Origin of the sequence: Chelativorans xinjiangensis (assembly GCF_009812055.1) — a bacterium.
Lineage (GTDB): Bacteria > Pseudomonadota > Alphaproteobacteria > Rhizobiales > Rhizobiaceae > Chelativorans > Chelativorans xinjiangense.
Genome location: NZ_WQNH01000001.1, coordinates 114,273 through 228,968 on the forward strand (window position 1 = coordinate 114,273; position 114,696 = coordinate 228,968).

General features: G+C 64.8%; 103 protein-coding genes and 1 riboswitch (2 of these 104 running past the window's edge). Of the genes, 61 read left to right on the plus strand and 42 right to left on the minus strand.

The genetic code is table 11. The annotated features are described in order from the left end of the window. From GM910_RS00515 to GM910_RS00550, 8 genes are all read left to right on the plus strand, one after another. Positions 1-435, plus strand: the 3' end of a protein-coding gene (locus GM910_RS00515) for a sugar-binding transcriptional regulator (protein ID WP_159585472.1). It extends 519 nt beyond the left edge of the window; only the last 435 of its 954 coding nucleotides appear in the window; the start codon falls outside the window, past its left edge; the stop codon is at positions 433-435. 423 nt (positions 436-858) lie between these two features. Beyond that, positions 859-2,166: an ABC transporter substrate-binding protein gene (locus GM910_RS00520; protein WP_159585474.1), complete on the plus strand. Its 1,308-nt coding sequence runs from the start codon at positions 859-861 to the stop codon at positions 2,164-2,166. 240 nt (positions 2,167-2,406) lie between these two features. Beyond that, entirely contained in the window at positions 2,407-3,279 is an 873-nt protein-coding gene (locus GM910_RS00525) for a carbohydrate ABC transporter permease (RefSeq protein WP_159585476.1), read from the plus strand. A 10-nt stretch (positions 3,280-3,289) separates the two neighbouring features. Then, complete coding sequence (locus GM910_RS00530) at positions 3,290-4,120, plus strand: carbohydrate ABC transporter permease (RefSeq protein ID WP_159585478.1); 831 nt, start codon at positions 3,290-3,292, stop codon at positions 4,118-4,120. Positions 4,121-4,412: 292 nt separating this feature from the next. Next, complete coding sequence (locus GM910_RS00535; RefSeq protein ID WP_159585480.1) at positions 4,413-5,411, plus strand: ABC transporter ATP-binding protein; 999 nt, start codon at positions 4,413-4,415, stop codon at positions 5,409-5,411. Beyond that, positions 5,411-6,184, plus strand: a complete 774-nt coding sequence (locus GM910_RS00540; RefSeq protein ID WP_159585482.1) for an L-iditol 2-dehydrogenase — start codon at positions 5,411-5,413, stop codon at positions 6,182-6,184. Before GM910_RS00535 ends, GM910_RS00540 begins: the two co-directional genes overlap by 1 nt. Before the next feature lie 185 nt (positions 6,185-6,369). Continuing rightward, positions 6,370-7,848, plus strand: coding sequence for a mannitol dehydrogenase family protein (locus GM910_RS00545; protein ID WP_159585484.1), 1,479 nt, complete (start codon positions 6,370-6,372; stop codon positions 7,846-7,848). 258 nt (positions 7,849-8,106) lie between these two features. Next, a complete protein-coding gene (locus tag GM910_RS00550) occupies positions 8,107-8,796 on the plus strand; it encodes an HAD family hydrolase (RefSeq protein WP_159585486.1) in 690 nt (229 codons plus the stop codon). Here GM910_RS00550 and GM910_RS00555 read toward each other — a convergent pair. From GM910_RS00555 to GM910_RS00600, 10 genes are all read right to left on the minus strand, one after another. Further along, complete coding sequence (locus tag GM910_RS00555; RefSeq protein ID WP_159585488.1) at positions 8,788-11,292, minus strand: hypothetical protein; 2,505 nt, start codon at positions 11,290-11,292, stop codon at positions 8,788-8,790. The two genes, GM910_RS00550 and GM910_RS00555, sit on opposite strands and share 9 nt — an antisense overlap. Beyond that, positions 11,289-13,004, minus strand: coding sequence for an HAD family hydrolase (locus GM910_RS00560; RefSeq protein WP_159585490.1), 1,716 nt, complete (start codon positions 13,002-13,004; stop codon positions 11,289-11,291). Before GM910_RS00560 ends, GM910_RS00555 begins: the two co-directional genes overlap by 4 nt. Beyond that, positions 13,001-14,017, minus strand: coding sequence for an ABC transporter ATP-binding protein (locus tag GM910_RS00565; RefSeq protein WP_159585757.1), 1,017 nt, complete (start codon positions 14,015-14,017; stop codon positions 13,001-13,003). Before GM910_RS00565 ends, GM910_RS00560 begins: the two co-directional genes overlap by 4 nt. Before the next feature lie 17 nt (positions 14,018-14,034). Further along, entirely contained in the window at positions 14,035-15,072 is a 1,038-nt protein-coding gene (locus GM910_RS00570) for an ABC transporter ATP-binding protein (protein ID WP_246225793.1), read from the minus strand. A gap of 198 nt (positions 15,073-15,270) precedes the next feature. Then, positions 15,271-16,407, minus strand: coding sequence for an ABC transporter permease (locus tag GM910_RS00575; protein ID WP_159585492.1), 1,137 nt, complete (start codon positions 16,405-16,407; stop codon positions 15,271-15,273). An 11-nt stretch (positions 16,408-16,418) separates the two neighbouring features. Next, complete coding sequence (locus tag GM910_RS00580; protein WP_159585494.1) at positions 16,419-17,405, minus strand: ABC transporter permease; 987 nt, start codon at positions 17,403-17,405, stop codon at positions 16,419-16,421. 346 nt (positions 17,406-17,751) lie between these two features. Continuing rightward, positions 17,752-19,656 (minus strand): ABC transporter substrate-binding protein, encoded by a 1,905-nt coding sequence (locus GM910_RS00585; RefSeq protein WP_159585496.1) that lies wholly within the window; start codon positions 19,654-19,656, stop codon positions 17,752-17,754. 333 nt (positions 19,657-19,989) lie between these two features. Next, positions 19,990-21,033 (minus strand): LacI family DNA-binding transcriptional regulator, encoded by a 1,044-nt coding sequence (locus GM910_RS00590; RefSeq protein WP_246225794.1) that lies wholly within the window; start codon positions 21,031-21,033, stop codon positions 19,990-19,992. Between the two features lie 203 nt (positions 21,034-21,236). Next, the gene (locus tag GM910_RS00595; RefSeq protein WP_159585500.1) at positions 21,237-22,475 is read right to left on the minus strand and encodes a CehA/McbA family metallohydrolase; all 1,239 of its coding nucleotides are present in this window, start codon (positions 22,473-22,475) and stop codon (positions 21,237-21,239) included. Between the two features lie 171 nt (positions 22,476-22,646). Continuing rightward, a complete protein-coding gene (locus tag GM910_RS00600; RefSeq protein ID WP_159585502.1) occupies positions 22,647-25,760 on the minus strand; it encodes an alpha-mannosidase in 3,114 nt (1,037 codons plus the stop codon). A gap of 421 nt (positions 25,761-26,181) precedes the next feature. Between GM910_RS00600 and GM910_RS00605 the strand changes: the two genes are divergently transcribed. The 7 genes from GM910_RS00605 to GM910_RS00635 all read left to right on the plus strand — a co-directional run bounded on the left by GM910_RS00605 (position 26,182) and on the right by GM910_RS00635 (position 33,220). Beyond that, complete coding sequence (locus GM910_RS00605) at positions 26,182-27,708, plus strand: ABC transporter substrate-binding protein (RefSeq protein WP_159585504.1); 1,527 nt, start codon at positions 26,182-26,184, stop codon at positions 27,706-27,708. Between the two features lie 65 nt (positions 27,709-27,773). After that, complete coding sequence (locus GM910_RS00610) at positions 27,774-28,715, plus strand: ABC transporter permease (protein WP_159585506.1); 942 nt, start codon at positions 27,774-27,776, stop codon at positions 28,713-28,715. 10 nt (positions 28,716-28,725) lie between these two features. Beyond that, positions 28,726-29,586: an ABC transporter permease gene (locus tag GM910_RS00615; protein WP_159585508.1), complete on the plus strand. Its 861-nt coding sequence runs from the start codon at positions 28,726-28,728 to the stop codon at positions 29,584-29,586. Positions 29,587-29,588: 2 nt separating this feature from the next. Then, a complete protein-coding gene (locus GM910_RS00620; RefSeq protein ID WP_159585510.1) occupies positions 29,589-30,719 on the plus strand; it encodes an amidohydrolase family protein in 1,131 nt (376 codons plus the stop codon). Beyond that, on the plus strand, positions 30,712-31,761 hold the full coding sequence (locus GM910_RS00625; protein WP_159585512.1) for an ABC transporter ATP-binding protein: 1,050 nt from the start codon (positions 30,712-30,714) through the stop codon (positions 31,759-31,761). Before GM910_RS00620 ends, GM910_RS00625 begins: the two co-directional genes overlap by 8 nt. Next, positions 31,761-32,732, plus strand: coding sequence for an ABC transporter ATP-binding protein (locus tag GM910_RS00630; protein WP_159585514.1), 972 nt, complete (start codon positions 31,761-31,763; stop codon positions 32,730-32,732). The genes GM910_RS00625 and GM910_RS00630 overlap by 1 nt, the downstream gene beginning before the upstream one ends. Next, positions 32,732-33,220: a RidA family protein gene (locus tag GM910_RS00635; protein WP_159585516.1), complete on the plus strand. Its 489-nt coding sequence runs from the start codon at positions 32,732-32,734 to the stop codon at positions 33,218-33,220. Before GM910_RS00630 ends, GM910_RS00635 begins: the two co-directional genes overlap by 1 nt. Positions 33,221-33,231: 11 nt before the next feature. Here the strand turns inward: GM910_RS00635 and GM910_RS00640 are convergent, their stop codons facing one another. After that, positions 33,232-34,041, minus strand: a complete 810-nt coding sequence (locus GM910_RS00640; protein WP_159585518.1) for an IclR family transcriptional regulator — start codon at positions 34,039-34,041, stop codon at positions 33,232-33,234. Positions 34,042-34,114: 73 nt separating this feature from the next. On the opposite strand from GM910_RS00640, the gene GM910_RS00645 reads away from it, so the two are divergent. After that, positions 34,115-35,335: an aminotransferase class V-fold PLP-dependent enzyme gene (locus tag GM910_RS00645; RefSeq protein ID WP_425482637.1), complete on the plus strand. Its 1,221-nt coding sequence runs from the start codon at positions 34,115-34,117 to the stop codon at positions 35,333-35,335. 381 nt (positions 35,336-35,716) lie between these two features. Here the strand turns inward: GM910_RS00645 and GM910_RS00650 are convergent, their stop codons facing one another. The 3 genes from GM910_RS00650 to GM910_RS00660 all read right to left on the minus strand — a co-directional run bounded on the left by GM910_RS00650 (position 35,717) and on the right by GM910_RS00660 (position 37,519). After that, a complete protein-coding gene (locus tag GM910_RS00650; protein WP_425482638.1) occupies positions 35,717-36,430 on the minus strand; it encodes an RES family NAD+ phosphorylase in 714 nt (237 codons plus the stop codon). Next, the gene (locus GM910_RS00655) at positions 36,427-36,840 is read right to left on the minus strand and encodes an MbcA/ParS/Xre antitoxin family protein (RefSeq protein WP_159585524.1); all 414 of its coding nucleotides are present in this window, start codon (positions 36,838-36,840) and stop codon (positions 36,427-36,429) included. Before GM910_RS00655 ends, GM910_RS00650 begins: the two co-directional genes overlap by 4 nt. A 91-nt stretch (positions 36,841-36,931) precedes the next feature. Continuing rightward, entirely contained in the window at positions 36,932-37,519 is a 588-nt protein-coding gene (locus tag GM910_RS00660) for a TetR/AcrR family transcriptional regulator (RefSeq protein WP_159585526.1), read from the minus strand. Between the two features lie 138 nt (positions 37,520-37,657). On the opposite strand from GM910_RS00660, the gene GM910_RS00665 reads away from it, so the two are divergent. The 3 genes from GM910_RS00665 to GM910_RS00675 all read left to right on the plus strand — a co-directional run bounded on the left by GM910_RS00665 (position 37,658) and on the right by GM910_RS00675 (position 38,909). Beyond that, on the plus strand, positions 37,658-37,822 hold the full coding sequence (locus GM910_RS00665; protein WP_159585528.1) for a hypothetical protein: 165 nt from the start codon (positions 37,658-37,660) through the stop codon (positions 37,820-37,822). Then, on the plus strand, positions 37,822-38,349 hold the full coding sequence (locus tag GM910_RS00670; RefSeq protein ID WP_201285377.1) for a hypothetical protein: 528 nt from the start codon (positions 37,822-37,824) through the stop codon (positions 38,347-38,349). The genes GM910_RS00665 and GM910_RS00670 overlap by 1 nt, the downstream gene beginning before the upstream one ends. Before the next feature lie 80 nt (positions 38,350-38,429). Then, a complete protein-coding gene (locus GM910_RS00675; RefSeq protein WP_159585530.1) occupies positions 38,430-38,909 on the plus strand; it encodes an SRPBCC family protein in 480 nt (159 codons plus the stop codon). Between the two features lie 95 nt (positions 38,910-39,004). On the opposite strand, the gene GM910_RS00680 is transcribed toward GM910_RS00675, so the two are convergent. Then, positions 39,005-39,232: a hypothetical protein gene (locus GM910_RS00680; protein WP_159585532.1), complete on the minus strand. Its 228-nt coding sequence runs from the start codon at positions 39,230-39,232 to the stop codon at positions 39,005-39,007. A 226-nt stretch (positions 39,233-39,458) separates the two neighbouring features. Then, entirely contained in the window at positions 39,459-40,235 is a 777-nt protein-coding gene (locus GM910_RS00685) for an IclR family transcriptional regulator (RefSeq protein ID WP_159585534.1), read from the minus strand. Positions 40,236-40,415: 180 nt separating this feature from the next. Here GM910_RS00685 and GM910_RS00690 point away from each other — a divergent pair, with 180 nt between their 5' ends. From GM910_RS00690 to GM910_RS00720, 7 genes are all read left to right on the plus strand, one after another. Continuing rightward, positions 40,416-41,930, plus strand: a complete 1,515-nt coding sequence (locus tag GM910_RS00690) for an ABC transporter substrate-binding protein (protein ID WP_159585536.1) — start codon at positions 40,416-40,418, stop codon at positions 41,928-41,930. A gap of 58 nt (positions 41,931-41,988) precedes the next feature. Beyond that, entirely contained in the window at positions 41,989-42,906 is a 918-nt protein-coding gene (locus GM910_RS00695) for an ABC transporter permease (protein ID WP_159585538.1), read from the plus strand. 1 nt (position 42,907) lies between these two features. Continuing rightward, entirely contained in the window at positions 42,908-43,807 is a 900-nt protein-coding gene (locus tag GM910_RS00700; protein WP_159585540.1) for an ABC transporter permease, read from the plus strand. A 60-nt stretch (positions 43,808-43,867) separates the two neighbouring features. Then, positions 43,868-44,821, plus strand: a complete 954-nt coding sequence (locus GM910_RS00705) for an ABC transporter ATP-binding protein (RefSeq protein ID WP_159585760.1) — start codon at positions 43,868-43,870, stop codon at positions 44,819-44,821. Beyond that, a complete protein-coding gene (locus tag GM910_RS00710) occupies positions 44,818-45,804 on the plus strand; it encodes an ABC transporter ATP-binding protein (protein WP_159585542.1) in 987 nt (328 codons plus the stop codon). The genes GM910_RS00705 and GM910_RS00710 overlap by 4 nt, the downstream gene beginning before the upstream one ends. A gap of 128 nt (positions 45,805-45,932) precedes the next feature. Further along, positions 45,933-47,507: a gamma-glutamyltransferase gene (locus GM910_RS00715; RefSeq protein ID WP_159585544.1), complete on the plus strand. Its 1,575-nt coding sequence runs from the start codon at positions 45,933-45,935 to the stop codon at positions 47,505-47,507. A 1-nt stretch (position 47,508) separates the two neighbouring features. Further along, complete coding sequence (locus GM910_RS00720; RefSeq protein ID WP_159585546.1) at positions 47,509-48,888, plus strand: M20 family metallopeptidase; 1,380 nt, start codon at positions 47,509-47,511, stop codon at positions 48,886-48,888. Between the two features lie 22 nt (positions 48,889-48,910). Here GM910_RS00720 and fdhF read toward each other — a convergent pair whose 3' ends face one another. From fdhF to GM910_RS00740, 4 genes are all read right to left on the minus strand, one after another. Then, the gene (fdhF, locus tag GM910_RS00725; protein WP_159585548.1) at positions 48,911-51,682 is read right to left on the minus strand and encodes a formate dehydrogenase subunit alpha; all 2,772 of its coding nucleotides are present in this window, start codon (positions 51,680-51,682) and stop codon (positions 48,911-48,913) included. Between the two features lies 1 nt (position 51,683). Then, on the minus strand, positions 51,684-53,393 hold the full coding sequence (locus GM910_RS00730; RefSeq protein WP_159585761.1) for an NADH-ubiquinone oxidoreductase-F iron-sulfur binding region domain-containing protein: 1,710 nt from the start codon (positions 53,391-53,393) through the stop codon (positions 51,684-51,686). A 141-nt stretch (positions 53,394-53,534) separates the two neighbouring features. Next, a complete protein-coding gene (locus GM910_RS00735; RefSeq protein ID WP_159585550.1) occupies positions 53,535-53,768 on the minus strand; it encodes a sulfurtransferase TusA family protein in 234 nt (77 codons plus the stop codon). Positions 53,769-53,829: 61 nt separating this feature from the next. Continuing rightward, on the minus strand, positions 53,830-55,086 hold the full coding sequence (locus GM910_RS00740; protein ID WP_159585552.1) for a molybdopterin molybdotransferase MoeA: 1,257 nt from the start codon (positions 55,084-55,086) through the stop codon (positions 53,830-53,832). A gap of 140 nt (positions 55,087-55,226) precedes the next feature. Here GM910_RS00740 and fdhD point away from each other — a divergent pair, with 140 nt between their 5' ends. Beyond that, entirely contained in the window at positions 55,227-56,114 is an 888-nt protein-coding gene (fdhD, locus tag GM910_RS00745; RefSeq protein ID WP_159585554.1) for a formate dehydrogenase accessory sulfurtransferase FdhD, read from the plus strand. Further along, a complete protein-coding gene (mobA, locus tag GM910_RS00750) occupies positions 56,104-56,730 on the plus strand; it encodes a molybdenum cofactor guanylyltransferase MobA (RefSeq protein ID WP_159585556.1) in 627 nt (208 codons plus the stop codon). Before fdhD ends, mobA begins: the two co-directional genes overlap by 11 nt. A 3-nt stretch (positions 56,731-56,733) precedes the next feature. Here mobA and GM910_RS00755 read toward each other — a convergent pair whose 3' ends face one another. The 5 genes from GM910_RS00755 to GM910_RS00775 are packed head-to-tail and all read right to left on the minus strand — an operon-like array spanning position 56,734 to position 62,159. Continuing rightward, the gene (locus GM910_RS00755) at positions 56,734-58,692 is read right to left on the minus strand and encodes a molybdopterin biosynthesis protein (protein WP_159585558.1); all 1,959 of its coding nucleotides are present in this window, start codon (positions 58,690-58,692) and stop codon (positions 56,734-56,736) included. A 10-nt stretch (positions 58,693-58,702) separates the two neighbouring features. Then, positions 58,703-59,833, minus strand: a complete 1,131-nt coding sequence (locus GM910_RS00760) for a molybdopterin-binding protein (RefSeq protein ID WP_159585560.1) — start codon at positions 59,831-59,833, stop codon at positions 58,703-58,705. A 54-nt stretch (positions 59,834-59,887) separates the two neighbouring features. Then, positions 59,888-60,721, minus strand: a complete 834-nt coding sequence (locus tag GM910_RS00765) for an ABC transporter substrate-binding protein (protein ID WP_159585562.1) — start codon at positions 60,719-60,721, stop codon at positions 59,888-59,890. A 20-nt stretch (positions 60,722-60,741) separates the two neighbouring features. Continuing rightward, positions 60,742-61,464: an energy-coupling factor ABC transporter ATP-binding protein gene (locus tag GM910_RS00770; protein ID WP_159585762.1), complete on the minus strand. Its 723-nt coding sequence runs from the start codon at positions 61,462-61,464 to the stop codon at positions 60,742-60,744. 2 nt (positions 61,465-61,466) lie between these two features. Beyond that, entirely contained in the window at positions 61,467-62,159 is a 693-nt protein-coding gene (locus GM910_RS00775; RefSeq protein WP_159585564.1) for an ABC transporter permease, read from the minus strand. Between the two features lie 85 nt (positions 62,160-62,244). On the opposite strand from GM910_RS00775, the gene GM910_RS00780 reads away from it, so the two are divergent. Further along, the gene (locus GM910_RS00780; protein WP_159585566.1) at positions 62,245-63,126 is read left to right on the plus strand and encodes a helix-turn-helix transcriptional regulator; all 882 of its coding nucleotides are present in this window, start codon (positions 62,245-62,247) and stop codon (positions 63,124-63,126) included. 19 nt (positions 63,127-63,145) lie between these two features. Here the strand turns inward: GM910_RS00780 and GM910_RS00785 are convergent, their stop codons facing one another. After that, the gene (locus GM910_RS00785) at positions 63,146-63,352 is read right to left on the minus strand and encodes a DUF6494 family protein (RefSeq protein ID WP_159585568.1); all 207 of its coding nucleotides are present in this window, start codon (positions 63,350-63,352) and stop codon (positions 63,146-63,148) included. Positions 63,353-63,554: 202 nt separating this feature from the next. Between GM910_RS00785 and GM910_RS00790 the strand changes: the two genes are divergently transcribed. Further along, complete coding sequence (locus GM910_RS00790; RefSeq protein ID WP_159585570.1) at positions 63,555-64,859, plus strand: c-type cytochrome; 1,305 nt, start codon at positions 63,555-63,557, stop codon at positions 64,857-64,859. Positions 64,860-64,863: 4 nt separating this feature from the next. Here the strand turns inward: GM910_RS00790 and GM910_RS00795 are convergent, their stop codons facing one another. Then, positions 64,864-66,852: a 4Fe-4S binding protein gene (locus tag GM910_RS00795; protein WP_425482639.1), complete on the minus strand. Its 1,989-nt coding sequence runs from the start codon at positions 66,850-66,852 to the stop codon at positions 64,864-64,866. Between the two features lie 144 nt (positions 66,853-66,996). Between GM910_RS00795 and GM910_RS00800 the strand changes: the two genes are divergently transcribed. The 10 genes from GM910_RS00800 to GM910_RS00845 all read left to right on the plus strand — a co-directional run bounded on the left by GM910_RS00800 (position 66,997) and on the right by GM910_RS00845 (position 76,405). Continuing rightward, positions 66,997-67,746, plus strand: coding sequence for a biotin/lipoate--protein ligase family protein (locus GM910_RS00800; protein WP_159585763.1), 750 nt, complete (start codon positions 66,997-66,999; stop codon positions 67,744-67,746). Then, positions 67,737-68,279: a DUF6505 family protein gene (locus GM910_RS00805; RefSeq protein WP_159585574.1), complete on the plus strand. Its 543-nt coding sequence runs from the start codon at positions 67,737-67,739 to the stop codon at positions 68,277-68,279. Before GM910_RS00800 ends, GM910_RS00805 begins: the two co-directional genes overlap by 10 nt. Continuing rightward, a complete protein-coding gene (locus GM910_RS00810) occupies positions 68,276-69,289 on the plus strand; it encodes a DUF6352 family protein (protein WP_159585576.1) in 1,014 nt (337 codons plus the stop codon). Before GM910_RS00805 ends, GM910_RS00810 begins: the two co-directional genes overlap by 4 nt. A 12-nt stretch (positions 69,290-69,301) precedes the next feature. After that, complete coding sequence (locus tag GM910_RS00815) at positions 69,302-69,814, plus strand: DUF3305 domain-containing protein (RefSeq protein WP_159585577.1); 513 nt, start codon at positions 69,302-69,304, stop codon at positions 69,812-69,814. Further along, the gene (locus GM910_RS00820) at positions 69,811-70,500 is read left to right on the plus strand and encodes a DUF3306 domain-containing protein (protein WP_159585578.1); all 690 of its coding nucleotides are present in this window, start codon (positions 69,811-69,813) and stop codon (positions 70,498-70,500) included. Before GM910_RS00815 ends, GM910_RS00820 begins: the two co-directional genes overlap by 4 nt. Positions 70,501-70,744: 244 nt before the next feature. After that, positions 70,745-71,539, plus strand: coding sequence for a molecular chaperone TorD family protein (locus tag GM910_RS00825; RefSeq protein WP_159585579.1), 795 nt, complete (start codon positions 70,745-70,747; stop codon positions 71,537-71,539). Between the two features lie 52 nt (positions 71,540-71,591). Then, entirely contained in the window at positions 71,592-71,810 is a 219-nt protein-coding gene (locus GM910_RS00830; protein WP_159585580.1) for a twin-arginine translocation signal domain-containing protein, read from the plus strand. Positions 71,811-71,817: 7 nt separating this feature from the next. Continuing rightward, positions 71,818-74,730, plus strand: a complete 2,913-nt coding sequence (locus GM910_RS00835; RefSeq protein WP_159585581.1) for a formate dehydrogenase subunit alpha — start codon at positions 71,818-71,820, stop codon at positions 74,728-74,730. 13 nt (positions 74,731-74,743) lie between these two features. Then, entirely contained in the window at positions 74,744-75,340 is a 597-nt protein-coding gene (gene fdh3B / locus GM910_RS00840) for a formate dehydrogenase FDH3 subunit beta (protein ID WP_159585582.1), read from the plus strand. Between the two features lie 42 nt (positions 75,341-75,382). Then, the gene (locus GM910_RS00845; protein ID WP_159585583.1) at positions 75,383-76,405 is read left to right on the plus strand and encodes a formate dehydrogenase subunit gamma; all 1,023 of its coding nucleotides are present in this window, start codon (positions 75,383-75,385) and stop codon (positions 76,403-76,405) included. Between the two features lie 110 nt (positions 76,406-76,515). Here GM910_RS00845 and GM910_RS00850 read toward each other — a convergent pair whose 3' ends face one another. From GM910_RS00850 to panB, 4 genes are all read right to left on the minus strand, one after another. Then, positions 76,516-76,731: a hypothetical protein gene (locus GM910_RS00850; protein WP_159585584.1), complete on the minus strand. Its 216-nt coding sequence runs from the start codon at positions 76,729-76,731 to the stop codon at positions 76,516-76,518. A 58-nt stretch (positions 76,732-76,789) separates the two neighbouring features. Continuing rightward, a complete protein-coding gene (locus GM910_RS00855) occupies positions 76,790-77,311 on the minus strand; it encodes a hypothetical protein (protein WP_246225795.1) in 522 nt (173 codons plus the stop codon). Positions 77,312-77,477: 166 nt separating this feature from the next. Then, positions 77,478-78,353, minus strand: a complete 876-nt coding sequence (gene panC / locus GM910_RS00860) for a pantoate--beta-alanine ligase (RefSeq protein ID WP_159585585.1) — start codon at positions 78,351-78,353, stop codon at positions 77,478-77,480. Then, a complete protein-coding gene (panB, locus tag GM910_RS00865; RefSeq protein WP_159585586.1) occupies positions 78,350-79,195 on the minus strand; it encodes a 3-methyl-2-oxobutanoate hydroxymethyltransferase in 846 nt (281 codons plus the stop codon). The genes panC and panB overlap by 4 nt, the downstream gene beginning before the upstream one ends. 206 nt (positions 79,196-79,401) lie before the next feature. On the opposite strand from panB, the gene GM910_RS00870 reads away from it, so the two are divergent. From GM910_RS00870 to GM910_RS00930, 13 genes are all read left to right on the plus strand, one after another. Beyond that, positions 79,402-80,343, plus strand: coding sequence for an NUDIX hydrolase (locus GM910_RS00870; protein ID WP_159585587.1), 942 nt, complete (start codon positions 79,402-79,404; stop codon positions 80,341-80,343). Between the two features lie 63 nt (positions 80,344-80,406). Further along, on the plus strand, positions 80,407-81,381 hold the full coding sequence (nadA, locus tag GM910_RS00875; protein WP_159585588.1) for a quinolinate synthase NadA: 975 nt from the start codon (positions 80,407-80,409) through the stop codon (positions 81,379-81,381). Then, complete coding sequence (locus tag GM910_RS00880; protein WP_159585589.1) at positions 81,378-82,934, plus strand: L-aspartate oxidase; 1,557 nt, start codon at positions 81,378-81,380, stop codon at positions 82,932-82,934. The genes nadA and GM910_RS00880 overlap by 4 nt, the downstream gene beginning before the upstream one ends. A gap of 3 nt (positions 82,935-82,937) precedes the next feature. After that, positions 82,938-83,795 carry a carboxylating nicotinate-nucleotide diphosphorylase gene (gene nadC, locus GM910_RS00885; protein WP_159585590.1) on the plus strand — a complete coding sequence of 286 codons (858 nt, stop codon included), beginning with the start codon at positions 82,938-82,940 and terminating at the stop codon, positions 83,793-83,795. A gap of 93 nt (positions 83,796-83,888) precedes the next feature. After that, positions 83,889-84,006, plus strand: a riboswitch (TPP riboswitch). A 109-nt stretch (positions 84,007-84,115) separates the two neighbouring features. Further along, complete coding sequence (gene thiC / locus GM910_RS00890) at positions 84,116-85,978, plus strand: phosphomethylpyrimidine synthase ThiC (RefSeq protein ID WP_159585591.1); 1,863 nt, start codon at positions 84,116-84,118, stop codon at positions 85,976-85,978. 3 nt (positions 85,979-85,981) lie between these two features. Beyond that, the gene (thiO, locus tag GM910_RS00895) at positions 85,982-86,983 is read left to right on the plus strand and encodes a glycine oxidase ThiO (protein WP_159585592.1); all 1,002 of its coding nucleotides are present in this window, start codon (positions 85,982-85,984) and stop codon (positions 86,981-86,983) included. After that, positions 86,952-87,149 carry a sulfur carrier protein ThiS gene (thiS, locus tag GM910_RS00900; protein ID WP_159585593.1) on the plus strand — a complete coding sequence of 66 codons (198 nt, stop codon included), beginning with the start codon at positions 86,952-86,954 and terminating at the stop codon, positions 87,147-87,149. Before thiO ends, thiS begins: the two co-directional genes overlap by 32 nt. Positions 87,150-87,153: 4 nt before the next feature. After that, positions 87,154-87,927 (plus strand): thiazole synthase, encoded by a 774-nt coding sequence (locus GM910_RS00905; protein ID WP_159585594.1) that lies wholly within the window; start codon positions 87,154-87,156, stop codon positions 87,925-87,927. Beyond that, positions 87,924-88,529: a thiamine phosphate synthase gene (locus GM910_RS00910; protein ID WP_159585595.1), complete on the plus strand. Its 606-nt coding sequence runs from the start codon at positions 87,924-87,926 to the stop codon at positions 88,527-88,529. The genes GM910_RS00905 and GM910_RS00910 overlap by 4 nt, the downstream gene beginning before the upstream one ends. After that, complete coding sequence (locus GM910_RS00915) at positions 88,520-89,284, plus strand: hydroxymethylpyrimidine/phosphomethylpyrimidine kinase (protein ID WP_159585596.1); 765 nt, start codon at positions 88,520-88,522, stop codon at positions 89,282-89,284. The genes GM910_RS00910 and GM910_RS00915 overlap by 10 nt, the downstream gene beginning before the upstream one ends. 268 nt (positions 89,285-89,552) lie before the next feature. Further along, a complete protein-coding gene (locus GM910_RS00920; protein ID WP_159585765.1) occupies positions 89,553-90,320 on the plus strand; it encodes an amino acid ABC transporter substrate-binding protein in 768 nt (255 codons plus the stop codon). 76 nt (positions 90,321-90,396) lie between these two features. Next, a complete protein-coding gene (locus GM910_RS00925; protein ID WP_159585597.1) occupies positions 90,397-91,077 on the plus strand; it encodes an amino acid ABC transporter permease in 681 nt (226 codons plus the stop codon). After that, a complete protein-coding gene (locus GM910_RS00930) occupies positions 91,074-91,832 on the plus strand; it encodes an amino acid ABC transporter ATP-binding protein (protein WP_159585598.1) in 759 nt (252 codons plus the stop codon). Before GM910_RS00925 ends, GM910_RS00930 begins: the two co-directional genes overlap by 4 nt. A gap of 121 nt (positions 91,833-91,953) precedes the next feature. On the opposite strand, the gene GM910_RS00935 is transcribed toward GM910_RS00930, so the two are convergent. Both GM910_RS00935 and GM910_RS00940 read right to left on the minus strand, forming a co-directional pair. Continuing rightward, positions 91,954-94,011 (minus strand): mechanosensitive ion channel domain-containing protein, encoded by a 2,058-nt coding sequence (locus GM910_RS00935; protein WP_246225796.1) that lies wholly within the window; start codon positions 94,009-94,011, stop codon positions 91,954-91,956. Positions 94,012-94,668: 657 nt separating this feature from the next. Then, positions 94,669-95,739, minus strand: coding sequence for an aldo/keto reductase (locus GM910_RS00940; RefSeq protein ID WP_159585600.1), 1,071 nt, complete (start codon positions 95,737-95,739; stop codon positions 94,669-94,671). 95 nt (positions 95,740-95,834) lie between these two features. Between GM910_RS00940 and GM910_RS00945 the strand changes: the two genes are divergently transcribed. Further along, complete coding sequence (locus GM910_RS00945) at positions 95,835-96,746, plus strand: LysR family transcriptional regulator (protein WP_159585601.1); 912 nt, start codon at positions 95,835-95,837, stop codon at positions 96,744-96,746. A 324-nt stretch (positions 96,747-97,070) separates the two neighbouring features. Beyond that, positions 97,071-97,319 (plus strand): helix-turn-helix domain-containing protein, encoded by a 249-nt coding sequence (locus GM910_RS00950; RefSeq protein ID WP_201285378.1) that lies wholly within the window; start codon positions 97,071-97,073, stop codon positions 97,317-97,319. Positions 97,320-97,457: 138 nt separating this feature from the next. Here the strand turns inward: GM910_RS00950 and GM910_RS00955 are convergent, their stop codons facing one another. The 5 genes from GM910_RS00955 to GM910_RS00975 form a co-directional block, all read right to left on the minus strand. Further along, a complete protein-coding gene (locus GM910_RS00955; RefSeq protein WP_159585602.1) occupies positions 97,458-98,432 on the minus strand; it encodes an ABC transporter ATP-binding protein in 975 nt (324 codons plus the stop codon). 14 nt (positions 98,433-98,446) lie between these two features. After that, the gene (locus GM910_RS00960) at positions 98,447-99,433 is read right to left on the minus strand and encodes an ABC transporter ATP-binding protein (RefSeq protein ID WP_159585603.1); all 987 of its coding nucleotides are present in this window, start codon (positions 99,431-99,433) and stop codon (positions 98,447-98,449) included. A 2-nt stretch (positions 99,434-99,435) separates the two neighbouring features. Further along, a complete protein-coding gene (locus GM910_RS00965; RefSeq protein ID WP_159585604.1) occupies positions 99,436-100,389 on the minus strand; it encodes an ABC transporter permease in 954 nt (317 codons plus the stop codon). Next, positions 100,355-101,314 carry an ABC transporter permease gene (locus GM910_RS00970; protein ID WP_159585605.1) on the minus strand — a complete coding sequence of 320 codons (960 nt, stop codon included), beginning with the start codon at positions 101,312-101,314 and terminating at the stop codon, positions 100,355-100,357. Before GM910_RS00970 ends, GM910_RS00965 begins: the two co-directional genes overlap by 35 nt. A 68-nt stretch (positions 101,315-101,382) precedes the next feature. Beyond that, positions 101,383-103,173 carry a peptide ABC transporter substrate-binding protein gene (locus GM910_RS00975; RefSeq protein ID WP_159585606.1) on the minus strand — a complete coding sequence of 597 codons (1,791 nt, stop codon included), beginning with the start codon at positions 103,171-103,173 and terminating at the stop codon, positions 101,383-101,385. Between the two features lie 410 nt (positions 103,174-103,583). Here GM910_RS00975 and GM910_RS00980 point away from each other — a divergent pair, with 410 nt between their 5' ends. Together GM910_RS00980 and GM910_RS00985 are read left to right on the plus strand one after the other, a co-directional pair. Beyond that, positions 103,584-104,759 (plus strand): M20 aminoacylase family protein, encoded by a 1,176-nt coding sequence (locus tag GM910_RS00980; protein ID WP_159585607.1) that lies wholly within the window; start codon positions 103,584-103,586, stop codon positions 104,757-104,759. Positions 104,760-104,852: 93 nt separating this feature from the next. Further along, complete coding sequence (locus GM910_RS00985; protein WP_159585608.1) at positions 104,853-105,482, plus strand: glutathione S-transferase family protein; 630 nt, start codon at positions 104,853-104,855, stop codon at positions 105,480-105,482. A gap of 100 nt (positions 105,483-105,582) precedes the next feature. Here GM910_RS00985 and GM910_RS00990 read toward each other — a convergent pair whose 3' ends face one another. The 3 genes from GM910_RS00990 to GM910_RS27705 form a co-directional block, all read right to left on the minus strand. Further along, a complete protein-coding gene (locus GM910_RS00990) occupies positions 105,583-107,547 on the minus strand; it encodes a TRAP transporter permease (protein WP_159585609.1) in 1,965 nt (654 codons plus the stop codon). A gap of 102 nt (positions 107,548-107,649) precedes the next feature. Beyond that, entirely contained in the window at positions 107,650-108,594 is a 945-nt protein-coding gene (locus GM910_RS00995; RefSeq protein WP_159585610.1) for a TAXI family TRAP transporter solute-binding subunit, read from the minus strand. A gap of 68 nt (positions 108,595-108,662) precedes the next feature. Further along, positions 108,663-108,998, minus strand: a complete 336-nt coding sequence (locus GM910_RS27705; protein ID WP_159585611.1) for an Ldh family oxidoreductase — start codon at positions 108,996-108,998, stop codon at positions 108,663-108,665. Positions 108,999-109,195: 197 nt separating this feature from the next. On the opposite strand from GM910_RS27705, the gene GM910_RS01005 reads away from it, so the two are divergent. Next, the gene (locus GM910_RS01005) at positions 109,196-110,005 is read left to right on the plus strand and encodes an ion channel (protein WP_159585612.1); all 810 of its coding nucleotides are present in this window, start codon (positions 109,196-109,198) and stop codon (positions 110,003-110,005) included. Between the two features lie 18 nt (positions 110,006-110,023). Here the strand turns inward: GM910_RS01005 and GM910_RS01010 are convergent, their stop codons facing one another. Further along, positions 110,024-110,854: an alpha/beta hydrolase gene (locus GM910_RS01010; protein ID WP_159585613.1), complete on the minus strand. Its 831-nt coding sequence runs from the start codon at positions 110,852-110,854 to the stop codon at positions 110,024-110,026. Between the two features lie 241 nt (positions 110,855-111,095). Between GM910_RS01010 and GM910_RS01015 the strand changes: the two genes are divergently transcribed. The 3 genes in view from GM910_RS01015 to GM910_RS01025 are tightly spaced (at most 44 nt apart) and all read left to right on the plus strand, a layout consistent with a single transcriptional unit that may run on beyond the window. After that, positions 111,096-112,721: an AMP-binding protein gene (locus tag GM910_RS01015; RefSeq protein WP_159585614.1), complete on the plus strand. Its 1,626-nt coding sequence runs from the start codon at positions 111,096-111,098 to the stop codon at positions 112,719-112,721. Then, positions 112,718-113,554, plus strand: coding sequence for a tryptophan 2,3-dioxygenase (gene kynA / locus GM910_RS01020; RefSeq protein ID WP_159585615.1), 837 nt, complete (start codon positions 112,718-112,720; stop codon positions 113,552-113,554). The genes GM910_RS01015 and kynA overlap by 4 nt, the downstream gene beginning before the upstream one ends. A 44-nt stretch (positions 113,555-113,598) precedes the next feature. Next, a protein-coding gene (locus GM910_RS01025; protein WP_159585616.1) for an ABC transporter substrate-binding protein crosses the window boundary here: on the plus strand, positions 113,599-114,696 show its 5' portion. The gene runs 42 nt beyond the window's last position; 1,098 of the gene's 1,140 nt are visible here — the first part of the coding sequence; it begins with the start codon at positions 113,599-113,601; its stop codon lies off the right edge, out of view.

Sequence of the window (114,696 nt, forward strand, 5' to 3'; positions counted from 1 at the left end):
CCGCTGCCTGTTATCGCCTCCTCGGAAAAGGAGCGTGAGACGTTGCACGCGCAGCCGATGATCCGCCCGACCCTGGAGCTGGCGGCCAAGGCGGACGTTACATTTATCGGCATCGGCGAACTCGACGACGAGGCGCCGCTTTATGTCGACGGTTTCATCACGCGTGAGGAATTACAGGCACTTAGGCGGGCCGGCGCGGTGACGGAGATCATCGGCTGGACCTTCGATCCGCAGGGCCGGCTGGTCGAAGGCATCACCAACGAACGCGTTGCCAGCGCGCCTATTCCCAGCCGCGAAACCTCGCTCGTCATCGCCTCCGCCATGGGAAAGAAGAAGCTTCCGGGCATCCGCATCGCGCTGGAAGGCAAATTAATCAATGGCTTGGTGACCGACGAGGCAACGGCCGAAGCGCTGCTCACGCCAAGCCTCCGGTAGCGGTTGCCGCTGCAGGGTCGATCCTCTGCGAAACTCGTAGGGCTATCGTGTATGGATGGAGTCTTTATTCGGCTTCGCCGCGACCCCCACCCTCAATCCCTCCCCTCAAGGGGGAGGGAAGCCCGGTCGAGCGCGCCATCGTCCCCCTCCCCCTTGGGGGGAGGGGTTAGGGGTGGGGGTCGCGGCGAAGCCGAACTAAAAACCCCAGCCATCTGCGCCCTGCGAAACCCGCTATCGTGGATACCCTCCCTAGGGCCGTGGAGGGTAACTACGCGATTTAGGGTGCCTTCGTTCCTTTCGGGAGCCCCTCCCCCCCTGCAGATGTTGCGCCGCAGCGACGAAACCGCATTGACTCGTCGGCGCTGTTGTGAGTAATTGCTCATAGTATTAGCATTTGCTCAATCGCTCATGTGGGAGGAAACCATGAGACTCAAGGCCCTGCTCCTTGGAACAAGCTTTCTTGCCGTCTCCGGGCTTACCGCCGGCGCCGAGACGCTCACCATCGCCACGGTCAACAACGGCGATATGATCCGCATGCAGAAGCTGACGGACGACTTCAAGGCGAAGAACCCCGACATCGATCTGGAGTGGGTGACGCTGGAAGAGAACGTCCTGCGCCAGCGGGTGACGACGGACATCGCCACCAAGGGCGGCCAGTACGACGTCCTGACCATCGGCACCTACGAGGTGCCGATCTGGGCCAAGCAGGACTGGCTCCTGCCGCTGGAAAACCTCGGCGAGGATTACGACGTCGACGACCTCCTGCCGCCGATCCGTGCCGGCCTGTCCTACGAGGACAAGCTCTATGCCGCGCCCTTTTACGGCGAGAGCTCCATGGTGATGTACCGCACCGACCTCTTCGAGGAGGCGGGGCTCGAGATGCCCGAGGCGCCGACCTGGGAGTTCGTCGCCGATGCGGCGCGCAAGATCACCGACAAGGACAACGAGATCTACGGCATCTGCCTGCGCGGCAAGGCGGGCTGGGGCGAGAACATGGCCTTCCTCACGGCGACGGCCAACTCCTTCGGCGCGCGCTGGTTCGACGAGAACTGGCAGCCGCAGTTCGACCAGCCGCAGTGGAAGGAGACGCTCGACTTCTACGTCAACCTGATGAAGGATGCCGGCCCTCCAGGAGCTTCCTCCAACGGTTTCAACGAGAACCTGGCGCTGTTCCAGTCCGGAAAGTGCGGCATGTGGATCGATGCCACCGTGGCGGCCTCCTTCGTGACCGACCCGGAAGAATCCACCGTGGCCGACAAGGTGGGCTTCGCGCTGGCGCCGGACAACGGCCTTGGCAAGCGGGGCAATTGGTTGTGGGCCTGGTCGCTCGCCATTCCCGCCGGCACGCAGAAGGCGGAAGCGGCGGAGAAGTTCATCGCCTGGGCGACCGGCAAGGACTATCTCGAACTTGTCGCCGAGAAGGAAGGGTGGGCGAACGTGCCGCCCGGCACGAGGACCTCGCTCTACGAGAACCCCGAATACGCCAAGATTCCCTTTGCCGAGATGACGATCAACTCGATCAACACGGCCGACCCGAACAACCCGACGGTCGATCCCGTGCCCTATGTCGGCGTCCAGTTCGTGGCGATCCCGGAGTTCCAGGGGCTCGGCACGGCCGTGGGACAGCAGTTTTCGGCGGCCCTTGCCGGCCAGGTGACGGTCGATCAGGCGCTGCAAAGCGCCCAGCAGCTCACCCAGCGTGAGATGATGAAGAGCGGCTACATCAAATAGCCTCCCTCCTCCCTGGGCCGCCTTCGGTAGTGCGGGGCGGCCCCTTTTTCACTCTTGGACGATGTCGATGGATTTTGAGTCCTTGCTTGGACCCCCACCCCTTACCCCTCCCCTCAAGGGGGAGGGGGATTCTGAGACGTCGGCGTCCCCCTCCCCCTTGAGGGGAGGGGTAAGGGGTGGGGGTTCGGCGAAGCCGGCAAGAATGACTCAAATGCGATAACCCTACCTGTGGAGAGCACGATGGCCACGCTGCACACCCAGTCGACCGCGCGCCTGATGATGGCGCCTGCCGTCGTGCTTCTGCTTCTGTGGATGCTCGTGCCGCTCGGCATGACCGTCTGGTTCTCCTTCCTGCGCTACAACCTCCTGATGCCGGGCATGGAGGAATGGAGCGGCTTCGACAACTACTATTATTTCCTCACCGACCCCGCCTTCGGCACGGCGCTGGTCAACACGCTGCTGCTCGTCGGAGGCGTGCTCCTGATCTCGGTCGGCGGCGGCGTTGCGCTTGCCCTTCTTCTCGATCAGCCCTTCTTCGGGCAAGGCATCGTGCGCCTTCTCGTCATCGCGCCCTTCTTCGTCATGCCGACCGTTTCCGCGCTGGTGTGGAAGAACATGTTCATGAACCCCGTCTACGGGCTGTTCGCGTGGGTGGCGAAGTTCTTCGGGCTGCAGCCCATCGACTGGCTGGCCGAAGTGCCGCTCTTCTCCATCGTCCTCATCGTCGCCTGGCAGTGGCTGCCCTTTGCGACGCTGATCCTCCTGACGGCGCTGCAATCGCTGGACGAGGAGCAGAAGGAAGCGGCGGAGATGGATGGCGCCGGCCCGGTCTCGCGTTTCATCTACATCGTGCTTCCGCATCTTTCGCGCGCCATCACCGTCGTCATTCTCATCGAGACCATCTTCCTGCTGTCCGTCTTCGCGGAAATCCTCGTGACGACCAATGGCGGACCGGGGCTGGAAAGCACCAATCTCACCTATCTCGTCTATGCGCAGGCGCTGCTTCAGTTCGACGTCGGCGCGGCTTCGGCGGGCGGCATCGTGGCGGTGATCCTCGCCAACATCGTCGCCATCTTCCTGATGCGCATCATCGGCAAGAACCTGGACGCGTGAGGAGGCACCCATGGCACGAGCGATATCCCCGCGCAGGAAATGGACCATCACCGTCGTCGCATGGCTGTTGGGCCTCGCCATCTTCTTCCCGATCCTGTGGACGGTGCTGACCAGCTTCAAGACCGAGGGCGAAGCCATCGCCTCGCCGCCCTCCCTCGTCGCCTTCGACTGGACGCTCGCCAACTATTTCGAGGTGCAGGCGCGCTCGAACTATTTCAAGTATGTCGGCAATTCGATCGTCATCGCCGTGGGCTCGACGCTCCTCGGCCTTTTGATCGCCATCCCGGCGGCCTGGGCCATGGCCTTCTCGCCGACCAAACGCACCAAGGACGTGCTCATGTGGATGCTGTCCACGAAGATGCTGCCGCCCGTCGGCGTCCTGGTGCCGATCTACCTCATCTTCCGCGACACCGGTCTGCTTGACAGCCGCATCGGGCTTATCGGCGTGCTCACCATGATCAACCTGCCGATCATCGTATGGATGCTCTACACCTATTTCCGCGAGATCCCCGGCGAGATCCTGGAGGCCGCGCGCATGGACGGCGCCTCGCTCGCCAAGGAGATCGTCTACGTGCTGACGCCGATGGCGCTGCCGGGCATCGCCTCGACCATGCTTCTAAACATCATCCTGGCGTGGAACGAGGCCTTCTGGACGCTGAACCTCACCGCTTCGAGCGCTGCGCCGCTGACCGCCTTCATCGCCGCCTATTCGAGCCCGGAGGGGCTGTTCTGGGCCAAGCTGTCGGCCGCCTCGACGCTCGCCATCGCGCCGATCCTCATCATGGGCTGGTTCTCGCAGCGCCAACTCATCCGCGGCCTGACCTTCGGCGCGGTGAAGTGAGCAAGGAGATGATTGTGCATTCATCAAAGCGAGCAGCCGTGGAGGTCGATGCCCCGTCGCGCCCCCCTCTGTCCTGCCGGACATCTCCCCCACGAGGGGGGAGATTGGCGGCTTCAACCATGCCGCTCACTCTGAAACGCCGCCGATTGGCGAAAGTAGAGGTGACGGCCAATCTCCCCCCTCGTGGGGGAGATGTCCGGCCCCTTCGACAAGCTCAGGACAGAGGGGGGCAACGTAGAGCGCCAGCTTTCCCTTCACGCCACTTCAGGAACCATAGCGGGAGGAGAGCGTCGTGGGCCAGATAACCCTTCAGAAGGTTTCCAAATCCTTCGGCCAGACCATCGTCATTCCGGAGATCGACCTCGTCATCGAGGACGGCGAGTTCGTCGTCTTCGTCGGCCCGTCCGGTTGCGGCAAGTCCACGCTTCTGCGCCTTATCGCCGGGCTGGAGGACACCTCGAAAGGCACGATCAGCATCGACGGCGAGGACGTGACCGGGGCGCCGCCGGCCAAGCGCGGCCTTTCCATGGTTTTCCAGTCCTACGCGCTCTACCCGCACATGAGCGTGCGCCAGAACATCGCCTTCCCGCTCAAGATGGCGAACGAGGACAAAGAGGCGATCGCCAGGAAGGTGGAGGACGCAGCGCGCATCCTCAACCTGACCGACTATCTGGAACGCCGCCCGGGCCAGCTTTCCGGCGGCCAGCGCCAGCGCGTCGCCATCGGCCGGGCCATCGTGCGCCAGCCCAAGGCCTTTCTCTTCGACGAGCCGCTGTCGAACCTCGATGCGGCACTGCGCGGCACCATGCGGCTGGAGATCAGCGAACTGCACCAGAGCCTGAAGACCACCATGGTCTACGTCACCCACGACCAGGTGGAGGCGATGACCATGGCGGACAAGATCGTCGTGCTGCAGGCCGGCCGGGTAGAGCAGGTGGGCTCGCCGCTGGAGCTCTACCGCAGCCCGCGCAACCTGTTCGTCGCCGGCTTCATCGGCGCGCCGAAGATGAACCTGATCAATGGCGCGGAAGCGATGAAGCACGACGCCGCCACCATCGGCATCCGCCCCGAGCACATCCGGCTTTCGCCGGACGGCGGGGAATGGACCGGCACGGTCGGCGTCACCGAGCATCTGGGCGCCGACACGCTCTTACACGTGGCGGTCGACGGCGTCGGACAGGTGACCGTGCGCGCCGACGGCGAATATCAGGTGCGCTCCGGCGACACGGTGCGGCTTACCCCTGTCCCCGACAAGCTCCACCGTTTCAACGCGCAAGGAGAAGCATTCTGATGGGCAGGCTCGAAGGCAAGACCGCCATCATCACCGGTGCGGCGCGCGGCATCGGCCGCGCCTTCGCCGCGCGCTACGCCGAGGAAGGCGCGCGGGTTGCCATCGCCGACATCAACATTGAAGCCGCGGAGAAGGCGGCCGCCGAGATCGGCAGAGACACCATCGCGGTGCATCTCGACGTTACCGATCAGGCCTCGATCGATGAGGCGGTGCGGGAGACGGAGGAGCGGCTCGGCGGCATCGATATCCTCATCAACAATGCAGCGCTCTTCGATCTCGCCCCCATCGTCGAGATCACCCGCGAGAGCTACGAGCGCCTGTTCTCCATCAATGTCGCGGGCACGCTGTTCACGATGCAGGCGGTCGCCCGCTCGATGATCGCGCACGGGCGCGGCGGCAGGATCATCAACATGGCGAGCCAGGCCGGCCGCCGCGGCGAGCCGCTGGTCGCCATCTACTGCGCCACCAAGGCCGCCGTCATCAGCCTCACCCAGTCGGCCGGGCTCGACCTCATCAAGCACCGCATCAATGTGAACGCCATCGCCCCCGGTGTGGTCGACGGAGAGCACTGGGACGGCGTCGACGCGCTCTTTGCCAAGTACGAAAACCGCCCGCTCGGGGAGAAGAAGCGGCTGGCGGGCGAAGCGGTCCCCTATGGCCGCATGGGCCGGCCGGAGGACCTGACGGGCATGGCCGTATTCCTGGCCTCCGAGGAGGCTGAATACATCGTCGCCCAGACCTACAACGTCGACGGCGGCAACTGGATGAACTGAGGCGCTGCGGCAGGGCGATTGCACATGAGTTCTGAGTTCTTGATTGGACCCCCACCCCTTACCCCTCCCCTCAAGGGGGAGGGGGATTCTGAGACGTCGACGCCCCCCTCCCCCTTGAGGGGAGGGGTGAGGGGTGGGGGTTGCAGCAGAGAAAGAACGAACCGGCCAGGAACGGGACAGAAACAATGACCACAAGGCTTCGCGCCGCAGCGCTCGACACCATTGCGTCCCGTGCCGCCGTGCCGGCTTACGACCGGAAAAGGCTCTCCGCCGGCATCGTCCATTTCGGCGTCGGCAATTTCCACCGCGCGCACCAGGCCGTCTATCTCGACGACCTGTTCAACAAGGGCCGCGACCATGACTGGGCGATCGTCGGCGCCGGCGTCCTGGCCGCCGACGGGGCGATGCGCGAGCGGCTTGCCGCGCAGGATTTTCTCACGACAGTCGTCGAGCAGGAAGCCGACCGCAGCACGGCGCGGGTGACCGGCGCCATGATCGATTATCTGCGGACGGAAGACAGGGTGGCGATCATCGACCAACTGGCGGACCCGGCGGTGCGCATCGTCTCGCTCACCATCACCGAAGGCGGCTATTTCATCGATCCGGCTTCCGGAGCGTTCGACCCGGGGCACCCGGATATCGCCGCCGATGGCGCGGCGCCCGACGCGCCGCGCACCGTCTTCGGCCTGATCGTGGCGGGGTTGAAGAGGCGAAAGGCCGAAGGCACCCTCCCCTTCACCGTCATGTCCTGCGACAACATTCCTCACAACGGTACCGTCACCCGCAACGCCGTTACCGGCCTTGCCGCACTCTCCGATCCTGGCCTTGCGGGATGGATCGCGGAGGCTGTCGCCTTTCCCAACGGCATGGTCGACCGCATTACGCCCGCGACGGGCGACCGGGAGCGGCAGATTTGCGCCGAGGAATACGGCATCGAGGACACCTCTCCCGTCTTCTGCGAGGGCTTCAAGCAATGGGTGCTGGAGGACGATTTTCCGGCCGGGCGGCCGGCGCTGGAAGAGGCGGGCGTTGAGTTCGTGCCCGATGTCACGCCCTACGAGCACATGAAGATCCGCATCCTCAACGGCGGCCATGCGGTGATCGCCTATCCGGCGGGCCTGATGGACATCCACTTCGTGCACGAGGCGATGGAGCATCCGCTGGTCCGCGCTTTTCTCAAGAAGGTCGAGGAGGAGGAGATTATCCCCGTCGTGCCGCCGGTGCCCGGCACCGACCTTGGCGACTACTATCGGCTGATCGAGGCGCGCTTCGCCAACCCCAAGATCGGCGACACGGTGCGCCGGCTGTGCCTCGACGGCTCCAACCGGCAGCCGAAATTCATCGTCCCTTCCATCGCCGATCGGCTGGAGCGCGGTGCGGGGATTGCCGGCCTGGCGCTGGAATCCGCGCTTTGGTGCCGCTATTGCTTCGGCACGACGGAGAGCGGTAAGGGGATCGCGCCCAACGATCCCGCCTGGGAGCGGCTGCGGGCGCAGGCGCAGAAGGCCAGGGACGATCCCCTCGCCTGGCTCGAGATGGAGGACATCTATGGACGTGTGGCGCAAGCGGATGTCTTCCGCAAAGCCTTCACCGGAGCCCTTGCCGCGCTTTGGCGGGATGGTACGGAGAAGGTTCTCGCCCGCTATCTCGCCAGCGGTCTCTAGAGCGGATTCAGGCATGGTCTCGGAGGGCGGCGCCCTGTCGCGCCCCCCTCTGCCCTGCCGGGCATCTCCCCCGCGAGGGGGGAGATTGCGCCGGCCGCTTGCTCCGGCGCCTCTCCTGCGGTTGGCGAAACCATCAGCGACAGCCAATCTCCCCCCATGCGGGGGAGATGCCCGGCAGGGCAGAGGGGGGCGCGAAAGAGCACCGGCCTTTCTACATAGCCGAACCCACACAGACGCATCCCGCTCCAGGGCCAGCGCATGAAGAACGGCCGCCTCGTCATCTTCGACTGCGACGGCGTTCTGGTCGACAGCGAGCCGATTTCCATCGCCGTGCTGGTGGAGATCATCGCCGAGGCCGGGGTGGCGATCGAGCCGGCGGTCGCCTATCGCCGCTTCCTCGGCCGCTCCATGGCGAGCATCGCCAAGGCGGTGGAGGACGAGTGCGGCCTCGCCATGACGGACGGGCATCTGGAAGAGATGCGGGCGCGGCTCTACGAGCGCTTCCGCCAGGAACTGAAGCCCATTCCCGGCCTCGTGGAGGCGCTTGCCGGACTTAAGGCGGCGCGCTGCGTCGCGTCTTCCAGCCAGCCCGAGCGCATCCGGCTTTCCCTGGGTGTGACGGGCTTGCTTCCCCATTTCGAGCCGCACATCTTTAGCGCCACGATGGTGGCGAACGGCAAGCCGGCGCCGGACCTTTTTCTCCACGCGGCAAAGATGATGGGGGTGGAGCCGGCCGGATGCGTCGTCGTCGAGGACAGCCCCGCCGGCATCGAGGCGGCGCGGCGCGCCGGCATGCATGTCGTGGCCTTCGCCGGCGGCTCCCACGCCGCCCCTGCCGGCCTCAAGGCCGCATTCAAGACGCTCGGGCCTGACCGCATCCTCGAAGACATGCGCGCGCTTCCATCGCTGCTTGCCGGGCTCGGCGATGGGTGGGCGGGATCACGATAGAACCGGCGCGGCGATCTCGCGGACCAGCGGCTCCAAGCGGGGATTGGGAAAGACAAAGGGTTTGCCGTCGATGGACAGGCCCCGCGCATAATCGAGGACCAGCGCGGCCCTGTCGGTGCGGGTGAGCGTGGCGCGCATGGCGCCAGCGTCGAATGCGAGGGAAGTGCCGGCGAGGGTCTTTGCGACGGTGGAGGCATCGGCGCCCTGGGGGAGTTCTCCCACCAGCGCCGCCCAGGCGACTTTCCTCCCGTAGGCGCGGTGCTCGCGCCCGGCCCCCGGGCCTTCGCTCACCTTTACGATGGGTGCGGAGGCGGTGAGGGCGGCGAAGCCGCGGCCGACGCGCAGGATGAGCCAGTTGTCCTTCAAAATGCGTTCGTCGAAGCCATCCTCCGGGGCATAGACGTGGGTGAAATCCACCCGCGCGCCCTTGAGGTCGTAGAGCATGAGAAGCGCGTCCTCATGGCTCCCGACGCGCGGCATGACGCCGTTGCCGGCCCAGTAGGAGGGGCGCTGATGGCCCCAGGGATCGTCCTCGCCGGGATGGTTGACCCAGGCGCGCGCGAAGGGGTGGCTCGCGAAGAGGATGTCCATGACATGCTGCTGGTGGCCGTGCTGGCCGGGCGTGCCGTCGACGGAGGCGGAGAGCTGGACGGCGGCGCGCTTGTAGAGCGCGAGCTTGGCCGCGTTGTCGTAGCCCTGGACGTAATGCGCGGTCAGCGCCCTCCCCTCGGGCGGAGAGGCATAGCGGGAAAGCCCTTCCGGCGGCGCATAGTCGCCCGCCGCGAACATCGGCAGGGCGGCGACGCCGTTGTTGAGCCAGCCCGTGCCGAAGGCGACAGTGGCAAAGGGGGAAAGCTCGGTGAGCGGGCCGGCGCGCAACTCCTTGTCGTAGGCGCGGCCCATGGTGCCGGCGGATACGCCGCCCAGCGTGTGCAGTGCGATCATGGTGAAGAGGCGGTCGAGCAGCTTTTCCGTGCGCTCCCTGAGCGCGCCGTCCGCCCAGTGCTGCAGCGCCAGAAGCCCGATGAAGTCGATCGGGTAATAGGCCGCCGAGTTCCACTCGGCGAGGCCATGCGCCTCGACCGAGCAGAACCATTTGCCCAGCCGCTCCGCCGCCAGCGCCGCCTGCTCGCGGCCGGTGCGTCCGGAGGCGGTGAAGGTGTCGTCGGGAAAGAGGCGGCCGGCGAGATATTGCGAGACGTGAAAGCACAGGACGTGGTTTTCGCTCCAGAACCACATGACGTCGTTGCCCGGCTCGTCGACCCAGTAGCGGTAGTCGAGCACGGAGCGGCGGATGCGCGCGGCCGCCGCCGCCGGCAGGGCCTCTTTATAGGTGCCGTAGAGCCATAGCAGCGGCACCATTACGAAGTCGGAGCAGTCGCGCCGCTCGTCGATCATCGTCAGCGTGTCGGTGAGGATGGCCTCGAGCGTATCGTCGGCGTTGCCGCCCGCCGCCAGCATGGCGAGCGCCCGGCCGATCCTGAGATCGCCGTGGGCGGCAGCGAAAGCCAGCGCCTCGCGCTTGCGGCCTTGCAGATCGGCGGCACGCGCTGGCGGCACCGTCTCGCGCAGGAGCGCGAAGCCGACATGCCGTTCCACCCGCGCCTCGCCGATCTCGAAGGTGAGGTCGAGCGGATGGTAGCCGTCCGCAAGCCCTTCCAGCCCGGCGAGCGCCACGTGGGTACCGCCCGCGTCCAGCACCGCCTCGGCGGTGAAGAGCGGCGGCTTGTGGCGCATATGGACGCTCTGCTGGACCTTGGCCGTCACCGTCACATCGCTTGCTGCCGGCGTGTCGAAGGCAAGGACGAGCGGACCGCCGGTGAAGAACTCGCGCTCGGGGCGGACATCGGCCGCAAGCCGCATCAGCGTCGCCAGGTCAGCGGCATTTGCCCCGCCGGGCACGCCGGCCTGAAGCGTCTCGTCGCAGAGCGAGGTCAGCTCGACGTACCAGTTGGTGTCGCGCTCGGCGAGGTCCTCCGACAGCATGACGACCTCGCTGCCGCCGGAGTTGAGCGGCAGGGCGATCTCTGTCGCTTGCTCCTCGTTTCGGGTGAAGGGTTCGAACCTGACCGCGAGCGCGCCGTCCACCCAGATGTGAACGCCGCCGCAGGTGGCGAGCCGGAAGCGGCAGTCGCCGCCCTCGGGCGGCACGAGGGCGGTGCGGCACCAGCGCCCGAGCCGCGTCGGGCGGTGCCAGAAACCGGAGAACTCCAGCCGCCGGTTGAAACCGGGCAGGTTGACGGTATCGACGGGCCAATCCGTCTCAAGCTCCACCTTGCGGGTTTTGACCTCCGCCCACCAGGCGACCCGGCAAGGCAGATCGCCCACGTCCACGAAACCGTTGATGAAGCGGTAATTGGCGCGGTCTTCGGCGGGCGCCGGCTTGCCGGGATAATAGGCGGTGTCGGGCGGCGACAACGCCCAGGCGGTCACCGTCTCGCCGGGCCCGACCGGGAAGAACGCCATGCCCTCGTTGCCCTTCGCAAGCGCGCTCATGCTTCGGCTCCGGCAGTCTCACGGTGTTCCCTCACGTTCTGTTGCTGCATCGCCGCCTCGATCTCGTGAAGCAGCGGGAGAACGTCCGACGGTGTAAAGACCGAATAGTCGGGCCGTTCGCTGTCGTCGGCGGGCTCGTGCGTGCGCCGGCGCGACCAGCCGAAGAAGATGCTGGGAATGCCGAAGGCGTTGGCGCCCTTGATGTCGCGGGAGAGATTGTTGCCGATCATCACGGTCGAGCGGGCCTCGGACCCCCGCAAACCGAGCCGCTCCAAGGCGGCCGCGAACATCTTCGGCGAAGGTTTCAGCGCGCCGACTTCCCCGGAAATGATGCGCGCCTGGAAGAGGTCCCAGAGGCCGGCCGGTTTCAGGATGTTCTCGAAGGTTTCGCGCGGGCCGTCGGCCACGAGCGCCAGGCGGTAGCCGGCCGCAGCGATATGGCGCACCATGTCCGCCGCACCCGGGATCAGCTCGGCGCGCACCACCACCTCGCTGCCCGGCAGCTTCTCTTCCGTCGCCTCGTCGGCGATCGTGTCGCCGCAATCGAACAGAACGGCGCGGATGTGGGGAACCGTACTTGGCAGCTCCTCTATGAGCTTACGGACGCGCGCCGGAATCCAGGCCTCAAGAATTGGCCAGGGTACCAGGGCGATCCCTCGGCCACCGTCGGGGTTATCGGATATGCCGGTGCCGTTCCCCCGCGGCATCGCGGCCGGTGTTTCCTCTCCCTCGCTTTCGGGCAGGGCTATCGAATATAGGTCATCTTTTCCGGCTTTGCCGGAACCCCCACCCCTCACCCCTCCCCTCAAGGGGGAGGGGGGCGCCGACGCCTCAGAATCCCCCTCCCCCTTGAGGGGAAGGGTGAGGGGTGGGGGTGCCATCAAGGACTCAGAACCCATATGCGATGGATAGTCGAATTCGAACGTCGGCTCGAAGGCATCCGCCTTCATCTTGAGCTTCGCCAGCCTGTGATCGAAGGCCGTGGGCGCGATCCTTCCGCTCTCCGCGAAGACATTGCCGAGGTGCACGCCCTCCCATGCCGCCAGTTCGTTGCACAACACGGAGATGAGCCGGCCGGCCTTCTCCTCCATCTCGGCGGGGTCGGCCCAATGGGCGTGCTTGCCGGCCTCTACATAGAGCACGGGGCGGGGCCCAAGCATCCGGCAAAGCCTGCCGTCGGCTGCAAGCCGATTGCGTATTGATTTTGAGTCCTTGCTTGTACCCCCACCCCTCACCCCTCCCCTCAAGGGGGAGGGGGGCGCCGACGCCTCAGAATCCCCCTCCCCCTTGTGGGGAGGGGTGAGGGGTGGGGGTTCCGGCGAAGCCGGCAAGAGCGACTCGTTTGCGATAGCCCCGCCTTCGGCCGTCATCGCAAGACGCCTTCCGTGCCGGGAGGCTTCTACCCTTTCGACTTTGCCGGTTCCATCGAGATAGACCCACACATGTTCCAGATCGTACATATGCCCGATGTCCCAGTCGTACCAGACCGCGTACTCGATCACGGCACCGCCAAGCGGCCTCACCTGGAATTTCGAGGACGGCGACTGACCAGGCTCCCGGAAAACCGTGTAGCCCATCGCAAGCGGCGGATAGGGCTCGTGGGCATCCAGCATCAGAAGAGGCATATGGGCGCGCGCCAGAGCGTAATCGGCGCCGGCCGCACCCCGCCGTAGTTTTTCCAGCGTACCGCTCACCCTATCATTTTGGCTCATGCTTCCACCCCGGCCAGATCGAGCTCCTCGGCGCGGTGGCAGCGCACCTCACGGCCACCGAGGGGACGCAGATCCGGAACCTCTTTCTTGCAGAGATCGGTCGCATAGGGACAGCGCGGATGGAAGGCACAGCCGGCGGGCGGGTTGGCCAGATCGGCGATCTCGCCCTTCAGGACGATGCGCCGGCCGCTGGCACGGCGGCGCGGATCGGGCTGCGGCACCGCCGAGAGAAGCGCCTCGGTGTAGGGGTGCAGCGGCTTCTTGAAGATCTCCGCCGTATCGCCCAATTCGACCATGCGCCCCACATACATCACGCCGATACGGTCGGAGATGTGCTCCACCATGCCGAGATCGTGCGTGATGAAGAGGTAGGTGAGGCCGAACTTTTCCTGCAGGTCCTGCAGGAGGTTGATGTTCTGCGCGGCGACGGAGACATCGAGGGCGGAGACCGCTTCGTCGGCGGCGATGAAGCTCGGATTGAGCGCCAGCGCCCGGGCGATGCCGATGCGCTGGCGCTGCCCCCCGGAAAAGGCGTGCGGATAGCGGGTCGCGTATTCAGGCCTCAGACCCACCAGCCCCAGAAGCTCGCCCACGCGATCGCCGATCTCGCCCCTGGAGCCGACGCCGTGGATCACCAAAGGCTCGCCGACGATGTCGAGCAGCGTCATGCGTGGATCGAGCGAGGAATATGGGTCCTGGAAGATCATCTGCATCTCGCGCCGGATGGGGCGCAGCTCGCGGTCGGAAAGGTCCGTCAGGTCGGTGACGCTGCCGTCGGCGCGGCGGAATTTGATGGAGCCGCCGGTGAGCATGTAGGCGCGCAGGATCAGCCGGGCGACCGTGGATTTGCCCGAGCCGCTCTCGCCCACCAGGCCGAACGTCTCGCCGCGCCTGATGTCGAAGCTGATGTCGTCGACGGCCTTGACCTCGCCGACCTTCCTTTGCAGCCAGCCGCGTGTGACGGGGAAGTATTTCTTCAGGCTTGAGACCGAGATCAGCGCGTCCTCGGGCATGGCGTTCGTTGTCCCGGTCACAGCACTTCCTCCGGCAATTTTCCGGCGAGGTGGCAGCGCGCCGACTGGTCGCCCGGAAAAAGGCTCACCTCCGGGACGAGCGTGTCGCAGCGGCCGGGGACCGCATAGGCACAGCGCGGATGAAAGGCGCAGCCGGCCGGCGCGTTGAAGGGATCGGGCACCATGCCCGGTATGGTTTTCAAGCGCCGCACCGGCGCCTGCCCGAGCCGCGGGATCGATTGCAGCAATGCCCGCGTGTAGGGATGCTTCGGCTTGTAGAAGATGTCGTCGACGCTGCCGGTTTCGGCGATGCGGCCCAGATACATCACCGCGACCCGGTCGGCGATATCCGCCACCACGCCGAAATTGTGCGTGATGAAGACGATGGCCATTCCCATCTCCGCCTGGAGCGATTTGAGAAGCTCCAAGATCTGGGCCTCCGTCGTCACGTCCAGCGCTGTCGTCGGCTCGTCGGCGATGAGAAGCGCCGGGTCGCAGGAGAGCGCCAGGGCGATCATCGCCCGCTGGCGCATGCCGCCGGAGAGCTGGTGCGGATAGCGCTCGATCATCTCCGTCGGCTTCGGCAACTGCACCTTCTCCAGAAGCTCGATGGCGCGGGCGCGCGCCGCCTCCTTGCCGACGCGCCGGTGCAGCATGACCGTGCGCATGATCTGCGTGCCGATCGAGTGGACGGGCGAAAGCGCCGTCATCGGCTCCTGGAAGATCATGCCGATATGCCCGCCGCGCAATTCGCGCACCTGGCGGCCGTCGCGCGGCAGGCTGGAGATCTCGACCTCCTTGCCCGGCTCGGGACGGAAGCGGATGCGCCCGCCCGCTTCTATGGCGTTCTTGGACAGAAGGCGCATGATGGCGCGGGCGGTGACCGACTTGCCGGAGCCCGACTCGCCGACGATGCCCAGAACCTTGCCACGGTCGACGTGGTAGGAGACGCCGTTGACGGCCCGGACGAGCCCCTCGCGCATGGAGAAGTGCACATGCACGTCGTCCAGTTCCAGCAAGCGCTCGGGCGGCATGGGGGTGGTGTTGACGCTCACTGTTTGCCTCCGCGCCAATCGCATATGGATTCTGAGTCTTTGATCGGACCCCCACCCCTTACCCCTCCCCCCAAGGGGGAGGGGGATTCTGAGAGGTCGGCGCCCCCCTCCCCCTTGAGGGGAGGGGTGAGGGGTGGGGGTTCCGGCGAAGCCAGCAAAAATAGTTCATAGGCAAAAGCGCTTTCCATACGATTCCCCTCACCGGCCATAGGGATCGGCGGCATCGCGCAGGCCGTCGCCCATGAAGTTGAAGGCGAGCACCACCAGGACCACCGCGGCACCCGGCGCGAGCAGCCAGGGGGCGAGCGAGATGGTGCGCAGGTTCTGCGCCTCCTGCAAAAGCACGCCCCAGCTCACCACCGGCGGCCTCAACCCCAGGCCGAGGAAAGAGAGAGCCGTTTCGCCGAGGATCATCTCAGGCACGGCGAGCGTCATGGCGGCGATGATGTAGCTCGTCATGGCGGGCAGCATATGCTTGGTGATAACGCGGTACTCGGAGGCGCCGGCGAGCCTTGCCGCCAGAACGTAGTCCTCCGTCTTCAGCGAAAAGAAGCGGCCGCGCACGACGCGGGCCAGGTGCGTCCAGCCGATCAGCGACAGGATGATGGTGATCAGCACGTAGACGAAGAGCGGGTCCCAGGCGATGGGGAGTGCCGCCGCGAGGCCCATCCACAACGGGATCGTGGGGATCGAGCGGATGAACTCCATCAGGCGCTGGATCCCTGCGTCGAGCCAGCCGCCGTAGTAGCCGGACACGGCACCGAGCGCGAGGCCGAGCACGAAGGAAAAGGCGACGCCGACAAGGCCCGCCGAAAGCGTGACCCGCGCCCCGTAGAGGAGACGGGTGAAGAGGTCGCGGCCGAGCGAATCCGTACCGAGAAGGTTGATCCTCTGCCGCCGGTGATCGACCCCGAACAGATGCAGGTCCGTCGGCACGAGGCCCAGGAACCTGTAGGGCTCGCCGCGGACGAAGAGGCGGACCGGCAGGATCTCCTCGCGATCCGCCTCGTAGGTGACGCGTGCCGTCTCCGGATCGCGCGTGCGCTTGAGCGCGTAGACGAACGGCCCCTTGAACGCGCCCTCATGGAAGAGATGGACCGCGCGCGGCGGCGAGAACGTGTTGAGCCGATCGATGGAAGACGGCGTATAGGGCGAGACGAAATCGGCGAAGATCGCCGCCACGCACAAAAGCACCAGGAAGACCAGCGAGGCGACGGCCAGCCGGTGCTGCCGGAACCGCCACCAGATCAGCGTCCAGGGTTTTGCGGTATAAAGCTGCTCCTCGCGGCCGGGTGCCGCTTCGGTTACGGGAGCTTCCAGTGTCTCGATTGCCATCGGTCGACCCCTCACGCGTAGCGGATGCGCGGATCGGACCACGCGAGCAGAACATCGGAGACCAGCGTGCCGACGACCGTGAACACGCTGAGTATGAGGATGAAGCTGCCGGCGAGATACATGTCCTGCATCTTGAGCGCCTGGAGAAGCAGCGGGCCGGTGGTCGGCAGGTTGAGCACCACGGCCGTGATCACGTCGCCTGAAAAGAGCGCCGGCAGCGCCCAGCCGACGGTGGAGATGAACGGGTTGAGCGCCACGCGCACCGGATAGCCCCAGACCACCTGGCGCTCGGAGAGGCCCTGCGCGTAGGCGGTCTCCACATAGGGCTTTCCCATCTCGTCGAGCATGTTGGCGCGCATGACGCGGATGAGGCCGGCGGCACCGCCCGTCGCCAGCACGACGACGGGTATCCACAGATGCGACAAAAGATTGAGCACCTTGTCGAACGTCCAGGGCGCGGATTCATAGCGCGGCGACAAAAGGCCGCCGACATCCATGTTGAGCCAGGTGAAACCGAGCCACATCAGGATGAGCGCCAGCAGGAAGTCGGGGATGCCTTTGCCGAGGAAGCCGAAGATGGTGAAGAGATAGTCGAACAGCGAATATTGCCGGGTCGCCGCGTAGACGCCGACGGGGATGGCGATGATCCAGGTGAAGACCATCGACAGCGTCGAGATGGCGAGCGTCAGCCCCAGCCGCTCCCAGATGAGCGAGGAGACGGGGGCGTTCCATTCGAGCGAATGGCCGAAATCGCCGCGCAAGAGGATGTTCGAGATCCAGCGCCAGTACTGCACCAGTATCGGGTCGTTGAGACCGTATTGCTGGCGCATGGCCGCTTCCTGCGCCTCGGTCAGATATTCCCCGCCGTGGCGGAGCTGTGCGGCGTAGGCCGTTATATAGTCGCCGGGCGGCAACTGGATGATCACGAAGGAAATGAAGGACACGAAGACGAGCGTCGGGATCGCCCAAAGCGCGCGTTTGGTGAGGTATCCGAGCATGTCCTCCGCTCCCTTCGAAATCGTTCTTTGTCAACCGGCCGCTAGGCCGAGCCCGCCGGAGTGCGCCGGCCGTCCAGCTCGGATGGCTGCGGAAGGATGCATTTTGGTTGCAACAGCATGTAATGCCGTCATCCCGGAAGCCGGAGCGTGAGCTACGGCTGTCCGGGACCCATTCTCGCCTCACGGATGCTCCGGCGAAGCGGGCCGGAACGTGGACGACTCACGGAATGGATCCCGGCCCTCTCTTCGCCTCGCTCCGTTCGACCGGGATGACGCGCTTCCCGGCATCCGAACGCAATCATCGAAGCCTTCGGGGAAAGGCAAGGCCTTCCCCCGGGGGCTCCACCTACTGCTTGATCCACATCTGCTGCGGTTGGCTGAGGCCGACGCCGCGGGTAACGTCGTCTTCCACCTTGCCGTCCACGAAGTTGATGAAGTTGTTGGAGACGATCGCGGGCACGGCCTCCTCGCCGACGAGGCCGATCACCCAGCCTTCCGTGACGAAGGTCTCGATCATCTCGTTGACGGCCGCATCCGCTTCTTCGAGCGAACCCGCGGTGGACGCCTTGTCCCAGGCCGCCCAGACCTGCCGGATGGGATGGTCGGCCGGCGGCTCGATGCCGGATGCGCCCTCGGTCGAGTACCACACGTAGTACTGATTGGCGTAGCTGTCGTTGCCCATCATGATACGCGGGTCGGCCGGCACGACGGACAGGCGGTCGAAGGTGTAAAGATGAACCTGGAAATCGTTGTTATCCCGGTTCGAATCCCACTGCGTGCGGTCGATCATGCGCGGCAGGAGCTCGATGCCCACATCGCGAAGATTGTCGGCTGCGAGTTCCAGGACCGTCGACTTGTCGGGATGTGCGCTCTCGACCACAATGGCAAGACGCTGGCCGTCCGGCCGCAGGCGGAAGCCCCCGCTGTCGCGCTCGGTGAGGCCCAAGCCGTCGAGCAGCTCGTTGGCGGCATCCGGGTCGTATTCGGCCCAGTGCTTTTCCAGATCCTCCCGGTAATAGGGCGAGCCGGAGATGGGTGCGGCCTGACGCCCCTCGGCCAGGCCCGAGAATGCCAGCTCGTTGATCAGCTCGCGGTCGATGGCGAGGTTCAGGGCATGGCGGAAATCCTTCTCCTCGAAGAGCTTCCGCAGCACCTCATCCTTCATGTTGTAGTTGGGCACAAGCGACCAGGTGGTGGCGGAGGTACTGTTGCCGACCCGGAAGTTCCCCTTTTCCTCGTTCTCCTTGTAGAAGGTGAAGTCGGCTGTGCTGGCATAGCGCATCTGCATGTCGATCTGCCCCTGAACGACCATGAGATTGAAGCTCTCCTGCTCCTGGAACAGCTTGTGCTCGATGCGGTCGATATAGGGGAGCTGGTTCCCCTCCTGGTCGACGGCATAGTAGTAGGGATTGCGCACCATGGTGACGACGTCGCCGGGGGCCGGCCTTTCGATCTTCCAGGCGGTGATGACGGGCAGGTCCGGGTTCGACCACCAGGCCGTTATCACGCCCTTGGAGCCCCACAAATCCGTCCATTTCTCGGCGCCGTACTTCTTCGCCGCCGCCTCAAGCTCCTCCTTTGAGGCGTATTTGTCGTTGAACTGGGCAAGGTAGTGCTTGGGGAACAGGAAGCTCGGCCGGTCGAGGCTCGGCTCGCCGGTCGAATCCTTCGCCAGGATCTGCAGGAAATAGACATAGGGCTCGGCGAATTTCACCTTGAAGGTCCGCTCGTCGACGATCTCGACCTCCATCGGCTTGCCGCCGGGTGAGAAGGTGGGGTCGATCACCGGCACGATCTCGGGGTTGAGGAAGATGTCCTCGTACCAGAAGCGCACGTCCTCCGTGGTCACCGGCTCGCCGTCCGACCACTTCAGGCCCGCAAGCAGCGTAAAGGTGTATTCGGTCGAATCCTCGTTGACCTCGTAGGATTCGATATAGGCCGGCACCAGCCGGAGCACGCCGTCATCGCCCTGCTCCCATTTGAGCACGCGCTCTTCCATCAGCTTGGTGGGCCCCCAACGGTCGCCCGGGCCCTTGTAGGCGCGCTGCCAGGTGCCGCCGTATTGGCCCACCTCCACCGCCTCCAGAACGGTGGGATTCTCCGGCAGCCGTTCGTCGACCGGCGGCAGTTCGCCCGCCGCCACCTTCTCGGCGAGCATGGGGGCCTCCTGAAACGCGTGGGCGGACGCCAGGAAGGAGGCCGAAGAGATCAGGCCGATCGCGAGCGCGGCAAGTGTGCGTTTGGCACTCATGTGCATTGCCTCACTGGTTTTGAGAAGAAGAACGCGCGTATGCGCGGGCGCGCGGCGATCCGCCGGCGCTGGCTCTGCCCGATGTTCGGGCGTCAAACACAACGAAAAAATTTTCATGTCCTCCCTTTTGCTGCTTTCCTCTCCCGCAGCCGAAGCAGCCTTACTTTCTTATCACCGCCTCATGCATGCGCCACTTGTTAGAATATACAATTGCGACAATTTCGCTACGAATCAACAGAAAATATTTGCACGAGCCTCCACCCCGGCAGGCAGCCATCCCAGTGAAAAGGCCGAAAAAGAGAACGCAAATTTTTCAATTGATTAGCGCAACCCTCACCCATCAAGCGTGGCGACGCTCTTGCGGATGACAAGTTTGCAGCCGAGCTCGAGCCGATGCGCGGCGCGCTCGGTGGTGTTGGCGAGCACCCGCTGTTCGAGAAGGTGCAGCGCCTCCGGGCCCATCTGGTTGAGCGGCACATAGACGGTGGTCAGCGGCGGCGTCACCAGTTCGCCGAGCGCCACGCCGTCGAAACCCATGACGGAAACATCCTCGGGGATGCGGATACCCGCCGCGGTGAGCGCCCGCATGGCGCCGAGGGCAAGATTGTCGGCGGCGCAGAAGATCGCCGTCACGCCGTCGAGCCCTCCGCTTTCGGCAAGCCAGTGCGCGATCGCCTTTTCGCCGAGCTTCGGCTCGTACCCGCCGGTATAAAGCACGCGCGCGTCGGCCAGGGGCAGTTCGTTGGCCTTGAACGCGTCGATGAACCCGTCGCGGCGGCGCCGGATGGTCGTGCGCCCCTCCCAGGTGAGATGCAGGATGGTGCGGTGCCCCTGCGAGATCAGCCAGTTGGTCGCAAGTTGCGCGGCAAAACGGTTGCCGGGCGTGACGCTGTCGATCTTCATCTCCAGGTCTTCGCCGTTGATCAGCACCGCCGGTATGCCGGCATTGCCGATCCCATGCAAAACCTCGCGCCGGTCGTCGTTGAGAAGCAGAACGCCGTCGGCCGACTCCGCCTGGGCGGTCTCGACGATCTTGCGGGCCGTCAGCGAGCCGTTGCCGGTGAGCGGCACAAGCCGGACGCCCCGGCGCTCGCACTCGCGCGTCAGCCCGTTGAGCACGGTCCAGGAAAAGAGATTGATCTCGTTCTCCGGCATCGCGTCGTCCGGCACGGCGAGCACCACCGTATCGAGCGCGGTGATCGTCGCCTTGGCCTGCCGCTCCGCCAGATAGCCGAGCCGGCGCGCCGCATCGACCACACGCGCCCGCACCTCGGCCGAGATGGGCGCCGTGCCGTTGAGCACGTGCGAGACCGTCGAGATGGCCACTCCCGCCTCGCGGGAGATGTCCTTTATGCCGACCTTCTTGCGTGGGGGCATGGGTTTCATCCGGAGCGGGCGAAAGGATCGTGTGCAGGCTGATCCACAACGGCCGGCGTCATCCCGGAAAGCCGAAGGCTTGTCCGGGACCCATTCCGTGACCAGTCCACGTTCCGGAATGGGTCCCGGACAGCCTCCGCTATCGCTCCGGCTTCCGGGATGACGGCGGTGGTGGCGGCTGGATGCACTAGACGCATCTCGCGCTACTCCGCGTAGAACGGGTTGGTGAAAAGTCGCGGCTCTTCGCCGTGCCAGACCTCGAAGCGCGCAAACCGCCCATCCATCCGCCCTTCCTTTACGATTTCGGCCTGCCCCGGCTCCGCCCGAAGGGCTTCGAGCGTCCCCCGTTCGGTGACGAGCCGCACCTCGTCGCCCGCCGCAAGTCCCGAAAACCGCACCGCGTACGGCGCACCGGAAGGCAAGCGCTCGCCGAACATGGCGGCACCGTCGAGCGGCTCGGCCATCGTCGTTTCCGGCCCGAAGCACACCACGTTGCGCCCGGCCCTTACGGCGTCGAGCACGTCGGCCACCGCTTCGCCATGGGCGAGGAGCCTGTTCGACGGGCGGCCGTGCCGGCGCCGGTTCTTCAGGTGAAAGTCGCTGCCGCCGGTCGCCGGGACGATCCTTCCGGCGGCCAAAAGCTCCTGCCAGAAGTGAAGGGCATCGGCGTTCAGGGGCGACCAATGGCCGTTCCAGATCTCGATGGCGTCGAAATCGAGGTCGAGCCCGCACTGCCACTTGCCGCCCTCCGAACCCTGGAAGGGATGGTTGATGACGATGGTCGCTCCGTTCGCCCGCGCCTCGGCCATGCGCTCGGCCACGTCTTCCGGCCGGCGGCAGCGCCAATCTTGCACGGGGTCGGCGACGCCCAGGAAATTCGTGTGGCCCCAGTAGCTGGTCAACTCCATGCCGGGGATCACCAGCATGCCCGGATCGTCCGGCCGCACGCGGTTCTGCGCGGTGGTGTTGTGGTCGGTAAGGGCCACGAAGTCGAGGCGGGCGGTGCGCGCCCGGTGGATCGCGTCGCCCACCGGCACGCCGCCGTCGGAATGCTCGGTGTGGGAATGGATATCGCCGGTGAGCCAGCGGGCGCGGCGCGGGATCAGCCTTATCGTCACGTCGACCCGGCAATCCGGCCCAACCTTGACGATACCCAACACCACGTCCCAGCGCCCGGCGAGCGGGCCCGGATGGTAGCCGGGTGTGGCCCTGTCGGCGGCGATCGTGATGTGGCCGTACTCCGATCCGGTCCAGCCGCGCATGCGCCCTTCATGCGCCATGCCGAGATCGATCACGCTACCGCCGCTGCCGGCCGGGAAGAGGTAGGAAACCTCGATCCGCTCGACCTCCGGCCCGACGTGGAAGGGAATTTCGACAAAGGATTTATCGCCGCCGGGAAAGTCGGTGACGATGTGGGTGAAATGGTGCTGCTGGCTTCCCACGGCTATCCTCTCCCCAGTCGAGCCAGGGTCAACGCATATGAGTTATTTTTGCCGGCTTCGCCGGGACCCCCACCCCTCACCCCTCCCCTCAAGGGGGAGGGGGGCGCCGACGCCTCAGAATCCCCCTCCCCCTTGAGGGCAGGGGTGAGGGGTGGGGGTCCGAGCAAGAAATCACAATCCATATGCGATTGCCCTCCCCAGCCGGATGGTGCGGATCTGAAACGGTGCGAAGTCGAGCCTTACCTTGCCGTCGGTCACGGGAAGCGCTTCGGGGGAGCGCTCCAGAAGATCGACCTCGACCGCCTCGGCAAAACCATCCGGAAGGATGAGCGCGGCTTCCGCTCTGCGCCCATGCGTCTCCCACAGGCGGAGGACGATCCCCTCGCTTTCCTCCGCCTTCTTCACGCTCTCGACGGTGACGCCTTCCCCCTCCACCTCGAGGAGCGAGGTGGAGGCGCCCGCCGCGCCTTCACCGCCTTCCAGCAGCCGGAGCGGCATGTTGAAGGCCTCGGCTGCCGCCGGCACGCCCTCGCCCGCAAAGGTGCCGTGATGGACGAGAATGCCGTAGCGGAAACGGTGCTCGCCCTGGTCCGCTTCCGCCCAGGGCCAAGTCGGGGAGCGCAGGAGGGTGAGCCTGAGCGTCGTGCCTTTCGCGTCGTAGCCGTATTTGCAGTCGTTCAGGAGGGCGGCGCCGAAATCGGGCTCCGAGACATCCAGCCAGCGGTGCATGGCGCATTCGAACCGCGCCGTATCCCACGACGTGTTGCGATGGGTCGGCCGCCGCACATGGCCGAACTGGATCTCGGCATTGACCGCGTCCGCGCGGATGTCGAGAGGAAATGCCGCTTTCACCAGCGTATGCTGCTCGTGCCAGTCGACGAAGGTGTCGAAATCGAGCCGGGCCGACCCGGCTTCCAGCGCCACCACCTGGACGATGCGCGAGCGCTCGTAGCGCCATTCGAAGCGGATGGCGGCGCGATAGGGGCCGGTCTCGACCACCTTTGCCGAGACGAGATCGTCGATCTCCCACGCCTGGTCCTCGAAATCAGGATCGATCTCCCAGGCGTCGAAGGCAACCGGCATGTCGCGGAAGGCCTGCAGCCGGTTTGCGCACACGCCAGGCTTCAGGACCTCGCGCCCGTTGCGCTTGTCGCGGATCGAGACGATGCGCCCCTTCTCGTCGAAGGCTACCGTGAGAACCGCGTTCTCGATATGGCGCTCCGATACCGATAGGTCGCCCGACCCTTCGGCCGGCGCGCCGTCCTCCACCCGCACGATGCGCGTTGCCAGCGCCGGCACGGCGGCGATGGGCGCGACCTGCTCCAGCGCGCCGTCCGCCCGGTGCACGCTTTGCGTTGGCAGTCTTTTGCCGCCGTCGACGACCGTCTTCGCCCCGGCGCCCGGCAGCGCGGCGAGCCCGCCGCGCGGCCGGCCGAGGGCGTTGAACAGGAGATGTTCCCCCTTCCCCGCCAGCACACCCGCGAGTTCCGCCGTCAGCGCCGCCGCCTCCTCGAAGAAGGCCGCATAATCGCGGTCGCTGTCCTCGTAGACGCCGCCGATGGAGGAGCCGGGCAGGATGTCGTGGAACTGGTTGAGAAGCACGATGCGCCAGAGCCGGTGCAGGCGTTCGGACGGATAGGGATGGGCGCGCGAGAGATTGGCGAGCACCGCCAGCGCCTCGATCTCCCTCAGCGCGATCTCGGCCAGGCGGTTGTTGCGCTTGTTCTTGGCGACCGAGGTCAGCGTGCCGCGGTGGTATTCGAGGTAGAGTTCGCCGACCCAGGTGGGGAAGCGCTCGGGCTCGGCCGCCATCCTCTCCAGAAGCCGCTCGAAGAAGGGGCGCATCGCCTCGTGCCGCACCTTCGGGCAGCCGGGAATGCCGCGCTCCATGCGCCTGACGTTTTCCAGCATCTCGCGCGTCGGCCCGCCGCCGCCGTCGCCGTGGCCATAGACGAGGAAGATTTCCTCGTTCGCCGCCTGCTGCCCGTAGCGCCGCCACGCCCCCATCACATGGCTTGGCTTCAGGTCCGGATTGTAGGTCGTGCCGATGCTCTTGGCGTCGTAGGGCTGGGTGGTGAGGAAATAGGCCGCGACGCTCGTGCCGTCGATGCCCTGCCAGTGGAAGGTGTCGTAGGGCATGCGGTTGGTGTCGTTCCACGACAGCTTGTGCGTGACGAACACGTCGAGCCCGGAAAGGCGCATGAGCTGCGGCAGGGCCGCCGTATAGCCGAAGGTGTCGGGCAGCCAGACGATGCGCGGGCGCACCCCGAACTTTTCTTCGTGATAGCGCACCCCGTGCAGGATGTGCCGCACGAAGGATTCGCCGCCGGTGATGTTGGCATCCGGCTCCAGCCACAAGGCGCCTTCGATCTCGAACCGGCCTTCACAAACGCGCTCGGCAAGGCGTGCGAAGAGCTCGGGATAATCCTCCTCCAGCCAGTCGAGGAGGACGCCCTGATTATACATGAAGCGGTAGTCGGGATACTCCTCCATCAGGCGGAGTGCCGTCGCCATGGAGCGCGCCATCTTGCGCCGCGTGGCGGCCAGCCGCCAGAGCCAGGCGACGTCGATATGGGTGTGGCCGGTGGCGACGACGGTGGGCTTCTTCTCGAAATCCGCCGCCTCGTAGATGCGCGCGGCGATGGCCTCGGCCGCCACAAGGCTCGCCGTGAAGCGTGCGGCATCGCCCGGCCGGAAGTCGATCGCTGCGAGCGCGGCGTCGACGCCATTGAGGATGAGATGCCGCCGGGCGTCGTCCTCCGCCAGATGCCGCGCCACGTCCACAGGCACGCGCAGATCGTAGTAGACCTTCTGCGCAACGGCATCGTGCACGAGGAGCGCGACTGACAGGCCGAGCAGGCGCCGATCCTCGATCGTCTCCGCCTCGATGACGATCTCGAAGCGCTCGCCGGCGACGGCGTTTTCGGTCAGAAGCACCTCGCGGTGGTTGCCGTCCACCCCTTGGGCGATGCGGTCGCCGATCCAGACGAGGCATTGCGGGTCGGAGCGCCCCATCGGGCGCCCGAACTCGGCCTCGACACCCAGGAAGACCCTGCGCCCCGCCGCAGTCGCGGGAATCTCCACTGTACCGGCAAACTGGAAGCGCCTCTCCGGGCCGCCCCAGACGAGATCGTCCCGCATCTCCAGCCAGCCGTTTCCTGGCGCGGCGGCGTTCCCGCCATCGGACACTTGTCGGAACCGCAACGGCACGTCGGCATCGAGCGGTTGAAAAATCCGCTCGCGGAGCGCTCCAAGGAGATGATCTATCTTGGTGATACGGTGCATTGGCTGTCGCTGGGTAGGGGGCTGTCACTGGGTAGGGGGCTGTCACTGGCTGGGGCTCGCGGCAGGTCCCAATCGCCCTCACGGGCGGCGAAACGGGCCGAGAGGAAGTGAAAGTTTTTCATGATTTGCCACATCTGAGCCGAAAAACTATCGCGCCATCGTCTTCTTCACAAGCCTTCATTCCGGCCTCTCCACCGCCCCTGCCTTCGCTCCGGGCCATGCGCCCCGACCGCCACTTGCGCGATTCATCCTGAAAATAATTTCGTACGGGCGAAGGTAGCGCTCGCAGGGCCGGCACGCGCCTTTCCCTGTCGCCTTCAAGGTCGAAAAGCCCGGCGCTTGACGTGGCTTTCATCATCGCACTATCATCCCCTTAGAGGGAATAAACATCATAATAATGGAATAAGAGGAGAAACAGATCATGACGAAGCTACGGTCGTTCTTCACCGCATCGGCGCTCGCCGCGTCCTTCGGTGCCCTGTCCCTGCCTGCCCAGGCGGAAGGGGTGATCGACGTCGCCATCATCGGCGAGCCGGACACGCTCGACCCGATGATGTCGACCAAGGATGTGGTCAGCACGGTGACGCAGCACTTCTACGAGACGCTGTTCACCTTCAACGGCAACTGGGAGGTCGTGCCGCTTCTGGCAGATGCGATGCCGACCATCGCCGAGGAGGGCAAGCACTACACCATCCCCATCCGCCAGGGCGTGACCTTCCACGACGGCTCGACGATGGATGCCAATGACGTCGTCGATTCGCTGAAGCGCTGGACCGAGGTGGCCACCCGCGGCAAGGGCGTCGCCGACAAGATCGCCTCGATCGAGGCCACCGACGACTACACGGTCGAGATCCGGATGAACGAGGCCTATTCGCCGCTTCTGTCGCTGCTCGCCTTTTCCAACTCGGCCGCGGCCATCTATCCGCAGGAGAACATCTCCGAGACCATCGGGGAGGTGATCGGCACAGGTCCTTACAAGCTCGTCGAGCACCGCCCCGACCAGTTCCTCCAGGTGGAAAGGTTCGAGGACTACGCCTCGCGTGACGAACCCTCGAATGCCGCGGGCGGCGCGCGCAAGCAGGTCCTCGACGAGATCCGCTTCGTGCCCGTCCCCGACCCCAACACGCGCCTCGAGGGGCTGATGTCCGGCCAGTACCACTTTGCCGAAGGCCTGGAGACGGAAGCCTTTTCGCGGCTCGAGGGAAGCGAGACGGCCGAGCCGGTGCTCCTGCGCCCCTTCGGCTGGCCGGTCTTCGCCTTCAACCACAAAGCCGGGCTGATGACCGACCTGAACGTCCGCCGCGCCGTGCAGGCGGCGCTGTCGCCGGACGATATGCTCTATGCCGCCTTCGGCGACGAGAACTTCTTCGTCGTCGACGGGCCGCTCTATCCGGAAGGCTATGTCTGGCGCAACGAGGCAGGCATCGAGAACTACGCCCAGGCCGATGCCGAACGCGCGGCGGAATATCTGGAAGAGGCCGGCTATGACGGAACGCCGCTCAGGATCCTGACCTCGCACCAGTACGAGTTCCACTTCAAGATGGCCGAGGTGGCGAAGGTCAACCTCGAGGCGGCCGGCTTCACCGTCGATATGCAGGTGGTCGACTGGGCAACGCTCGGCGAGCGCCGCAACGTGCCGGACCTGTGGGACATCTACATCACCCACTCGCCCTTCCTGCCGGAGCCGGCGTTGACCAGCCTCTACAACACCGCCTCCAACACCGGGTGGGCGGACGAGGAGAAGGAGAAGGTGCTCAACGCCTTCACCTCCGAGACCGATCCGGAGAAGCGCGCCGAACTCTTCACGGAGCTGCAGCGCCTGGTCTACGAGCAGGCGGCCTTCTACAAGGTCGGCGGCTTCAACGCCCTGATGGGCAAGAGCCGGAAGCTTGAAGGCATGGACGAAACGCCCTGGCCGTTCTTCTGGAACGCCTCGCTGGCCGAGTAGACCGAACCGGCGGGCGCCATCCGCGCCCGCCACTTAACGCCCGGCTTTAAGCTCCCAGGCCTATCATGCTGACTTATATCGCTAAACGCTTCGTTGGTATGGCCGTCGTCATGTTTATCGTGCTGACGGTGGTCTTCGTCATCGTCCGGCTGGCGCCGGGCGATCCGGCAGCCCTTATGCTGGGGCCGGAGGCGACGCCCGAGGACGCGATGGCGCTGCGCGAGAGGCTCGGCCTCAACCGGCCGATCTTCGTCCAGTATGCCAGCTTCCTGGGGCAGATCGCCTCGGGCGACCTCGGCTCGTCCCTCTTCTTCAACCGCCCGGTTCTCGACGTCCTGGCGGGGCGCGCCGAGCCGACCGTTTTCTTGAGTCTCTTCTCGCTGATCATCGCAATCGTGATCGCCCTGCCGATCGGCCTCGTCTCCGCCTACACCCGCGGCTCCCTGTTCGACCAGGCGTCCGTGTCGACGGCGATGCTGGCGGCCTCCGTGCCCAGCTTCTGGACCGGGCTCCTGTTCCAGCAATATCTCGCCACCAAGACGGGCTGGTTTCCGGTCGCCGGCTATGGCGGACCGGACGCCGACTTCTTCGACCGCATGCGCCACCTCATCCTGCCGTCGATCGTGCTCGGCATCGTCAATTCGGCACTCATCCTGCGCTTCTCGCGCGCCGCCATGCTCGATGTGCTCTCGGACGACTTCGTGCGCACCGCCCGTGCCAAGGGCATGAGCGAGTGGCGGGTCGTGCTGCGTCATGCATTGAAGAACGCGCTGATCCCGATCGTCACCGTCGTCGGCCTCACCTTCGCGCTGCTGATTTCGGGTGCTGTGGTGACGGAGCGGGTCTTCAACCTTCCCGGCATCGGCTCGCTGGTCGTCGGCGCGGTGCTGCGCCGCGACTATCCGGTCATCCAGGGAACGCTGATCGTCGTCGCCGGGCTCTACGTCCTCATCAACTTCCTGGTCGATATGCTCTACCTCGCCATCGACCCTCGCGTGAAATACTGAGGGGCCGGCCATGGCAGACACCACGTCCATGCCCATGGAAGCGAGCCTCGCGAAGGTGCTGGTGCAGCGCCGGGCCGTCATTCTCGGCCTCGTCATCCTGGCCGTCTTCGGGGCGGCAGCCATCCTCGCCCCCGTGATCACACCCTTCGAGCCGGCCGCCATGTCGGTGCGCAACCGCCTGACGGCGCCGAACGCCACCTGGTGGCTCGGCACGGACGAATTCGGCCGCGATATCTTCACCCGCCTCATCTACGCGGGCAGGGTCTCGCTGCTGGTCGGCGGCGGCGTCGCCATTATATCCTCTCTCATCGGCATCGCATTGGGTCTGGCGGGCGGCTTCTTCCGCCGCCTCGACGGCCCGGTGTCGCGGGTGATCGACGCCATGATGGCCTTCCCCGACATCCTTTTGGCGATCTCGCTGGTCGCCGCCCTCGGCGGCTCGCTTATCAACGTGGTCCTGGCGCTGTCGATCGTCTACGCGCCGCGCATTGCCCGCGTCGTGCGCGCCTCCACCCTCGTCATCCGCGAGCTCGCCTATGTGGAGGCGGCCCGCGCGCTGGGTGTGGCCACCTGGCGCATCCTCGTCCATCACCTTTTGCGCAACATGGTCTCGCCCATCATCGTCCAGGCGACCTTCATCTTCGCTTATGCGATGCTCGCCGAGGCGGGGCTTTCCTTCCTTGGCGTCGGCATCGACCCGGAGACCCCCACCTGGGGCACCATGATCAACACCGGTCGCCAGTATATCGACACGGCCGGCTGGATGATCCTCTTCCCCGGCATCTCGATCACGCTGTGCGTGCTGGCGCTGCAGCTCGTCGGCGACGGTCTGCGCGACGCGCTCGACCCGCGCATCTCCAAGGAGCTTTGAGAATGGCGCTTCTCCTCAGGAATTTCCGCCTCGTCGGCTTCGGGGATGCAAGCGCCAGCGAGATCGCCGTCGGCGCCGACGGCTCTATCGCCGCGAAGGCCGATGCGGGTGCCAGGATCATCGACTGCGGCGGTGCCTGGCTCTCGCCCGGCTGGGCGGACCTTCACGTGCATGTTTGGCACGGCGGCACGGACATCTCCATCCGCGCCGACGAGGCGGGCCTGAAACGCGGCGTCACCGCCATGGCCGATGCGGGCTCGGCCGGCGAGGCGACGTTCCATGGCCTGCGCGAATATGTCATCGAGCGGCAGCGGGAGACGATCAAGGCCTTCGTCAACATCGGCTCCATCGGCCTCGTCGCCTGCAACCGCGTGCCGGAACTGATCGACGAGCGCTTCATCGACGTCGATCGCACGCTTGCCGTCATCGAGAAGAACCGCGACGTGGTGTGCGGGGTCAAGGTGCGCTCCAGCGGCGTCATCGTCGGCGCCTGGGGCATCACGCCTTTGCAGATCGGCAAGCGCGTGGCCGAAATCGCCGGGCTGCCGCTGATGGTGCATATCGGCGAGCCGCCGCCGGTGCTCGACCAGGTTCTCGACCTGTTGTCGCCGGGCGACGTGGTCACCCACTGCTTCAACGGCAAGCGCGGCGGCTCGATCACCGACACGGAGGCCTTGTTCGCCCACGCGAAGAGGCTGGCGGAGGCCGGCGTGCGCATGGACATCGGCCATGGCGCGGCCTCCTACAGCTTCACTGTTGCAAAGGAGAGCATCCGCCAGAGCCTCAAGCCGTTCTCCATCTCCACAGACCTGCACGGTCACGATCTCGATGGCCCGGTCTTCGACCTGGCGACCACCGCCTCCAAGCTTCTCGCCGCAGGCTTGAGCTTCGAGGAGTGCGTCGACGGTATCGCCGCCAACCCGCGCGCCTTCCTCGGCCTTGATGCCGCACCGCTGGCGCCGGGCAGCCGTGCCGACTTCACGGTCTTCGACCTTGCCGACAGCGACGAAGAAGCGCGCGACAGCCAGGGCAACGTGTTGCGGCTTGAGAAGACGTTCGAGCCGAGGTTAGCCATCCTTGGCGCCGTCGCAACACCCGCGGCGAGGGCCGGACGGGAGGGCAGCGATGGTTGATGCGCCCGCCATCTCCCGCACTGAGGCACCCGCAGCGCTTGCCAAGGACATCGTGCTGGAGGCCCAGAACCTCAGCACGCACTTCGTCTACAAGACGCGTACCGCCAAGGCCGTGCGCGATGTCAGCTTCACGCTCCAGAAGGGCCGCACGCTGGCGATTGTCGGCGAATCCGGATCGGGCAAGTCCGTTACCTCGCTTTCCGCCATGCGCCTGCTCGGGCCCACGGGCGAGATCGCCGGCGGCAGCATCCTCTACCGCAAACGCGACGGCACGGTGGTGGATCTCGCCCGTCAGAGCCAGGCTGCGATGCGCCAGATCCGCGGCCGTGAGATTTCCATGATCTTCCAGGAGCCGATGACCTCGCTCAACCCGCTCTTCACCATCGGCGATCAGATCGGAGAGATGCTGCTTCTGCACGAGCGCCTCGCCGCGCCCGACATCCGCCGCCGCGTGATCGAGATGCTCAACCTCGTCGAGATTCCCGGCGCCGAACGACGCCTCGACGACTATCCGCACCAGATGTCGGGCGGCATGCGCCAGCGGGTGATGATCGCCATGGCGCTCATCTGCCGTCCGGCGCTTTTGATCGCCGACGAGCCGACAACGGCCCTGGATGTGACCATCCAGGCGCAGATCCTCGACCTGATCCGGCGCCTGCAGCGCGAGCTCGCGATGTCGGTGCTGTTCATCACGCACGATATGGGCGTCGTGGCGGAAGTCGCCGACGAGGTGGCGGTGATGTATGCCGGCGAGGTGGTCGAGCAGGCGCCGGTGAGGGATATCTTCGCCCACCCGCGGCATCCCTATACGCTCGGCCTTCTGGCCTCGATCCCCAACGTCCGGCGCGACTTCGACGCCGCCGGCGCCCGCAGGCGGCTGGTGCCGATCCCCGGCACCGTTCCTTCGCTCTATGCCATGCCGCCCGGCTGCGCCTTCGCGCCGCGCTGCCCATATGCGGTGCCACCCTGCGGGTCACCCGTGCATCTTGAACGCATCGCGCCGAAGCATCTGTCGCGCTGCATCAGGGCGGGAGAACTGTGATGGGCGCGATGGAAAGTCAGGATACCCTCCTCGCCGTCGAAGGTCTGTCTAAAACGTTTCAAACAGGCGCCGGCGACGTGCATGCGCTGAAAGATGTGAGCTTTTCCATCCCGCGCGGCAGCGTTGTGGGGCTCGTGGGGGAGTCCGGATCGGGCAAGACGACGCTCGGCCGCTGCCTCCTGCGCCTGGTGGAGCCCTCCGGTGGTGCCGTCCGCTTCGACGGTACGGACCTTTTGGCGCTCGGGAGCGCTGAGATGAAGCGCATGCGAAAGCGCATGCAGATCATCTTCCAGGACCCCTTCTCCTCGCTCAATCCCAGGATGCGCGTGCGTGACATCATCGGCGAGGCACTGGTCACCCACGGCATCGGCAAAAGCCGCACCGAGCGCCGCGACCTTACCGCAGGACTGCTCGAGGAGGTGGGGCTGAAGGCAGACCATCTGAGCCGCTTCCCGCATGAGTTCTCCGGCGGCCAGCGCCAGCGCATCGGCATCGCAAGGGCGCTCGCGGTCGAGCCGGAATTCATCGTCGCCGACGAGGCGGTCTCCGCGCTCGACGTTTCGGTGCAGGCGCAGATCCTCAACCTGATGCAGGATCTGAGGGAACGGCGCAGCCTCACCATCCTCTTCATCGCCCATGATCTGTCCGTCGTCGAATATCTGTGCGAGGAGATCGTCGTGCTCTATCTGGGGCGCGTGGTGGAGAGCGGCACGGCAAGGAAGCTCTATGCCGAACCCGCGCATCCTTATACACGGGCGCTGCTTTCGGCCGCGCCCGTGGCCGACCCGGATGCCGTGCGCAACAGACAGGTGCTCAAGGGCGAGATCCCGAGCCCGCTGTCCCCGCCGTCAGGCTGCGTCTTCCGTACCCGCTGCAGTTTCGCCGACGAGGCCTGTGCCATGCAGGTGCCTGGCCCCGTCGTCCTTTCCGAACACCAGACCTCCCATTGTTTGAAAGCAGGTAGCATTTGATGAGACAGGTAGATCGCGCGCTCGACACGCCCGAGAGCCGGCTCGCCTTGCGCGGGCTGGCGCTGCCCGACCGGGCGCCCCGGCCGATCGGCAATTTCCGCAACGTCATGCGGATCGGCTCGCTGCTCTACGTCTCGGGCCAGGGGCCGGTGGAAGCCGGCGGCGGCTTGAAGACCGGCAAGGTCGGCGGCGACGTGACGGCCGAGGAAGCGCGCCTCCACGCCGAACTCGTCGGGCTCAACCTTCTCGCCGTCCTGAAGGATTATCTGGGCGACCTCGCCGAGGTGCGGCAGGTCATCAAGATCTTCGGCATGGTCAATGCCGTGCCGGACTTTGCCGACCACCCTCACGTCGTCAACGGCTGCTCGGACCTTCTGTGCTCGATCCTCGGCGAGCGCGGCATTCACGCGCGGTCGGCGATCGGCGTCGGCTCGCTGCCCAACAACATCACGGTCGAGATAGAGGCCATCGTGGAGGCCGGCGCGTGAAGAGCTGCGCTTCAGCCGGCCGTGTGCCCGAGGGCGCTTTCGACCGCAGCGGCGGCGGCCTTGACCTGGTCGGCGTAGAAATCGAGCTTCCGCCGCGCCTTTTCCTCCGCCAGCACGATGGAGATGGTCGCGGCGCAGGTGCCGGCCGCATCGCGGATCGGCGAGGCGATGCAGGCGACGGAGAACTCCGAAGCGCCAAGCTGCACGGCCAGCCGGTTCTGGAAATCCTCACCCGCCTGCTCGGCCAGCCGCACCGCACCAAGCTCCGCCCGGCCTGTCGGCGAGGGCTGGGAATAGCGCTCGAAGGCCGCACGGCGTTCCTTCAGCGGCAGGTGCCCCAGAAGCAGCCGGCCAGAGGCCGTCCAGTTGACCGGGACCCTGGTGCCGACATCGGAGGAGATGCGGAAATGGCTGTCGCCGTCGGCCATGGCGGTGACCACCATCATGCCCTCGTCGCGGCTGCAGATCTGCACCGTCTCGCCGATGGCGGCGCACAGCCGCACCATCTCGCGTTTGGCCTCGACCAGAAGATCGACCTTGGCCTGATAGGCAAGGCCGTAGCGAAGAAGCCGCGGCCCGAGCCAGATCAGCCCGCCTTCCACTTTGGTCAGCATGCGGCGCGCGGTGAGCTCATCGACGATGGAATAGACCGTCGACATCGGCGCGCGGACAGACTTGGCGATGTCGTAGGCGCTCGCCGGCACGCCCTTCTCGGTCAGCGCGTCGAGAATCTGGATGGAACGCTCGATGCCGCTGACGCGCGAACGCGGCGCCTTCGCGGCCTTTTCCCGAACGTTTCTGTCCTCTACGGCCTTGTCCACTCTAACGTGTCCTGAATTAATGGAGCCTATTCCATGATTATGGAGATAGGCCACAAATCACAAGATGGAAACCATGTCCATGTCTTCCGATAACCAGGCCGACTGGTCCTTCTACGAGAAATCCGGGCTGACGCCGGTCATCAACGTCTCCGGCACGATGACCTCGCTCGGCGCCTCTATCGCCGTGTCACGGGCGGTGGAGGCGGTTGCCGGGATTCTGCCGCGCTTCGTTTTTATGCACGAGCTGCAGCGCATGGCGAGCGACACCATAGCCGAGGCCACCGGTGCGGAAGCCGGCTTCATAACGGCCTCAGCCTCGGCCGGCATCTCGCTCTCGGTCGCCGCGACGATCACCGGCATGGATGCCGGGCGGGCGGAGCTCCTGCCGCGGCGACCGGGCGAAAAGTGCGAGGCGGTCGTCCAGCTCGGCCATCTGTGCAACTACGGCGCCCCCGTCGGCCAGGCGGCCGAGCTTGCCGGCGCACGGCTGGTGCCCTTCGGCCAGTCGACCCATGTGCTCGACCATCAACTGCAGGCTGTCTTGGGCGAGGCTACCGCCTGCGGCCTCTACGTGGTCTCGCATCATGTCGTCGGGTACGGCCAGATGCCCCTTCCCCGTTTCGCCGAGCTGTGCCACGCCGCCGGTGTCCCCGTGATCGTCGACGCGGCGTCCGAGTACGATCTCCGCCGGTTCCTGCGCGAGGGCGCGGACCTCGTCATCTATTCGGCGCACAAGTTCCTCGGCGGGCCGACGGCCGGCATCGTCGCCGGCCGGCGCGACCTCGTCCGCGCCGCCTATCTGCAGAACCTCGGCATCGGCCGCGGCATGAAGGTCGGCAAGGAAAGCATCTTCGGCACGATTGCCGCGCTGAAGGCCTGGGCGGCGCGCGACCATGACGGGATCCGCCGCCGGGAGGCGGCGGCGCTTGCCCTGTGGCAGAAGGCACTCGCCGGACTTGCCGGCGTCAGAGCCGAGATCGTGCCCGACCCGACGGGCAATCCCCTCGACCGGCTCAGGATCTCCGTCGACAGCAGCGCCGCGGGGGCGAGCGCCATGGCCATCGGCGTGGCACTGGCGGGGGAAAGACCGGCCGTCATCGTCCGCGACCACGAGGCGGAGCTGGGCTACATCCAGCTCGACCCCTGCAACCTGGATGCCGGCCATGCCGAGATCGTCGCCGACCGCCTGCGGGCGGTCTTCGAAAGCGCCGCGCAAGGCGCCGTCGAAGAGCCGGACCCCGATCAACTGCGCAACCGCTCGGCGAGCGGATATCTTGCCTGGCTGGAGGAGTGATACCACCAGTGCTTAACTTTGACCGTTGGTGACGTGTCGGCGTTCAGGCCCGCTTCGCAGGAGCTTCAGCGAGGCTGAGCATGGATCCTCGGGTCAAGCCCCATACGCGCTAACATAAGTGCCGTCATCCCGGCCGAGCCCCCGGGTCTCGCCTTCGGCGAGCCCGAGGACAGGCTCCGCGAGAGCCGGGATCCATTCCGTGACATCACCGTTCCGGCCCGCTTCGCCGGAGCTTCAGCGAGGCGAGAATGGGTCCCGGACAGCCTCCGCCCTTGCGGGCTCCGGCTTCCGGGATGACGGTGGAGGGGAAGCCGCCGACGATCAAAGTTAAGCGCCAGTGGTATCAGTGCCCACGGGAGGCTTCGCCGTCCATCGCGCCAGTCAAAGAATCCGGAACACCTGCCCGCTGCCGGCGTCGCGGTAGAGGTCGACGCGGCTGCCGTTCCAGTGGTAGTCGAGGTGCCGGCCCTGCACGGGGGTTGACGCACAGTCGGGATAGAAAAGGCCGGCGCATTCGCCGCCGGCGTGACGCACGCTCGGATAGGCGATGCCGTTTGAGCCTTCCGCGTGGAGCGTGGCGGCCAGCGCCTGGGCGGCGGCATAGTCTTCGGGATCGAGCGTCGGCGCCCATTGCCCGGCCTCGCCGCGCAGGTCGTGCAGCCTCGCATCCACGTCGAGCACGATTTCGCGGAACTGCGAGGTCCAGCCGGGCGGCTCGCCGGTCGCGGCCATGAAGCGGCCGTGGTGGTGGATGGTCTCGAACAGCGCGGTCTCGAAGCGGCGGCCCGCATAGAGCACGCCGAAGCGGCCGGCGCTGAAGCGGCTCGGCCGGTCGGGGCTGACATGAACGAAGGGCGCCATCAGGTAGGACGCGCCGGGACCGGCCACGCGGCGGGCCGGCGGCACGAGGTCGAGATTGCCGATCGATTCCATCAGGCGCGGATTGGTCTTCTGCTCGGCCGAGAGAATGAGCGGCCAGTCGGCCGGGTCGGCGATATCCTCGAAAAGGTCTATGGGTGGAAAGACGCTGCGGACGATCCGCACCGCCCCTTTCCAGAAAACATGAGAGACGGGCGGGAGTGCAGCTGCGCTCACCAGCCGCCCCGTTCGGCGTCGAGATAGCGGCGCACGCGCATCAGGTCGGTCAGTTCGCCGCCCAGCATGATGTCGAGCGCGGAGCGGCCGCCGAAGGCGGCGTTCGGCTTGGCCACCCATTGATAGTCGCGCTGCGGTTCGCGGAAGATGATGCGCAGCGCCTTGTGGATGCCCATCAGGTTCGACAGCCGCGCCCTGCCGTCACGATCGATGCGGCCGATCTCGCCGGCCTTCCAGCGCCGGTAGGTGCGCACCGACAGATCGAGCAGCAGGCTCGCCTGCTCGTCGCTCAGCCCCCACCGGGCGAACAGGTTGACCGCGGCCCGGAACATCGCCGCTGCTTCCGCATCGGTGATCGGTGCGGGGACGAACTCCGGTGCGGCGGTATCGATCGGTTGCAAAACGGCCATCACGCTCTCCTTCAGGGGCATATATAGGCGGTTTAATGCCATTTGGCAAAATTTATCGATATCTGCGCCGAATGGCAACAGGCTGCGGCTATCAGCCTGTGGAACGCAGCCCCGAGAGGGTGACCACGACGAGCCGGTGCACCGCGGCATTGGACGGCAGGCCGCCTGCCGCCGTGAGGGCCTGGAGGCAGTAGGCCGCGAGTTCTGCGGGCGGGACGTCGGTCCTCAATTCGCCGGCCGCCGCACCCTCTTTCACCAGCTCTGCGATCATATCGCGCACCTGCCGCCGCGCCTGCGCCACCTTTTCGTCCCGATGCAGGAAGGCGACGAGCTCGCTGTCGTGGTGCCCCTGCCGTTGGTGCGTTTCGTGGACGATGAAGGCAAATGCCTCCAGCACGGCGGTAAGCCGCTCGCCGGCGCTGCCGGGCCGGTCCCGCGCCTCGGCGAGACGCTCGAGATGCCCCAGGACCCGGCGTGCATGCCAGGCGCGCAGGATCGTCTCCACGTCGGGAAAGTACTTGTAGAGCGTCGCCCGCCCGATTCCCGCCTTTTCGGCGATTTCGGACATCGTCACGGCCCGCAGACCGCGCTCGGCCACCAGCGTGGCGGCGGTGTCCGTGATCGCCTCATGCACCGCGCGCCGGTGCGACTCGATCGTATCGTTCCAAAGCTTCGGCATTCTTTCACCATAGGCGAGAAGACAGGAGCACGACATATTCGATTGAATATATACATAGTGTATTGAAAAAGGACATGGCGTATTGTAAAAACCCTATAGTCGCTTGCACATCCACACCCAAACGGAGGTTCGCACCCCGTGGCCGACCCAAACACGAACCGCGGCATTCCTCTCTGGGTGAAGGTGCAGGGCATCTTCGTTATTCTTCTCGTCCTGATCGTCATCGGCATGTTCACCGGCACTCTGAACTTCGGGCTGTTGCCGGGAGGTGGAGGTCACGGAATACCTGGGGGTGGCCACTGATGACCATCGCGCCCCGTCTCCGCAAAACGCTGATAACCGCCCACGTGGCCTTCTCGCTCGGATGGATCGGGGCGCTGACGGGCTTCCTAGTGCTCGCCGTCACCGGCCTGACCAGCCAAGATGCTCAGACGGTGCGTGCCGCCTATATCGCCAACGGGCTGATCACCTGGTATGCTATTGTCCCGCTGGCTTTCGCGTCGTTGCTGACAGGGATTCTCCAGGCGTTCCTCACGCCGTGGGGCCTACTGCGCAACTACTGGGTCATCTTCAAACTTGTCATCGTCGTCACCGCCACCGTCATGCTGATGGGCAAGACAAGCGGGATCGGCTATGTGGCCGACCTTGCGGCGGAGAGAGCGCTGTCCGGTGAGGATCTCCTCGGTCTGAGATACTCGATCACCGGGCACGCCCTGGGCGGGCTCGCGGTGCTGCTCTGGGCTGCCGCACTCGGTGTGTTCAAACCCCGAGGACTGACCGGGTTGGGCCGTCGCAAGCAGGCCGAAGAGCCCGCGCCTTCGCGGCCCTGAGAGTCGGCGACGCCGCTTCTCCCAACGACCTTCCACGTCGATGCCGGAGGGCTTAATATGCCCGCATGCAGGACGACATCATGGCGAATGACACCGGCGGAAAGAGAGCGGACTCCGGCTCGCGCGTTATCAAGGCGCCTCCGCAAACCATCTATCGGGCCTTCCTGGACCCCGAAGCCGTGGTGTCGTGGCGGCCGCCGGAAGGCATGAAAGCCCGGATCCACGCCTTCGACCCGCGCAAGGGCGGGACATTCCGAATGTCGTTCACCTATCCGGACACCGGCCATCGGACGCGCGGCAAGACATCCGAGCACGCCGACGTGTTTCGAGAGCGATTTCTCGAATTGATCCCCAACGAGCGTACCGTGGAACTGGTCGAATTCGAAACCGACGATCCCGCCTTCGCCGGCGCGATGACGGTGACGACGACCATGGCCCCCACTTTCGACGGCACCAAGGTCACGATCCTATGCGAGAACGTGCCCAGCGGGATACGGGCGGACGATCACGAGGCGGGCATCAGGTCGACGCTCCAAAACCTCGCCGCCTTCACGGAGTGAGGCCCGGAGCATCCGGCATCACACGGGCTGGTCTAAGTTGTTGTTTTGTCGCAATTCCGGACGGAAAACCGGTTTCCACTTTTCCTGGAATTGCTCTAGCGCCCGAAGTCCAGCCCTATCGCCTCTACCACCATTTCGATCTCATTTTGACTGAGTGTGATCGAAAACCGCTGTGTCGCATTCTTGGTGTAGATGTCGTCGCCGATGAATGTCACGGTCACGGCGCCGGCCTCATTGATCTCGATATCGCTCATACGGAGATCGCGGTTGAATAGAGCCTTCGGCAGGCCGGGGCGCTTCCCTGGTTGCACGGTCATCTTCATCGTTCCGCCTTTCGATGTGAACCAGTCACCGAAAGACCTGTGCAAGTGTGATGCCACCCATACTGGCCGATGCCTGTTCCAGAATGGCACCTCTGCCATAGAGAGTACCAGATCGAGACGATATTGCCTCGACCTAATCTCTGTCCCACTTGGCGATCCTATCCTTTGATTTGTCGCAATTCCTGACGGAAAATGGGGTTCAGTTTTCAGGAATTGCTCTTGGAGGTCATCGCTGCTTCGGCAGGTGGATGGAGTTTGCCACCTCGATCAGATGCGGCGCGATCTCGCCCCGCACCCTCGCGATGTCCCACCGGAGCGCGGAAGTCGAGCATTGCACGGCGGCCACAGGCCGGCCGTCGCCGGAAAGGATCGGCGCGGCAATGCCGATCTCGTTCATGATGTTCTCGCTTTCCGTCAGTCCGTATCCGTCTCTGGCGGCCTGCTCGATGGCCGCGGCGACCTTCGACCGGTCGAGCGTCGTGCGCGGCGTCGCCTGGACGATCGGCCATGTCTCGACCGCCCGCTTGCGGGCATCGGCGCTGAAGCAGGCGATCATCGCGCGGCCGCTGGAGGTGGTCAACGCCGGCAGCCGGCGTCCGACGACCATTGCGCCGAAGCTGGTAAGCTGCGTGGGGATACGGATCACATAGACGATTTCGCTGCCGTCGAGCCGCGCCGCGTTCACCCGCTCGCCGAGCTTGCGGCCGAGTTCGATCATCTTCGGCATGGCGAGTTGCACAAGCGGGTCCGACCACAGATAGGCGTTGGCCAGCTCCAGGTATTTCAGGGACGGGCTGTAGCGCCTGGTTTCCGGGTCCTTGTTCAGGTAGCCGATCTTGTGCAGCGTGTTGGTCAGCCTTTGCGCGGCGCTCTTGTCGAGGCCGGCCGCCTCGGCGAGCTCGGTCAGGCCCAACTCGGTGCGCCGCTCGTCGAAAACGCCCAGAATGCGCATTCCCTTCTCGAGCGAGCCGACGAACAGCGTATCCTGTTTTCCTTTAGACATCTAAATCCCCGCTCCTCTCCCCCAGAGCCTGCCGCTTCAGCCAGTCGCAGGCGGGGCGTTTCTTGACAAGCATAAATCACCCCAATACCATCAACCATAATACGGTTTTCCGTATTAATATATAATAAGAGTTGGGGATCAAACAGAGGGGCCGGCTGCATGCGCGCCGGTTTGGAACACATGAAACCATTTCTTCTTCTGAGCTCAGCCGCCCTGGCCGCATCGATGGCGAGCGGCAGCGCGATAGCCGACAAGGCCAGCGACACCTTGAGTGTTCCCTTTACGAAGGAGCTGGAATCGGTCGACAGCTATTTCAATTCCGCCCGCGAGGGCGTCATCCTGCAGCGCTCCATTTGGGACGGGCTTCTCTTCAGCGACCCGGAGACCGGGGAGTACAAGGGGAACCTCGCCACATCCTGGGAATGGGTGGACGACACCACGCTGGAACTGAAGCTGCGCGAAGGCGTCAAGTTCCACAATGGCGAGGAATTCGATGCCGACGACGTCGTCTACACGGTCAATTTCGTTGCCGACCCGGCGAATGGCGTTGTTACCCAGCGCAACGTCAACTGGATGAAGGAAGCGCTGAAGGTCGACAAGTACACGGTGCAGATCGTCACCAACGGCCCCTTCCCGGCCGCGCTCGAATATCTGGCCGGTCCCGTTTCCATCTACCCGAACGAGTATTATGCCGAGGTCGGTCCCGCCGGCATGGGCCTCAAGCCCGTCGGCACGGGCCCCTACAGGGTCGAAAGCGTCGAGCCGGGCAAGCATTTCGTGCTCAAGAAATACGAGGGTTATCACGACAGCCCCAAGGGCGAGGCCGTGATCGGCACCGTCGACATCCGCACCATACCGGATGTGAACACGCAGCTCGCCGAGCTGTTCAGCGGCGGCCTCGATTTCGTCTGGGGCGTCCCGTCGGACCAGGCGGAGAAGCTGGAGGCCATGGGGCGCTTCAACGTCGTCAACGAAAGCACCATGCGCATCGGCTATCTGGAGATGGACGCGGCCGGCCGCAGCGGCGCCGACAACCCGATGACGAAGCGCGCCGTGCGGCAGGCGATCAACCATGCGATCGACCGCCAGGCCATCGTCGACAACCTTCTGAAGGGCAAATCCAAGATCGTGAACTCAGCCTGCTTCCCCAGCCAGTTCGGCTGCGCGCAGGACGTTGCGACCTACGATTACGATCCCGAAAAGGCGAAGGCGCTGCTGGCGGAAGCGGGCTACTCCGACGGCCTGTCGGTCGACCTCTACGCCTATCGCGAGCGCGAATATGCCGAGGCGATGCTCGCTTATCTTGCCGAAGTGGGCATTAAGGCAAACCTCAAATACCTCCAGTATTCCGCGCTGCGCGACCTGCGCACCAACGGCCAGACCAGCCTCTCCTTCCAGACCTGGGGCTCGTATTCGATCAACGACGTCTCGGCCATCACCAGCCAGTTCTTCAAGTTCGGCGGCGAGGATTTCGCCCGCGACGAGGAGGTGCGGGACTGGCTCGAGACGGCCGACACTTCGGTCGATCCCGAGGTGCGCAAGGAATTCTACGCGAAAGCGCTGAAGAAAATCGCCGACGAGGCCTACTGGGTCCCGCTCTTCTCCTACAACGTGAACTACGTCTCCACGGAAGAGGTGGACTTCACCCCCTCCGCCGATGAGGTCGTCCGCTTCTTCCAGGTAAGCTGGCGGTAGGATCGAGGGCGGGCCGGGCAACAACGTCCGGCCCGCCGTTCCTTTCCGGGGAGCGACGATGCTGACTTTCGCGTTGAAAAGGCTGGGGCTGGCCGTGCTCGTGGCGCTGACCGTTTCGGCCGTCAGCTTCAGCCTTCTTTATCTGTCCGGCGACCCGGCGTCCGCGATGGCGGGGGAATCGGCGACATCGGCCGACATCGAGGCGCTCCGCAGGCTCTACGGCTTCGATCGGCCCTTCCTGGTGCAATATGCGGATTGGCTGTTCAGCGCCCTTCAAGGCGATTTCGGCCAGAGCTACTATTTCAAGCTGCCGGTCTCGCAGCTCATCGCCGACAGGCTCTCCATCACAATGCTGCTCGGCGTCTGCGGCATATCCTTCGCGCTTGTGACGGCGATCCCGCTCGGTGTCGCCGCGGCCGTGCGCCCCAACTCCTTCATCGACCGGACGGCGCTCTTCATCTCGGTCATGGGGCAGGCGCTGCCGAGCTTCTGGTTCGGCCTGGTGCTGATCGTCATCTTTTCCATCCAGCTCAACTGGCTGCCGCCTTCCGGCTCCGGCAGCTGGAAGAACTTCATCATGCCCACGGTTGTGCTCGGCTACTATGCGATGCCGGCGATCATGCGGCTTACGCGTGCCGGCATGCTGGAGGTGCTCAACGCCGATTATATCCGCACGGCGCGGGCCAAGGGCGCCGGAGAGTGGCGCGTGATGTTCAAGCACGCGCTGCGCAACGCGGTGGTTCCGGTGGTGAGCCTTGCCGCCGTCCAGATGGGCTTCATGCTGGGCGGGTCCATCGTGGTGGAATCGATCTTCGCCCTGCACGGCGCCGGCTACCTGGCATGGGAATCCATCGGCAGAAACGACCTGCCCACCGTGCAGGCCCTTATCCTCGTCTTCGCCGGCTTCTACATCGTCTTCACCTTCCTGTCGGACCTTGCCAACGCCTGGCTCGACCCGCGCATAAGGGTTGGCTGAGATGGCCCGCGACATCGATACATTGGCGGAGGAGATCCAGGGGCCGAGCCCCGCCGCCATCCTGCGCCGGCGCGTCTTCGGCCATTACGGCCTGCTCTTCGGCGCGACGGCCCTCCTCGTCATTGTCGCGCTCGCCGTCCTGGCGCCGCTTCTCGCCGGCCACGATCCCTATGCCCAGAGCCTGGTGGCGCGGATGAAGCCGCCTTTCTGGATGGAAGGCAGCGACCCCAACCATCTCTTGGGAACCGACCACCTGGGGCGCGACTACCTCGCCCGCCTGCTCTATGGCGCGCGCATCTCGCTCGCCATCGGCCTGATCGCGGCTCTCATTTCCGGCCTCATCGGCACCACGATGGGCGTGGCGGCGGGGTATTTCGGCGGCCGGGTCGATCTCGTCGTCACCTTCCTCGTCAATGTCCGGCTTGCGATGCCCGTCGTGCTCGTGGCGCTCGCCGTCGTTGCCGTGCTGGGCGGCTCGCTGCAGGTGGTGATCGTCGTTCTGGGCTTCCTCCTGTGGGATCGCTTCGCCGTCGTCATGCGCTCCTCGACGCTGCAGGTCCGCGGCCTTGAATACGTGAATGCGGCGAAGGCCATCGGCTGCTCGACGCGGCGCATCATCCTGTCCGAGATCATGCCCAACATCCTCAACAACCTGATCGTGGTCATGACGCTGGAGATGGCGCATGCGATCCTGCTCGAGGCCGCCCTCTCCTTCCTGGGCCTCGGCGTCCAGCCGCCCACGCCCTCCTGGGGCCTGATGATCTCGGAAGGCAAGCAGATGATGCTCTTCGAACCGTGGGTGATCGCCATTCCGGGCGTCGCCCTCTTCATCCTCGTCCTTGCCATCAATCTCCTGGGCGATGGGCTGCGCGACATCACCGCGCCGGAAAACAGAAGTTAGGAGGGCGGGGTGAGCGAAGAACCGATTCTCGCCGTTGAGGGCCTGACGATCGACATCCCCATGGCGCAGGGCACGCTCCACGCCGTGCGCGGGATCGATTTCGAGCTCAATCGCGGCGAAACGCTGTGCATTGTCGGCGAGTCGGGCAGCGGCAAGTCGCTTACCTCACTTGCGGTCATGGGCCTGCTTCCCAAGCGGCTCGAATGCGCGGCCCGCAAGCTCGCCTTCCGCGGCACGGAACTGCAGGGCCTGCCGGCGAGCGCGATGCGCCAGCTGCGCGGCAACCGCATGGCGATGATCTTCCAGGAGCCGATGACCTCGCTGAACCCGGCCTATACGATCGGCGACCAGCTCGCGGAGGCGCTGCTTTTGCACCGGCGGGTCAGCAAGGCCGAGGCCCGCGCTCGGGCGGTGGAGCTTTTGGGCAAGGTGGGCATTACCGCCGCGGGAAGCCGCCTCTCCCAATATCCGCACCAGCTATCGGGCGGCTTGCGCCAGCGCGTGATGATCGCCATGGCGCTCATGTGCGAGCCGGAGCTGGTCATCGCAGACGAGCCGACCACGGCGCTCGACGTCACTATCCAGGCGCAGATCCTGCGCCTGCTTGTCGATCTGCAGCGGGAGATGAACATGGCGATGATCCTCGTCACGCACGACCTCGGCGTCGTCGCCCGCGTGGCCGACAAGGTGGCGGTGATGTATGCGGGCGAGGTGGTCGAACAGGGGACGGCCAAGGAGATATTCGGGCACCCCAGCCACCCCTATACGCAAGGCCTCCTGCGCTGCATCCCCGTGCCCGGCCGAACGAAGCCAGGCGAGCATCTGGGTTCCATCCCCGGCATCGTCCCCTCGCTCATCGGCAAGGTAGAGGGCTGCGCCTTCCGCACGCGCTGCGATCTCGCCGAGAGCGCCTGCGCGAAGCCGGTCCCCATCCACCGGACGCAGGGCGGCCACGCCTGGCGCTGCATTCATTCCCGCACGAAAAAGGCCGACACGGAAAGGATGCCCGCATGAGCGCCGCTGGCTCTTCCCCGCCGGTGCTGGAGCTTGCCGGCGTCACCAAGACCTACCGCGTCAAGCAAGGCCTGTTTTCCAAGCCGAAGCCCCTTCAGGCAGTGGGCGGCGTCGATCTGCGCATTCGCAAGAAGGATGTGCTCGGCCTCGTCGGGGAATCGGGATGCGGCAAGTCCACGCTGGCGAAAATTCTCCTCGGCCTCGAAGCGCCGACATCCGGCCGGGTGATGGTGGACGGCATCGAGGCCGCCGGCCAGGATCGCACGCTTCTCGCCCGGCGCATCCAGCCCATCTTCCAGGACCCCTACTCCTCGCTCAACCCGCGCAAGAGCATCGAGGACATCATCGCCCTGCCGCTCGTGGTCCACAAGGTCGGCGACAGCGCCGGCCGCGCGCAGGCGGTCTCCAAGATGCTCGATCTGGTCGGCCTGCCGCAACGCGTGCGCCGGGGCTATCCGAACCAGCTTTCCGGCGGCCAGCGGCAGCGTGTCGCCATCGCCCGCGCGCTGGTGATGAAGCCGGAGATCGTCATCTGCGACGAGCCGACCTCCGCGCTCGACGTCTCGGTCCAATCGCAGATCCTCAATCTTCTTGGCGATCTGCGTGAGGAATTGTCGCTTACCTATCTCTTCATCAGCCACAACCTGGCGGTGGTCGAGCATCTGGCGACGCGGGTAGCGGTGATGTATCTGGGCAGGATCGTCGAGGAGGCGCCGGCGGCGGACCTTTTCGCCGAGCCGCGCCACCCCTATACCAAGGCGCTATTGGCATCGGTGCTGACGCCCGACCCGTCGATGTCCGTCCCCGACACGCATCTCGGCGCCTCCTATCCGAACCCCATAGCGCCGCCGGGCGGCTGTCATTTCCACCCGCGCTGCGCGGCGGTCCGCGACATTTGCAAGACGGTGCCGCCGCCGCATGTTTCGAGTGCAGAGGGCCATGTCGACTGCCATCTTTACGCGGAACGGACACAGGCGGCCTAGACCGGTTCATCGTTTCACGGAATCGATGAACTGGTCTAACTCATTGTTTTGTCGCAATTCCGGACGGAAAACCGGTTTCCACTTTTCCTGGAATTGCTCTAACCGGCAGGAACACTCAGGGCAGGAAGATGAGCAATTTCTCGCGTTCGCAATCCGTACGCAAACACGTTGCCGCGACCAGGGCCGGCGTCGTGGCAGCCCAACACCGGCGCGCCGCCGAGACGGGCGCCGCCATACTCGAAGCGGGCGGCGACGCTGTCGACGCGGCGGTCGCGACCTCCTTCGCCATCGGCGTGGTCGAGCCGTGGATGAGCGGCCCCGCCGGCGGCGGCGCCATGGTCATCTGGCGTGAAGACGAGCAGAAGGCTTACACGATCCAGTTCGGCATGCGCTCGCCGAAGGGTCTCGACCCGGCGGAATACCCCCTCGCGGGCTACGGAAAGTCCTCCGATCTCTTTCCCTGGCCGGCGGTCGAGGACGACCGCAACGTCCAGGGCGCGACCGCCATCGCCGTGCCCGGCACCGTTGCCGGCATGGAACTCGCGCACCGGCAATACGGCACGATCGAATGGCGGGCGCTTCTTGGGCCGGCTGTCGGTCTTGCGAAAGAGGGGATGCTGATCGACTGGTATGCCTCCCTCCTGATCGCCTCCACGGCGCGAGAGCTGGCGAAGGACGCGGACGCGGCGGCCATCTTCCTCGACGAGGGGCAATGGCCGATCATCGCCGGCTGGACGGCCCTTTCGGAGCGGCGGCTGGATCAGTCCCGCATGGCCGATACCCTGGCACGCCTTGCGGAAGCCGGCGCCCGCGACTTCTATGAAGGCGACATCGCAACGAGCCTTGCCGCCGACATTCGCGCCAAGGGCGGGTGTCTTGCCCGCGAGGATCTTGCCGCCTATCGCGCCCGCCTGACGCCGACCATCGACGTTCGCTATCGCGGCGGGATTGTCCACGCGCCCGAGGGCCTGACGGCGGGGGCGAACCTTGCCGAGTGCCTCGCCATGATGGAGGAGGCGTTCACACCGGGCGCCTCCCCCGACGGGAAAAGCTTCGCCACGATAGGCCGCGCGCTCGGCATGACCTACCGCCGCAGGCTCGCCGAGATGGGCGACCTCGACGCCCCGCACGCGCCGTCCTGCACCACGCATTTCAGCGTCGTCGACCGCAACGGCAATATGTGCGCGGTGACGCAGACGCTGCTTTCCATCTTCGGCTCGCGCGTCGTCTCGCCCTCGACCGGGCTTCTGATGAACAACGGCATCATGTGGTTCGACCCGGAGCCCGGCAAGCCGAACTCGCTGGCGCCCGACAAGGGCTGCCTGATGAATGTCTGCCCGACCATCGGCGAGAAGGACGGCCGCCGCTTCGCCATCGGCGCCTCCGGCGGGCGCAAGATCCTGCCGGCCGTGCTCAACCTCACGTCCTTCATGATGGACTTCGGTATGTCGCTGGAAGACGCCTTCCATCATCCGCGCATCGACAACAGCGGCGGCGGCACGATCGTCGCCGACGAAGCGCTTTCGCGGGAGATCGTCCGGGCGCTCGAAGAGGTTCATCCGACCGTCACCGCCAAGCGCACGGTTTTCCCCTACGCCTTCGCCTGTCCGGCGGGCGTGGTGCGGGAGAACGGAATGAACATGGGCTGCACCGAGATCATGTCGCCATGGGGCGACGCCGTGGCCGAGAAAGAGGACGCCTGACATGACCACACGGGAAAGCGCGATCGCGCGCATCGACGACTATCTGGCCTCGGGCGGCTTCGTCGAGGAACTGGGGCGCATGGTCGCCTACGAGACCGAAAGCCAGGCGCCGGAGCAGCGGCCGGAGCTGCTGCGCTACCTCACGGAGGAGATAGCCCCCAAAATCGAAGCGCTGGGCTTCACCCATCGCATCATGGACAATCCGGTCTCAGCGGGTGTGCCGTTCCTCTTCGCCGAACGCATCGAGGATCCCTCCTTCGAGACGGTCCTCGTCTACGGCCATGGCGACGTCATCCGCGCCCAGACGGCGCAGTGGCGGGAGGGGCTTCATCCGTTCAAGCTCGTCGTCGAGGGAGACCGCGTCTATGGGCGCGGCACCGCCGACAACAAGGGCCAGCACTGCATCAACATCGCCGCGCTTCGCGCCGTTCTCGCGGAGCGCGGCCAGCTCGGCTTCAACTGCAAGATCGTCATCGAGATGGGCGAGGAGTGCGGCTCGCCGGGCCTTGCCGAACTGTTCCGGCGGAACAAGGCCCTTTTTTCCGCCGACGTGCTCATCGCCTCGGACGGGCCACGCCTCCATCCTGAGCGGCCGACGCTCTTCATGGGCTCACGCGGCGGCGTCAATTTCGACCTGCGCGTGAACTTGCGCGAGGGGGCGCATCACTCGGGCAATTGGGGCGGTCTCCTCAAGGATCCGGCGATCGTGCTCGCGCATGCGATCGCGACGATCGTCGACCGGCGCGGGCAGATCAAGGTGCCGGAATGGCGGCCGGACAGCCTGACGCCGGCGGTCCGCGAGGCCCTCGCGGACTGCCCCGTCGGCGGCTATGAAGGCCCGACGATCGACCTGGACTGGGGCGAAGAGGCCCTCACGCCCTCTGAGCGGGTGTTCGGCTGGAACAGCTTTGCCGTCCTTGCCCAGACGAGCGGCGTGCCGGAAGCGCCCGTCAACGCCATATCGGCAAAAGCCAACGCCCATTGCCAGCTTCGCTACGTCGTGGGCACGGACCCGGACGACATCCTGCCGGCGCTGCGCCGCCATCTCGACAGGCACGGCTTTTCAGAGGTCGAGGTCATCCCCGCCGACCGCGGCTTCTTCCGCGCCACGCGCCTCGATCCGGACCACCCGTGGGTGGCACGGGTGAAGGAGTCCATAGCGGCAACCACCGGCAAGAAGCCGGCGGTGCTGCCCAACCTCGCCGGCTCACTACCCAACGACACCTTCGCGGAGATCCTGGGCCTTCCCACCGTCTGGGTTCCCCACTCCTATCCAGGCTGTTCCCAGCACGCGCCGAACGAGCATGCCCTTCTTTCGATGACGAAGGAGGCGCTGGAGCTCATGACGGGGTTGTTCTGGGACATCGGGGAGCGTGGTTGAGCTATGCGAGCGCGCCCCGATATTACAGCGGCGCCACGCGAGCGGCACAGTATTTGAATTCCGGAATCTTGCCGTAGGGGTCTAGCATCGGGTTGGTCAGCTCGTTGGCCGGGCTTTCGTTGAAGCAGAAAGGCATGAATACCATGCCGTCGGCTACTTCCCGGTCGGCGCGCAGGATCGCCTCGACCGTTCCCCGCCGGGTTTGCACCTCGATAACGTCGCCCTGCGTCAGGCCTTGTCTGGCGATTTCGCGCGGGTTCATCGCGGCTATGCCGTAGGGCTCCAGGGCGTCCAGCACGCCGGCGCGACGCGTCATCGCACCGGTGTGCCAATGCTCGAGCAGGCGGCCCGTCGTAAGCACGAGCGGATACTGCTCGTCGGGCACCTCGGCCGGCGGCAGCAGGTCGGCTGGCGTGATCCGGCCGCGGCCGTCGGAGGTCGGGAATCCTTCCGTGAAGATGATCTCGTTGCCGGGCTTGTCCTCGGCGTCCGCCGGATAAATGACCGATCCCTCCCGCTCCACGCGCTCCCAGGAAATATGCTTCAGCGAAGGCATCACGCTCGCCATTTCGGTGTAGACATCCGACACATGGCCATAGCTCCAGTCGAGGCCGATGCGCCGGGCGATCTCGACGATCAGTTCCCAGTCCTGCCTGGCCTCGCCGGGCGGATCGAGCACGGGACGGCCGATCTGCACCTGGCGGTTGGTGTTGGTATAGGTGCCGATCTTCTCGGCGTGGGCGGAGGCGGGCAGCACCACATCGGCGTGCCACGCGGTCTCGGTCAGGAAGATGTCCTGCACCACGAGATGCTCGAGCATGGCCAGCGCCTCGCGCGCATGGGTCTGGTCGGGGTCCGACATGGCCGGGTTCTCGCCCATGATGTACATGCCCTTGATCTCGCCCTCGTGGATGGCATCGACGATCTCCACCACGGTGAGGCCGCGCTTGGGGTCCAGCGTCTGGCCCCAGAAATTCTCGTACTGGCCGCGGATGTCGATATTCTCGACCGACTTGTAGTCGGGGAAGTACATCGGGATGAGGCCGGCGTCGGAGGCGCCCTGGACGTTGTTCTGGCCACGCAGGGGGTGGAGCCCGGTGCCGGGCCTGCCGACATGGCCGGTGATCAGCGCAAGCGCGATCAGGCAGCGTGAATTGTCGGTCCCGTGCGTGTGCTGGGAGATGCCCATGCCCCAGAAGATGATCGAGCGCTCGGATTTCGCATAGGTGCGCGCGACATCGCGCAGCGTGGCGGCATCGATGCCGCAGACCTCCGCCATCGCCTCGGGCGAGAAATCCTTCACCTTCTCTTTCAAGGCCTCGAAGCCCGAGACATTGGCCTGGATATACTGCTCGTCGTAGAGCTTTTCCTCGATGATCGTATGGATCAGAGCGTTCAGAAGGGCAACGTCGGTGCCCGGCTTGAACTGCAGCGCATGGCTGGCATGGCGCATCAGGTCCTGGCGGCGCGGATCTATGACGATCAGCTTCTTGCCCTGCTTGGCGGCCTGCTTGAAATAGGTTGCCGCCACCGGATGGTTGACGGTCGGGCGCGCGCCGATGACGATGATGCAGTCGGCCTTGAGCGCATCGTTGAACGGCGCCGAGACGGCACCGGAGCCGACGCCTTCCATGAGTGCGGCCACCGAGGATGCGTGGCAAAGCCGGGTGCAGTGGTCGACATTGTTGGTGCCGAAGCCCTGGCGCACCAGCTTCTGGAACAGGTAGGCCTCCTCATTCGAGCCCTTGGCCGAGCCGAAACCGGCCAGCGCCTTGCCGCCATGGGTCTTCAGGAGCGCGGTCAAACCGCCGGCGGCGCGCGCCAGCGCCTCTTCCCAGGTCGCCTCGCGGAAGACGGTCAGCGGATCGACGCCGCGCAGGTCGATGTCGCCAGCCTTCGGCGCATCGTCGCGGCGGATGAGCGGCTTGGTGAGGCGCTCGGGCGACATGACGTAGTCGAAGCCGAAGCGGCCCTTGACGCACAGCCTGTTCTCGTTGGCATAGCCGTTGCGGCCGTCGACCTGGACAATTCTGTTGTCCTTCACCGCCACTTTTGTCTGGCAGCCGACGCCGCAGAACGGGCAGAGCGTGTCCACTACCTTGTCGAAAGTCTGGACGGCGCGGGTCTTGCCCGCCTTGTCCATCAGCGACTTCTCATAAAGGGCGCCCGTCGGGCAGGCCTGCACGCATTCGCCGCAGGTCACGCAGGTCGAGAGGCCCATGGGGTCATGGATGTCGAAGACCGGCACGGAATGGTTGCCGCGCTCGGCCATGCCGATCACGTCGTTGACCTGCACTTCGCGGCAGGCGCGCACGCAGGCGCCGCAGGCGATGCAGGCATCGAGATTGACGGCGATCGCAGGGTTGGTGACGTCGAACTCCGGGGCGACATCGTCGGATGCGAATTTGGAGCCGAAGCGATCGCTTCCGGAAATGCCCATGGAGGAGGCCCATTGCCAGAAGGCGGACTGGTTGTCCGGTCCCGCTGCGGCGGGTCGCATGTTGCTGGCCAGAAGCTCGAACACCATGGCGCGCGATTTCTCGGCGCGTTCGGTGTCCGTGTGCACGACCATGCCTTCGGCCGGCTTGCGGATGCAGGAGGCGGCGAGCACGCGTTCGCCCTCGATGTCGACCATGCAGGCGCGGCAGTTGCCGTCCGGGCGATAACCGGGCATGTCGACGTGGCACAGATGCGGAATGCGCGTGCCTTCGCGCTTGGCCACGTCCCAGATGGTCTCGCCTTCGGCGGCGGTGACCGGCTTTCCGTCGAGCGTGAAGGTGATCTGGCTGGTCATCTCAAAGGTCGTCCCGGAAATGAGTCAGAAGGTGGTTGACCGGATTGGGCGCAGCCTGGCCCAAGCCGCAGATGGAGGCGTCGCGCATCACCATTTCGAGGTCGCGGATGGCGGTCTCGTCGGGTGTGTCCTGCTTCTTGAGCAAGGTGACCATCTTCTCGGTCCCCTCGCGGCAGGGCGTGCACTGGCCGCAGCTTTCGTGCTTGAAGAACTTCAGGAGGTTGAGCGTCACGTCCTTGATGTTGTCCGCCTGCGAGAAGACGACGACCGCATGCGAGCCGACGAAAGCACCCTGCTTGGCGAGTTCGCCGCCGAAATCGAGCGGAATGTCGCCCATCGATGCCGGGAGCACGCCGCCGGACGCGCCGCCCGGCAGATAGGCCTTGAACTCGTGGCCCTCGGCCATGCCGCCGCAATAGTCATCGATCAGCTCGCGGACGGTGATGCCGGCGGGCGCCAGCTTCACCCCCGGCTCGCGCACGCGCCCGGAGACCGACCATGAGCGGACGCCCGGATGATCGGGCCTGCCCTGTTCTGCGAACCACTCCGCGCCATGCTCGACGATGTCGCGGATCCACCACAGCGTCTCAACATTGTGGTTGAGCGTCGGGCGCCCGAACAGGCCGACCTCGGCGATATAGGGCGGGCGATGGCGCGGCAGGCCGCGCTTGCCCTCGATGCTTTCCAGCATCGCGCTTTCCTCGCCGCAGATATAGGCGCCGGCGCCGCGGCGCAGCTCGATGAAACCCGGCACGATGAGGCCGGCTTCCTCCAGGGCGGCGATCTCGGTGCGCAGGATGTGGAGGACCGCGGGATATTCGTCCCGCATGTAGAAATAGATGCGCTCCGCCTCGACCGCGTGCGCGGCGATCAACGCGCCCTCCAAGGTGCGGTGCGGATCGCTTTCCAGATAGATGCGGTCCTTGAACGTGCCCGGCTCGCCCTCGTCGCCGTTGATCGACATCAGTCGCGGACCGGGGAAGGAGCGCACGATGCTCCATTTCCTGCCGGCCGGGAAACCGGCGCCGCCCAGTCCGCGAAGGCCGGCACTCTGCATTGTCTCGATGATGTCGTCCGTGCTGGCTTCCCCGGCCCTCACCTTGCCCAGAAGCTGATAGCCGCCGGCAGCGCGATAGGCGTCGAGGCCGATATAGGCGGGAATCACGACCTTCGTGTCGCCCGAACGCGCCAGATCGATCAGCGTCTGGCTATCGGCATGATCGACTTCACGATCGCCGATGCGTGCGGCCGGCGCGCCGGCGCACCGCCCCATGCAGGGCGCGCGCACCACGCGCACCGCCTGCGGATCGACGGCGGCGGAAAGCTCATCGAGCAGGCCCTCGGCCCCTGCCAGCATGCAGCTTATGGAATCGCAGACGCGGATCGTCAGCGGCGCCGGCTGCGCCTCGCCTTCCTTGACGATATCGAAGTGATCGTAGAACGAGGCCACCTCGTACACCTCGGCCTGCGACAGACGCATTTCCTCGGCCAGCGCCCGCAGATGCGGAGCGGTCAGGCATCCGTATCGATCCTGGATCAGATGCAGGAACTCGATCAGCAGGTCGCGGCGGCGGGCGCGGCTTCCAAGAAGTGCCTGGATGTCGCGCAACGCCGCCTCATCGAGCGCGCGTCCCTTGGGTCCACGGTCGCGGCCGCGCCGATCTCTAGCGACCCCTGCCCGTCCGTTGCGGGACGCATTGCTCCCCGTCAAATCGGCAGGCACATCGGTACTCCCACTATCGTGCAAACACCTTCCTCCCTCATCACTGCGAACCGGTCCGGTTTCCTCGCGCGTACGAACCGCATACTGCCTGAAATAGTTAGCAGAACCGGAAGTCTTTGCGGAACAGTCCTATGGGTCCGCTCGCCTCTCGATCAGGAAGGTTATCCTGTCTCCGTCGCGCGCGATGTTCTCAATGCGATCACCTGTTTCGCTAATGAGATTAGGGATATCGATGGCGGCAAGCGGATCCGTGCATTGGACCTCGAGCCGATCTCCCGGCTCGATCCTGCCCAGCGCCCTGCGCGTTTTTAACGCAGGTAAGGGACACTTCAATCCCGTCAAGTCCAGTTGGATCGTGGTCATACGCGTCAGGATGACGAGGCGCGCGCACTTCGTCAATCGAGGCTACCGGCCCAGAAATCGACTAGATAAGGCTCGAATAGCCAAGGAAATTGACGGTTTGGCCCGGCTCGACCCCGATGCTTTCCTCGCCAAGTTCGACAAGCCCATCCGTTTCCACCAGCGACGATAGAAGACCTGCACCCTCGCGCGGAAACTTCACCGCTTCGTATGAACCGTCCTCGGCCTTGCGCAGGCTGGCCCGGACGTATTCGCGCCGGCCCTTCTTCTTCCGGTAGGAGAAGGCCGCGCGCACGAGCGTTGAAGGCTGCGGCGGCAGATGCGCTCCGGCAAGCGCGAGAATGGCGGGACGCGCGATGTGGGCGAAGGTGACGAAGCTCGCCACCGGATTTCCCGGCAATCCGATAAACGCCGTTCCACCGATCACGCCCATCGCAACCGGACGGCCGGGCTTGATGGCGACGCGCCAGAAAACCAGCGAGCCGACGCTCTCCACGCTTTTCCTGACGTAGTCGGCCTCCCCGGTGGAGACCCCGCCGGAGGTCAGGATCAGGTCATGCGCCGCAGCGGCAGTCCGCAGGCTGCCGGAGATCGCATCGGGGTCATCGCCGAGGATGCCGAGATCCGTGGTCTGGCAGCCAAGGCGCTCAAGCATGGCAATCAGCATGAAACGATTGGAATCGAAAAGCTGCGCCGGGCTGCGCGGCCGGCCCGGCGCAACGATCTCATTTCCCGTCGAGAATACCGCAACATGTATTCGCCGGCGGACATTGACCTCGGTCAGGCCCAATGCCGCGGCGAGCGCGACATCCTGCGGGCGCATGCGGTGACCAGCCCTCAAAACAGTCTTGCCGACAGCGATATCCTCGCCTGCCGGGCGCACATTCGCTCCCCTTCTCAGGCCGGGTGGAAGAATCACCCTGCCGGCATCGTCCAGGCGGACATCTTCCTGCATGAAGACGGTATCGGTCCCCTCGGCCATTGGCGCACCGGTGAAGATGCGCACGGCACGGCCCTTTTGGATCGGCAGCCCCGGCGACATACCGGCTTCTACCCGGCCCACGACGGGATAGGCCTGTTCTTCGGTTTCCGGCAGATCGGCACCGGACAGCGCATAGCCATCCACCGCCGAATTGGTGAACGGGGGCAATGGGAGCGGGGCTACGACATCTGCAGCAAGGACGCGCCCATCGGCGGAACCGAGCGGGACGGTCTCGGTCCCGTCCACGGCGGCCAGACGCGAGGTGATGAGGGCGACAGTTTCGTCGATGGACCTCAACGGGCCGCCGAATGCAAAACAGTCGTCAGAAAGTTGCGCCATCCTGATCTACCGTTTCACCCGATCGACGCGTGTTCGCGCCCTACTATAATAGGACGAAATGCAGACGCGCGAGCGTTTTCATGCAAATTTGGGATCATGTCCCGGTCGCTGCGGCGACGAACAGGATTTGCGAGAGCATCATGCATGACATCAAGAGCCGCGTCAGCGTAATCATGCCTGACCCGGAGAACCCGCGGCTGACGGAACGTGTCAGCGGCATCGACCACACGGGAAACCCGGTGGACGTGAGTGTTCCGGTCGAGCGCGCGCTGACCCTCTATCTGAATTCGCAGGAGATCGTCACCATGATGACGATCAACGACTATCCCGAGTATCTGGCGGTCGGCTATCTGCTCAACCAGAACATGCTCAAGCCCGACGATGCCGTGACCGGGATCGACTATGACGACGACCTTCAGGTTGTCGTCGTGCGCACCGAGAAAGGGACGAACTTCGAGCAGAAACTGAAAAAGAAGACGCTGACTTCGGGCTGCGCGCAAGGCACCGCCTTCGGCGATCTCATGGAGGCGCTCGAGACCATCGCTTTGCCTGCAGCGGAATTGCGCACGTCCTGGCTTTACCAGTTGACCCGCACCGTCAACACCACGCCCTCGCTCTATCTGGCGGCGGGGGCCATCCATGGCTGCGTGCTTTGCAAGGAAGGAACGCCGATCTGCTACATGGAGGATGTCGGCCGCCACAACGCCGTCGACAAGATCGCCGGCTGGATGTACCAGCACGGCGTCGAGGCAGGCGACAAGATCCTCTATACGACCGGCCGGCTGACCTCCGAAATGACGATCAAGACGGTGCGGATGGGCATCCCGATCCTCGTCTCTCGCTCCGGTTTCACCTCCTGGGGCGTGGACCTGGCAAGGCAGGCCGGCCTGACGCTGGTCGGCCGGGCGCGCGGCAAGAGGTTCGCGGTCCTGTCGGGCGAGGAGCGGATCGTCTTCGACGAGGACTTGGCCGCCGTCGAGGAGGAACCGGCGCGTATTCAACGCAAGGGCAGCAGAAATGACGATTGAGCGCCCGGCCACGATAGGCGTTATCCTCGCGGGCGGGCTGGCGCGGCGCATGGGCGGCGGCGACAAGCCGATGCGCACAATCGGCGGGCGCGCTATCCTCGATCACGTCGTTAGCCGGCTTGCGCCGCAATGCGACGGGCTTCTGCTGAACGCCAATGGCGACCCGACCCGCTTTGCGCGCTTCGGCCTGCCGGTGATCGCAGATACGGTGGAGGATTATCCGGGCCCGCTCGCCGGCGTGCTTGCCGCGCTCGACTGGGCAGCCGGGAACCGGCCGGAAGCGCAGTGGGTCGTCAGCGTTGCCGGCGACTGTCCATTCCTGCCGAGCGACCTTGTCGAGCGCTTCCACACGGCGCGGAGGGCGGAGGAAGCGCTGCTTTGCGTCGCGGCATCGGCGGGCCGCTCGCACCCGGTGATCGGCCTTTGGAGCGTCGGTCTGCGGGACGATTTGCGCCAGGCGCTCGTGGGGGGAATGCGCAAGATCGACCGCTGGACCGCCAACTACCGGCTGGCAACCGTTTCCTGGCCGGACGATCCGGTGGATCCGTTCTTTAACGCCAATACGCTGGACGACCTTGCCGAGGCCGAACGCCTCGCCCGGCTTCTCGAAGCGTGACGTTTAGGCCCGACGGAACCCCGCCTGCTCCAATGCCTTCCGGCACTCGTCCGACTGCAGTACAGCCAGAAAGGCCTTCACGGCGGGACGGTCCTTTCTTGCCGCGACCAGCGCGAAATCATAGTGCTCTTCCGCCAGTGGAATGAACCCGAGCCCCGCTGCCCGGGCGACTGGAGCGATGGTGACGCCCCAGTCCGCACGCTCCTGCGCCACCGCCGCGGCGACCGCATTGTGCGATCGCGGCTGGTTCCAGTAGCCGTCCGGCCGCGCCGAACCGAGGAGGGAGTCGATCAGGATGCGCGTTCCCGCGCCCTGGTTGCGATTGACCATGAGGCAGGTCGGGTCGGCAAGGGCGGAGCGCAGGGCATCCTGCGCATCGAGCCCCTCGAACCGTGAATCGCCGGGGCGATAGACGATGCCCTGCATCCGACGCCAGCCCGGCACCAACTCGAGCCCATGCTCGAGAAATGGCTCATTATAGCGCCCGGTCTTCTCGTCGAGGAGATGGATCGGCGCGAAATCGCATTCGCCCCGGCGCGCGGCGGCGAGCCCGCCCAGGCTGCCGACCGCTAGAACGCGTACGGAATATCCGTCTCGCGTAAGCGGCGCCACGATGCGGTCGAGGCCGGTGCAGTGGCTGCCGATGATGACGAGATCCGGCACCCGCACCTGCGGCGTGAAAAGCGTCACCTCGGCCTCGCTGCCCGATGGCATGTGATCGGCCAGGGCTTCGATGCGGATGAAGCCGTCGGCCTGGGCGAAGGAGGTTATGGCGCCCGAGCCCTTGCCTGTCGGATAGGCCACGAGACCCTCCTGCCCCTTGACCAGCGACACCATGACAAACTCGGTGCGGCCAAGTTCGGAGGCGATGCGGAGCGGAACACGCGCGGTCACCTGCGTGTCGGTTCGTGGCGGAAGGCCGGCCATGCGGCGCAGGACCGGAACGATCATGTCGTGAAAGGTGAACATGGCCGAGGTCGGGAATCCGGGCAGGACGACGACCGGCTTGCCGTTGCAGACCGCAAGGCACAGCGGCTTGCCCGGCTTCAGCGCGACCCCGTGCGCGATGATCCCCGGTTCGCCAAGCCGGGCGACGATGCGGTGGCTGACATCGCCCGCGCCCTTCGACGTGCCGCCGGACAGGATCAGCATGTCGTGGTCCGCCAGCGCCTGCCGCATAGCAGCTTCCAGCCGTGTCTCGTCATCGGGCAGGCTGCCGAGGAATTCCGCCTGACCGCCATTTTCGGCAATGGCGGCTGCGACGATGGCGCCGTTGGTGTCGTAGATGCCGGCGGAAGGCAGCGGATCCCCTGGCTGAACGAGCTCATCGCCGGTCGACAGGACGGCAACACGCGGTTTCCGCGCCACGGAGACCGAGGCGATGCCGCAGGCCGCGAGCATGCCGATCTCTCGGGAGCCGATGACCGTTCCCGCGCGAAGAACGATCTCGCCCCGCGCAATGTCTGAACCGGCGTATGAGACGAGCTGGCCGGGCGAGGCGCTGCGCCGGATCTCGATGACGCCGCCCTCCCTGGGATGGGTGTGCTCGACCATGACGATGGCGTCCGCGCCGCGCGGCACCGGCCCGCCTGTCGAGATGGAGGTCGCGGTTCCGGCGCGCACGGTCAGTTCCGGCGTGACGCCGCAGGCGATGGTTTCCCCGTTGAGCGTGAGTTGAACCGGCTGCCCTTCCGATGCCGCGGCAATGTCCGCGGAGCGCACGGCGAAACCATCGACATTCGCACGGTCGAACGGCGGCACGTCGATCGGCGCGACGACGTTTTTGGCAAGCGCCAGCCCCAGCGCATCGGCCAGGGGCCGATCTTCCGCCACGATGGCGCGCGGAAACATAGCCGCCTCGAACCGGGCCAGCGCTTCCTCCCGCGACAGGATCGTGAGGAACTGGTGCTGGCCGGCGCCCTGGCGTTCCGAGGCGTTGGGATGGGAAGTTTTGTCGGTCATCGAGATGGCTTCACATGAACTCGCGGAGTGGAAACGCCTCGACGGGCGTTCCCGCAGCATGCCCTTCACTGTCGCCCGGAATGATGAGCCATACGCCGGCCAACCGCATCTGATCCAGTGAAAAGCCGCCTGTGGCAATCGGCATCCAGCCTGCCTTTTCCTGCTTCACCAGAACCACTTCGGCAATGCCGACCGCCGACGAAATCTTGCGCACCAGCGGCAGTACCATGCCGCCTCGCTCCGACCGGCCGGCGAGGCGGTCGAGCACTGGCTGAACGAGCGCGAGGAATGCCGCGAAGGCCTGATCGGGGGCGCCGGGCAGAGCGACGATCCGCACATCGCCGATCCGGCCGACCGCTGCCGTTTGGCCGGGCTGGAGGGCGATGTCATGGGCAATCAGCGCCCCGCGTGCGGCAAGCGCTTCAGCGGTCGCATCTGTGCGGCCCGCACCCGTGCCGCCAACAAGGAGGACGAGGTCGCACGGTCCTCCATCCAGCGTGGCGGCAATCGATTTGGCGTCCCGGCTGACGGTCTCGACCTCGGTCAGCCCCGCACCCGCGGTCCTCGCGCTTTCATGGACGAACAGGGCCGTCAGCCTGTCGCCATTCGCGGCGGCAACGTCGATCACGCGCACACGCGGAACCCGCACTGCAACCTTGTCGAGCCCCGCGCTGCGCAAGACCATAAGATCCAGCGACGATATTCGGCGGCCCGGCTGCGTAGCGGGATATCCCGCAGTCATGTCTGCACCGGCGCGGCGGATGCCCTTTCCGGGAATGGCCTCGGCGAAGGCTTGCGCCATCGGCCCGCTGCAATCCACCAGATCAGCCTCCAGAACGCAGTCGCATCCTTCGGGCATCACATCGCCCGCTTCGACCCAGACAGGCGAAGCCCTGAGCGGGACCGGCGAATAGGCGGACGCTCCCGCCAGATCGAGCGCGCGAAAGGCCCAGCCGTCCATGACGGCGATGCTGCGTGGCGGCAGCGCCTCGCGCAGCGGCTCCATCTCCGCTGCGATGCAGCCGACGGCCTCGGAGAGCGGCAAATGGATCGGAGCGACGGGCGCCAGCCCATCCAGCAGTGCGGTGAGAGCCGATTCGAGGCTGGTCAGCACGCCTTTGGCAGGCTGTATTCTGTTCATGCCCGCATGATGGGCCAGATGCGCTCACCATTGCAACAGCCCTCGCGCGGGCAGTCAGGAGCGTTCCTGTACGGCATTGGGGAAGAACAGCTGCTCTCCGTCGATTTCATATTCGCCGATGGCCTCCTGCCCCTCCCGTGAGATCAGCCAATCAATGAAGCGCTGGCCGAGTTCGGCTTTCACGCTCGGATGCTTCTGCGGATTGACGAGCATGACGCCGTACTGGTTGAACAGCCGCCTGTCGCCCTCGACCAGGATTTCCAGATCGCCGCGGTTCCTGAACGACAGCCACGTGCCCCGATCCGACACGACATAGGCATCCATGGCCCGCGCGGTGTTGAGCGCGGCGCCCATTCCTTGCCCGATCTCGCGATACCACTCGCCCTTCCGGGCCGTGATATCGACACCGGCTTCTTTCCAGAGCCCGAGTTCAGCTGAATGCGTTCCGGATTTGTCGCCGCGCGACACGAACGCCGTCTGCCTTTCGCGGATTGCTTCGAGCGCAGCGGCTATGTCCGACGTTCCCGCAATGCCGGCCGGATCGCCCTTTGGGCCGACCAGCACGAAATCATTGTACATCACATCGAAGCGCTTCACCCCGTAGCCGTCCCTTATGAACGCTTCTTCCTGCGCCTTGGCGTGCACGAAGACGACATCGGCATCGCCGCGCCGCCCGGTCTCGAGTGCCTGGCCGGTGCCTTGCGCGACCACCTTCACATCGATGCCGGTCTTCCGCTCGAACAGCGGCAGGATGTGCCCGAACAGGCCGGAATCCTGCGTCGACGTCGTCGACGCCACGACGATCGACTTGTCCTGCGCCGTGGCGGGAAGGTGGCCGGAAGCCAGGAAAACCATCGCGGCAAGGGCGGCAAGCAGGCGGCGGATCATCGTGGGTCCCTCCCGGTCGGTCAAAGAACAAGATCGCCGCGGATGAAGGCGGCGGCCTCGGGCGTCGTTGGATGCTCGAAGAAATCACCGGCGCTCGCCTGTTCGCAAACGCATCCGCGGACCATGAAAACGACATCGCCGGCCAGCCGGCGCACCTGGCCCAGATCGTGCGAAGCCATGACGACCTTGGTGCCCGATTGGGCGGCCGCGAGGACGATCGCTTCGAAATGGCGGGTCGCCGCCGGGTCCAGGCTGGCGGTGGGCTCGTCTAGCAGCAGGATTTCAGGCTCGCGCGCAAGCGCCCGGGCAATCGCGACGCGCTGCTGCTCGCCGCCGGACAAGCGCCGCGCAGGCCGATCCGCGAGTTCCAGCAGGCCCACCCGGTCGAGCAATTCTTCCGTGCGTGCAGCGCGGCGATTACGTGGATAGCCCGCCTGCGCAAGCCCATAGGCGATGTTCGCGGCAACCGAGCGGCGCAGCATCATCGGCTCCTGAAACAGGATGGCGCGGCGGGTCTGGCGGGATTGGGTGCGCCCTCCCCAACTCACGGTTCCCTCGGAAGGCGCGTCGAGGCCCATGCAAAGGCGCAGAAGCGACGTCTTGCCCGAGCCGTTCGGCCCGACGACGAGTGTCGGCGCGCCGGGGCGGATCGTCAGGCTCACGCGGTTGAGCATTGTGGTTCCGCCGGCGCGCAGGGAAACGCGGTCGAAGACGAGGGGCAGGTCGCTCAATAAAGCACGCATCATCAACCCGCCCGTTGCTCGGACCACACGCGCACGCCCCAGGCGGCGGCGTTGATGACCAGGATGAGGCTGATGAGGACGAGGCCGAGGCCCATGGCGAGCGGAAGGTTCCCCTTCGACGTTTCGAGGGCGATCGCCGTGGTCATGGTGCGCGTGAAACCCTCGATATTGCCGCCGACGATCATCACCGTGCCGACTTCCGCCGCCGCCCGCCCGAAGCCCGCAAGCATCGCGGTGATCAGGCTGAAGCGGCCATCCCACAGAAGCGTCGCCACCCGGCCCGACGGCCCCACCCCCATGGCGGTAAGCTCGTCGCGATACTCGCTCCACAGATCCTCGATCGTTTGTCGCGTCAGCGCGGCAACGATCGGCAGCACGAGAAGCGACTGCGCGATGATCATCGCGATCGGCGTGAACAGGAGACCCAATTCGCCGAGCGGTCCCGACCGCGACAGGAGCAAATAGACTGTGAGGCCGACCACAACCGGCGGCAAGCCCATGAATCCGTTGAGCGTGACGACGAGCGCGGTGCGGCCCGGAAAGCGGGTCAAAGCCAGAACGGCGCCGAGCGGCAGGCCGATGAGGCCGGCAATAGCCACGGCGGAAAGGCTGACCACAAGCGACAGGCGGACGATCGCGAACAGCGTCGCGTCACCGCTCGCGATAAGCTCCCATGCGCTCAAGCTTTCCGGCATGCTTGCCTCCCGGCCTCCTTTTGCTGCAATTCCTCCGGAACTGTCAAATTATTGAATTGAAGCGGGAATATGCATAAGAATGCATATGGATTTTCTCACGACGAGCGAAGCTGCCGAATATCTGCGCCTCGGCGAACGCAAGCTTTATGAGTTGGTCGCCGACAACGCCATCCCGTGCAGCAAGGTGACGGGCAAATGGCTGTTCCCGCGCCACGAGCTCGACCGCTGGGTGCTATCCGGGCTGGCGCGGCCTGAAGGCATGGTGCCGGCGGAGCCGCCGCCGATTGTCGGGGGCAGCCAGGACGATCTGCTCGAATGGGCCTTGCGCCAGTCGGGCTCCGGTCTCGCCTCGCTGACGGAAGGCACCGAAAGCGGGGTCGCGCGGCTGATGCGCGGCGAGGTCGCCGCCGCGGCCATCCATTTCCACGGCGAGGCACTGGCTGAGGACGCGAATATCGCGGCGGTGCGTGCCATGCCGCGGCTGCACGATGCGGTGCTGGTCGGCTTCGTACGACGCGAACAAGGGCTGCTGGTCGCGCCCGGCAATCCTCGGCAGCTCCGCACCCTGGCCGATGTTCTGGCCAGCGGGGCGAAAATGGCGGTGAGGCAGCCAGGAGCCGGCGCCCACATGCTGCTGAACGTTCTCCTGGCCCGCGCCGACGCGAGCGAGCGCGATCTACATCGGCTCGATCCGCCCTGCCTGACGGGTCCGGATCTTGCTGCCGCGATCAGCACCGGCCGGGCCGATTGCGGGATTGCGACGCGCGCGGCCGCACGTGCCGCCGGCCTCGAGTTCGTGCCGTTGATGTGGGAGAATTTCGATCTTCTGATGCGCCAGCGGACCTATTTCCAGCCATCGGTGCAGGCGTTGATCGGCTTCCTTGCCCAGGGAGGCGTCAACGGACGCGCCGCCGAACTCACGGGATACGAGGCGACCCCGGCGGGGAAAATCCGCTTCTACACCTAGCTATGGCATTGACTGGCGATCAGCCGAGGTCGATTTCGCCTTCCACGACGTGATTCAGCGGTGCACCCTCCGCCGTGATCACGGCCTTCACGGTCAGGCGTCCTTTGCCCTTCAAGCCTCCTTCCTCCACTGCCTTCTCGATCGCATGCTGGGATGTCACGCCAACCTGCTTCAGGAACTTGCGCATGGATACGTTGAAGGGATCGATTTCCATGTTCCGGGTCATACGATTGCCTCCAAAATTCAGGACGTTTGGATTTGAGGTTCAGGCCAGCTTGCGGCCCGCTCCATCCGGCTAGTGGCCTGACCCAAACAGATGGTACCCATCTGTTTGGAAAAGTCAGCCCACAAGCTATTGGTCTGGTGGGGCGATTTGTCCTGACAGATGGGTACCATCTGTCAGGATCGCACCCCTAGCGGAACACGGAATGATTCGTTACGCAATGCATATGACACGCGCTCCGCCTTTCCTGGCAGCCGCGCTCCTCCTGTTCAGCACGACCGCGGGCGGCATGGAGCTTCGGGGGCATGGCGGGCCGGTGCGGGCGATCGCCGTGGCACCGGAAGGGAAGACGGCGATTACGGGTAGCTTCGACACCAGAGCGATCGTCTGGTCGCTCGAAACCGGGGAAGCGCGCCGGGTGCTGCTCTTCCATGGCGACGAGGTGAATGCCGTTGCGGTCCTCCCCGACGGCAGCTTCGCCACTGCCGGTGCGGATGCCCGCATTGCCATCTGGAAGCCGGGCCGGCAGGCGCCGGTCCGGGTACTCGAGGGGCATAGCGGGCCTGTCACCGCACTCGCCGTATCGCCCGACGGAGCGACCCTCGCCTCCGCCTCCTGGGATACCACCGTCCGGCTCTGGCCGCTCTCGGGCGGTGAAGCGCGCGTGCTCGAAGGCCATGACGGCAATGTCAACGCCGTCGCCTTCCTCGCCGACGGCACTCCCGTCAGCGCCGGATACGACGCCAAGCTGATCTTCTGGCCGCGCGATGCGGGAACGGCGCCACGCCGCATTGCCTTGCCCACGCCACTCAACGCGCTGGTGACCCTGACCGGCGGCCGCAGCGGCGTCGGCGGGGCCGATGGGAAGGTGCGCGTGCTCGATCGCGATGGCACGACCCGATCCGAAGTTCAGGTGGCGCAGACACCGGTGGTCGCGCTGGCTGCTTCGCCCGACGGAAAATATCTCGCCGCCACCGGCATCAGAGGCGCTGTCGTCATTCTCGATGCGGCGAGCCTCGCGACTGTCCACGAACTGAAAAGCCCCGGCATGCCGGTCTGGTCGCTTGCCTTCACGCCGGACGGCAAGACGCTACTGGCCGGCGGCTCAGACCGTGTCGTGCGCCAGTGGGACGTCGAGACCGGAGAGCATATCGGCGCGGTCGCGGCCGGCGAGACCGATCCGCTGGCCGAGTTCGCGGGCGACCCTGGTGCGGAGGCTTTCCGCGCTTGCGTCGCCTGCCATACGCTGGACCCGGAGGACGGCAACCGTGCCGGGCCGACCCTTCACGGCATTTTCGGCCGCAAGATCGCGTCAGTCCCGGGCTATCGCTATTCGCCGGCGCTTCGCGAGATGGATATCGTCTGGACGCCGGAGACGGTGTCGGAGCTTTTCGAGGTGGGGCCGAACACATACACGCCTGGCACCAAGATGCCGGAGCAGACCATCAGCAACACCGAAACCCGCGCTGCCCTCATTCGGTTTCTTCAAAGGGAGACCAAGACCGAGTGACGGCTCAGGACGGCTTGTCGCCCGACGCCTTGCGTTCTCGAAGATAGTCTTCCGTTGTGCGCGGCGCCGGCCTGCCGGGACTGGCATAGGGATCGAACCCTTCGTTCGTCACGGCCTCGACACGGCAATTGTCGCACATCCGCACCACATCGATCCGCTGCGCGTTCTCGCCCGTGAACATCCAGTGCTTGCCTTCGAGCCTGGCGACGATGCGCTCGACCGTGCTCTTGGTGCCGAACGGCTTGCCGCAGCGGATGCAATGGTAAGGCTCTTCCTCCTTCACCAGCCGGCGCGGCGCCCTCCAGGCCTGGAAATCGAGCTGCGGCGCCAGCGTGATCACATGCTCGGGGCAAGTCGCCGCGCACAGGCCGCACTGTACGCAGGCGCTTTCAGCGAAATACAAAGCCGGCTTGTCCTCGCTATCGGAGAGCGCACCCGTGGGACAGGCCGATACGCACGAAAGGCATAGGGTGCAGCCGTCGACGTCGACGTCCAGGCTGCCAAAGGGAGCGCCGGCGGGGAGCGCCACGCGGTCGACCGGCGTTGGTGCCGCGCGATGCAACTCGACCATCGTCGATTCCAGCACGTGCCGTTTCTTGCCGACCGGCAGGAACGTCGAGGGCTGCGTCGGTGCGACGCCGGGGGCCACCTGATCGAGCGCGGACGCAAGGACGTCGGGATCGTCGGCTTCGATCAAACCGCAGGCCTGCGCGCCGTAGCCGAGGGAGTGGGTCAAGAGGTTGGCGATGGTGATGTTTGCCGCGATGCCCGCCGTATCGTGCTTGGGCTTGGCGGGGCCGAGCGCCCCGACCGCGGCCGCCCCCCAGGCTAAGGGCGCGGTCCATGCTTCGACGCCCAGCTGCGTGATCTCATTCACCGCCACCGGCAGAACGTTGGCTGGGAGCCCCGGCCCGAAGCGGGCGAGCGCATCGATCAGCGGCTCACCGTGGGCGGTATCGTGGAACAGCACGATCGGGCCATGACCTCCCGCATGCCGATAGGTGAGGAGAAGCGTCCGCACCCGCCGCAGCAGCGCGTCGGCGGCCGGCAGGGCGTAGGACGCCGCGCCTGTCGGGCACACGGCCGCGCAGTTGCCGCAACCGGCGCAGACTTCCGCGTCGATGGCGACATGATCGCCAGCCGGCGCGATGGCGCCTGTCGGGCACAGGTCGAGGCAGCGCGTGCAGCCGGTAATTTTCGATCGCGAATGGGCGCATAGAGAGGCGGAGAAATCGATGAAGCGCGGCTTGTCGAACTCGCCGACCAGATCGGCGGCCTTCCAGATTGCCTCGGCGATGGACACCCGGTCGCCGGGATCGACCCGGATATAGCCGTCGCGCAGCTCATGCGCCGGGAAAAGCGGCGTGCCGCCGGAAAGATCGAGTACGATATCGGCGTGCGAAACAGCGCCGTCCCGCGAGGCCCCGAACCGCAGCCTGTCGCGCGAAGAGGGCGCCGGCGCGGCGAAATCGTCCACCGTCAGCTCGAAGGCTCCCAGATGGCCGCTCGCATTGCGGATCGTCCCCTTCGCCACGGGGAAATCCCACACGCGGTGCGGCATGACCTCGCCCGGGCGGGAGAGGAGGACGGTCACGTCCAGCTTGTCCGCAAGCTGCCGCCCTGCCTCGATCGCCGTCTCGTCGCGGCCATAGATCAGGATCACGCCGCGGCTGAACAGCGTCACGACCTCCGGTGGATCGGCAGGCTCGGCGGCCATGGCCATGAGCGCGGCGGCTTTCGGACCGGCAGCCGCGCCCGCCTCGGCCCAGCCCGCCGTCTCGCGGATGTTGGCGAACGCCAATTCGCCGCTGAACCCTTGTTCTTCCGCGACTTCTCTAAAGAGCGGCGCCTGCTGGGTACAGCCGATCGTCACCGCGTCGGTGCCGCTCAGGAAGGCTCGCACCCGGTCAAGCTCGGCGCCGCAGAACTGGTTTCCCGTTTCGACCTCAGCGCCCTGGCATCCGCGAGCGACGCTGTCGCCATAGTCCGGCATGCTCCTTTCGCAGGAGCAGACCAGAACCTTTCGCCGTTTTTCCAAGGCCATCTCAACTCCCGTGGCGCATCGCCGCCGATCGGTAGCCGCGCCACTTTAGAAGTATTATAATGATTGGCTGCGGTCATCAACATACGGCTCGAAATGCGCTTGCGCCTATCAGTAACCGACCGGGCCATCGATCTGCCCCCGCCCTACACCCTTGTCCCGCTGCGTGAGGCCGGCGACGCATTCGCGCATGCCTGCGCCATCGCTGGCGATCATGGGGCCGGCACGCTCGTATGGGTCCGCCGCTACGATCTGGTCGAATTCGCCGTGATACTCGAGCCTGAGGAGCCGTTGGCCGAAGCCAGGCGCGCCCTCTATGCAGGCTCGAACGCGCTTGCCGATGCCCTCATCGCCCGCGCGCCGCCGGAATGCACGGTCACCTTCGACTGGCCCGACGCGATCCGCATCGACGGGGCGCTCGTTGGGGGCAGCCGTCTCGGCTGGCCTGATGAGGTGCGCGAGAACGAAATTCCGCCATGGCTCGTCTTTTCCGGCATGATCCGCGCCCTCGTCATGCGCGCCGGCGAGCCAGGTGCGCGGCCGTTCAACGGTGCGCTGGAGGAGGTGGGCTTCGAGGCGATCGATGCCGGCGAAATCATCGAGGGCTTTGCCCGCCATCTGATGCACGGCTTCCACGAATGGAGCGAGGCCGGCTTCGCTCCGGTCGCCAAGCACTGGCTCGACCGCCTGCCCCGGAAGAGCGACCAACGCTTTCGGCTGGCCGACAATGGAGATCTCCTGCTTTTCCGGGCAGTCGATTTGCAGCCCGTCGAACGGCGGAGCCTTAGAAAGGCGCTTGTGACGCCTTCCTGGCTCGATCCTGCCACGGGGGCACCATGGCTATAAGATTGCCGCGCACGATCCGGCTCGATCCTTCGGATACCTTCGTCTACCGGCGCGCGGCGGAGCCGGGAGAATGGGCGGTGACCGGCACCTTCCTCTTCTTCGGCGTCGATACGACCGGGCTGACCGGCAAGGAGCGGCAGGCCTTCCGGGCCGGATTCCTCGGCATCGACAGCTTCGGCTGGTCCACCCTCGCCGTCGTGACGGAAGCGAGCGCCGAGGAGCGCGCATCGGCTATCGAGCGGCTGTCTGAGCAGCTTGTTACCCATTGCGGGGCGCCCGACATGGAACAGGCGCGCGCGGCCGCCGAGGAAGAGATCACCTTCGCGCAGTCGCTCTGCGACCATCCGCCGAACACGCTGCTCGGCATCCACCGCACCAGCGAGGGTGCCGGCGTCCGGGAAACGTTCCGAACCTTGCACCGGAACGCCAGCCGGCTCGATCCCCTCGACGCATTTCGCTTTATCGAGGTCGAGGAGGAGGAGATGCCGGGCGACGAGGTCGACCTCCATGCAATCGCAAGGGAGCGGAAATGAAGGATTTCTGGGTTGCCTCCGGACATCACCTCCTCGACCGGGACGAGGCGGGGCGGCTGCTCGTCACCGATGCATTCCTGAAGGCATATCTCGCGCGGCCGGAGCTTCTGCCGCCCGAAACGGCTTGCGAGGCGGAGCTACGGCTGCACCACGAGCTGTTGATGCATCATCCGCGCCGGCCGGTGACAAGGGAGGAGATCGCCGCGATGGAAGACGCGGATGCGCGCGAGAACTGGACGTTCATGATCGACTTCCGCGACCTGCTTCTTTCCGCACCCACGCTTGAAGCCGCCTACCTGACACTGGCACGCGGCTCGGCAGTGAAAACGCCGCCGCTGTTCATGAACCAGCTTGCCCAGGTGGTGCTGCGCAACGCGCTCGATGGCGAGAAGGACCCGTATGTGCTGCGTGCCGCCGAGCTGTTCTTCCGCCCCCAGCGCGTGACGTTCCATGACGGAACCGTGCTCCTTGCCGACGCCGAATCCGTCGAATTGCACGAGGAGAACCGCCACGCCTCGCCGCTGCTCAACATGCTCGGCGGCCCCGCCGTCACGGAGCTCGACATCCTGGACGATGCAAACGCTGCGACCTATTTTGAGCGCAGCGACGCTTTCGACATGGTGCTCAATCTCGGCGGCAGCGGCGCGGCGCGCCGCGGCCTTGCGACCGCGATGATCGCCTGGATACGCCATCTCCTGGCTCTCGAGGTGGAAATCGAGCCGGTCGATCGGATCGAGGACGAGAACTGGGCGTGGTTCGTCGGCCTCGATGCCGAAGCCACGCGGATCGGCAATGCGCTGTGGAACGGGCGCGAGTTGGAAGGCGAGGCGGCGGAGCGCATCGTCGCCTTGTTCCGGCTCGGCTTCTCTGACATCCGCGAGGCGCCGCCGGAGGTGGGCACCGGTCCCATCTGGCTCATCCTGGCGATGACGCCGGACCGGACGATCCGCATGAAGCCGCAGAACCTTATTGCCGGACTGCCGTACCGGGTTTCGGCCCCGGCGAATTGAGGACGCAAGGCCATGATAAGAGAAGCGATGAAAGTCGGGGCGATCGTCGAGCGGAGGGCTCTGAAGAGCCCGTGGGTCGATCACGCCTGGGTACCTGTTGCCGCGCTGGCCGGCGTGCCCGCCGCCGCGCCCTGGACGGTGTTGCACGAGACGCCGGAGGTCACGCGCTATTATGCCGGGGCGTTTGAACTCGAATTCTTCGCATCCGAGACCGGAATGTATCGCGACAACCTGCGTTCGGGGCAACCGAGCCTCTGGGTCTCGCTCCGCTCTTCCCGCACCCCGCCGGGCATCGCGCTCCACCTCGTGACCGCCGACCCGGCCGAAGCCGAGGCGCTGACGGAGCCAGGCACCGATGTCATCGAGGCCGTCCCGATGCCGCCCGAAATCCAGAACCGGCTTGCCGCCTTCGTCGAGACGCATCACGTCGAGCGCCCCTTCGTCAAGCGCAAGCGCGACCGGGCAGACACCGAGGCCATGGCGAGGAGGGTGCCTGGTCCTCCATTGATGGACAGCAAAAAATGAGCGCCGGGAACGACAATCCCTTTGCCCGTTGGTCGCGCCGAAAGCTGGCGGCGAGGGAAGCCGAAGCTCCGCTCCCTGAGGAAGCGAGACCTGAGGCGAAGGCCCAGGAGGATGCAGAGCGTGGCGATCTGCAGTCCACACCGGCGGAACCGGATGGCGCTGAGCCACCGGAGCCCCTTCCCCGCCTCGAGGACCTTACCGCCGAGAGCGAGGTTACAGCCTTCCTGCGCAAGGGCGTGCCGGGGGCGCTGAGGAACATCGCGCTCAGAAAGATGTGGACGCTCGATCCGGCGATCCGCGACTATGTCGGTCCCGCCGAGTACGCCTGGGATTTCAACAAACCGGGCTCTATGGCGGGTTTCGGTCCGCTGGAGGCGGGCAAGTCGGTGGCCAATTTCCTGTCGAAAGCGGGCAGTTCCGACCCGCAGGACACAGTGGCGGAACCGCAATCGGAGCCGCCTGGGGCAACGACTGCCTCGTCCGACGAGGACGTGGCCGCCTTGCCGGAGACGGAGGCGTCCGTGCCGGCGGCTGAGCCGGCCCAGCCCGCGAACCCGCTGGGAACCTCGCAATCCAACCTTTCGCAAAGCCACGTGGACGAGGCTGCGACTGCCGATAAGCCGGCGCCTGCAGAATCGCCCCGCACATCGGCGGTGTCGCGCCATGGAGGCGCGTTGCCGCGATGAGGCGTGTCGGTTCGAAGTAATTATATTTGACTAATAAAGTCAAGTTTTATGATTTCTGCTGCACATCCCCTTATTGTTCGTTGCCGGCTTCATGTTTACCGGAAAGTTCGGCCGCCATCTCTATCGAAAAACTTTATGTTCTGCTTGCAGGTCGCGGATTTGACCCTTGCAATCGCACCGATGGAGGTTTTTACTACCAGTTGGACGGTGACTCCATTCAGGAGCGTACCGCCAAGGTCGTGACATGGACATGGTCTCAGGTCTGGAGGAAGCGATCAGGAAGGCGGGCGGCGTCGGCGCATTTGCGCAAGCGCTCGGATTGGCGCAGCCTTCCGTATCGGCCTGGCGCTCGATCCCCGCCGAGCACGTGCTCGACGTCGAGGCGCTGACCGGCGTCTCGCGAACGCTCCTGCGCCCCGACCTTTACCCCGAAACGGGCGGAAGTGCCGCGGAAATCGACGACGTCGATATGGCGCGCGCTCAAGAATATGCCCTGCTCGGCTCTCTTCTCCTGCGCGCCCCGGATGCGGATATCCTGGCACGGCTCGCGGGGCTTCAAGGCACGGACACGCCTCTCGGCGCGGCTCATACCGCGCTCAGCCAGGCGGCGAGCGCCGCCTCCCCCGAGGTGCTCAGGCGTGAGTATTTCGATCTCTTCGAAGGGGTCGGACGCGGCGAGCTGCTCCCCTATGCGTCGTACTACCTGACGGGATTCCTCAACGAACGGCCGCTTGCGCGCTTGCGGGGGGATCTCGAGCGTCTTGGTCTGGAGCGCGCAGGGGGCCATTGCGACCCCGAGGACCATCTCGGCACGCTTTGCGAGATCATGAGCGGCCTTGCCGGCGGTCGCTTCACGGCCTCTCCCGACGAGGAGCGCGACTTCTTCGGACGGCATATCGCGCCGTGGGCAGGGCACTTCTTTGCCGATCTCGAGAAGGCGCAGTCGGCGCGATTCTACCGCGCCGTCGGCGCGCTGGGACGGGTTTTCGTCGACATAGAAGCCGAAGGCTTCGCCATGGAGACACGCCGGAGTGCGTAACGGACACGGAAAAACGGGCGTCACACTGGACGGTCCATCAGGGAGGTCAGAGATGCACGACAAGCAACAGACGGCGATCAACCGCCGCAATTTCCTGCGCGCTGCCGGCGGCGCGTCCACCGTCGCCGTCGCCACGGCCGCCGCAACGCTCAACCCGGACGAGGCCCAAGCCTACGATCCCGGCGAGGAGGAGATGGGCCCGCGCTACCAGGAGACCGATCACGTCAAGGCCTTCTACCGTGTGAACGGCTACGAGACGCTGGAGAAGTGAGGGTGCCATGCTGACGAAACGGAAGAATGGCCAAGCGGGCCACACGAGGCTTCAGTCGCTCATCGGTGCGGCCGGCGCGGCTCCCATCGACCGGCGAACCTTCCTTCGGCGCTCCGGTCTTACCGTCGGCGGAATGGCCGCAATCGGCTCATTCCAGCTCGGCACCGTCAGGAAGGCCGAGGCGATCAGCCCGCCACAGCCTGGCGTTCCCATCGAGCTCAGGAAGAGCATCTGCACCCATTGCGCTGTCGGGTGCACCGTTACGGCGGAAGTCCAGAACGGCGTCTGGACCGGTCAGGAGCCGTCATGGGACAGCCCCATCAACCGCGGCTCCCATTGCGCCAAGGGCGCAAGCGTGCGCGAACTCGTACACAGCGACCGCCGGCTCAAATATCCGATCAAGCTGGTCGACGGCCAGTGGACCCGCGTCTCCTGGGACGAAGCGATCGGCGAGATCGGCGACAAGATGATGGAGATTCGCGAGGCCTCGGGGCCGGATTCCGTCTACTGGATGGGCTCTGCCAAGTTCTCCAACGAAGGCACCTACCTGTTCCGCAAGCTCGCCGCCTTCTGGGGAACCAACAACCAGGACCACCAGGCGCGCATCTGCCATTCGACGACCGTCGCCGGCGTGGCCAATACCTGGGGCTATGGCGCGATGACGAACTCCTTCAACGACATCCGCAACTCCAAGACGCTTATCATCATGGGCGGCAATCCGGCGGAGGCGCATCCCATCTCCCTGCAGCACCTCCTGGAGGGCAAGGAGCTCAACCACGCCAACTTCGTCGTTATCGATCCGCGCTTCACCCGCACCGCCGCGCATGCCACGGAATATATGCGCCTCAGGTCCGGCACCGATATCGCGGTGCTGTGGGGCATGCTCTGGCACATCTTCCAGAACGGCTGGGAGGACAAGGAGTTCATCGCCCAGCGCGTCTACGGCATGGACGAGATCCGCAAGGTGGTGGAGCAATATCCGCCGGAGGAAGTCGAACGGATCTCCGGTGTGCCCGGCGAGCAATTGAAGCGCGTTGCCGAGCTGTTCGCCACGCAGAAGCCGGCCACGCTGATCTGGTGCATGGGCCAGACGCAGCACACGGTGGGCACCGCCAATGTGCGCGCAAGCTGCATCCTGTGCCTGGCCACCGGCAATGTCGGCAAGCCCGGCACCGGCGCCAACATCTTCCGCGGCCACGACAATGTGCAGGGCGCAACCGATATCGGGCTCGATGTGGTCACCCTGCCCTTCTATTACGGCCTGACGGAAAAAGCGTGGAACCATTGGGCGCGCGTCTGGGAGGTCGACTACGAGGACCTGCTGTCCCGGTTCGAGTCCAAGGAGATGATGGAAGCGTCGGGCATCCCGCTGACGCGGTGGTTCGACGCGACATTGCTGCCGAAGGACGAGATCGGGCAGAGGGACAATCTGCGGGCCATGTTCGTGCAGGGCCACGCAAGCAACAGTATCACGCGTATTCCCGAGTCGATAAAGGGACTGGCAAAGCTCGACCTTCTGGTCGTGGCCGACCCGCATCCGACCACCTGGGCCTCGCTCGCCGTTCAGGCGGGACGCACGGAGAACACCTATCTCCTGCCGGTGTGCACGCAGTTCGAGACTTCGGGCTCGCGTGTCGCCTCCAACCGCTCGATCCAATGGGGCGAGCAGATCGTCGCGCCCTCCTTCGAGCAGAAGGACGACTATCAGGTTATCTATCGCCTGGCGCAGAAGCTCGGGCATGCCGAGCAGATGTTCAAGAACATCGCCGTCGAGGGCGACCGGCCGGTGCCCGAGGACGTGCTGCGCGAAATGAATCGCGGCGGCTGGTCGACCGGTTATTGCGGTCAGTCGCCCGAGCGTCTCAAGGCGCATATGAAGAACCAGCACAAGTTCGACCTGGTGACGTTGCGCGCGCCGAAGGACGATCCCGAAGTCGGCGGCGACTATTACGGCCTGCCGTGGCCATGCTGGGGCAAGCCGGAACTGCGCCATCCGGGCACCCCGAACCTTTATAATCCGGACCTGCACGTCATGGATGGCGGCAGCCCGTTCCGCGCGCGCTTCGGCGTGGAACGGAATGGCGAGACCCTCCTTGCCGAGGGTTCCTACACGAAAGGTTCGGAGCTTACCGACGGCTATCCCGAATTCACCATGGCCGTCCTGAAGAAGCTCGGCTGGGACGCCGATCTGACGGCGGAGGAACTCAGCGTCATCGAGGGGATCGGCAGCGACATCGACGCGGTTTCCTGGTCGACCGATCTTTCGGGCGGCATCCAGCGGGTCGTGCTGAGCCATGGCTGCCATCCTTATGGAAACGGTAAGGCACGCGCGGTGGCGTGGAACCTGCCCGATCCCATTCCGGTCCACCGGGAGCCGATCTATACGCCCCGGGTCGATCTGGTCGAGAAATATCCGACCCTCCCCGATGCCGTGCAGTTCCGCGTGCCGAACATCGGCTTCACCGTGCAACAGGCGGCCATCGAAAAGGGCGTCGCCAGGGATTTCCCGTTGATCCTCACCTCGGGCCGGCTCGTTGAATACGAGGGCGGCGGCGAGGAAACGCGGTCGAACAGGTGGCTGGCCGAGTTGCAGCAGGAGATGTTCCTGGAGATCAACCCGGCGGACGCCGCCGAGCGCGGCATCTCCGACGGCGGCTGGGTATGGGTGACTGGCGCCGAGAACAATTCGCGCGCCCGGGTGAAGGCCCTGGTGACGGAGCGTGTCGGCAAGGGCGTGGCGTTCATGCCATTCCACTTCGGCGGCTGGTTCCAGGGCGAGGATCTGCGGGGCAACTATCCCGAGGGCACCGATCCTTACGTTCTCGGTGAAAGCGCCAACACCATCACCACCTACGGATACGATCCCGTGACGAACATGCAGGAGCCGAAGGTCACGCTCTGCCAGGTCCAGGCGGCGTGAGTGGGAGGAAAAAATGGCCAGGATGAAATTCCTTTGTGACGCCGACCGCTGCATCGAATGCAACGCCTGCGTCACCGCCTGCAAGAACGAGCACGACGTGCCGTGGGGCATCAACCGCCGCCGTGTGGTGACCATCAACGACGGCAAGCCGGGCGAGCGCTCGGTCTCGATGGCTTGCATGCACTGCACCGATGCGCCCTGCGCGGCGGTGTGCCCGGTCAACTGCTTCTATACGACCGCCGACGCGGTGGTGCTGCATTCGAAGGATTTGTGCATCGGGTGCGGCTATTGCTTCTACGCCTGCCCCTTCGGCGCGCCACAATATCCGCGTACCAGCAATTTCGGCTCCCGCGGCAAGATGGACAAATGCACATTCTGTGCCGGCGGCCCCGAGGCGGATTCCACCGAGGTCGAATATGCGAAGTACGGCGCCAACCGGCTGGCGGAAGGCAAGCTGCCGCTTTGCGCCGAAATGTGCTCGACCAAGTCGCTCCTCGCCGGCGACGGCGAGATCATCGCGGCGATCTACAAGGAACGGGTGACGCAGCGCGGCTACGGCTCCGGTGCATGGGGCTGGCAGACGGCCTACCGCGAAACGATCACGGTCTGACGAAGGGCCGACTCCTCAAAGCGCCACGGGAGGGTTGAGAAAATGCAGGTCTTGAAGCGCGTTCGGCCAATCGGGCCGGTTCTCGCCGCCGTCGTTCTGGCTTTCGGTCTCATCGTCGCTCCGGCGGGAGCGCAGGAGGGCCCATCCGGGAGCAACCCCACCGCGCAGTCGGTGAACGAACAGCAGCTCCTCCAGGAACTGAACAAGATCCAGGGCCGCATCACCATACCGGACGCGAAGGCCGCCACGTTGGAACAGCCGCGCGGCCAAGACTTCCGCAGCTTCCACGAAGGCGCCCTGCCGTGGATCGGCGGGGTCGCCGTGCTCGGAATGCTCCTCGTGCTCGCGCTGTTCTATTTCATCAGGGGCCGCATCCGCACGCGGTCCCAGGAAGCGGGCGTCAAGGTCGTGCGTTTCAATGCTCTCGAGCGCCTGACGCACTGGGTGACGGCCACCGCCTTCATCGTGCTGGCGATCACCGGCTTGAACTTCGTTTTCGGCAAGCGCCTGCTGATGCCGCTCATCGGGCCCGATGCCTTCTCGGCATGGTCGCAATGGGCGAAGTATGCCCACGACTTCTTCTCCTGGGCGTTCATGCTCGGCATTCTGGTCATGGCTGTCCTGTGGGTCTGGGACAATCTTCCCGACCGCTATGACGGCCACTGGCTCAGGGTCGGCGGCGGTTTTTTCGACACGTCGAACAGGACGCACCCTCCGGCTGCCCGGTTCAATGCAGGCCAGAAGCTCATCTTCTGGTCGGTGATCATCGGCGGAATCGCCCTTTCTGTATCGGGGCTCTTCATGCTGTTCCCGTTCGCCTACGCCGATGTGAACGGCATGCAGTTGGCCCAGACGATCCACGCCGTTGTCGGCGTGCTGATGGTGGCCGTCATCATCGCCCACATCTATATCGGCACCTTCGGCATGGAAGGCGCCTACCAGGCGATGGGCTCGGGCACCGTCGATCTCAACTGGGCCAAGGAGCACCACAGCGTCTGGGTGGAGAAGCAGGGCGCCAAGACAGAACCGTCTCAGCCGGCGGCTCCGCCCACACCGGCCGAATAGCAGTTCGCCTACAGCATCAGCCCGAAAACCGGAATCGGTTTTCGGAAAGCACGATGCGTAGATTCAAAGACTTGGAGCGTCCGAACGGACGCACGGCGCTCTAACGCCGCTCACGAGGACGGTTCCTCCGGCTCGGTTGCGGCGGTCGTGCCGCTTCCGGGGTCACCCGTCCAGGCCGAACCCACGAGATTGTGGCCGGGGTCCCCCACCCGCGTGCTTTGCGTGCTGTAGGCTTCCCAGGACGGCCTCTGCTCCGCGCTCATGAAATAGCCAGCGCCGATCGCGATGGCGATGGCGACGACGATTCCCGTCAATACAATACCCATCCCGCTTCTCCCTTCTTCTGTTATTCGAAGCGCCCGCCCGCGCCGGGACCGCCAGCAATCACTGTTGCGGTTGCGTTTGCTGCGCCGGAGATTCCGCGTCGTTCGCCTGCGTTTGATATTGCAGATCGAGCGCCGTCAGCGCGAGCAATGGCGACGGCATGGGGGCGCCGGCAAGCCTGAGCTTCCTGGCTTCTTCCTGGCACGCCGCGATGTCGTTGGCGTCGGCGAGTTGCTCGGCCCTTTCCAGGCTCAGCGGAATCTTTACCTCCGCTTCCGTCGCGGCGGCGGATTGTCCGGCGGATGCGTCCGCCTCGGGCGGATTCCGAACGAAGGCGAGAAGCTCCTGGCAGAGATTGGCCGGTCGCCCGGCCTCGGTCTGTTGAGTGGCCGCCGAATCGGCTGGCGGCGTTGCCGGGGCAGGCGCCGTGTCTGTCTGCGCAAGCGAAGTCGACGCTGCCAAGGCGAAGATTCCCGCGAGAAATATTTTTCTCATCGCATTGATCTCCTTCCTAAAAAAATCTCCGGTTCCGCCGCCGAACGACAGTAGCCGAAAGTGCGGCCAAACGATATAGATCAGCAAAACGAAAGGTGCGCCCGTCCCACCGCCATTCGAGGAGTCATCGCCCCCTCCAGTGGTACGATCCTGACAGATGGTACCCATCTGTCAGGGCAAATCGGCCCACCAGATCAATAGCTTGTGGGCTGACTTCTCCAAACGGATGGGTACCATCTGTTTGGACAGACCACTAGAGGCGATTTCGGCTCCCGTGCCGTACCGGCATGACTTTCACGTTGTCGATGAGCCTTGTTTCTCCCAGCCAGGCGGCCGCAAGCAAGCGCCCCTGCCTATCGGTGGCGCCAAGTGGCTTGAGATCGTCGTCGCCCCGCAATTCGAGATATTCGACCTTGCGGTAGCCCGCGCGGACGATTGCTTCTCTTGCGGTTGCAAGCGCATCATCGACAGGGGCGCCCTCTGTCAGTCGGCCGGACGTGTCGAAAAGGATTTCGGCAAGCATTGGCGCGATCTCGCGCTCCGAAGCCGACAGCCGGACATTGCGGGACGACATGGCGAGACCGTCCGGTTCGCGCACAGTCGGGCAGCCGACGATCTCAATCGGAATGTCGAGATCGCGGGCGAGCCGCCGCACGACGTGGAGTTGCTGGAAATCCTTCTCGCCGAAAAAAGCGAGATCGGCGCCGGACTGGAGGAAGAGCTTCGCGACAACGGTGGCGACGCCGTCGAAGTGGCCCGGCCGGAACGCGCCGCACAGGCCTTCGCTGACGCCGCTTACCGACACCGTGGTGGCGAAGCCTTGCGGATACATCTCGTCCGCATCCGGGGCATAGAGGATATGCGCTCCCAGCGAAGCCAGCTTGGCGGCATCCTCATCCTCAGTGCGGGGATAGGCGGCAAGATCGCTCGAATTGTTGAACTGCGTCGGATTGACGAAAAGCGTCACGATCACCCGATCAGCCTGGCCTAAGGCCGCGCGTACCAGGCTCAAATGGCCTTCGTGCAGGGCGCCCATGGTCGGGACGACGGCAACGCGATGGTTGTCCTGACGCCACGCCGCGACGGCTGTGCGCAACTCGGCGACAGTCCGGACGATGGGTATGCTCATGCCGCATCTCCCCCGGGAACAGCTTCCGCTTCATCCTTGAAGACATGCTCGGGCGCCGGGAACCGCCGCTCGCGCACTTCCCGGGCATAGGCGGCGATGGCCGCTTCGGCCATCTGCCCCAATTCCGCATAGCGTTTGACGAATTTCGGCTGGAAGGCGGTGAAGAGGCCCAGCATGTCATCCACCACCAGGATCTGGCCATCGCAGGCAGGCGAAGCTCCGATACCAATGGTGGGAATTGCGACCTCTTCGGTGATCCGGCGGGCAAGCGCCTCGGGTATCTTCTCCACCACCACGGAAAATGCGCCCGCCTGCGCAACGGCTTGGGCATCGTCGATGACACGCTCCGCATCCTCGCCTTTGCCCTGGACACGATAGCCACCAAGGGCGTTGACCGCCTGCGGCGTCAGGCCGATATGGGCCATGACCGGAATGCCGCGGTCAGTCAGGAAGCCGATCGTTTCGGCCATACTCTCGCCGCCTTCCAGCTTGACCGCCGCGCAGCCGGTCTCGGCCATCACACGGGCGGCATTGCGGAAGGCTTGTTCGGGGCTTCCTTCATAGGAGCCGAACGGCATGTCCACGACCATCAGTGCCCGCTCCAGGCCGCGCCGCACCGCCTTGCCATGCATGATCATCATGTCGAGGGTGACGCCAAGTGTCGAAGGCAGGCCGTGCAGCACCATGCCGACGCTGTCACCCACAAGCACGATGTCGCAATGCGGGTCGACGAGCCTTGCGACCGGCGTCGTGTAGGCGGTCAGGCAGACAAGCGGAGCCTGGCTCTTCCTGACTGCAATATCCGGCGGAGTGAGGGCGGTGTTTCCTCCCGTAGCGCTCATTACGCCTCCTTCCTTGACGTCAGCGGATGACGCGGCTGTTTCGCATATCCTTGTGCGATTGCGAAGGAGAGAATCGCACTGCACAATGCCGCTTGTTCGCAAATTGCGTTGTAGAGCCGATCGCCGGTGGTGTTTCGCCGGATATCTTCGCCTGATAATCCTCTTTAGGGAGAAACTTCCGTGGCAACAGGGCACGACAACGCAAAATGAATGCCAGCGACACACAACAGCGTCACGAACTGAAGGTGGATCTGGTTGCTGTCGTGGCCGCCGTGATCGACGGTGATCCGCGGGCGCTCACCATCAGGCGGGGCAGCGCCCTGCCCGCCGGTCCTTTCGAACTAGGGCACCGTTCACTGCAAGCGGGGCTCCGCGACTGGGTGGAGCAGCAGACCGGGCACCCGCTCGGCTATATCGAGCAGCTCTACACCTTCGCCGACCGAGACCGCATCGCCGAGGAGCACGCTCGGCGGGCGATATCGATCAGCTATCTTGGCCTCACGCGCGACGAATGGAGCGCGAGCCAGCCTCCCCGCGACTGGCAAAGCTGGTATGGCTATTTCCCGTGGGAAGACCACCGCGCAGGCGCACCCTCGATCATCGCCGACGCCATCCTGCCGCACCTGAAGGCATGGACGGAAGAGGCGGGCGGAACGGCGCGCGAGGAGCGGCGGCAGCGTATCGCCATCGCCTTCGGCGTCGACGACCGGCCGTGGAACGAGGAACTCGTGCTGCAGCGCTACGAGTTGCTCTACGAGGCGGCCCTGGTGGAGGAGGCGCTTCGGGGCCGGGGAGAAGAACACACGCCGCCCGTTCCGGGACGGCCTATGATTGCGGATCACCGCCGCATCCTGGCGACGGGGATCGCGCGGCTGCGCACAAAGATCAAGTACCGCCCGGTGGTGTTCGAACTGATGCCGCCGGTCTTCACGCTGCTGCAACTGCAGCGGGCCGTGGAGGCGCTTGCCGGCAGGCTGGTCCACAAGCAGAACTTCCGCCGCCTTATCGAGCAGCAGGAGCTTGTCGAGGAAACCGGCGAAACCACCTTTGAGACCGGCGGGCGTCCTGCCAAACTGTTCCGCTTCCGCCCGGCCGTGCTGATGGAGCGAACGGCCGCAGGCACGAAATTATCCGTCACACGGGCTTGACTCCTTATGCTCAAGGTAAGCATATGCTCAACTTATACTCAGTCGTAGCATAAGGAGATGGCCATGCTCGACGTCCCGAACCGAACAGACGAACTTTACGAGCGAGTGAAGCGGGTGATCCCGCCGGTCGAGTGGCCGGCATTCGTGGAAGACATCGAGGCCATCCTCGAACTGAAGCGCCGGCGCAACGCCGTCATCCTGGCGCACAACTACCAGACGCCGGAGATATTCCACTGTGTGGCCGACATCGTGGGCGACAGCCTGGCGCTTGCCCGCAAGGCCATGGAAACCGAGGCCGATGTCATCGTGCTCGCCGGCGTCCATTTCATGGCCGAAACCGCGAAGCTGCTCAACCCGGACAAGACGGTGCTCACTCCGGACATGGAGGCGGGGTGCTCGCTTGCAGAGTCCATCACGGCCGAGGATGTGCGCCTGATGCGCCGGCGGTTCCCGGGGGTTCCTGTCGTCACCTATGTCAACACGTCGGCTGTGGTGAAGGCGGAGTCCGACATCTGCTGCACCTCCGGCAATGCGCGGGCAGTGGTGGAATCCCTCGGCCGCCCGCGCGTCATCATGCTCCCCGACGAATATCTGGCGAAGAACATCGCCGCGGAGACGGATGTCGAGATCATCGCCTGGAAGGGCCGTTGCGAGGTGCACGAGCGCTTCACCGCCGAAGACATCCGCGACTTGCGGGAGGCTCATCCTGGCGTGTTGGTGCTCGCACATCCCGAGTGCCCGCCGGAGGTGGTTGCGGAGGCGGATTTCTCCGGCTCCACTGCCGCCATGTCGGATTATGTGGGGCGCGAGAAGCCGCAGCGCGTGGTGCTGATGACGGAATGCTCCATGAGCGACAACGTGGCCGTGGCGCATCCGCAGATCGAGTTCGTCCGCCCATGCAATCTCTGCCCGCACATGAAGCGCATCACGCTTGCCAATATCCGCACAGCTCTTGAGGAAAACCAGCACGAGGTGACTGTCGCGCCCAAGGTGGCGGAGCGCGCCCGGCGCGCGGTCGAGCGGATGCTGGCCATATGAGGCAGAGCATCGATGTCCACGATCTCGGCGGGCGGCCGCTGATCGTCGGCGCGGGTATCGCCGGGCTGATGACGGCGCTGCATCTGGCGCCGGAGCCCGTCCTGATCCTGTCCAAGGCACGGCTCGGAGAGGAAGCGTCGAGTGCCTGGGCGCAGGGCGGTCTTGCCGCGAGCCTCGGGCCCGACGACAGCTCCGACCTTCACCTGGCCGACACGCTCGCCGCCGGCGATGGGCTTTGCGATGCACAGATCGCGGAGAAGGTGGTCCGCGCGGCACCGGCGGCCGTCGAAGCGTTGGCAGGCTTCGGCGTGCGCTTCGACAAAGCGGCGGACGGCACGCTGCTGTTCGGCCTGGAGGCAGCCCATCGCCGCCGCCGCATCGTCCATGCCGGAGGGGACGCCACCGGCCGCGAGATCATGCGGACGCTCATCTCTGCCGTCCGCCGAACGCCATCGATCACCGTGCTCGAAGGCATCGAGGTACGGCGGCTATTGGTGGACGATGGCGCCGTGTCCGGCGTTCTTGGTGTCGGCTCTTCCGGTCCGGTGCTGTTCACCACCGGCCGCGTGGTGATCGCCACGGGCGGCATCGGCGGCCTCTTTCACGACACCACAAACCCTTCCGGCTCCTTCGGCCAGGGCCTGGCGCTGGCGGCACGCGCCGGCGCGGAATTCGCCGATCTGGAGTTCGTCCAGTTCCATCCGACCGCCCTCGATGGACATGACAGGCCGATGCGGCTCGTCAGCGAGGCCGTACGCGGAGAAGGCGCGATCCTGATCGATGAAACTGGCCGCCGCTTCCTTGAGGCGGTACCGGGTGCGGAGCTTGCCTCGCGCGACGTCGTGGCGCGCGCGGTGGCCGCGCATCTTGCCAAAGGCCATCGCGTTTTTCTGGACGCGCGGGAGAAGCCCGGCGCCGCCTTTGCCGCGCGCTTTCCCGCAATCGCCGCGGCGTGCCATGCGCGCGGCATCGACCCGTCGCGGGAGCCGATCCCGGTCCGACCCGCCGCGCATTATCACATGGGCGGGATCGCCGTGGACATAAACGGGCAAAGCTCGGTTCCTGGCCTTTGGGCCTGCGGCGAGGTGGCCTGCACCGGCCTTCACGGCGCCAATCGGCTCGCCAGCAACTCGCTCACCGAAGCCGCCGTTTTTTCCCGCTGGGTCGCGGAAAGCGTAGGCGGTGCGACGATGCGATCAAGCCTCCAGCCGGTCTCCGTCCCCGTACCCTGCGCGGCAGATCCCGCGACGCTGCGTTGCGTCGTCTCCCGCGTCCTCGGCGCCGTCCGCGACGGGGAAGCCTTACTGGATGCCATCCCTCTTCTTCTTTCCCTGGCCGACCGCCAGGGCCCCGCTTCCGATCCCGCTGCAATCGCGCTGATGATCGCCGTTTCCGCCCTCATGCGGAAAGAAAGCCGAGGTGCTCACTTCCGCTCCGATTATCCATGCCGGAGCGAGCGCGCCCGGCACGCGCGCCTCACCCTCGATCAGGCGTTCGAGGCCGGACGCGGTCTGATCCCCGAACCCGCCCTCGCATCGGCCCGGAGTGCATGATCCATGGCTATCCCTCCCCTTCCCTCGATCCTGTTCGAGCCCCTGGTCCACTCCGCGCTAGCGGAGGATCTCGGCCGCGCCGGGGATCTTACTGGCGATGCAGTCGTCCCCGCCGGCCTCCACGCCGAAATGACGTTCGTCGCCCGTCAGCCCGGCGTCATCGCCGGGTTCGATCTGGCCGCGCTCGCCTTCCGCCTCATGGACCCGGCGATCGCGCTGCGGATCGCGCGGCCGGACGGCAGCGCAGTCGACGCGGGCGAGGCGATCGCCATTGTGAGCGGGCCCGCGCGCGGCCTTCTTTCCGCCGAGCGCACCGCGCTCAACTTCCTTTGCCATTTGAGCGGCATCGCCACGGCAACCGCGGTGATGGTCGAGGCCGTGAAAGGGCACAAGGCGAAGATCGTCTGCACGCGCAAGACGACGCCGGGACTGCGCGCGGTGGAAAAATACGCTGTGCGCGCCGGCGGCGGTTCGAACCACCGCTTCGGCCTCGACGATGCGATCCTCATCAAGGATAATCACATCGCCATCGCCGGCGGTGTCCACTCCGCGGTCGAGCGGGCGCGCGCGCATGCCGGCCACATGGTCAAGATCGAGGTGGAGGTCGATACGCTCGACCAGCTCGAAGAGGCACTCTCGCTCCGTGTCGATGCGGTGCTCCTGGACAATATGACACCGGACGAGTTGGCACACGCGGTGCGCCTGGTCGGCGGGCGCGCGGTCACGGAGGCCTCCGGCCGCATCACGCCGGAAACGGCCTCGGCAATAGCCGCATCCGGCGTGGACCTCATCTCCGTCGGCTGGATCACCCACAGCGCGCCGGTACTGGACATCGGGCTGGACGTTTTGGCGAAGGGATAGCCGGAAGCCACGGACGCGGCATTTGCACTCCGACCAAGCGAACCGCCCGGGCCAAACCGCTTGACAAGCGGGGGAGTATTTCTTCTACACTGAAACGATCACCAGGGGGGCCCGGACAACGGGCTGAGATACCGCTGGCCTAGCGCAGCGCGGTGACCCTTTGAACCTGATCCAGTTCATACTGGCGTAGGGATGGTGCGACGGCTTTTCAAAGGATCGCCCGATCCGAATCCTGGATCCGAAGACCCGCAGTCAGAAAAGCCTTTTCCTCATCCTCGGCAAGAACTGGGTCTCCTGTGCACACGCAAAGGAGCCTCGTCATGGATGCCCGGAATACTCAGAAACCCGAAGTCACCACCGGTTCACTCCCCGCCTCGCGGAAAGTCTACAAGCCCGGCACGCGCTATCCCGACCTGCGCGTACCCTTGCGCGAGATCGCCGTGCATCCGACGGCCGGCGAGCCACCGGTCACGGTCTATGATCCCTCCGGTCCCTATACGGACACGGAGGCCGGGATCGATATCGGGGCGGGCCTGCCGCGGCTGCGTGAGGCGTGGATTACGGCGCGTGGCGATATCGAGCGCCGCGACGGCCGCGCCGTCAAACCGGAAGACAACGGCTTTGTCACCGGCGATCGGCTGACGCCGGAATTTTCCGTTCGCCACCGTCCCCTGCGCGCGAAGAGCGGAAAGGCAGTCACGCAGCTTGCCTATGCGCGGGCCGGCCTCGTGACGCCGGAGATGGAGTTCATCGCGATCCGTGAGAACCTGGGCCGCGAGAACCTGGGGCGCGAGCGGTTGAAACAACAGCGCGACGGCGAGAGCTTCGGCGCCGCCATTCCCGATTACGTGACGCCGGAATTCGTGCGCGACGAGGTGGCGCGCGGGCGTGCCATCATCCCCGCCAACATCAACCACCCCGAATGCGAGCCGATGATCATCGGCCGCAACTTCCTCACCAAGATCAATGCCAATATCGGCAATTCCGCCGTCACCTCTTCCATGGCCGAGGAGGTGGAGAAGATGGTGTGGGCGATCCGCTGGGGTGCGGACACGGTGATGGACCTCTCCACCGGCCGCAACATCCATAACATCCGCGAGTGGATCATCCGCAATTCCCCGGTGCCGATCGGCACGGTGCCGATCTACCAGGCGCTCGAGAAGGTGGGCGGCATCGCCGAGGACCTTAGCTGGGAGGTCTATCGGGATACGCTCGTCGAGCAGGCCGAGCAGGGCGTTGACTATTTCACCATCCATGCCGGGGTGCGGCTGCACTATATCCCGCTCACCGTCGACCGGGTGACCGGCATCGTCTCCCGAGGCGGCTCGATCATGGCCAAATGGTGCCTGCACCATCACCGCGAAAGCTTCCTCTACGAGCATTTCGAGGAGATCTGCGACATCTGCCGTGCCTACGACGTCTCCTTTTCGCTGGGCGACGGACTGCGCCCCGGCTCCATCGCCGACGCCAATGACGCGGCACAGTTCGCCGAGTTGGAGACGCTGGGAGAGCTCACGAAGATCGCCTGGGCCAAGGACTGCCAGGTGATGATCGAGGGGCCGGGCCATGTTCCCATGCACAAGATCAAGGAGAACATGGACAAGCAGCTCGCCGTCTGCGGCGAAGCGCCCTTCTATACGCTGGGGCCGCTCACCACCGACATCGCGCCCGGCTACGATCACATCACCTCCGGCATCGGCGCGGCCATGATCGGCTGGTTCGGCACGGCCATGCTCTGCTACGTGACGCCGAAGGAGCATCTGGGCCTGCCCGATCGCGACGACGTGAAGACGGGTGTCATCACCTACAAGATCGCCGCCCACGCCGCTGATCTCGCCAAGGGACATCCGACGGCACAGGTGCGCGACGACGCGCTGTCGCGCGCGCGCTTCGAATTCCGCTGGGAGGACCAGTTCAACCTCTCGCTCGACCCCGAGACGGCGCGCGCCATGCACGACGAGACGCTTCCGAAGGAGGCGCACAAGGTTGCCCATTTCTGCTCCATGTGCGGTCCGAAATTCTGCTCCATGCGTATCTCCCATGACATCCGCGCCGAGGCGCAGAAAGAAGGCATGGCGGCGATGGCGGAAAAGTACCGCGCCGGCGGCGACCTCTACATGCCTGTCGAGGAGATCGAGGCCACGACGGCGGATGCCGCCCCATTTTCCGGACGCGAGGGGTAGGCCGTGCGTGTCCTGGTGAAGGGAGCGGGGGTGGCAGGCCTTACCGTTGCCCATGAGCTTGCCCGGCGCAAAGCTGCCGTCACCGTCACCGAGATCCGCGCCGGCATCGGCGGTAATGCCTCGTGGCTTGCAGGCGGCATGCTCGCCCCATGGTGCGAACGCGAGAGCGCCGAGGAGGCGGTGGTCACGCTCGGGCGCGACGCCGCCGACTGGTGGAGCGCGGCCCTGCCCGGCCATGTAAAGCGGGCGGGAACGCTCGTCGTGGCGCATCCCCGCGAGGCCTCGGAGCTGAAGCGCTTCTCGCAGCGGACGGAGAACCACCGCTGGCTGGCGGAAGACGCGATCGCCGAACTCGAGCCCGACCTTGCCGACCGCTTCCGACAAGGTCTCTTCTTTGCCGAGGAAGCGCATCTCGATCCTCGGCGGGCGATGGAGGCGCTCGTCGAAAAGCTCTCCGCGATGGGCGTCACCTTCCTCTTCGGCGTCGGGCAGCCTGCCCTTTCCGGCTTCGACCGCGTGATCGACTGCACCGGAATAGCGGCCCAGGACCTCGACCTGCGCGGCGTGCGCGGCGAAATGCTGGTTCTGCGCACATGCGACGTCGGTCTTGCGCGGCCGGTGCGGCTCCTCCACCCGCGCCATCCGATCTATGTCGTTCCGCGCGCCGATCACCACTTCATGGTCGGGGCGACCATGATCGAAAGCGACAATGACGGCCCGATCACCGCCCGCTCGGCCATGGAGTTTCTCAACGCGGCCTACGCGCTCCACCCCGCCTTCGGCGAGGCCGAGATCACCGAGACGGGCGCGGCACTGCGGCCGGCCTATCGCGATAATCTCCCGCGCGTCCGCCTCCGCGAGGGGACCGTCACCGTCAACGGTTTCCACCGGCACGGCTTCCTGCTCGCCCCGGCAATGGCAAAGCAGGCGGCCGAACTTGTCTTCGCATCCGCAAGCAACACGGAGTCCGAACATGAAGCTGATCGTCAACGGCGAAGCGCTTGAGGCCTCGGCGGCGACACTCGCCGAGCTTCTCGCCGAACTCGACTACGAGGGAGCCTGGCTCGCTACGGCCGTCAACGGCGAACTCGTGCAGGCGGGAGAGCGGCAGGTTTGCCGGCTGCGCGACGAGGACCGCATCGAGATCCTCTCGCCGATGCAGGGGGGATGACCCGATGCTGACATGCTACGGTGTGGAGCTCGCCTCGCGCCTCTTCCTCGGTACCGCGCAATATCCCTCGCCTGCCATCCTCGCCGAGGCCGTGCGGGCCTCGGGCACGGAGGTCGTCACCGTATCGCTGCGCCGCGAGGCGGCGGGCGGCGTCTCGGGCGGGCGCTTCTGGGAGTTGATCCGCGCGTTCGGCGTGCGCGTCCTGCCCAACACGGCCGGCTGCCATTCGGTCAAGGAAGCGGTCACCACGGCCCGGATGGCGCGGGAGGTCTTCGCCACGGACTGGATCAAGCTGGAGGTGATCGGCAACCACGACACCCTGCAGCCGGACGTCTTCGGGCTCGTCGAAGCCGCGCGCATCCTCTCCGGGGAGGGCTTCTGCGTCTTCCCCTACACGACCGACGATCTCGTGGTCGCCGAGCGGCTGATGGAGGCCGGCTGCAGGGTGCTGATGCCGTGGTGTGCGCCCATCGGCTCTGCGGCAGGACCGCTCAACGTCCGGGCGCTCGGGTCGCTGCGCGCGCATTTTCCCGACACGCCCCTTATCGTCGATGCCGGCCTTGGCCGCCCCTCCCACGCTGCCGCCGTCATGGAGCTCGGTTTCGACGCCGTGCTTCTCAACACGGCGGTCGCCAAGGCCGGTGACCCCGCGGCCATGGCGCGCGCCTTCGCCTGCGCCGTGGAGGCCGGCTTCGATGCCTTCCACGCCGGCATCGTCGAGCCCAGGGAGACGGCCGTACCGTCGACGCCGGTCATCGGCCAGGCGGTGTTCTCGTGAAACTCGATGCATTCTACCTCATCGCCGACAGCGCCGCCTGGGTGGAACGGCTCGTGCCGCTCGGGGTGAAGCTCCTGCAGTTGCGCATCAAGGACATGGAGGAGTACCGGCTGCGTAAGGAAATACGCACCGCAAAGGCAATCTGCGCTGCCCATGGCTGCACACTTGTGATCAACGACCACTGGCAGCTGGCCATCGAGGAGGGTTGCGATTGGATCCATCTCGGCCAGGAAGACCTTGCTACCGCCGACAGGGCGGCGATCCGTGCGGCAGGCCTCAGGCTCGGGCTCAGCACCCATGACGAAGCGGAGCTTGCCACCGCGCTCGCCGCTTCGCCCGACTATGTCGCGCTCGGGCCCATCTATCCGACCATCCTGAAGAAGATGAAATGGGCGCCGCAGGGCCTCGACCGCATCACCGAGTGGAAACGCCGCGTCGCGCCGCTGCCGCTTGTCGCCATCGGCGGCCTGACGCCGGAACGCCTTCCGGGGGTCTTCGAGAAAGGTGCGGATACGGCTGCCGTCGTCACCGACATATTGCTGCACTCCGATCCGGAGGCGCGGACCCGCGCGTGGATCGATGCGACCGCGCCATGGCGATGACGGCTCCGCGTGTCCTGGTGGTCGCCGGCTCCGATTCATCGGGCGGCGCCGGTCTGTCGCGCGACATCGAGGCAATCGCCGCTTTCGGCCTGCACACCGCCCTTGCCGTGACCGCGGTCACGGTGCAGACGCATCGGCAGGTTCTAGCCGTGGAAGCCATGCCGCCTGCCCTCGTCGCCGATCAGATGCGTGCCGCGCTGGGGGCCAACCCGGTCGGCGCGATCAAGATCGGCATGCTCGCCAGGAAAGGCACCATCGAGGCGGTGGCATCGGTCCTGCGCGCATATCCCCATGTGCCGGCGGTTCTCGACCCCGTGCTCGCAGCATCCTCCGGCGGAGCACTGCTGGAGCCGGATGCGGTCGCCGCGCTGACGCACGACCTGATGCCGCTTTGCCGACTGACCACTCCAAATCTTCAGGAGCTGGCCCTGCTTGCCGGCTCTCTATCGGTTCGGGGTGAAGAGGAGGTGCTATGCCAGGGCAGGAATCTGCTCGACGCTGGCGCGCCGGCGGTGCTGATCAAGGGCGGACATGGGTCGGGGAAGTGGTCGAGCGATATCCTTCTGCGGCCGGATAGCGAACCGGTTCGGTTCGAGGCGCTTCGCCTGAACCGCAGACTGCGGGGAACGGGTTGTATGCTTGCAAGCGCAATCGCGGCGCTTCTGGCGCTTGATGCAACGCTGGAAGAAAGCGTGCGGAGGGCCAAGCAATTTGTCCACGATCATATTGGCCGAGCCGAGGAGACCGCCGGCTGAAGCAGGCCTTCGCGCGCAGGCGATCGTCCAGGAAAATCAGGGTGCGTATAGAACCTTTGACGCTCACTCATTCGCATCGATCCGACAACCGCATTGAGACGTCCGCGGGTTAGGGAGAAATTCGTTCTCCTGTACGCGGTTTAAGCAACATGCAATTGTCCGTGGAGAGCCCTTCGCAGGTTCCGGAGCCTTGCCCAAACGCCCGTTAGCCTTAGATTTCCGGACCATTCGGCGCTTGCCGCCAACACATGCAACGGGAATGACGACAATGAATTGGCTGAAGACCCTCCTCGCCGCCTTTGCCCTGCAAGCGGCGGCCCTCTCATTCGCCCATGCGGAGCTTGCAGATGTGAAGGCCGCGGGCGTGCTGCGGATCGGAACAGAAGGAACCTACGCGCCCTTCACCTTCCACGACGGTTCCGGCGACCTGGTCGGCTTCGACGTCGAACTCGGACGGGAGGTAGCCAAGCGCCTTGGGGTGGAGGCTGAGTTTCTCGAGGGCCGCTGGGACGGTCTCATCGCAGGGCTCGATGCGAACCGCTACGACGCCGTCATCAACCAGGTCGGCATCACCGAGGAGCGCAAGGCGAAGTACGATTTCTCCGATCCCTACATCGCCTCCAAGGCGGCGCTCATCGTGCGTGAGGACAATGACGAGATCGGCAGCTTCGCGGACCTGAACGGCAAGAAGTCCGCCCAGTCGCTGACAAGCAACTATGCGAAGATGGCCGAGCAGGCGGGCGCCGAACTGGTTGCCACCGAAGGCTTCGATCAGGCGGTCCAGCTTGTCGTCAACCGCCGGGCGGATGCGACGATCAACGACAGCCTGTCCTTCTACGACTTCAAGAAGCAGCAGCCGAACGCACCGGTGGAGATCGCCGCGACCGAGGACGAGGCGAGCTACTCGGGCATCATCGTCAGGAAGGGCCAGCCGGAACTCGTTGCCGCAATCAACAATGCGCTCGAGGAGATCAAGGCCGATGGCACGTACCAAAGGCTTTCCGAGAAGTATTTCGGCGTGGACGTTTCCGAATAGGCGGATAGTCTCGACACGAGCGAGCGGGGCGGATTTTCAAGGTCCGCGCCCCGCTTGCCTTTTGAAGGAGGTTCCCGTGCCGCATTGGCTCGACCTGATGCTGTCCTCGCTTGGCCCGCTGCTTCTGGCCGGCTTGCGCTTCACCGTGCCGTTGACGCTGCTGTCGTTCGCTCTCGGCCTGATGCTCGGGCTGGTCGTGGCAGTGGTGCGGCTGTTCGCGCCGGCACCCTTTGCCGCGGCTGTGCGCTTTTACGTCTGGATCTTCCGCGGGACACCGCTTCTGGTGCAGCTCTTCCTCATCTTCTATGGGTTGCCCAGCGCCGGCATCGTGCTTGATGCCTTTCCGGCAGCGCTCATCGGATTTACGCTGAACATTGGCGCTTATACGTCGGAGACGATCCGCGCGACCATCTCCTCCGTGCCGAAAGGTCAGTGGGAGGCAGCGTACTCGATCGGCATGAGTTGGAGCCAGGTGATGCGCCGCACGATCCTGCCGCAAGCCGCGCGCGTGGCCGTGCCGCCACTGTCGAACACCTTCATTTCGCTGGTGAAGGACACCTCGCTGGCAGCCGCCATTACTGTACCGGAGCTGTTCCAGGCCGCGCAGCGCATCGTGGCGACGACGTACGAACCGCTGATCCTCTATATCGAGGCGGCACTGATCTATCTCCTGTTGAGTTCGGTGCTGTCGCAGCTCCAGGTGCGTCTGGAACAGCGTCTCGGCCGCTATGGTGGTTTTCTGGAGGCGCGGGCATGATCGAGCTCACCGATATCGAAAAGCGCTTCGGCGACAATCTCGTTCTGAAGGGCGTCAGCCTGCGGATTCCCGAAGGCTCCGTCACCGCCCTGATCGGCCCCTCGGGCGGCGGGAAAAGCACGCTGCTTCGCTGCATCAACCTTCTCGAGATTCCGACCTCCGGAAAAGTTCGCGTCGGCGAGGAGGCGCTTGAATTCCACCCCGGCATGAAGCTTGGCTGGAAGGATATAAGACGGCTGCGCAGCCAGACCGGTATGGTCTTCCAGAATTTCCAACTGTTCCCGCATCGCACCGCGATCGAGAACGTGATGGAAGGGCTGGTCACCGTGCTCAAATGGCCGAAGGCGAAGGCGCGGGAGCGCGGCATGGCACTGCTTGAGAAGGTCGGCCTCGCTCAGAAGGCCGACGCATGGCCGGCGACGCTCTCGGGCGGCCAGCAGCAGCGCGTCGCGATCGCCCGTGCGCTCGCCCTTTCGCCGCGGGTGCTTTTGTGCGACGAGCCGACCTCGGCGCTCGATCCGGAACTTGCCGGCGAGGTCGTGGAGGTCCTGACCCAGCTTGCGCGCGAGGGAACGACCATGGTGATCGCCACCCATGACCTGCGTCTTGCCTCGCGCATTGCCCAGCAGGCCGCCTTCCTCGATGCCGGCTCCATTGTCGAGATCGGTTCCGCGCAGCACATCTTCGCCAATCCCGAACGCGAGCGTACCAAACGCTTCGTGGCGACGTTGCTGCAAGATGCGAACGGGCAGTAGCTAACAGTCGGCGCTCGGCTTGCCGGCGCTGCGTCGCGCCCAATTCCAAGTCTCTGATCCCCGCCCGAACCGCGATGGAGTTGATGCGGACGTCAGGCAATGCCACCTGACAGCAAAAGCCTTAGACTTCTTCGAGCGACCCCTGGCTTTCGTCGGCAGGTCCGTCTTGGGCGACCCTGGATTTGCGTTGGCGCTTATGCGCCGGCCCGTCGGCGTTACGCTTGCGGCTTTTCTCTCCGGTGCGCGATGCGCCCACCACTGGTGTCGCCTGTGCCGGAGGCGAGGTCTTGCCCTCCGGCAGGTGGAGCGTGACCTGCGGAAAGGGTATCTCGATGCCGCGCTCGTCGAACACCTCCTTGAGGATTTCATTATAGGCGCGCCCCAGCGTCCACTGCTGGCCGGCCGTTGTCTTGATACGGGCACGAACGACCACGGCGGAATCGGCGAACTCGGTCACTCCGTGCATTTCCAGATCGTCGATGATATGCTCGCCGAACTCCGTCTCCTTCAGCCGCTCGAAGGCGTCCCGCATCGCCTGCTTCACATTGGAAATATTTGCTCCGTAGCTCACGCCGATGGCGGCCACGTGATAACTGAAGTTTCTCATGAAGTTGGCCACGGATTCGACGGATGAGAATGGGATCAGGTGATAGGCGCCGTCGACCGTACGCAGCGATACCGACCGGATCGTCAGCCGCTCGACAACCCCGGTGATTCCCCCCACGGTGACCATGTCGCCTTCATTCATCGCGTTCTCGAATTGGATGAAGGCGCCGTTGATGACGTCCTGCACCAGCTTCTGCGAGCCGAAGCCCACCGCCAGGCCAATGATGCCGGCGCCGGCAAGCAGCGGTCCGACGTTGACGCCGAGCTGGGTCAGCACCAAGAGCAGGATGACGATGCTGAATACGATCGTGAATGCGTTGCGGAACAACCCCAGAAGGGTCCGCTCGCGCGGGCTCGGCATGCGGCCGTAGGTTGGGTTTAGCCGGTATTCCACCCAGGACTGGACGGCAAGATGCACAAGGCCACCGGCTAAGAGGATAAGGAACGCGGCGATCACCGAAGTCACAACCCTCTGGCCGAACTCGCTTGACAGCCAGCCGATGAAGTCGGCCAGCCGCCAGATCTGTGCGATAGCGAGCACGACGGTGACCATGACGAGGCCACGGATGACCCGCAGGACGTTCGGTACAAACGCGTTGAGCCGCTGCTCAAGCAGCGGCAGCCGCGCCTTGATGTCGGCCGGCAGATGCATGCCGCCAGTGGCGACCCGCACCACGACCACGCTTAGCGCAACACCGATGGCCATCGCGACAAGCGATTGAACGGTTGCCAGCAGAACGAACGGGAGGGCCGCCTCCCGGTTGGCAAGCCACAGCACGAAGATGAGCGTGAGATAGCCGATCGCCACGATGTGCCAGAAAGTGGCGACGCCGGACAGGATCCGCACGAGAGGTTCCGCCTCCCCGCGCTCGGCATAACGGCCCAGCCGGGCGCGCACGGCGTCGCGGTTCTGCAGGATGATGACCCATGCCATTGCAAGGGCACAGAACAGCACGAAAACACGGACCGCCTCGGCCGCGCTGCTTGACACGTTCGTTGCAAGAAGCGGCGCGACGAAAAGGAAAGTATAGCCGATAGCGCTGACGAGGCGGCTCAGCCAGAAGTACCAGTAGGCTGCCGTTGTATCGTCGATGCGCCCGAGGCGCAGCGCCGGCCACCGCGGCGCGAGCAGGATGCGAGCGGCCACCTTGGCAAGCTCTATGAACAGGAAGGCGTTGAGAAAAAGCGTCCGGCTGTTCCCCGCCTGGATGCCAGTATAGAAGGCCGGCAGGTATCCCATCACCCAAGCGCCGAGGACGGTGAGAAGGTCCGCCCCCGCGGACAATCCAATGATCCCGGTGTGCCGGATAATGCCCGCGCCTTCCGCTGCGCCAGCAAGCACACGTTGAAAGCGCCTGAAGGCAAGCCGCAGCATGAAATAGGCGGCAAAAGTGATCGTAACGACCAGAAGGACGCTACGCACCGAATTCCAGAGGCCGCTCACGCTGATGGTGGCGGCACCCGAAACGACCGCACCCAGGTGATCTGCGAGCCGGATGATGGTGCCGATTAGCTCCGCACTGCCTTCCACCGCGCTGCCGGTATAGGCGGTGATCCGGTCCAGGATGGTCATTTCGGGCGCAGTCTGCGGCGATGACTCATCCCCTTGCGCCTCCGGGATTCCGGCACGCATCCTTTCGATCAACTGCCCGCGGGCTTCATCGTTCTCAAGGACCCGGATAAGCGCTTCGACATCAGCACCCACTTGAGTGGTCTGAGCGGCGCTCTGTCCATTAGCCGGCTGTGCCACAGCCGGGGTCGAGGCGACCAGTAGCAAGAGAAGGGCGAGCAGCCGCATATTTTTACCTCTGGGCAGAGTTTGGGGGGACCAGATTGGTACAGTACGACGCTGAATTATTTCTGATCACTCTGAGTCGAGATGTGTGTCTTTTTTCTTAACCGATGTTAAGACACCTTTCTTAACCGAAGTTAAGACACCGCGCTCTGATACATTGAGGTCTACGCGAACGGAGCGGCCGACCTGAACGATCTCGGCCTGCCGGAGAATCCGGCGTTCATCGAGCTGTTGCCGGTCCTTTTTTCAGCAGGAGTGTGGTTTTTTTTGGCTTTTGTTCTTCAGTTCATGGTTTCGCGTATTTCCCGCGAGCGATTTCTCCATCCTTACGCGACCGAAGCGGGTTCCGTTCGGAAACCGGAGCGCTATGGTTAACTCCAAGACGCTCCGCGCTCCCTGGCCGAGGAGATGCGAACCAAAAGCCCTGGGGAGGCCTTATCGCGCCGCGATCTTCACGTCGCCGAACGTGACGTTTCGTGTCATCGGCCGGGCCAGAAACTCATGCGGGAAGCCAAGGTCGATCGCGCTTACCTCATCCAGACGGGCTCGCTGATCGTCGGTCAAGGTCACGTCAAGGGCGCCAAGGTTGTTCTCGAGCTGCGCCAAGGTCCGCACGCCCATGATCGGAGACGCGACCGACGGATTTAAAAGCGTCCAGGCGAGCGCCACCTGTGACGGAGATTTGCCGGCTTCGATGGCGACCGCCTTGACCACGTCCGCGATTGCCAGGCCCCGCTCGCTGAGCGCGCCATTGGCGGCGGCAACGTTCTTGCGCGTGCCGACGGCGGAAGCACTGCCGGTGCCGATTTCGAGGTCAGCTTTGCTGTATTTGCCGGTCAAAACACCGCTGGCAAGCGGCGACCACGGGATCACGCCAAGCCCCATCTCGCGCGCCATGGGGATAAGATCACGCTCCACGGTTCGCCCGATGAGGCTATATTCGATCTGCAGGGCGACGAGCGGGGCCCAGCCGCGCAGGTCGGCGATCGCCTGCATGCGCGAAACCTGCCAGGCCGGTGTGTCGGATATACCGACATAGACAACCTTGCCCGCGCTGACGAGATCGTCCATGGCGCGCAAAATCTCTTCCACCGGCGTCGTGAAGTCCCACACGTGAAGGTAGAGAAGGTCGATATAATCGGTCTTCAGCCGTTCCAGGCTCGCCTCGACGGAACGCACCATGCTCTTGCGGTGGTTGCCGCCGGAATTGGGGTCGCCCGGCCGGGAGGACAGGGTATATTTGGTGGCGATCACCAGGCTGTCGCGTTTTTCCCTCGCGAATTCGCCGATGAAGCGTTCCGACGTGCCGTTCGTGTACTGGTTGGCGGTATCGATGAAATTGCCGCCACGGTCGACATAGGTGTCGAAGATGCGACGCGCTTCGTGCTCGTCGGCACCCCAGCCCCAGTCGGTTCCGAAGGTCATCGTACCGAGTGCAAGGGGGGAAATCCGCAGGCCGGAGCGGCCGAGAAGGCGGTAGGTGTCCAAGGAAGGGGATGTGCTCATGGTCATCTCCGGTTAATGAGGCCGGCAAGATGCCACATCGCATTCATTTGATAATGTGCTATGATTTTCGTTGGCTATGAAGAAACGGATATAGAATGCGTGGCGGCGACTATGCCGAGCTGAGAGCCTTCGCCGCGGTGGTCGAGCATGGCAGTTTCGCTCGCGCAGCCGCCCATCTTGGCATGTCGCCTTCAGCCTTGAGCCAGGTCATTCGGCGCCTGGAAGAGCGGCTCGGAGTGAGGCTGCTCAACCGGACGACCCGCAGCGTCGCGCCGAGCGAGGCCGGGGAGCGCTTTCTCGGCCGCCTCCTTCCCGTGTTCGCTGATCTCGACGCAGCCGTTGCGGATGTTCGCAGCCTGCGCGATACGCCTTCGGGTCTGCTGCGGATCAACACAACCCGCATCGCCGCGATGCATTATCTCGCACCGATGATCGGGCCGTTCCTGAACAATTATCCCGAGATAACGCTCGACATCGTCGTCGACGACAAGCTGGTCGACATCGTGGCAAGCCGTTTCGACGCCGGTATCCGGCTCGGTGAGAAGGTGGAAAAGGATATGATCGCCGTCAGGATCAGCGGCGAACTCCGACAGGTGGCGGTGGCAGCACCTTCCTATCTCGATCGTTTCGGCATGCCTGCAACGCCCCACGATCTGCGGCGCCATCGGTGCATCAACTTCCGCTGGCCGACCGACTTCAGTCTCTATCGCTGGGAGTTCGAGCGCGACGGTGAAGAACTCGAGGTGGCTGTAGAGGGGCCCCTAATCGTGAATGAGCCGGAGATGGTGACGGCCGCCGTCCTCGATGGCGCCGGCATCGCCTATCTCTTCACGCATCAGATCGAATCCCTGGTCGCAGCCGGAAGGCTGGTGCAGCTTCTGGAGGAGTGGTCGCCGGCCTTTCCGGGCTTCTATCTGTACCATCCAAGTCGCCGGCAGATGGCTCCGCCGCTGCGCGCTTTTCTGGATTTTGTTCGAAGGAAGTCCGCAGCCGCGCGCTGGTCATGAAAAACGGCAGGCGCCCGTCAAATGCGGTCGAGCATGCCGTTGATCGCTTCCAAGCAGCGCGCGTCCATTTTCCGATAAGCACCGGTTGGGTCAGGCTCCACTTGATCAGCCGGTGATCAATAGCCATATTCGACAAGACCGCTCCTTTCATCGCGGGCGGCAGTCTTTTGGTTGAGGTCCTTTCGGGCCGTTTGTCATCCGACATTTACATTGGCCAAGTCCGCGTACGCTTGTGACCAGGCCGCGCTTGAACGACAGATCACGCTGGTTGGTGCGGTGGGGGCTTTCCGCCACTGACTTCTGCTTCGGTTTTTCGGAGGGACTATGAACGATATTGCCAAAATCCAACTCCCCGAGGCCGTTCTCGAGGCCATGTCTGGAGGGACGCACATCGTCCGCGCCTACCGTGAATTCCTTGGGTACTCGGTCGAGGAGCTGGCGGTGGCTTGTGGGCTCTCTATCGAAGAAATCGAAAACATCGAGGCCGGCCGCAGGTACGACAAAGGCTACCGTGAAAGAATTGCCAGATCCCTATCACTGCCTGAGGACACGTTTTCGGTGGAAGTGCCCTGAGGGGAATTCAGGATCAACTGAAGAGCGAGGCCCGCTGATTGCAGGCACAGCATTCGCCGTTGCGCACGGAGTTCAGCGGCTGCAACGTGAGACCCGTTCATCGTTTCATGGAATCGAGGAACCGGTCCAACCCGTTGCTTATCCCCGCAGATGGCAAGCCACCCAATGGCCGTCGGCAGCGCGTTTCAGCTGTGGCTTTTCCGTACTGCAGAGCGGCAGCTGGCGTATCGGGCAGCGCGCATGGAAATGGCAACCGGTCGGCGGATTGATCGGGTTTGGCACCTCGCCTTCCAGGCGGATGCGTTGGCGTTTGGCCCGCGGTGCCGGCACTGGCACCGCCGACAGCAGAGCTTCCGTATAGGGATGAAGCGGCCGCGTATAGAGGTCGCGGGAAGAGGCGATTTCCACCAGCCGGCCAAGGTACATGACGGCGACCCGCGTGCAGATGTGCTCGACGACCGATAGGTCATGGGCAATAAACAGGTAGGTCAGGCCGAACTCTTTCTGCAAGTCCTCGAGCAGGTTGATGACCTGCGCCTGGATCGACACGTCAAGTGCTGAGACCGGCTCATCGCAAACGATCAGTTTCGGCGAGACTGCCAGTGCACGAGCGATACCGATCCGCTGGCGCTGACCGCCCGAAAATTCATGCGGATAGCGCCGCATGTGGTCAGCACCCAGACCGACGGTTTCCAGAAGCTCGACAACGCGCTCCTCGATGGCGCGGCGGCTTTTGGCGAGTCCATGAATGATCAGGGCTTCGCCGACGATGGCGCCGACTGTCATACGCGGGTTCAACGACGCGTACGGATCCTGAAAGATGATCTGCATGTCGCGACGGAGTGCACCGAGTTCTTTTGCGTCAAGCTTGACGATGTCCCTGCCCTCAAACCAGATTTCGCCGGCGGTCGGCTCGATCAGCCGGAGGATACAACGCCCCGTCGTCGATTTGCCGCTCCCGGACTCGCCGACGAGCCCCAGCGTCTCGCCGGCGCTGAGATCGAAGCTGACCTGGTCCACGGCGTGCACCTCGTCGACGATACGCCCCAGAATGCCGCCCTTCAGCGCAAAGTTCTTCACCAGATCGTTCACGCGCAGGAGCGGCTGTGTCATCGGAACCCTCTCGGTCAGTAAAGGATGCAGGCAACCTTGTGCCCAGGCTCGACCTCGCGCAGGTCCGGCGCCGCCTGGGTGCAGGCGGCTGTCGCGAATTTGCAGCGTGCCGCAAACCGGCAGCCAGGCGGTGGATCGAGAAGGCTTGGCACCGTTCCGCTAATGGCTTCGAGACGTGCCCGCTGGTCCGCCGCCCGGTCAACCCTCGGAATGGAGCGGATCAGGCCTTGCGTGTACGGATGCAGCGGCCGGTCGAACAGCTCTTCGACGGAGGCTTCTTCCACCACGCGGCCGGCATACATGACGACCACGCGCTGGGCGGTCTCGGCCACAACGCCCATATCGTGGGTGATCAGCATGATCGCCATCCCGAACCGCTCCTTCATCTCGCCCAGAAGGTCGAGAATCTGCGCCTGGATGGTCACGTCGAGCGCCGTGGTCGGTTCATCGGCAATCAGGAGCTTTGGATTGCAGGAGAGCGCCATGGCGATCATCACCCGCTGGCGCATGCCGCCGGAGAACTGATGCGGATAGTCGTGGACCCTGCGCTCCGGCGTCGGAATCTGAACGAGCCGCAACATCTCGACCGCCCTGTCCAAGGCTTCGCGGCGGCTCGCATGCTCGTGCTCCCGGACCACCTCGGCGATCTGCTCCCCGACCGTATAGACCGGATTGAGCGACGTCATCGGCTCCTGGAAAATGATCGCGATCTCCTTGCTGCGGATCTTGCGCATCTCTTCCAGGTCGAGCGGCACCAGGTCGCGACCCTGCCACAATATGCGGCCGTCGTTGATCTTGCCGGGCGGCATCTGGATGAGCTTCAGGACCGTATGCGCGGTCACCGACTTGCCGCATCCGGATTCGCCGACGACGCCCAGGACCTCGCCGCGGCCGATCGCAAGGTCGACACCATCGACCGCGCGCACAGTGCCATCGTCGGTTTTGAAATACGTCTTGAGACCACTGATCTCGAGAAGCGGCTCCGCCGTGCGCGCATCCATGATCACATCACCCTGCGCGGGTCGAGCGCATCACGAAGCCCGTCGCCGATATAGTTGATGGAGAGTACGGCGAGGAAGATCGCGCCGCCGGCGAACAACGCCCAGTGCGGCGCAACGTCCAGATAATCCTTGGCATCATAAAGGATGCGCCCCCATGTCGGGATGTCGGGCGGGAAGCCCAGACCGAGAAAAGACAGCGTCGATTCCGCGATGATGGCCGCCGCGACATCAATTGTGCCGGCAACGATCACTGGACCGAGTGCATTCGGCAGGATGTGGCGCACGACCTGGCGCAAGGTCGAAGCGCCGAGGGCACGCGCCGCCTCGACGAAATCCCTTTCCCGCAGCGAGAAGAACTGCGCGCGCACCAGCCGGGCGACAGGCATCCAGCGGAAGCCGCCGATCACCACGACGATCAGCACGAATGTGCCCATCTCGGGTCCCGCCACCTCCTTCAGGCTGTCGCGGAAGAGGTAGATGATCAGAAGCAGAAGTGGAAGCTGCGGCAGGGAAAGAAACAAGTCCGTCAGCCACATCAGACCTGCATCAACCCTGCCGCGTGAAACCCCGGCAACCGCGCCGACGAGGGTGCCGACCACGACCGCCATTGTCATCGCAGCCAGGCCGACCGCGAGCGAAATCCGCCCGCCGTACATCATCCGCGCAAGCAGGTCCTGCCCGAGATCGTCGGTGCCGAGCGGATGCGCCCAGCTGGGGCTCTCGAGCATAGCCGCGAAGTCTATTTCATTGATCGGCACACGCCAGATCAGGGGCCCGAATACCACCGCCACGATCATCGTCATCAGGATCCCGGCGCTCAGCACGGCGAGGCGGTGGCGACGGAAGCGCCGCCAAGCTTCCCTGCCGGGTGTCACATGCCGTCGCGGCGCCGCAACGGCGATGGGAACGCCGGTGGCAGGTTCAACGATAGGAGATGCGCGGGTCGAGCCAGCCATAGAGGATATCCGCAATCAGGTTGAACAGGATGACCAAGCAGGCAAAGACGAATGTAACCGCCATGATCACCGGTGTGTCGTTGGCCAGGATTGAGCTGATCAGCAGCGAGCCGATCCCGGGAATCCGGAAGATCTGCTCGGTGACGATGGCGCCGCCGAAGACGATCGGCATCTGCAGGGCGACCAGCGTAACCACCGGGATCAGCGCGTTGCGCACGATGTGCTTCATGATCACAACACGTTCCGCGAGGCCCTTGGCTCGCGCGGTGGTGACGTAGTCGAGGCGAACCACATCCAAAACGGCGGACCTCACGAAGCGCGTCCAGGAGGCACCCTGGAACAGCCCGAGGACGGCGACAGGCATTATCGCTTGCTTGATGTGCCCCCAGACAAAGGCGAACCCGGTGGCATCGATCTCCGACCGGTACACGAATGGCAGCCAGTCGAGGGTGACGCTGAAGATCAGGATGAACACGATGCCGGTGAAGAAGGTCGGCAACGAAAAGCCGACGAAGGCGAGGGTGTTGGCAACCTGGTCGAAGAGCGAGTACGGACGGGTCGCCGCGTAGGTGCCGACCGGCAGCGCAATCAGCAGAGCCAGGACTTGCGAGGCGCCGATCACGATCAAGGTCGTCGGCAGGCGCTGCAGGATCAAGACGTCGACGTCGACGCGGCTGACGAACGAAAAGCCCCAGTCACCCTGGGACATCGCCATCAGCCAGCGCAGGTAACGGACATAAACAGGATCGTTCAGGCCGAACTTCTCGCGCAGCGCGGCACGCACTTCCGGAGGAACTGCAGGATTTGTGGCGAGCTCACCGAACGGGTCGCCGGGAGCAAGCGCCAATATGGTGAACAGTATAATGCTGATCCCGAGCAGGCTCGGCACCGCAATGAGTAATCGTCTGAGGAGATACTGGCTCATGGACAACACCTTACCCGAAAGCTTGGAGACCGGCCCGCAGGCCGGCCTTCGTTGCGTTCCGGGCGCGGCTAGGCGTCGCGATACCAGTCCTTCAAATGCGCGGTGTAGTTGTCCCAGCCGCTGAGTGGAGCGTGAAGCTTGTTGGAGAGCGCCGCCACGCGGGGACGCGAGACCACGGGAATGACCGCCACCTCCTCGATCACCATCTCGTTCATTCGGATGAACAGTGCCGCGCGCTTCACCGGGTCGAGCTCGGCCTCCGCCTCCCGGTACAGCTTGTCGTATTCTGGGTTCGTCCAGCGGGTGATGTTGCGTCCCTGCCATTTATTGGCCTTGGTCGCGACCTCCCACGAGAGGAACTGATTCATGAACACGCCAGGATCCGGCTGGGTCTGCGTCGTGGTGTACATCTGGATATCGCAGTAGAACTTCGTGTACGTGTCCGGATTGGCCTCGTCCGAAGAGAAGAACACCGACGCCGTGATCGATTTCAGCTCGACCTCGATCCCGGCCTTCTGGCAGGCTTGCTTGACGATCGCCTGGGTCTTCTGGCGCGGCGCGTTGATCGAGGTCTGGTAAACAAACTTCAGCTTCACGCCATCCTTTTCGCGGATGCCGTCTGCACCGGGCGTCCAGCCGCCCTCCTCCAGGATCGCGACTGCCTTTTCGACGTCGAACTCATAGGAGGTCTTGGTCGACCGGAACTGTTCCGGATTGTTCAGGAAGTTGGCTGTGGCAGGCCCGCCGCGGCCGTAGATATGCTGCTCCACGGACCCCCGGTCGACCAGGAGGTTGAGCGCCTTGCGGACGGCGGGGTCGGTGAGGAACGGATGCTTCGTCTTGAGGCTCGACCTCTCGCCATCGACCTCCGTCCACGGATCGGTGTTGTTGATCTGGATATGCTCGATGTCGCCGCCATCCATGATCTCGATGTGGCCCTTGCCGGCCTCTTCAAGGCGCTTCAGGAGCTCATCCTCGACCTGCATGTTCCAGGCAAGGTCATACTCCCCGGTCTGGAGCACCGCACGCGCCGCGGATACGGCATCGCCGCCGCCCTTCATCTCGATCGAATCGAAATACGGTCTGTTCTCTTCGTGGTAGTTCGGGTTGAGCTTTCCGGTTACGAGGTCGCCCGGATTGAACTGCTCGAAGAGGTATGGCCCCGTCCCAACGGGAGCAAGATTCGCCGGCGCATCACGCGACGCCGCGCCCTTGAAATCCTGGAACAGGTGCTTCGGGATCAACATGCCGCGCGTGCCGACGAAGGGATCGGCCCAGAACGGGGTCGGTTCCTCGAATTCCACCCTCACGGTGTGGTCATCCACCTTGACGACATTCATGCCCTGATAGCTGCCGATGGTGACGGCCGCTGTGTCGGGGTCGGTGGCGTATTCCCAGTTGAACACGCAATCGTCGGCCGTGAACGGCTCGCCGTCATGCCACGTCACGCCCTGTTTGAGCTTCCAGGTGACGGACATACCGTCCTCCGCGAGCCCGCCATTCTCCAGGCTCGGGATTTCGGCGGCGAGGATCGGGACCAGATTCCCGTCCGCATCCCACGCAGCCAGCGGTTCATAGAAAAGCCGTGAGCCGTCCTGGTCCTTGGTCCCAACCGCGAAATGCGGATTGAGCAATGTCGGGCCCTGCCACCAAAGCAGCCGAAGCGGTCCGCCGCCGCCGCGCTGGGTCGGCTTATACTCTGGAAACGGGGCGGCCATCGCAATGCCGGAGTGCGACAACATCTGCGCCGCGAGCGGTGCGGTGAGACCGACCGCGACCATTCCCCTTACAAACGCGCGACGGGAAAGCTTCCCGATCCGTACGTCCTCGATCAGTCCACGCAACTCTCGTTCGTTCATTGGAACTCCCCTCTTGCAATAGCCCCGCCTAGATTTTTAGTTGAGCACCACGTTAGGCTACATGCGAAGAGCAAAACGCTATCATGATTTGTATGGATGAACACCCCTTTGTTGGCGGCGTGATTCTTCTGCCCATCGCCGAAAGTCGCGGGGTGCGGTAACGCTGCCTCTAAAACAGGCTGGGGTGTGCCGTAATTTTCGGCAAATGCGTGCAATTGAGGCAAAGCGACGGCTCATCTCGCACTATATTTCTAGGATACTATTGCCGGCAGCAGAAAGACCTATTACGCCTTCTCTAAACACGGCTATCATCCCATGCAACGCAAGCCGATACCGGCTGGCGACACGTATTCCCGGCGGCCCCTCGTGCCTCCCTCTGGGCCGCTTCAGCAAGGAACGGAGCAACGCCTGTGCCCATCCACAACCGCATCGCTGATTTCCATGACGAGCTCACCACGTGGCGGCGCGACATCCACGCGCATCCCGAACTTCGCTACGAAGAGCATCGGACGGCGGAACTGGTGGCGAACAGGCTCGAATCCTGGGGTGTCGAGGTGCATCGCGGCATAGCCGAGACAGGCGTGGTTGGCGTACTCAACGGCCGGGGGACGAGCAGCCGGGCGATCGGACTGCGCGCCGACATGGACGCCTTGCCGATCCTCGAACAGACCGGCTTGGCCTACCAGTCGACGGTGGAAGGCAAGATGCATGCGTGCGGTCACGACGGCCATACGGTGATGCTGCTCGGTGCTGCGCGCTACCTCGCCGAAACACGCAACTTCGACGGGACCGTGTATTTCATCTTCCAGCCGGCCGAAGAGGGTGGCGCCGGCGCCAAGATGATGATCGACGAAGGACTGTTCGACCGCTTTCCGTGCGATACGGTGTGGGGCATGCACAATGCGCCGCATCTGCCGGCCGGCACCATTGCGACGCGACCGGGCCCGACGCTCGCAGCGGCCGACAAGGCGTTCATCACCATCCGCGGTCGCGGCGCCCATGCCGCCCGGCCGCATGACGGCGTCGACCCGATCGCCGTCGGCCTGCAGCTTTATCAAGGCCTGCAGCTGATCGTTGCACGCAATGTCGATCCGCTGCACTCGGCCGTGGTCAGTGTTTGCGAGTTCCATGCCGGAACCGCCTTGAACGTCATCCCGGAGACGGCGAGCCTGACAATATCGATCCGTACCTTCGATGCCGCGGTGCGCAAGCTCGTGGAGCGGCGGGTAAGAGCGCTGTGCGACGGGGTGGCGGCAGCGCATGGCTGCACGATCGAGCTCGACTACCAGGAAGGCTATCCGGCGCTGGTCAATGGCGAGCAGGAAACCGAGTTCGCCTCGAAAGTGGCGGAAGAAGTGGTGGGCGCCGCAGCGATCGACCGCAACGGCTCATCGAGCATGGGCAGCGAGGACTTCGCCTTCATGCTCAATGAGCGCCCGGGTGCCTTTATCTGGATCGGCGGCGGCGTGGAAGGCAAGGACTTCGGCCTGCACCACCCAAGCTACGATTTCAACGACGAGATTTTGCCGATCGGGGCAAGCTATTGGGCCCGGCTGGTGGAGACCAGCTTACCCCGAAAGGGCTGAGGCGGACGCTTGGTGCCTAAAGTGATATGAGGGAAGGGTCGGCCGGTCCCCGGCCGACCCTCCCAGTCTACGGCAGCAAGGGTCTGATGCTCAATGATCGATCTCTACACTTGGACGACACCGAACGGCCGCAAGGTCTCCATCGCACTTGAGGAGATGGGCCTCGATTACGCGGTTCATCCGGTCGATATAGGCGACCGCCAGCAGTTCGAGCCCGACTTCCTCAAGATCTCACCCAACAACAAAATCCCCGCCATCGTCGACCGTGACAACGGTCTCAGCCTGATGGAATCGGGCGCGATCCTCATCTACCTTGCCGAAAAGACCGGTCTGCTGATGCCGCGCGAGGGGGTGGGCAGGCTCAGGACGATCGAGTGGCTGATGTGGCAGATGGGTGGATTCGGGCCGATGCTCGGCCAAGCCCATCAGTATCTGAAGTTCAACCGGGGCAAGGCGCCCTTTGCGGAGGAGCGATATGCCAAGGAGGCACGCCGGCTATACGGCGTGCTCGATCGGCAACTTGGCAGGGAAGGGTTTGTCGCCGGCGACTATTCGATTGCCGACATCGCCATCTGGCCCTGGGTGTCCCGCTACGAATGGCAGGATATCGCGCTTGACGAATTCCCAGAGGTGAAGCGCTGGTATGTCGAGATCGCCGCTCGCGAGCCCGTGGTGAAAGGCTACCACGTTCCCAAGTTCACGCAGGACATCCCGATGCCTTGAACGGTCCTTGCGCAGCCAGCGCGAGGCGTTTTTTCCGCAAGCCCATTTTACTCAGGTTTGCCGGCCGGCGGCGCAAAGGCATATGCGCCGGCGCGACGCGTCATGAATCCGGCAGTTTCCGTGATGGATGCGCGGCCGGAGCCTGGAAGATGTCCGTCGGGTCGATCGGGGCGGCAATCGGAGCATCGACTGGTCCGAGATGCGGCTTGCCGCCCGCGGGCTTCAGGCGCACCGCTGCCGGCCAGCGCAGATTGATCAATAGTGCAGCGGCGCCCAGGGCCAGGCCCGAAAGGTCGGTCCAGACTCCGGGCTTGATCAGCGTGAATGCGGCGGCGATGAACAGGACCCGCGTCAACACGTTTGCCGGCTTCACGAAAAAGCCGCTCAATCCACCGGCGAGCAATGCGACGCCCGCGGTCGCAGTGACCGCCGTCAGGGCAATCACGTGCCAGTCGCCGATGAGAAGCAGCGACGGTCCAAACACGAACATGAAGGGAATGATGTACCCGGTCAGTCCAAGCTTCACCGCCGCCCAGCTCGTCGCCCAGACGGCCGAGCGGCTGATGCCGCACGCTGCATAGACCGCGATCGCCACTGGTGGGGTGATTGCGGACAGGATCGCGAAATAGAAGACGAACATGTGGGCCGCCTCGACAGGGATGCCCAGGCGCACGAGCGCGGGCACCAGCAGCGCAACCTGGACGATGTATGCGGGGGTCGTGGGCATGCCCATGCCGAGGATGATCCCCGCCACCATCGTCAGGATGAGCGCCGGCAACAGCAGGTCCTGGGCCGTTGCCCGCACGATGCCGGTGAAGGTGAGGCCGAGGCCGGTCTGGGCAATGACGCCGATGACGATACCGGCGGAGGCGCACGAGAGGGCGACGATGACCGAATTGATGGCACCTGATTCAAGCCCGTCGATGACCCTGGCGATGGTGAGTTCGCCGCGTGTCGTGCTGCGCAAGAGCACCACCGGCACGATCGAGAAGATCCCCATGAGTGCGGAGTACGGCGCCGAGAACCCGGACATCAGCGTGCCGATGATGATCGCCAGCGGCAGGAAAAGGTGGCCGCGCTCCCTGAGCACCTGGCCAACGCGCGGCAGGTCGGCCTTGGGCAACCCCTGCAGCCCCTGCTTGCGGGCCTCGAAATGCACCGCAAGGAAGACGGCGAGATAATAAAGAAGCGCCGGCAACAGCGCGAAAGCGGCCACGTTCAGATAGCTCGTTCCCAAAAACTCGGCCATCACGAAGGCGGCGGCGCCCATGATCGGCGGCATGATCTGGCCGCCCGTGGAGGCGACTGCCTCGACCGCTCCGGCAAAGGGAGCGGGGTAGCCGATCCTCTTCATCAGAGGGATCGTGAACGTTCCGGTCGTCATCACATTGGCGACAGCCGAGCCTGACACGGATCCGAACAAGCCCGAGGTAACCACCGCGACCTTGGCTGGCCCACCGGCCCGGTGCCCCGTCAAGGCCAGCGCGAAATCCATGAAGAGCTTGCCGATACCCAGCCGCTCGGCCAGGGCGCCGAAGATGACGAACAGCACGACATAGGTCGCCGAGACCTGCGCGGGAATGCCGAACAGCGCATCGGTTGTCATGTACTGGTATTCGAGGAGACGGACGACGCGGGTGTTGGTGAAGAAGATCTGGTAGCCAAGGAAAGCGAGCGCCGTAAGCGGCAGGATCGGCCCGATCGCGCGGCGGGTGGCCTCCAGCACGACGATGATCATCAGCACGGCGAAGGCCTGATCGGTGGTCGAGACCGGCCCGACATAGGCCATGCGGGTGTTGAAGTAGGTCTGTTCGATAATCGGATAGGCCGAGGCGGCCACCGAGACGACGAGAAACAGCCAGTCCAGGAGGCCTGGCCCCTTGCCCTGACGGGAACGCAGGACCGGCAGCGAGAGGTAGGCGAGGACCAAGGCGAAGCCGAAATGGGTCGCGCGCAGGGTGAACGCGTTTGGGGGGCCGAAATATGCCACGTAGAGGTGGAAAAGGCTCATGGTCACGGCCACGACCGTGATCATCCGCTTCAACCAGAATTCGTAGCGAATCATCGCGTGCTCCGATGGGCTAGGCGATCATGCCGGCAGGTGGCAATGAGGCAAGCAAGGAAGGGTTGGGGGAAGCCGCAGCGGGCTGCCCCCTGACACGCGTTTCTACTGCGCGACTCCGTTAGCCGCGTAGAACGCCTTGGCACCTTCGTGCATGGGCACGCCCACATCCTGCGCCATCGTTTCGAGAGACATATCCTTCACGGCCGAGGCGATGGTGGCGAGGTCGGAGCGATTCTCCCACATCTGGGTGAGCAAGCCCTCGACGATCTGCACCTCGAGGTCGCAGCGTGCGATGACGTGGGTTGCGTAACCGACCGTAACGACGTCCTCGTCCTGCTTCGGATACGTCCCGGCCGGAATGGTGATCGAGGTGTAGCCGGGATTGATCTCCGATCTCATCTTGTCGATGAACTCCTGCTCGAGAGGCACCAGCTTGATGGCGGTGCTGTTCGCCAGGTCCATGATGGCGGAGGACGGGATGGTCGTACCGAGCGCGAAGACCTCGGAATTGTTGTCTTGCATCAGGGCAACACCATCCGAGTACGACACGAAGTCAACGGCTTTCAGATCCTCATAGGAGATGCCAGCCGTCTGCAGCACCGCCCGCGTCACCTGCTCTGCGGTGTTGCCGACGGGCTGGGTGTTCAGCCGCTTGCCGGCGAAATCCTTGACCGACGCGATGCCGCTATCCGCTGTTACGACCATCTGGAAATACTGCGGATAAAGGGTGGCCAGATTGCAGACATTGTCGGCTTTGCCCTCGAAGGGCTCGCGCCCCTCGATGGCATCCACCGTGGAAATGGAATTGGCAAATCCCAGATCGGCATCGCCGTTCTGCACGCCCTGTACATTCGCGACGCCGCCGCCCGGCAGAACCTGTATCGAGACGCCGAGCGCGTCGGACGCCATGCCCTGAATGGCGCCGCCCAGGGGATACCAAGCGCCGCCTTGCGGGCCGGTCATCATACGCAGTTGCTGCGCTTGTGCCGGCACGGATACCGCCGCTCCGGCTGCGACCAGCGCGAGTGTCAGGATGGTCTTTCGCATTCCTCATTCCTCCCTTGTCAAATCAGTCTTGCATCAAACCCTCATTTACGTCGGTGCGCGCTCCTCCCTTAGTAGAAATGCCGCATTCGCCCGCTCGGCGATGCCGCCGGGTCATGCACGAGGCTTATGTTCGGGGTCGCCGTCGCACCACCGTCCTCAATCTGCTGTCGATAGAGCGGGAGCAGAGCCATCCCATGGGAGTCGATGCCCGTCAGGTCGGCAGCAACAAGCACATCTGTAGTGATTTGCGCATGAGCATCGCTCATGCACCAGGCGCGCAGGATCTCCAACATCTGGCGCCGCCAAAGCGCGGCTGCGACGTGGGGGCCGAGTTCGGGTCGCATGCCGTTTCCTCGGGCGGGTTCTGGCGCGGCTTCATGCCGTTCGGCCGACCGCTCGATCATCAGCGCATCATGAAGGCGCACAAGTTGTCAAGCGCGCTGCCGCGGTTTACAGGCGGCGCGCGTTCTGCCAGTCTCGGTCCCTGTGGCAAAAATCTCAGCCAGCCATGATCTGGATCAGATAAGCTAGGTGCGCTGCGCACGACACCAGTCGCTGTTGCCGGAACCCCTTCCCGTTAAAATGCATTGGGCAATGGACGATGGGTATCTCCTCAGAAACCGGCGGCACGGAACGGGAAGCAAATGCGCTAGACCGCCTGCGGCAACGCTTGCGCATTCTTTACCATGGTCATTCACAAAGTGCGTTGCGGTTCCAACTCGCTGTCATGGTCGTCGATCTTCTGATCATAGCATTCTTCGTCGTGAGCCCGGTGCTGCGCGGGCGGCCATCCTTTCTCTGGATCGACTATTCGATCGCGGCTCTGCTCGCTGCGGATATCTCGGCTCGCGCCCTTGCCGCGAATGACATTCCGCGCTGGCTGCGGCAGCCCACAAGTCTCGTCGATCTTTTCATCCTGGTAACGTTGCTCGCGCCGCTCTGGCTGGCCAATCTTGGATTCCTGCGCGTCCTGCGGCTATGGTCGCTCTCGCGCAGCGGCTTTCTATGGCGCCCACTTACGCGGCGGGGTTACGGGCCCTGGCGCGAGATCATCCATTCGGCTCTCAATCTGGTCACCTTCCTGTTCGTGGTGACCGGCTTCATCTACACGTTCTTCTTCAGGGAAGGCTCAGGCCTCGCCGGCTATGTCGATGCCCTCTACTTTACGGTCGCGAGCATAACCACCACGGGCTACGGTGACATCCTCCTGCCGGGCACGTGGGGCAAGCTGACCTCGGTCGCTATCATGATCGCCGGCATCTCGCTTTTCATCCGTCTGGCCCAGGCGATCTTTCGGCCCTACAAAGTCCGGTATCCATGCCCGCAATGCGGGCTGCAGCGCCACGACCCCGATGCGGTCCACTGCAAGGCTTGCGGCTATCCACTGAAGATTCCCGATCCCGGCGATTGAGAAAGAGCGGGCGTGGCCCTATTCCGCGAGGAGACACCGAACGAGGGGGTGGCGCGGATCCGTGAGACCATCGACGACGGTGAAATGGTGGCGGTCTGGCTCCACCACTGCCGAGGTGATCGCGCCGAGGCCCGCCCATATGTTTGCAAGCAGCTCGTTCTGGCGCAGGAACTCGGCGCGCTCGCTCCCGCCCGCCCAGCAGGTGATGCGCGCGCCTTCCATCGGGCGCAGCAGTGCCGGACTTTCGGCCACTGCCTCGGCTTCGTCGATAAGGAGTTCCTGGTTCATGGTCGTGCGCATAAGCGGGCGCAGGTCGTGCACCCCGGAAATCGAGACGATGCGGCGGACGCGTTCCCAGATTTGAGAGGCGAGCGGCGTGGTGGCTGAGGCCATCCTGCTGGCGAGATGGCCGCCGGCCGAATGGCCTGTCAGCATCAGCGGGCCCTCGACCATGGCCGCCGCCGCTTCGATTGCCGCGGCGACCTCCTCCACGATACCGCCGATGCGGACCTCCGGGCAGAGCCTGTAGGAAGGGATCGCGACGGCATAGCCGTTTTCAACGGCGCCTGCGGCAAGATGCGACCAGTAGCTCTTGTCGAACCGCAGCCAATAGCCTCCGTGGACATAGACGACGAGGCCCTTGGGCCTTCCAGTGGGAAGGAAGAGATCAAGCCGATTGCGCGGCTTCTCGCCATAGGCGAGATCGAGCTTTGCACGGCCTGCGGCGACAAGGCTCTCGCGAAAGCTTCGCGCCGGCTCCACCCACGCCTCCGGCCAGCGGTCGCCGCCCGGGATGTTCGGGCCGTTGGCGTAAGCATCGTCCCAGTCGGTTATCAAGCGCTCGAACATGATGCTCCTCCTTGTTCCCGCATAGAAGCAGGAGGGCAGGAGGCAAAGTCAACCTTCCGGCTAGAAATTTTAGGCTTGAAGTAAATTGCGGCCGGTGCCATCCTTGATAGGCTTCAACGAGGATGGGAGACCGCAGTGCCCTTTGCCGTTTCCGCGCCAGTGAAGTGCCGTCTGCGAGCGCATCTAGCGGGATGCCGGCAAGTCGGTCTCACTGTCTCCGCACCATGAGGGAGGCCACCTGATGCTCGGGCCGACGGCGCATACGGACACCTTCACACGCGACAATCTTCCACCGGAGGAGGAGTGGCCGGAATTCCTGCTCGAGGGTTTCGAGTATCCCGAATATCTCAATGCCGCCGTCGAACTGACTGACCGCATGGTGGAGAAAGGTTTCGGGGACCGCACGGCGTTGATCGGCAACGGCCGCCGTCGCACCTATAAGGAGCTTTCCGACTGGACGAACCGGCTCGCCCATGCGCTGGTCGAGAATTACGGTATCAAGCCCGGCAACCGGATTCTCATCCGCTCCGCGAACAACCCGGCCATGGTGGCCTGCTGGCTGGCCGCCACCAAGGCGGGCGCGGTCGTCGTCAACACCATGCCGATGCTGCGCGCAAGCGAACTGGCCAAGATCATCGACAAGGCGGAGATCGTCCTCGCACTTTGCGACACCCGGCTGATGGACGAGCTCGTCGCCTGCGCCAAGGACAGCCGGTTCCTCAAACAGGTGGTTGGCTTCGACGGTACGGCGAACCACGACGCGGAATTCGACCGCATCGCGCTCGACAAGTCCGTTGTCTTTGAGGCCGTGAAAACCGGCCGTGATGACGTCGCCCTCCTCGGTTTCACCTCCGGCACCACGGGCGTGCCGAAGGCGACCATGCATTTCCACCGCGACCTGCTGGTCATCGCCGACGGCTACGCGAAAGAGATCCTGCGGGTAACGCCTGACGATATCTTCGTCGGCTCCCCTCCCCTCGCCTTCACTTTCGGCCTTGGCGGGCTTGCCATCTTCCCGCTGCGTTTCGGCGCGGCCGCCACTCTCCTGGAGCAGGCGACGCCCGCCAATATGATCGATATCATTGAGACCTATCACGCGACCATCTCCTTTACCGCGCCCACCGCCTACCGCGCCATGCTGAAGGCGATGGACGAAGGCGCGGATCTCTCCTCGCTCCGGGCGGCGGTTTCGGCGGGGGAAACGTTGCCGGGACCCGTCTTCGAGGAATGGATGAGGAAGACCGGCAAGCCGATCCTCGACGGCATCGGCGCCACTGAAATGCTGCACATCTTCATCTCCAACCGGTTCGAGGACCTGAAGCCCGGCTCGACCGGTCGCCCGGTCGGTGGCTACGAGGCGCGCATCGTCGGCGAGGCCATGAACGAGCTTCCACGCGGCACGCCCGGCAGGCTGGCGGTGCGTGGGCCGACCGGCTGCCGTTACCTCGCCGACGCGCGGCAGCGGGACTATGTGCGCGACGGCTGGAATATTACGGGCGACACGTTTCTGGAGGACGAGGAAGGCTTCTTCCACTTCGTCGCGCGTTCCGACGACATGATCGTCAGCGCCGGCTACAACATCGCCGGTCCCGAGGTGGAGGCGGCGTTGCTGTCCCATGCCGATGTCGCCGAGTGCGCGGTGATCGGTGCGCCCGATGCCGAGCGCGGACAGATCGTGGAGGCCCATGTCGTTTTGGTTCAGGGCATTGCGCGCGACAACGTGTGCGTGAAGCGCTTGCAAGACCACGTGAAGGCCACCATCGCGCCCTATAAATACCCGCGCTCGGTAAGGTTCGTCGACGCCCTGCCCAAGACACAGACGGGCAAGATCCAGCGGTTCCGGCTGAGGACGGAGAAGACGCCTTGAGCAAACCATACGACCCCTCCGAAGAAGGAGCCGAGACGTCCTTCCGGGACCGCATGTCCTACAGCGACTATCTGCACCTGGAGCGGGTGCTCGATGCGCAGGAGCCGCTCTCTACCGCCCATGACGAGATGCTGTTCATCATCCAGCATCAGACCTCCGAACTGTGGATGAAGCTGGCACTGCACGAGCTGGGCTCGGCCATGCGGAGGATCCGCGCCGACCAGCTCGAGCCTTCCTTCAAGATGCTGACGCGGGTGGCCCGCATCTTCGAACAGCTCAACAGTGCCTGGGATGTGCTGAGGACGATGACGCCCAGCGAGTACACCGAGTTCCGCGATGCGCTCGGCCAGTCCTCGGGCTTTCAGTCCTGGCAATACCGCGCCATCGAGTTCATGGCCGGGAACCGCAACCCGGCGATGCTGCGCCCCCATACGCACGAGCCTGAACGCATCGCGAAACTGGAGGCGATCCTGGCGGAGCCTTCGCTTTACGACGAAGCGATCCTGCTTCTTTCGCGCAACGGCTTCGACGTCGGCGCGGATGCGGAGCGGATTGACTGGCGCGAGGCGCGGGCCGAAAGCGAAGAGGTGCTGGAGGCCTGGCGGACCATCTACCGCGATCCCCTGCGCTATTGGCAACTCTACGAACTTGCCGAAAAGCTGGTCGACTTCGAGGATTATTTCCGCCGCTGGCGCTTTAATCATGTGACGACCGTGGAGCGCATTATCGGCATGAAACGGGGCACCGGCGGCACGTCCGGCGTTTCCTATCTCAAGAAGATGCTGGAGGTTGAACTGTTTCCCGAACTCTGGAAAGTTCGCACCAGCCTCTGAACCACCAGGGGAAAATAAGATGAAGAATGTTGGAGGGGAATAAAATGAAGAACGTTCTTGCAACCGGCCTCATCGGGCTGTCGCTGCTCGTATCGGGCCATGCCTATGCCGAGCCGGTGAAGATCGGTGTCATCACCACGCTTTCGGGCGGCGGCGCCGGGCTCGGCATCGACATGCGCGATGCCTTCACGCTGGCCATCAAGCAATCCGGCAACAAGGACATCGAACTCGTCATCGAGGACGATGCGCAGAAACCCGAGCTTGCCGTTCAGATTGCCGAAAAGATGATCCAGAGCGACAAGGTCGACCTCATGACCGGCATCATCTGGTCGAACCTGGCCATGGCCGTGGTGCCCAATGCGGTCGCGCAGGATGTTATCTATCTCTCGCCCAATGCCGGCCCTTCGGCGCTCGCAGGCGCCAACTGCCACCCGAACTATTTCAACGTCGCCTATCAGAACGACAATTTCCACGAGGCGATGGGGCAATACGCCAACCAGGACTACAAGAACACCTTCATCCTCGCCCCCAACTATCCGGCGGGCAAGGACTCGCTTACCGGCTTCAAGCGTTTCTACAAAGGCGAACTCGCCGGCGAGGTCTACACGCAGGTCGGGCAGACCGATTATGCGGCCGAGATCGCGCAGATCCGCGCCTCGGGCGCCGACTCCGTCTTTTTCTTCCTGCCGGGCGGCATGGGCATAGCCTTCATGAAGCAATATGCCCAGTCCGGCGTCGACATTCCGGTGATGGGACCCGGCTTCTCCTTCAGTCAGGATGTTCTGCCTGCCGTCGGCGATGCCGCACTGGGCGTGAAGAACTCGGCCACGTGGGCGAAAGACCTGGACAACGAGGCCAGCAGGGAATTCGTGGAAGCCTTCCAGAGCGAGTACAACCGCCTGCCCTCGATCTATGCGGCGCAGAGCTGGGACACGGCGAACCTGATCCTTTCGGCGCTCTCCAAGGCGAGCGTGCAGGACAAGGAGGCGTTCCGGGCGGCACTGAAGGAAGCGGATTTCGATTCGGTTCGCGGGGAGTTCAAATTCAATACCAACAACCACCCTGTGCAGAACGTCTATATCCGCGAGGTGGTGAAGGAAGACGACGTGCTCACCAACACGATCGTCGGCACCGCCTTCGAG

Excerpts from the sequence above, each read along its gene's own strand:
- panC (WP_159585585.1), bottom strand. The coding sequence starts at position 78,353 with ATGAGCATACCCATCGTCCGGACTGTCGCCGAGTTGCGCACAGCCGTC.
- GM910_RS00585 (WP_159585496.1), bottom strand. The coding sequence starts at position 19,656 with ATGAGTGCCAAACGCACACTTGCCGCGCTCGCGATCGGCCTGATCTCT.
- GM910_RS00935 (WP_246225796.1), bottom strand. The coding sequence starts at position 94,011 with ATGACCATCCTGGACCGGATCACCGCCTATACCGGCAGCGCGGTGGAA.
- GM910_RS00990 (WP_159585609.1), bottom strand. The coding sequence starts at position 107,547 with ATGATTCGCTACGAATTCTGGTTGAAGCGGATGATCACGGTCGTGGCC.
- GM910_RS00610 (WP_159585506.1), top strand. The coding sequence starts at position 27,774 with ATGCTGACTTATATCGCTAAACGCTTCGTTGGTATGGCCGTCGTCATG.
- nadC (WP_159585590.1), top strand. The coding sequence starts at position 82,938 with ATGGCTATCCCTCCCCTTCCCTCGATCCTGTTCGAGCCCCTGGTCCAC.
- GM910_RS00545 (WP_159585484.1), top strand. The coding sequence starts at position 6,370 with ATGACCACAAGGCTTCGCGCCGCAGCGCTCGACACCATTGCGTCCCGT.
- GM910_RS00645 (WP_425482637.1), top strand. The coding sequence starts at position 34,115 with ATGTCCATGTCTTCCGATAACCAGGCCGACTGGTCCTTCTACGAGAAA.
- GM910_RS00525 (WP_159585476.1), top strand. The coding sequence starts at position 2,407 with ATGGCCACGCTGCACACCCAGTCGACCGCGCGCCTGATGATGGCGCCT.
- GM910_RS01015 (WP_159585614.1), top strand. The coding sequence starts at position 111,096 with ATGCTCGGGCCGACGGCGCATACGGACACCTTCACACGCGACAATCTT.
- GM910_RS00605 (WP_159585504.1), top strand. The coding sequence starts at position 26,182 with ATGACGAAGCTACGGTCGTTCTTCACCGCATCGGCGCTCGCCGCGTCC.
- GM910_RS00770 (WP_159585762.1), bottom strand. The coding sequence starts at position 61,464 with ATGCGTGCTTTATTGAGCGACCTGCCCCTCGTCTTCGACCGCGTTTCC.
- GM910_RS00690 (WP_159585536.1), top strand. The coding sequence starts at position 40,416 with ATGAAACCATTTCTTCTTCTGAGCTCAGCCGCCCTGGCCGCATCGATG.
- GM910_RS00575 (WP_159585492.1), bottom strand. The coding sequence starts at position 16,407 with ATGGCAATCGAGACACTGGAAGCTCCCGTAACCGAAGCGGCACCCGGC.
- GM910_RS00940 (WP_159585600.1), bottom strand. The coding sequence starts at position 95,739 with ATGAGCACATCCCCTTCCTTGGACACCTACCGCCTTCTCGGCCGCTCC.
- GM910_RS00950 (WP_201285378.1), top strand. The coding sequence starts at position 97,071 with ATGAACGATATTGCCAAAATCCAACTCCCCGAGGCCGTTCTCGAGGCC.
- GM910_RS00810 (WP_159585576.1), top strand. The coding sequence starts at position 68,276 with ATGAAGGATTTCTGGGTTGCCTCCGGACATCACCTCCTCGACCGGGAC.
- GM910_RS00955 (WP_159585602.1), bottom strand. The coding sequence starts at position 98,432 with ATGACACAGCCGCTCCTGCGCGTGAACGATCTGGTGAAGAACTTTGCG.
- GM910_RS00555 (WP_159585488.1), bottom strand. The coding sequence starts at position 11,292 with ATGAGCGCGCTTGCGAAGGGCAACGAGGGCATGGCGTTCTTCCCGGTC.
- GM910_RS00615 (WP_159585508.1), top strand. The coding sequence starts at position 28,726 with ATGGCAGACACCACGTCCATGCCCATGGAAGCGAGCCTCGCGAAGGTG.
- GM910_RS00970 (WP_159585605.1), bottom strand. The coding sequence starts at position 101,314 with ATGAGCCAGTATCTCCTCAGACGATTACTCATTGCGGTGCCGAGCCTG.
- GM910_RS01010 (WP_159585613.1), bottom strand. The coding sequence starts at position 110,854 with ATGTTCGAGCGCTTGATAACCGACTGGGACGATGCTTACGCCAACGGC.
- panB (WP_159585586.1), bottom strand. The coding sequence starts at position 79,195 with ATGAGCGCTACGGGAGGAAACACCGCCCTCACTCCGCCGGATATTGCA.
- fdh3B (WP_159585582.1), top strand. The coding sequence starts at position 74,744 with ATGGCCAGGATGAAATTCCTTTGTGACGCCGACCGCTGCATCGAATGC.
- GM910_RS00755 (WP_159585558.1), bottom strand. The coding sequence starts at position 58,692 with ATGACCGACAAAACTTCCCATCCCAACGCCTCGGAACGCCAGGGCGCC.
- GM910_RS00720 (WP_159585546.1), top strand. The coding sequence starts at position 47,509 with ATGACCACACGGGAAAGCGCGATCGCGCGCATCGACGACTATCTGGCC.
- GM910_RS00915 (WP_159585596.1), top strand. The coding sequence starts at position 88,520 with ATGGCGATGACGGCTCCGCGTGTCCTGGTGGTCGCCGGCTCCGATTCA.
- thiC (WP_159585591.1), top strand. The coding sequence starts at position 84,116 with ATGGATGCCCGGAATACTCAGAAACCCGAAGTCACCACCGGTTCACTC.
- GM910_RS00705 (WP_159585760.1), top strand. The coding sequence starts at position 43,868 with ATGGCGCAGGGCACGCTCCACGCCGTGCGCGGGATCGATTTCGAGCTC.
- GM910_RS00830 (WP_159585580.1), top strand. The coding sequence starts at position 71,592 with ATGCACGACAAGCAACAGACGGCGATCAACCGCCGCAATTTCCTGCGC.
- GM910_RS00625 (WP_159585512.1), top strand. The coding sequence starts at position 30,712 with ATGGTTGATGCGCCCGCCATCTCCCGCACTGAGGCACCCGCAGCGCTT.
- GM910_RS00670 (WP_201285377.1), top strand. The coding sequence starts at position 37,822 with ATGACCATCGCGCCCCGTCTCCGCAAAACGCTGATAACCGCCCACGTG.
- GM910_RS00760 (WP_159585560.1), bottom strand. The coding sequence starts at position 59,833 with ATGAACAGAATACAGCCTGCCAAAGGCGTGCTGACCAGCCTCGAATCG.
- nadA (WP_159585588.1), top strand. The coding sequence starts at position 80,407 with ATGCTCGACGTCCCGAACCGAACAGACGAACTTTACGAGCGAGTGAAG.
- GM910_RS00685 (WP_159585534.1), bottom strand. The coding sequence starts at position 40,235 with ATGTCTAAAGGAAAACAGGATACGCTGTTCGTCGGCTCGCTCGAGAAG.
- thiS (WP_159585593.1), top strand. The coding sequence starts at position 86,952 with ATGAAGCTGATCGTCAACGGCGAAGCGCTTGAGGCCTCGGCGGCGACA.
- GM910_RS00680 (WP_159585532.1), bottom strand. The coding sequence starts at position 39,232 with ATGAAGATGACCGTGCAACCAGGGAAGCGCCCCGGCCTGCCGAAGGCT.
- GM910_RS27705 (WP_159585611.1), bottom strand. The coding sequence starts at position 108,998 with ATGATCGAGCGGTCGGCCGAACGGCATGAAGCCGCGCCAGAACCCGCC.
- GM910_RS00590 (WP_246225794.1), bottom strand. The coding sequence starts at position 21,033 with ATGCCCCCACGCAAGAAGGTCGGCATAAAGGACATCTCCCGCGAGGCG.
- GM910_RS00660 (WP_159585526.1), bottom strand. The coding sequence starts at position 37,519 with ATGCCGAAGCTTTGGAACGATACGATCGAGTCGCACCGGCGCGCGGTG.
- mobA (WP_159585556.1), top strand. The coding sequence starts at position 56,104 with ATGACGATTGAGCGCCCGGCCACGATAGGCGTTATCCTCGCGGGCGGG.
- GM910_RS00550 (WP_159585486.1), top strand. The coding sequence starts at position 8,107 with ATGAAGAACGGCCGCCTCGTCATCTTCGACTGCGACGGCGTTCTGGTC.
- GM910_RS00835 (WP_159585581.1), top strand. The coding sequence starts at position 71,818 with ATGCTGACGAAACGGAAGAATGGCCAAGCGGGCCACACGAGGCTTCAG.
- GM910_RS00995 (WP_159585610.1), bottom strand. The coding sequence starts at position 108,594 with ATGCGAAAGACCATCCTGACACTCGCGCTGGTCGCAGCCGGAGCGGCG.
- GM910_RS00655 (WP_159585524.1), bottom strand. The coding sequence starts at position 36,840 with ATGGCCGTTTTGCAACCGATCGATACCGCCGCACCGGAGTTCGTCCCC.
- GM910_RS00620 (WP_159585510.1), top strand. The coding sequence starts at position 29,589 with ATGGCGCTTCTCCTCAGGAATTTCCGCCTCGTCGGCTTCGGGGATGCA.
- GM910_RS00905 (WP_159585594.1), top strand. The coding sequence starts at position 87,154 with ATGCTGACATGCTACGGTGTGGAGCTCGCCTCGCGCCTCTTCCTCGGT.
- GM910_RS00795 (WP_425482639.1), bottom strand. The coding sequence starts at position 66,852 with ATGCCGGACTATGGCGACAGCGTCGCTCGCGGATGCCAGGGCGCTGAG.
- GM910_RS00790 (WP_159585570.1), top strand. The coding sequence starts at position 63,555 with ATGATTCGTTACGCAATGCATATGACACGCGCTCCGCCTTTCCTGGCA.
- GM910_RS00805 (WP_159585574.1), top strand. The coding sequence starts at position 67,737 with ATGGCTATAAGATTGCCGCGCACGATCCGGCTCGATCCTTCGGATACC.
- GM910_RS00675 (WP_159585530.1), top strand. The coding sequence starts at position 38,430 with ATGGCGAATGACACCGGCGGAAAGAGAGCGGACTCCGGCTCGCGCGTT.
- fdhD (WP_159585554.1), top strand. The coding sequence starts at position 55,227 with ATGCATGACATCAAGAGCCGCGTCAGCGTAATCATGCCTGACCCGGAG.
- GM910_RS00715 (WP_159585544.1), top strand. The coding sequence starts at position 45,933 with ATGAGCAATTTCTCGCGTTCGCAATCCGTACGCAAACACGTTGCCGCG.
- GM910_RS00930 (WP_159585598.1), top strand. The coding sequence starts at position 91,074 with ATGATCGAGCTCACCGATATCGAAAAGCGCTTCGGCGACAATCTCGTT.
- GM910_RS00540 (WP_159585482.1), top strand. The coding sequence starts at position 5,411 with ATGGGCAGGCTCGAAGGCAAGACCGCCATCATCACCGGTGCGGCGCGC.
- GM910_RS00820 (WP_159585578.1), top strand. The coding sequence starts at position 69,811 with ATGAGCGCCGGGAACGACAATCCCTTTGCCCGTTGGTCGCGCCGAAAG.
- GM910_RS00765 (WP_159585562.1), bottom strand. The coding sequence starts at position 60,721 with ATGATCCGCCGCCTGCTTGCCGCCCTTGCCGCGATGGTTTTCCTGGCT.
- GM910_RS00580 (WP_159585494.1), bottom strand. The coding sequence starts at position 17,405 with ATGCTCGGATACCTCACCAAACGCGCGCTTTGGGCGATCCCGACGCTC.
- GM910_RS00600 (WP_159585502.1), bottom strand. The coding sequence starts at position 25,760 with ATGCACCGTATCACCAAGATAGATCATCTCCTTGGAGCGCTCCGCGAG.
- GM910_RS00960 (WP_159585603.1), bottom strand. The coding sequence starts at position 99,433 with ATGGATGCGCGCACGGCGGAGCCGCTTCTCGAGATCAGTGGTCTCAAG.
- GM910_RS00775 (WP_159585564.1), bottom strand. The coding sequence starts at position 62,159 with ATGCCGGAAAGCTTGAGCGCATGGGAGCTTATCGCGAGCGGTGACGCG.
- GM910_RS00695 (WP_159585538.1), top strand. The coding sequence starts at position 41,989 with ATGCTGACTTTCGCGTTGAAAAGGCTGGGGCTGGCCGTGCTCGTGGCG.
- GM910_RS00845 (WP_159585583.1), top strand. The coding sequence starts at position 75,383 with ATGCAGGTCTTGAAGCGCGTTCGGCCAATCGGGCCGGTTCTCGCCGCC.
- GM910_RS00635 (WP_159585516.1), top strand. The coding sequence starts at position 32,732 with ATGAGACAGGTAGATCGCGCGCTCGACACGCCCGAGAGCCGGCTCGCC.
- GM910_RS00850 (WP_159585584.1), bottom strand. The coding sequence starts at position 76,731 with ATGGGTATTGTATTGACGGGAATCGTCGTCGCCATCGCCATCGCGATC.
- GM910_RS00920 (WP_159585765.1), top strand. The coding sequence starts at position 89,553 with ATGAATTGGCTGAAGACCCTCCTCGCCGCCTTTGCCCTGCAAGCGGCG.
- GM910_RS00700 (WP_159585540.1), top strand. The coding sequence starts at position 42,908 with ATGGCCCGCGACATCGATACATTGGCGGAGGAGATCCAGGGGCCGAGC.
- GM910_RS00710 (WP_159585542.1), top strand. The coding sequence starts at position 44,818 with ATGAGCGCCGCTGGCTCTTCCCCGCCGGTGCTGGAGCTTGCCGGCGTC.
- GM910_RS00780 (WP_159585566.1), top strand. The coding sequence starts at position 62,245 with ATGGATTTTCTCACGACGAGCGAAGCTGCCGAATATCTGCGCCTCGGC.
- GM910_RS00520 (WP_159585474.1), top strand. The coding sequence starts at position 859 with ATGAGACTCAAGGCCCTGCTCCTTGGAACAAGCTTTCTTGCCGTCTCC.
- GM910_RS00825 (WP_159585579.1), top strand. The coding sequence starts at position 70,745 with ATGGACATGGTCTCAGGTCTGGAGGAAGCGATCAGGAAGGCGGGCGGC.
- GM910_RS00785 (WP_159585568.1), bottom strand. The coding sequence starts at position 63,352 with ATGACCCGGAACATGGAAATCGATCCCTTCAACGTATCCATGCGCAAG.
- GM910_RS00740 (WP_159585552.1), bottom strand. The coding sequence starts at position 55,086 with ATGGCGCAACTTTCTGACGACTGTTTTGCATTCGGCGGCCCGTTGAGG.
- GM910_RS00735 (WP_159585550.1), bottom strand. The coding sequence starts at position 53,768 with ATGACCACGATCCAACTGGACTTGACGGGATTGAAGTGTCCCTTACCT.
- GM910_RS00870 (WP_159585587.1), top strand. The coding sequence starts at position 79,402 with ATGAATGCCAGCGACACACAACAGCGTCACGAACTGAAGGTGGATCTG.
- GM910_RS00880 (WP_159585589.1), top strand. The coding sequence starts at position 81,378 with ATGAGGCAGAGCATCGATGTCCACGATCTCGGCGGGCGGCCGCTGATC.
- GM910_RS00530 (WP_159585478.1), top strand. The coding sequence starts at position 3,290 with ATGGCACGAGCGATATCCCCGCGCAGGAAATGGACCATCACCGTCGTC.
- GM910_RS01005 (WP_159585612.1), top strand. The coding sequence starts at position 109,196 with ATGGGTATCTCCTCAGAAACCGGCGGCACGGAACGGGAAGCAAATGCG.
- GM910_RS00965 (WP_159585604.1), bottom strand. The coding sequence starts at position 100,389 with ATGGCTGGCTCGACCCGCGCATCTCCTATCGTTGAACCTGCCACCGGC.
- GM910_RS00985 (WP_159585608.1), top strand. The coding sequence starts at position 104,853 with ATGATCGATCTCTACACTTGGACGACACCGAACGGCCGCAAGGTCTCC.
- fdhF (WP_159585548.1), bottom strand. The coding sequence starts at position 51,682 with ATGACCAGCCAGATCACCTTCACGCTCGACGGAAAGCCGGTCACCGCC.
- GM910_RS00975 (WP_159585606.1), bottom strand. The coding sequence starts at position 103,173 with ATGAACGAACGAGAGTTGCGTGGACTGATCGAGGACGTACGGATCGGG.
- GM910_RS00945 (WP_159585601.1), top strand. The coding sequence starts at position 95,835 with ATGCGTGGCGGCGACTATGCCGAGCTGAGAGCCTTCGCCGCGGTGGTC.
- GM910_RS00560 (WP_159585490.1), bottom strand. The coding sequence starts at position 13,004 with ATGAGCCAAAATGATAGGGTGAGCGGTACGCTGGAAAAACTACGGCGG.
- GM910_RS00565 (WP_159585757.1), bottom strand. The coding sequence starts at position 14,017 with ATGCCCGAGGACGCGCTGATCTCGGTCTCAAGCCTGAAGAAATACTTC.
- GM910_RS00815 (WP_159585577.1), top strand. The coding sequence starts at position 69,302 with ATGATAAGAGAAGCGATGAAAGTCGGGGCGATCGTCGAGCGGAGGGCT.
- GM910_RS00630 (WP_159585514.1), top strand. The coding sequence starts at position 31,761 with ATGGGCGCGATGGAAAGTCAGGATACCCTCCTCGCCGTCGAAGGTCTG.
- GM910_RS00800 (WP_159585763.1), top strand. The coding sequence starts at position 66,997 with ATGCGCTTGCGCCTATCAGTAACCGACCGGGCCATCGATCTGCCCCCG.